We start from the raw sequence: 111,404 nt of genomic DNA on the forward strand, positions 1-111,404 counted from the left end.
TGCGATTCTTGGTTTGCTCGCCATTTTTCTGGCGCTGGTGCTGGGAGACCGAGGCCAGCAGGTTTTCGACCAAAATCGAATCCGAATCCTCGCCAAACTCAATAGACGGGCTTTCAAGAATGCCGCCAGCCGCGCTGATATCGGAACGGAGCTTGAGATGGGCTTCGAGCCCACGCGCAAGGCGGGTGATATCGTCGATAATCAGAACATGCGGCGTCTTGCGGTGCTGGCGCAGAAAGGAAAGCGTTTCCTTCATGCCTGGGCGCATCGAGAACTTGCCCGACATGTCGTCCTTGAAAACGGCAACGACATTATAACCTTTGTATTTCGCAAACTCACGGCAACGGGTCTCTTGCGAGTTCAGCCCGTCACCGCGCGTGGTCTGCTTGGTATCGGACACGCGGCAGTAGATGACTGCCTTCGTGCCGATGCCAACATCCTTTTCTACATGTACTTTCATATCGACTCCTAATTTCTGGCGGGCCGCGATCACGTATCATCGCTGGCGCGCTCAAATGCTTTGTTCAGATCACTAATGGGTTTGATTTCATTAGAATCTTTTACGCGTTTGTCATCAAGTGTTGCCCCGAGTTTTCCACAGGCTTCTTGGTCTAACACCTCTTGCAGAGGATGAACGCCGAAGCCGAGGTCAACGAAGGCCACGATGATGCTCCAAAGTGCTTGGACGATCTCTTCCTTTTGAGCCTCACTCAGTGATGGATCATCCAGATACGCCTGATACTTCGCCGTATCGATCCCCAGACTTGGCTTTGCCGCCTTATCCAGCGCGAAGCAGAAATCCTGACTTAAGTCATCCATGTCCGCACCCTCCTTTCCCACCATAGGCGTGCGTTTTCCCGCACCCGCAAAATGCGGATGTGCAAAAATTCCGTCACGTCCTTGAGGTGCCCCATGCTGAACAGCGGAGGCGGAAAGCAGAGCGCCATTCGTAACGCTTTGTCCTACTTTCATTTTACCACCTTTGGTTGTTTTATGGCAAATTTCATTGATCTTTTGAATTGCGGGTTTGGTCATATGGCTTCTCCGTGGTTTGTTTCAGGTGAAGCTTATGTGGGGCGCGTGGTTGGCCGTGCAGGCATAGGATTGGCCGCTCGCCGCCAAGAAAATTCCTTGGCGAGGCAATCGCTTGGATGGCATCTGGAAACAACTTGGCAAGCGGTACTTGCAAAAACTCTCTCGCCCCATAATCTATGAATCTCATCGCCAGGAGGATACGCATCACATTGGATTAGTTGGTTTCCAAGCCGCATAGCCTCCTATTTTTGTTCGAACCAACAGAAAGGAGCACATGCTCAAGAATGGACATGGAACAACTGACAATGGGATCATCTACGTCTCCCCTGACTGGCAAATCACCAGCAAAACCTACTACCGCGAAAACATCTGGCTTCCGGCGCGGAAGCTGAATGACGACATCGGGAGCGGCGCGAAGTGGCGCACGGCTCTCTACATGGTCGATGAATATCTGGACCGGCTGAAATACCCCGATGGGTCAGCCTACATGTATCCCGATATCTACGACGAACTTTTCCCCGACGTGACAAACAAATGGATGCGCAATTTCCTGCGCTGCGATGGGACGGGCGAAAACCCCAAGAGCTATTCGTCCCACTATGAGCGTTTGCGCGTTGTGGAGCTTTACTGCCGATTGCGAACGGATATCGTTCACTAGCCTGCGAAAGGCATATGCTATGATTGCCATAGACATGCAGCGGGCTGGACGAATACGCATCCTGCCCGCTGCTATCTCTCTCGACCTTCGCCGCGATAGCGTTGCGCCGTCCTGAAATCTTCCCGTCCTTTGCGGCTACGGTTTTCAAACCGTGTGCGGCGGATTTGAGCCCGCGCAGTTTCTTCGTTTCTGGCTTGGTCGGCGGCTTCTTCTCTTAAAGCTGGATCATCCACCACCAGCTCTGGGTTCGGTGTTCTTGGCGAACGTGCTTCCAGCCAGTCCAATGTCTCCTTTGTCGTGATACCTGACCCTGCCACGCGGGCCGGATCGGGCAAAGCTTCGCGCCGGATGGTGGCCTCTTTGGAGGCCATCCGATTGAAGGGCGTCTTGGGATCACCGCTCATGGTCACGGGTCCGCGCGCGGCGCTGGCGGGATTGCGGGCGATCTTCCTTGCGCTGCTCGCTTTGGCGCTCGCGCACCGTGTCATGGGCGCGGCTCACCAGATGCTTGAGCGAGAGCAAGTCACGGTCTCCGAAATTGCTCGTGCGCTGCCAATTGCCCTCCTTGTCCTGATAGGACTTTGAAAAGCTGACGTTGTGGCTCAGCCCATTCTCGTGCTTGTTTTCCCAGATATCCGCGCTCAAGGCATTCTCGCGCAGGCGGGCAACGGGTCGATTGGTTTTTTGGTCTGACATATGTGTTCCTTTCGTGTTTGAGACTTAGGATTTGGGGGCGAAGCCCTCGATGAAACGCAAAGAGCGCATGCCGCCTGCGTATTGCGGAAGATGCGACAGTCGGGCGGGCACGGATTGCTCAACCACCTTACGGCGACGTGTGCCGAAGCGGGTTTTGATGCGCACCGCGCCGAGATCGCGATCCTCATTCGGATTGGGCAGGTAATGCCCTGCAAATCGCCGCTGCAAGAAGTACGGGCGCTTGTCGGCGATGAAGGGGCGAAGGTGATATCCGCGTGCCTGCACCAGCATCTTTGAAGCGTCCAGCCCAAGCAGTTGTTCCGGCTCCATCAGCGCCTTGCGCATCTTCGTGCGGTGTCCGGCTTCATAATCAAGCTGTCGCAGACGCAGCCCTGCCTCGACGGGATCAGTGCCTTCCAGATGCACTTGGCGCATGATCTCGCGGCTTTGCGCATCGGCGCGGGCCTGGATAAGCGGGTCGTCTACTTCGATGGTTTGATGACCCAGCGCCAGCGAACGGTTGCGTGCGGTTTCATAGTCGCGGATGCCGCCGCCAAGATCGATCATCAGCGCGGCGTTGGCCTCAATCGTTGCCTTTCCTGTCGCGCCAAGATTGCGCGTGATCTGTCCATCATCCTGATAGAAGGCATAGGGCGTGATGCCTTGACCGCGCCCGACCGCGAAGAGCTCTTCCAGCTCCTTGAAACGGCCAAGCCGCGCGGCTTCATCAATCATGAAATTGATAGGAGGTGCATCGGGCTTTCGCTGTTTGATCGTGCGAATGGCCGAGAAATATTGGCGCACAACCGGCGCAAGAGGCTCCAGCATGTCTTCGGGGATGATGAGGGAGATGATCGCCTTGCGGTGGCCTGCAATCACATCATCCAGCGCAAAATCCGCCGCCTCGTTGCCGACGAATGTCTTTCGAATAGACGGCGTGGCCATGAAGGAGAGTGCGTTGCTGACCCCGCCCAGAACCGAGTCAAAGGTCTTGGGCGATCCACTATACATGTCCTTCATCTCGCCGAAGGTGGCGACGATATCATGCGGGCTGTGATCCTGCGCCATATCGGCCCAGGCCGACCACGCGTCATAATCTGCCCGCAGCAGCGCGATGAGATCAGAAATGGATTGAAGCGAGGTCGATCCGTTCACATGCACATCGTGGCGGGTGATGGCATCTCCGAAGCGGCGACCCGCCTGCTCGAAGAATGCGTGCTCGCCCTTGCTATCGGGCAAAAGCGCCATCCAGAAGCGCTGGCTATCCGGCACAAGACTGGTAGAGCCCGCCTTGAGATAGGGCAGCAGCGAGACGCGCAGCCGTGGATAGTCGCTGATCCCGAAGGGATCGACTGTATAGAGCGGTATGGCGTGAAGCGCGCAATGCGGTTCAATCACGCGGGTGATCTCGGCGTTCTTCGTATCCAGAAGCACGAAGCTGGCACTGGAGCCAAGAATCATCGGCAAGGCAATCTGCGAGGTCTTGCCGCTGCCTGCGCCGCCGGTGATTTTTACGCCCGCGCGGTTGGAGTGATAGATCGGGCGCCCTTTGATAAGGCCGATTTCGACACCGTGCGGTTTGAACAGTCCGGCGGCGCGCACTTCGCCAAGTGCCGCAAAGCGCGCATCGCCATAGGGGTGATTGGTGTGTGTCGTCATGGATTTACTTTCTTGTGTTGTTCGTCCTGCCTGGCGCAGCGCAGCTTGCGGCATGGCCACGCCAAACAGGGGCCGTGAGTTGAATGGGTAAGAACGAACGGCCTTTCGGCGGGCACGCCCTTATCGCTGTGTGAATTGGTTCTTCGACGGGATCAGCGCTCCGACCCCGAGGAGAACCGCGCCAACGCCGCCGATCTTGAGGGCGGGAAGAATGGCTGCGCTTCCTTCTGCCCAGAGGCTTGCGCCCGCAATGAACAGAATGAAGCCGCCAAGTCCCATCAATGCGGACTTAAAGGGCCCAGCGACTTTGGTATGTTTGTAGGTGTTCTTAGACATTTGATTTCCTTCCATGTTTGGGTGACCCCGAGATTGGGGATTGATGACTGGCTTCGTGCGTCAGAAGCCAAGCAGCGCGGCAGGTGATCCGCCGCGAACCGTGCTGATAGCCGAAGCCGTCAGGATCGCGAGCAGGACGATTTTGAAGAACTTGTAGGCAATCCCCGCCCCGAGCCCGTAAGAGGTGAATGTGGCGAGATAGGCTGCTTCGAAGGGCAAGCGCTCTTGAAAGTAGCGCAAGACCGCGTCGAAATAGCCGTCGATGGCGGCGACCATGATCCAGAGCGTCAGCGCCGCCGAGATCATGCCTGCAAGATGCTCATAGTCCTTTGAGCGGGTGTTCTCTTTCGACATTGGTTTCCTTTCTCGTGTCTGTTTCAGTTCATGCCGCCCGCGCTCGCCGATGGACTTGCATCACGCAGCGACAAAACGGCAGATATTCAGAGGGGAGAAAGGCCGCAGGACAAGGGCGAGCCGTGCTCTGGACACGTATTGGACGTGGAGTGGCAACTTGGTTCCGGCTCGCGGTGTTAGCGCTTACGGCAAGGCATATATTTTCCGGCAATTGGTCGGCGTTCTGGCGAAGTAGCCGACTTAGTTTGCCTCTTCACACGCGCCACGCAGGGCGCGAAAGTGCAAAAGTTGACAAACTTTGCCAATTTATGCCATCCTAATAGAAAGGAGGTATGCCATGGCAACGATGAACGTATCACTGCCCGAGCAGATGAAAACCTGGGTCGAAGCGCAGACCAAGGACGGGCGCTACAGCAATACCAGCGACTATGTGCGCGATCTGATCCGCCGTGACCAGGATCGCAGAACAGCGATTGCCGAAATTCAGGCAATGGTTGATGAAGGGCTCGCCAGTGGCACGGCCTCACCGTTTGATATGGACGCGTTTCTTACGCGTAAGCGGGAGGAGCATGACTCCGGCACCCGCTAAGGAAATCCGGCTTACACCTGCCGCTGAAAAAGACCTTGATGAGATTTGGGACTTTACGGTGCGCACATGGTCGGTGCAACAGGCCGAGACATATCTGCGCGGGATGCAGCAAGCCTTTTTGCGGATTGCAGAACAGCCTGAGCGCGCCCGTGAGATGCGCGATATTTCACCGCCCGTCAGGCTCTACCGTTATCAGTCCCACATCATAATCTACCGCGCCGAGGATAAGATGCTGAACATTGTTCGCATCGCGCATATGCGGCAGAATTGGCAGGCTCTATTTGAATAGTGGCCTGTGAAGCAGCGTCGCTGCCAAGCCAGATCGGCGGCTACTTTTTCTCAATCAGAAAATCATCGAGGGATTTGCCTGCTTCAAGCGCGTCCTTGATCCAGGCGGGTTGGCGGCCACGGCCAGACCAGGTCAGTGACGAGTTTTCTGGATGCGCGTATTTGGGAGGGAGCGGCATTTTGCGCCCCTTGGCGGCGGCACCGCCCACCAATTCGTTCAGTGAAAACCCCATCTCTTTCGCTTTGGCTTCGACCGCCGCAAGCGCTTCGCTCCGTTGCCGCTTTTCAAAGGAATTGATCGCCTTTTCCACATCCTTTTGGAGCGATTTCAACTCGGCAAGGGACATCTTATCAAGGTTGATCTTGGCCATGTCATAAGCTCCTTTTTCATGGGCTGAACTGGTGAGGCAAAAGCACAAAAGGGTTGAATGTTCAAGCCCGTAAAAAGACCTTAACCAAGAGTTAATAGGTTTAAGCGTATAATATCATTGTGAATTTTGGAAATGACGAAGAGATTTTGAGCCTAACCCAGCGCTTTGCCAAGCATGCGCGGGACTTTGACGATCTCCAGCACGAAATCGCGGGGCGCGATGTTGGCCGAATGGGACGCTTCTTGCCAGGCGGCGCACAGAGCGCCGCATCATCTGGCAAGTCCAATGATAAACGCGCCGAGGCGCTGACGCGCCTGCAAGCCGTGCTTATGAATAATCCGGCCTATGCGCAGGCTTTTCAGGAAACCGAACGCGCACTCAACGACGCGCAAAGCCAATTGGACACTCTCTTAGAGCGTGTGCAGCGCGAGATAGAAGCCAATGATCTGGTTTTGGCAGACATTCGGGAACGCGCGGCACGTCTGGAAGACGGCAGCCGCGTCTATAAGGATCAAGACGGGCGTATCCGCTCTGAAAACGGCGATCAAATCAATGATGCCCTCGCCGCAGGCATTCTGTGGAGAGGCGATGAGCCAAGCTTCGAAGACATGAAAGATGCCCGCGAGCGCGGCGAGCGTTTGAAAGATATCGAGCGCGACATTCAGATCGGCCAAGGCCGCATCGGTGAAATGCAAGCAGACATGAAAGATGAAGACGATCCCCCAACCCGCGATGAGTTAGAACTCTTTCAAGACGAAGCCGACAAGATTCTTGGTGATCTGGAATCTGATTTAAATGCTCTGCTCGAACCGAGGATCAGTGATGAGAGCAAGCCGTCGCTCGAAACGTCGCCTGCAAGCATATCCGAGTTCTTGCCTCGATAGCGTCAGAAACGTCGCGCTGTCATGGCCATACCGCTTGAGATCGGTTGTCCGTCTAAATCGAAGAAGTTTCCGTCCTGATCGCGAAAAATTGGGCGTCCATCCGGCAGTTTGGGAGCACGTTCAATCATGTACTGAATCGTCTCGTTTTCCGTATCAATCTGACCTTGCAACGCGACCAAGCGTTCTGCCAAAATCCACTCTGCACGGTTGAGTTTGTCACTCGTTTCGAACCACAGGTCTCTATAGTCTGGCTCAGTCACCAGCTTCTGGCACAGCGCCGAGTCTTCATGGCCTTCACAAACTATTGTCGCTCGTTCTTCTGCGGGCATGCCCATTGATGCGATGACCCGCTCCGAAACCTCGTCGGCAAAAGAAAGCTGTGGATGAAAAACAAAAAGTGCCAGAATTGTGTTTTTTGCCAGTGACTTAATGGTGTTCATAATCGAAGGATTTTGAACACTGACTCTTTTCGGAGGATTATGAAAGAGCTATATTTCACACACGCCGGAATCCGGCGTTTTCAAAAGGCTTACGCGGGCGATTTGTCGTCGCACGGCTCCTGTTCAGAAAGGTTCGTTTTTGAGCAGGGGGCGGTATGAGCATCTGGCCAAGCATAAGCGCGCCTGGGCGGCGGATCGGCTACGCCCGCGTTTCCACCAAAGACCAAAAGCTGCGCATGCAGCGCGATGCGCTTGAGGCCGTAGATTGCGATCTGATCTTCGAAGATCATGGCGTGTCGGGCACCAAAGCCAGCCGCTCTGGACTGGATGATATGCTGACGGAGTTACAAGAAGGCGATACCGTGGTTGTCTTCAAACTCGACCGCCTCGGGCGATCCGTCCTGCATCTGGCCGACCTGCTGGTGCGGTTCCAGCGCGAGGGCATTCATTTCTGCTCAATCAGCGAAGGCATCAACACCGCCACCCCTGGCGGCAAGCTGGTCTATCACCTCTTCAGCGCCTTCGCCGAGTTCCAGCGCGATATCATCGCAGAGAACACGATTGCGGGGCTAGAAGCCGCCCGAAAACGCGGCACTCGACTTGGCAGACCGCCCACGCTCCATATCGAGACAGTCCTCGCTGCCCACCGCGCCATACAACAGGACGGGCTCTCCGTTGCCGAAGCCGCCCGCAGGTTCGAGGCTAACCGAACCACATTGTGGCGAGGACTGAAAGTCATGGAAGACATTACCTGCGAGCCTTGATTTCCTCACTTGCTATCTTCTTGAGTAAGGTGACTTGGGCACCTGTATTCCTCTTGGCGTTCTTCAAGGTGGGTCACGTTGAGATAACCGCGCTCGGATTGTTCCGAGTTTTGAACAACAATCAATGAGGGAGAGTGTGGCGAAAGCAGCCAAGAGCCACGTTCTTCGATGACGATCAGCTTCCTCTCTGATATACAGAGAGGAAGCGAGTTCCGAGATGTTTATGTCATGCATTTGATCAAGAACGTGATTTTTCGACTGCACCTGTTCCTTCTTGTGGCAGCCATCGGCTGGGTCATTCCAAGCACCGCGCCTGCACAGAACAACAGTTGGATGCTTCAGCAGCAGCGCCAACAGATGCAGCTCCAGCAGCAGCGACTACAGATGCAACGGCAGATGGAGCAGCAAAGACTCCGCCAGCAGCAAATGGCGGAACAACAGAGACGCCAGCGAGAGATGATGGCGCAGCAACGTGCGCTACGGGAACAGCAACGCCAACAACGCGAACAGATGCGCCTGCTCAGGGCGCAGCGCGAACAGCAAAAACTCCAAAGGGATCAGCAGCGAACCCAGCGTGAACAGCAGCAAGCCCTTCGCGAGCAGCGGCAAACTCAAGATGCTGCCAGAGTAACGAGGCAACAGCAAGCTGCTCAACGCCAGCAACAGACACAACGGCAGGCAACACAGGCTGCGCAGCGCCAGTCAGCGCTGTCGGCGCAGCAGCAACAGGCCATTCGCACACGCCTTCAACAGACTCAAAAGACGAAGCAGCTTGATGAAGCTCGGCGACGAGCACAGCAGACCTTAGAACGAAAGAGAGCTGAGGACGCACGCAAGAAAGCTGAAACGGCAGCAGTAGTTTCTGGCCGAAATGCAGCGCCAGCTGCCGCCGGAGGTGGATCGGGTGGCCAACCGCCTAAACAACCGCGAGCTGCCGCAGCAAGCGGTGGTGGCGGCTCGGGAAAGCCGCCGAACGGTCAGCCAAAGGCGGCCAACGATAACCGTCGTGTCGCAGTTTCTGCAAAGTTGCCGAACACGCCAAAGTCAACTGCCATCAAGTTTCCTGGCCCAAAACTGCCCGACACCATTGCGGCCACCTTTCAGGATGGCAAGTATTCTAACGTCAAACTCTCGGCAGATAAAATTATGTATAAATATCATGGTGTTGACAACAGAACTGGTCAAAAAGTAACATGGCTAACTGATCGAAAATACTCAAATGAAACTGAATTGAGGAGAGACTTGGCTATTAAGAAGGAATGGGGTGTCAAACTTACAAGTGTTTCGGCATTCAAGGTTCCCAAGGGAACATGGATAAGTGAAGGCAAGGCTGCTGGTCAGGGTCATGCATACCCTGGAGGTGGGTATCAAGCAGTCGTTCAGAATGTCCCAAAGTCTTGGCTCATTCGTACTGATAGAGCATTCCAATGAATGAATTGAACTTAGCCGAATTGTGTCAGTCACTTGGTTCAGAACTTGCGGGATCGAATAAGAGTGACACCGCAGATTACTTTTTCGGACTTGCCAAAAAATTCTCTTCAATGGAAAAACAGGAAAGTATTGATGCTGCACTTGAATTACGCACTAGCGGGGCTATCGTGCAATATGCTGGATTCTCGGATCGTCAAATTCAAATATTTGATCAAATACAAGAAAAAGCCAAGATGATCTTAGAGAGCTAAAATCAAGTGTCATTTCAATAGCAATTCCATCACATTCTGCGAAAATTGCCTTATCTGCACTGAATCACACTCATAGCTGTTTGTAAGCGCGAATGCGCCGTTTCCCGCATTTTCCGCAAGATTAAGCATAGTCATCTCGTCTATGTTTTCTTTTGCGCGTGGTAGAAGGTTTGGAAGATAGCTCTCGTATAAGAAAAGCGTGTGTTCCAAGCGCTCGACATCAGCGCCATCTTCATTCAGCGCTTCGGCGTATCGGTTCAGCTCGGCAGGGTCACCACAACTTGCCGCAATCGTCTCCACCATCACATAGAGATAGGCTAGGTACTTAGGCTCGTAGTAGGTAGCGACTTGGTCGGCAAATTGCGGCATGAGCTGTATCGACATTTCGTATGCAGCTGTGGCGACTTCAGGCCACGTTACGCCTGTCGGATCAAATGAAACCGTTTCAGGAGCGTCGAACGGAAGAAATCCGGCTTCTTCCGCTTGCGTCCAATAGCTGTCGGCCAGATCGAAATCTGCGGTAACGCCTTCTCCATTGGCATACATCTGCCCGAGGTAGTCCAACGCTCCGCCATGACCTTCCGCAGCAGCAATTTCGAAGAACAGCAACGCATCTTCAAAAAGTGCGGCGGCGTGGAGCACCCGTCCAAGGTGGAAGTTGGTCAATGGATCGTCAGGAGAGCGATCAAGCTCGCTAATGCATGCTTCAATCGCTGCTTCTAGATCGTCCGGGGCAATGAACTCAGAGCCGAGAAGTCCGTATCGGCGGTTTGGGTCGGACGGATGTGCGGCGAGGCGGTCGCAGAGCGGTGCATTGTCTTCCGCGATCCTACGGGCATCTCTAACACTGTGTCCCACTGGCAACCCTTGGAGCCCTTCCAAGGTGATGTCCCAACCAGAGTCTTTATAAGTGATACGCGCTGTATGGATTATTGTGTTCACTTTAGTGGAGCGCGCGTCAATCAAAGCGGTCTGGACTTCCGGGCACTGTTCTTTGATCCCTCGCAGCCCTTCACCAAGGACTCCAGACACGTAATCAGTGTAGTTGGATGTTTGGCTAATCTCCAGAGGCTGTGCGTATTCACCTTGAACAGTCTCCGCGCACCACGGCTCGCCGCTGACACTAACGGATTGACCGTACTCGTCCTTAGCGATTAACGTCCAGCCTGGCCTTTGGTCCTGCGCCGCATCGCGTGAATGCTGGCGAAAGTCACCAAGTTCCTCTTGAGCAAAAGCGATGAGTCGCGCCTCATCAATGAATTGTCCATCATCCGAATATGATCGGAGTAGTGTCACCGCGCCATTGTCCCGATGTCGATCCAGCTCCCGGACAAAAGATGCGACATCGCTAACAAGAGACCATCCCATGACTGTGATATAGTCACCGCTCCGATACCCGGCTCGGTAGGCAGGACTATCCTGATCGAGAAGGTCAATCACAGTCCATTTGCGGTCTGAGGGATTCCCGCGCGGGTCAACAGTTACCTCGGCAACAGTCATGCCGAGTAATTCTCGCGAGAGTCCTTGGCGCTTATCATCCAAAGATGACGTTGGCGGCTCGTCGGCGACTGTTACTTCGCTAGACGGAGTGACTTGAGGCGCGGGAGCAGCGGCTGGAAACAGCTCAGGACTCTGCCCCGCAATGTACTCAACCGCTTCGCCCAGTGTCACTGGGCACTCTGGCAGATACGGGCCAATCGCTATCAGCGGGTGCACATTCGTACTTGAGCCTTGGAAAGCCGACAACTTGTCAGGCGCAATTTCCACAGAGATAGGGTTAGCCCAAAATGCTAGTTGGGGTTTCACCCATTGATGAAATGAACTTGCTTGTGGTCCGGGTTTGAAATCCTCTCCTTGCAGTCTGTCGTACTGGCATGTGCGAATTCGGGGAGCCGATTGCACGGCATCTCGAAATTCATCCGGGAAAAGATTCGCGTCAGGGACAGTACAATATTCCGAAGATTTTACGCATCCCAATTCCTCAATCCAAACGTTCCACATGTTCGTTTCGCTGAGTGCAACGCCGGGCTCTGAGTAGAACAGGGGTGTCACATACGCGATAAGACTGGAGAGCGTATCAGCATAGCCTCCCGCAACTTTTCCATTCTTGGCCCATGCGGTATCGTTAAGATCAAGTTCTTTGGTGTCTACCAAGGGCACATAGTAGTCGGACGAGTAGTAGCCTGAGCGCCCGTAGTAGTTTTCATCAATTGGGTCAGGCAAGGTGAGAGTGGCTCGAACCGCTAGCGTCTCATATAAAGTAGTTGCCGCCTGGTTGTCCGTCACAGCGATGTCTTGTGCCGAAGTCGGTGCCGTGGCCGATGGTTTAGAAGCTACCGCAACCTCTTCTTGGGTTTGCAAGTTTTTCTCAGCTGCAACGTCAGTGGCCTTTTCTTGCACAATCCCGAAGCACTGCTCGCGCAGGATATCCCATGCCTCGGAAAGGCCGTCTTGCGACAGATAGACGTAGTCGTTTGTTCGAAGCACGAATTCGCGTGCGCTCTTGCCGAAATCAAACAAACCGTCATTGGCAGAAATGTCTGCAAGGTACGCGCCGTCTTCACCTCGGGTCATCGCAAGGTTGCCGTATCCGAATATTCCTACATCGAACGCGTTTGGGTAGCTGCCATCTCCACTGTAGAGTACGGCTGGGGCAATTGAGACAGTGGCATCACCATTGGACCCAGAATCCCTAGAACAGGAAAGTGCCATTTTCCAGGGGCGTTCCTCGCCCAGATGTACTGCAACGGTGTTGTCGCCAGCGTCCTCTTGAAACACCCATCGCTCTTCATCAGGCTTTGTAAACCAAGTTGGCCTGTCGGGGCGCCGCAGCAATGGACCGAGACCAATTGTTGGGTTGGTACGCACCGAAGGTGCGAGCGGCGGAGGACTGGCGTTCGAATTATTTGTGCTGGAGTTCACGGCCTCTTGGCTAGGTGCTGCACTCGGTAATCCTGCAATCTGTCGTATGCGCTGAGATTGCATATCCATGGATTGTGCGAGGCACTGGACATTTGCACCGCAGCTGTCTCGTTCAGCGAGCCAAGCCCGCTGGAGCGCAAGAAGTGCCTCTTGCATGCTTTGATCGAGCTTCGCACGCGCCTCACCATAGACGGCGCTGACTTCGACATCGCGTTTCGCCAGTTCACTGTTTGAACAGATCGCCTTTTCTGTCGGGGTACCCGCCCGAGAGCAGTCAAAACTTGGCTTGATTGCTACAGCCTGACCGAGTGGGGTTTGGCAGAACGTCTCCAGCTCTCTTATCGCTGCCGATGATCCGCGAAGAGCAATAGGAACCCGAGCGCCCGAGAGAGTTTCGACAATCTCGGCGACATTGCCAGACTTCAGCCTTTCAATGATCGGGTGGGCGATGGGAATGTTCGTGGCGACCTTCAACTCAGGTTGGATGAAGACAGCCTGGGCACGCCCCAAGTCAGCGCCGTCAACCAAGACTTGAAGTTGAAAGTTCCTTTCGGCTGCCTGCGAAGGGTTCAGCCCAAACGCCTCGGGCGAAATCAAGAGATTGAAGAACCCTGGCTCATGAGGTCTGACATATCCGCCTGGGTAGTTCGCTGGCACCGCTCCTGCGCGTGTACAGCCGAGTTGAATAGTCGTGCCGCCCAATGGTTCGAGAATGGCTGAGCCGCGCCATTCATGGACATCGCGCTCAAACCTCCAAGTTTGTGCCTCAGCATTTTGCGCCAACGTAGCGAGCGCTATACCCAACCCAACAAACAAAAACTTCTTGCCCAATCTGCCCGGCATCTCGGCGAACCCCACCAGTGAATACATGCCTACTCAGGTTAGTCACCACAGCTTCCGCCGCGCAAGCCTTCAAAGCTTGTGGATGAGTTTTCGATCCCAAAAGACGGGTTTGCGGCCAGTAGGTCATCACGCTACGCTTGGCTCCAATCGAACTTGGGGTCAAAAACGATGCGCAGACTTGCTTTCCTTGCCGTTTTCCTTACCTCAACTATTTCGGCGCCTTATGCGCACGCCCAAGTAACAAATGAGGAACAGGGCGCTTCAGAGGATCAGGTGCGCGAGCTTTTCGACGCAATTAGAAGCGCTCGGCGTCAAGAGCTATTTTTGATCGATGAAGTGTCCAAAACCTGTAAACGCGTTACGTCAGGATTGAAGCAGCGTAATTCGATGTTCTTCCTTACATCCGAAAACAGCCAGTCAAGCGAACTTCGAACAAACGGTGGCGGAACGATAAGATTTGATCCGAGCAGCAGCGCGACAAAAGAATGCGGGATTTCAAATGAGGTCGATTTCCGAATTACAGACGCATCCGAAGGAGTTTGGAGCGCTTCATTTGCCTCACAATACTGCATTAGCGCGATTGTATACCAAGATTGCACTTACGTCTGCCGTGAAAGCGCTGAAGTCGATGGAAAGAGCTTGAAGTTTGTCCTTGGCCTGTCGAAAGCTGAACTAGCGTTGTCGGAGGTCAGTGCTAAGAAATCCTGCGCGCAATAACCTATGGTGCTGGAAATCCAAACGATGAGCGGTCATGGTCGACTGGACGATTTTGCTCAAACTCACTTAGCTGCTCTTTAATGGTCTGCTCTTGTTCTTTGCTCAGTAGGCGTTCGAACGCCGCTTCAGGCAATAGAAGTGCCTCCGAAATATGTGTGTCTGGTTCGACTCCGGCATCGAGAGCAAGTCTTAGACGGATTGCCAATTCGTGTGCGTTTCCGTCAATGGAAGCTATTTCGCCAGCTTCCATTATCTGAATAGCGCGGATGACGTCAATCTCGGCAACTTGACCTTCGGGGTCTTCATTGGTTGCCACCAACGCTTCATAGGCTTCGTACAGTGAGACATCGTTGCTATCGCCGTCATCGCGGCTTTGGTTGACGAAATTCATTGCGGTTTGAAGCATGCCGATCACAGAAGGATCAGCACCATCTTGCCACGGAGCAACCGTAAGGTGCTCATGCTCAGCGATTTGCGCCCGCGATGCAGCACGTTGACCTGCATGGTATCCAAGCCGATCTGCGTGTTCGGCAAGGGGATGGTCGCCGGAATATAGTTCATTCGCAGTTGAACGAGCTTCAGATTCTGCATGACGCATCGCGTTACGCTCTAGCGACTTTGCAAGGAGTTCAGCGCGATGGATGAGTAGCTCGTCGATCTTCTCTGCTTTCCAACCGCCCTCAAGCGCGTTCACAATATCCTCGCCAATGCCCGGACTTCGATCAAGATATGTGGAAACCAAATTCAACGTCTCCATGTCGCCACTTCGATCTGTGCGCTTGCCGACACCTTCGAGGAATTCTCTGAGGGTAGCTTTATCTTTCTGAAGTGACGCTGCATTGGTCGACAGAGCATTGACCGTGGTTTCGGTCATCGCCGAGAAGTGCTCAAGGCTAGAAGTTGAACGCGTAAATCTGTCTTCATTTTCCATTAATGTATGTTAACAAAATTTGCTTTCGAAAAGGTTAAGAAAGCATAGGAAGACGGTCCTCTCGATAGGTCGTGAGTGCAAGCCCCCCAAGTTTGAAATGCTGCAAAATCCGTGATGTGCAAGATGTGTGCGTGGTAGTACCACTCACATCTTGGCAAGGGGGCCCGCTCTGGAACTTCGTTTCTGCGCGCCCCCGTTGCATCCCCCCGGCCTGTGGCTCAGATCAGGGTATAAAACCCATTCTCAGAGCCAGTAGAACGTTTGGCCGTTCAATCACCACCATGTCATGGAGACCAACCCTGCGCGGTTTGGATGCGCGCCACTTCATGGAGACGATTTCATCGAGACCAGGAAGAGCGCATTTCATAGCTACCCTTTCCTTGGAACCATCCCATCGAGCCATGGGACTATCGCGCCCCCTGACAACCCACTCGTTGGACTTGGAGACGTGCCTCTCCACCAACACCGAACCATGCACAAACGGCTGCCCGTTTGACCTCCAATCAGGGGAGCGTTCCTGCCACCCCCGATACCCCTATGAGGACTTCATCCAGACCACTTCATGGAGACTAGCCCTGGCATAGAAAAGTCGGTTCCGATCTTGTGCAACTGTTTGCATTCATGTGGATGTCAGAGAGGCATTTCAAACAAATGACGAAGAGCCGCGCGTTTTGCTAGTAACGCAACCCCAAGATGTGCTTTAATGATTGAAAACATTTAACAACTAAGAGGCATACTTGGCGGAGCAGCCCAAGAAATTTCTGGAGGTCTTGTATCGAACTGATGATGGCGACGTCGTGGGTCTTGCTGCGTGTGCAGGCTTCGAACTTGGCGAATGGCGTTACAAAAAATTTGCCGATCATCTCATTAACTGGCTCCCGCATTTCGCGCTTAAGAAGGAAGAAATCGAGCGTATTGGTTCAGAGAACCCACTCGATCTCTTGAAAGAGGCTGCCTATCGCATTTTCACTGAGGAGGCAGGGAAGAAGCGCGGCGAAATTGGCGAGTTGTTACTGCATATTCTGTGCGTCACGGAATATCGAGCAGCAGCCTTTGCAACGCGGGTCTTCTACAAGATGCGTTCCAATGACCAAGTCACAGGCTTCGACTCAACGCTTGTAACTGTCGAGGAAGAAACCGGGGATATCGAACTCTGGCTAGGCGAAGCGAAGTTCTACACCGATACCAAAGCAGCAATTTCGGCAGCTTTGACTAGCCTCAAAGGCCATCTTGACGCCGGGTTTCTCGAAGAGAGCAAAATACTGATTGGACCAAAGATTGAACCGTCAGCTCCTGGGTATGAAAAATTGCAATGGCTTTTCGACGGAGGCAGCAAGCTCGATGAGATCGTCAAGCGCATAGTCATCCCTGTTCTAGTTGCCTCTGAAAGCGAAGCGGCAAAGTGCTACGCCGACAACCCGGAGGGTTACTCAGACATCGTCGTAGAGGAATTTGAGTATGTCACTGGAAGATTTGAAGCTGCGCAATCGGAACTCAATGTGCGGATCGTTGTAATCTACGTACCACTGCTATCCAAGACCCTTCTGGAAGATCGATTTATCGAAAAATTGGGAATCCTAAAATGATTGATGAAAGCCTCAAGGGCGATATTATTTCTCCTGATCTTTCTGCGGAGCGTGTAGTAAGCATACTCGACAAAGCCTCACGCTACTGGATGAATGGTGAAAGAAGCGAGAGTGAAGACATCGAGATCGTTGTTAGGCTTCTGGATCGCGCGGACGTATTTGAGCAACATCTTGCTGGAGCAAAAGACGTAATAAATGCGCTTGCGCGGCAGGCGGGCCTATTTCCTTACTATAGGGAATCAAACAGTACGGCAGACAATCTCGCAAGGGCTGCGCACAAGGCTCCGGGATTGATCAATATCTATTTTCATGCCGCTCAAAGGGAGGTTTTTTCTCTACTTCAAAGCGGAACGAACCTTGTATTGTCGGCTCCGACAAGCTTTGGCAAAACTCTTCTGGTTGATGCGCTCATTGCGACTAATCAACCAAAGTCAGCGGTCATCGCTGTTCCCACAATAGCTTTACTTGAAGAGCGTCGGCGAAGGCTTCAGAAGATTTTTCCCGAGTACCAAATCGTGACGCAGGCCTATCAAGAGATCGGTGACGGTCCGTTTATTCTTCTTGGAACGCAAGAGCGGATTCTTGAGCGGGAGGAGTTACCTGAAACAGAACTCTTCGTAATCGATGAATTCTACAAGCTTGATCTTACTCGCGGCGATATGCGCGCAAAGACACTTAATCTTCTCTTGGCTCGCTACATCCATACCGATGCGCAAGTCTACCTGCTTGGTCCATCTCTAGATCGCAACCCAATTGAACAGGAAAGCTCGACGTTCTCTTTCTTTAAGACCGACTATAGTCCTGTCGCGGCCAACATTATCTATGTAGAACCCTCCGGTACTGATCCTGAGACACTAGCGAAGATTTTAAACGACATTTCTGCGGATTCCTCGTTGGTTTATTGCCGCTCGCCTAAATCGGCACGTACCGCTTCCCAAGAAGTAATCTCACGAGGCTACGGCAAAGAGAACGATGAATTGAGCGAGATTGCAAGTTGGCTGCGGGAGAACTATCATCCCGATTGGTATCTAGCTGCCGCACTGGAGCATGGAACAGGCATTCACCATGGCCGTGTTCCTCGCGCAATTGCTTCTCTAATGGTTCAGCTATTCAACGCTCACAAGCTCGAAGTTCTGTTTTGCACATCAACGTTGATCGAGGGCGTGAACACCGCCGCAAAGAATGTGCTTATCTATGACAAGTTCATCGACCGAAGAAAGCTGGACAGATTTACATTCAACAACATAAAGGGTCGTGCGGGCCGTATGTTTCAACACTTTGTCGGAAACATTTTTCTGTTCAACCCTGATGCACCAACTGACCCCGAACAGCTTGATATTCCGCTGCTTAGCGATCCGCATAGTCTGTCAGAGGAAACTCTGCTTCAGCTTTCAGATGAAAATCTTTCCGAAAAGAACCGAGAGCGACGGGACGCAATCATCGAACGGACTCCCGTTCCTGAAGATATACTTGAGCGCTTTGGCCGATACGGCGTTGGTGAAATCGAGGCTGTCCTTGAGGATATTTTTGACTTGGAAGCTGAAGATGATGACCGCTTGCTCTGGAGTGGTTTGGGGAGTTACGAGGGGATACTTGCCACTGCAGAGGTACTGTGGGGCAAGCTGAGTTTTGATAAGCATGATGTACGTTCAGCAAGCCAATTTGCGTTCCTGGCCAATAGGCTCATAAAAAGCAGTTCAATCTTTGAATTCATTACCAACAGTGCATCAGAAGCAGACCAGTATGGTGACGTTGATACCAAGATCGATAAGGCATTTAACTTCTTACGTGGTGCTGAATACTCGTTTGTAGAGCCGTTCCAGCTTCTTCAAGAGCTAACGAATTTGGTGTTCGGCGAAGGATCATGTGATTACTCAAAGTTTCTTGCTGATCTTGCATCCTGGGGGCTCCCAGGTCGCTTGAAGGCGCTTGAAGAGTTCGGTGTCCCAGCTCCAATTCTGCAACGAATTGAAGGCTACTTAAATCCAGAAGACATTGATGAGTCGCTTGCCATAATTCGCAACATGTTGGAATCCGAAAGAATTTTGGAACCAATTGAACGTCTCATTCTTAAGCACACCCTAGAGATTTAGATAGGCGCACCCCTTCGGGTCGGGCTGTCGTGAACCGAGTCCGCCTTTGGCGGTCTCGGCCATTCGGCTTCCATCCCTTACGCTTCTATCGCCAGCCGTGAACGGCTGACACTTCTTTTCTTTGTTTTGGGCCTTGCAGGCCCGTCCTCCGTCAAGACCAAGCCCTTCGCTTTAGCTACGGGCGAAAGCCATGGCCGTGGCTCGCCTACGGCTGCGCCCGCACCTCTCCATGGCTTTCGGTCTGGACGGCCGTCCCCCCGCTCATTGGCGCGGGCCTAGTCCGGTTGCATGCGCAACCGAGCTTTGAAGGAAGGAACAAGCCAATGAGACAGGACATTTATCAGAAAGTGACCAACAAGATTATTACCGATCTGGAACAGGGCGAGCTGTCCTGGCTCAAACCGTGGAGCAGCAGAAACCTTGAGGGAAAGATCACGAAGCCATTGCGGCACAACGGCGTGCCTTACAAAGGCATCAATATCCTGATGCTTTGGGGTGCTGCCGTTGAAGCAGGTTATCTCTCGCCGTTCTGGATGACGTTCAAACAGGCTAAGGAGCTGGGCGCAAACGTCAAGAAAGGCGAGCGCGGCAATCTGGTTGTCTATGCCAACACCATCACCAAGACTGAAGAGCAGGACGATGGATCAGAGGAAGAGCGGAAAGTTCCCTTTATGAAGGGATACAGCGTGTTTAACGTCGAGCAGATCGAAGGCTTACCTGACCACTACTACGCGAAGCCCGAGCCGATCATTGATCCCGCAACCCGCATCGATCACGCCGAGGGCTTTTTCGGAAACACGGACGCAGACATTCGGCACGGCGGAAACCGCGCATACTACAGGGGCGGCAGTGACCATGTGCAGATGCCACATTTCGAGACCTTCCGAAGCCCCGAGAGCTACTACGCGACTTTGGCACACGAGTTGACCCACTGGACGAAGCATAAGAGCCGCCTTGACCGCGAATTCGGGCGCAAGAAGTGGGGCGATGAAGGGTACGCCCGCGAAGAGTTGGTCGCCGAGCTAGGCGCAGCTTTCCTTTGCGCTGATCTGGAACTAACGCCCGAGCCAGGCACAGACCATGCCGCCTATATTCAAAGCTGGCTCAAAGTCCTAAAGGAAGACAAGCGAGCGATCTTCAGCGCCGCCGCCCACGCGCAACGTGCGGCGGACTTCCTTCACGGATGCCAGCCGATGATCGGGGAGGACGGCAACGAGGAAGTCGCCGCATAGGTTCAGTGCCAAATTTTCGGCTGGCCTTCAGGCCAGCCGAATACACTTTTCTATTCGCTTGCCGAAATTGATGCCGCTGCGGTACTCTTCATCAAAAACGAGGACGAGCTGTGACTATAGATTATGAAGAGAATGAAGAATTAATTGAACGAAAAATTTGTGATGATTGTATTGGGGAGAAGTTTCTTTCGGATTTAATCCATAAAGAGGGAGAGGAAGACGAATGCTTCTACTGTCAAGAAGAAGGTATATGTATAACTCTTGAAGAGCTATCAGATAAAATTGAAAGCGCTTTTGATGAACACTATGAAATAACCGCGTCAGAGCCAAATGGCTTCGAGTACGCAATGATGAAGGATAAAGAAATAAGTTACGATTGGGAAAGGGAAGGGCAGGAGACCATTTACGCCATCGCTGATGCAGCTAGCGTGCGCGAAGAAATAGCTCAAGATATCCAATCTATTCTAGAGTATCGACATGAGGATTGGGATAGTGCGCTCGCTGGATTGGAGTGTAAGTTTTCGTCAGATGCTCATTACGAAGAGATCATGCCGGAAGATCATCATTGGCATAGCCAATGGCGAGAATTTGAGAATCTCATCAAAACGGAGGCGCGTTTCTTTAGTAGGACAGCCGCTGCATATCTCGGTGATCTATTTGACGAGATCGACGAGATGCGGACGCATGACGGGAGAACTTTGATCGCAGATGCCGGACCTGAAACCGATATCACTCATCTCTTTCGTGGTCGCGTGTTCCAGTCGGAAAAACCGCTTCTTGAGTCAATGAAGCGCCCTGATCAGGGTCTGTCTGCACCGCCTGCATGGGCTGCTGGAGCTGGGCGCATGAACGCCAGAGGCATTTCGGTGTTCTATGGGGCTACCAGTCCCGAAATAGCGTTGGCCGAAGTTCGTCCTCCAGTCGGGAGTCGAGTTGCCATCGCGAGATTTGAAATCATTCGACCGCTTAGGCTTCTCGATCTTGCAGCCGTAGCAGAGGTACAAGAACGGGGCAGCATTTTTGATTCATCGTATGCGCACCGTCTGGGACGCATGGTGTTTCTTCGAACACTAAGCGCCAGAATGGCTCGACCCGTCATGCCGGATGATCAGGAACTGGAATACCTTCCTACTCAGGCAATCGCAGACTACCTCTCGACCGAAGGTCGAGTGCCACTGGATGGAATTCTGTTTCCGTCGGTTCAGGTTGGAGGCGATGGTGTCAACGCCGTATTGTTTCACAAAGCATCGCGCTGTGAAGACCTGAAGATTCCCGATGGAACAGACCTAAGCGCCAATACATACTCGATGTATGAAGATGGGCCAGAGCCCGACTATTATGTCTGGGAGGAAGTGCCTCCCGACGACGAAGGGCCGGAGAAAACTTCTTCAAGGCGCTCGCCTCTGGATATAGATGAAGAATGGGATGGCTACTTTAACTCCGACACACGCGAAGTCACGCTTCGGGTAGAGACGGACTCAGTTCATGTTCACGAAGTGGCGGCGATCCAGATTAGTACGCACAGCCACACTGTTAGGCGCCATCGTATCGAGAAGCGGGAACCTCCATTTTAGAGCAAGTGCGGCCAGCCTTGACGGCTGACCGCGCGCGTTAGAGCTTGGGCGTTTGAGCCGCCAGTTCATCTTCGATATTGCGCATGCTTTGAAGTGCATTGCGGCGCTCATGGCTTCCACGCGGAGCGACGGCGAAGGCATTGAAGGCTTCTGCCAGAAGTCCATGCAATTCTGCCGTGCTGCGGGATGCCGCTTCAAATCGTGAAACGAGTTTCATCGTATCCTCCTTTGTTTCAAGGAGGCCCCGAACCGCTCAGGGCCTTTCGGCCCGCGCACACACAATCATCGGCCAGTGAAGGCGCTGATGGGTCGGGAGACGGTCTTGCAAGTAATGGAGAGATGCGCATGAAGCGCGGCGTCATCGGTTTGGAGAGGATCACCGCGAAGGTAGTATTGATACGGCTTGAAGGCAGCAGTCTTCGGATGCATTTGCCCGCCCGCGTATGATGCCAGCGTCGCATTGCTCCAGATGCGAATTTCCGAACGTGAGCGTAGATCGGCGCGCTTTGACGAGCGCGGTTAGGTCAGGTCTGGCCGCTAATATCTCGGCTGGTCTAGCCCTTCGCATCGAAGTGGCTTGCACTGATTGCCCTTAAATCCCTGACCGAATGCGGCTCAGCATTCAATGTCCTGCCCGCACCACCTGGCTTCGCCAGCCGTGTTGAACATGAACCCTGATCCTTTGCCTTCGCCTGCACGGGAGGGTGTTAGCAAGCCAACTTAGAAAGCGCAGAATAGAACCATGGCACGCGAAAAAACGAACCAAAACCTGAACCTTAACGCACCCGACTATCTGGCGTGGCACGTCACCCAGAAGGGCGAAAAATCCTACTGGAACAAAGTCGGAGCCGCTTGGCAGCACAAAGACGGACGAGGCTTTACGCTCCAACTCGAAACCTGCCCGATCAATGGCCGCATTGTCCTGCGGCTCCCGCTGGAAGATGCTCCCGAAAACACAAACGACGCGGGGCGCTCATGAGCGCCCCCATCGAACCCCAAGAGCACCGCGTCGATCCTTCGCGCCTTGCTTCTGGAACATGGTGCCACACGCGCAATCGACAAATCGGAGAAGGCGATATCGCGGCGTCCTACAGCGCCGACAAGAACGCCCAAGGAAAGATCAGAAAACCCTTCTCTTGGAAGAACGGCCTATGGGTCTGCACTGGCTCGCACAGCAAATCCGCCGAAGCATATCGCCTCGTGCCTGAGCGCTTCTTTGACGGCGAGCCCACGACCTACAACGAAGTCGCGATGCTGCCCTTCGAACAGCGCATAAAGCCCGAAGGTTTCTACCATGGCATGCGTGTTCGTCATGGCAAACAGGTCTGCATTCTTGTCGGACCGAAAGCCCTCTTTCTGCCGAAGAAAGATAACGAAACGCTCAAACAGGCCGATCTATTCGATGCACTCTAGATAAGAAGCGCCGCTGAAACATGCGGCGCTTTAGATTTTTGATTGAGTCGGCCTTCGTGGTTGATATGGTGAAAGAATTATCTGTCTTGAGGGGGCAACCCAATGATTTATGGCACAAATTGCTCGGAAGACCTTTCAAGAAGAGCGTTCTTGCTGTCTGGAACGGCGGCTATTTTAGCCAACAGCAATGCAGCTTATGCGCAGGATGTAGACTTTTCGGGCGTAGTTGCTGAAACGCTTGATGAAGCCGCCTCGGTCTTAGGGTTTGCCATCAACATAGAGGTCGCCGCCATCGACGCGGAACTGCCAAATTTCGTTGCTGCGGACTATTTCAGTCGGAGAAGTACGTTCCTTCGACTGCGAAATGCTGGCATCAATCTAGAAAACTACGATGCCTATGCCTCCGAGCTTTCAGAGCTTGGCCCTTCGATTGCACAAACAGAATTTGATCAAGAGGCGCTAGGTACTCTCCGGCTAGTCGCAGAGCAATTGGTCGATGAAGGCCTGGAGCTTTTGCCAGAACCTGAATCGGTTGAGCCGATATCCGTTCCATCACTTCCCCCTGAGCCGGAAGACGACGACAATAATCTAAAGGTTATTATCGATATCCTCGCTGAAGGCTTTGGTATTGGTAACTCTAGCCTTCTGGTGTCTTTTGTTGAAGATCGACCGGAATTACGAGATGCATTTACCTCCCTCGCACAGTTGATATCTAACCAAGACTGGCAAGCAGTGGCGGAATTGCTTGAAATTATTTTGAGCGGATCAGTTATCCGAGATTTCGTCAACAGTGTGCTTATTGGTGCCTCGCGAAGAACCAAACGTCGTTTCCTACACGCATTGGCGCTTCGCGCAATTCCATTTGTAGGCTGGCTCTATACAATTGCATCCCTGATCATAGCATTCAAAAGCAATTATCATCGTTTTTCGATTGCGTAAGCATACCTAACTTTGCTAGCTTATCCTTTTGTTTAGAAAGGGTAAAATTATGGATAAAGGATTGGTCAAAATTTGGGGCGCTGCTACAGCAGTTGGATTGGGTCACTATGGACTTACGGGGCTTGAAGATGCCCTTGTTTCAATGCAGATCGGCGCAACAGCAATGTTTGGTGCAATTGCTCTCGAAGGCATTAATGGCGTAGGCGAAGCTTTTCAGATACGCAAGCAAGAGCGCTCAAACAAAGCCGACCATGACGACCTTCCGCCGCCTAGTCCGGGTCAATAGAATTCGGTTGTCTAGCCGGGCTCACTGTCATCATCATACCAATCATCGCGGTGCGCCGATGGCTTGAACTTCGGCACAAGTACATCGGGCTTCTTCAAGCGTGCATGGGCCAGCCTTATCGTGAGGCGGAGGGTATCTTCCGCCTTCAACCTGAAATGCTCGCGCAGATCATTGAGAAGATGAGCGTGTTTCTCATCTAAGTTCAGCATGAAGGTTTGTCGTAGTTCTTGTCGCATGGGCGACCTCCTTATCGTTTGGGTTAAAACTCTCGGCCCCGATCATCGCCGCGCCCTCGGGTGCGTTCGCGTTGCCGTTGGCGCTGGCGATCAGCGCCCTGACGACTACGCTCGCGCATCTTCGTCTTGGCTTGCTCTTCGCTTTGGGTTCGTTTGGCGAGGCTAGGGATGTAGCCACGCTTCATGGCGACGTAAGCCGCAATATCCTTTCGGATTTGCATGATTTCCTGGGCGCGGGTCTCGCGCATTTTTCGAACGGCGTCTTGCAGGCGCTGACGCTCATCGAGCTGGCGCGCCACCAGCTTGTCTTTTTCGGTGCGGTCACGTTGCCATGAGCGCAGGGCTTCCATCTCGTTCTGATCTTTGATCTTTGAAAGCTTGCCCGTAAGGCGGCTCCAGATACCGCTGAATCCCTTCGGCAGACGCGCTGCACGCGCCAGTTGTTCGCGCTTCTCGCGCTCGGCAATGCGGGCATATTCGGCTTTGCGTTCTTCGCCGTGATGCGCCTTCATTTGCTGGCGCTTGTGCTCGATAGCAGGCGAGGCGCGCTTATAGCCGTCATCGACCTCTTGAATGTAGGTCTTGAGCGTCTCGGTCATGCGGCTGGCGATATGGGCTTTGGTGTCTTGAACACTCGGCAGGAAGTCGGCATCTGGGATGCGCTCGCGCACATCCTTGGCCTTCACGCCAGACCAGCGCGAGAGCGAGAACGTCTCGCCGCGTATATCGACCGCAACCACACCGCGACGATCTCCTTGCGCGAGGAAGAAGCCTTTTTCTTCCAGCGCGGCTTTCAGGGCATCGGTGCCGTCAGAGTTCTTCCAGCATTCTTGAATAGCCGCCTTGATGAGCTTTGGGTCTTGCTTGGAGCGCTGCGCTTGTTGCCATTCGCTCCGCGAATAGTTCAGCGGATTGCGCATGGAGCGGTCGATCATGCCCTTCGGCATCTCCCAACCATGCTCAAGGTAGAGGTCGCGCGACACGTCCATGAGCTTTTGCTTGTAAAAGCTCATGTTCTTCGCCCGCATCTCATCGGTATCGATGCGGCTCCAGACGGCATGGGCATGTCGCCGTCCGTCCTTTTCATGAAAAACCAGGGCACGGGCATGTTCTTCCAGTTCGAGCTTGCGCTCGATCTGAGAGACAGCTCGCTCGAAATCTTCGCGGCTGACTTGCGCCCCTTCGGGCGGGTTCAGGCTCATGGAGAACAGGTGCTTCTTGCACTTGGTCTGACCCGCAATGGCATCCAGCTCTTCGAAGGCCTCGTTCAGATCATCGCTGACGAAGCCGCGCATATCGTGAAGCTCGACATGCTCGTTATCTCGCATTGAGAGCAGGTAGTTTGCGAGTTGGCGGGCGTTCCCTCGTTCTTTGGCCTTCAGGATCATGGCTGCCCTCCTTCTTTGAGGGCACGTATCAGCGCATCGCGCATGTCCTTCACAGCGCGGCAGGCATCTTGAATCTCGGATTCAGTTTCAGGTGTCACGGGCAGAGCGCCCATGTTCACCGCTTTGGCAAGCTGGTTCAGGTTCTGCGACAGGCGGCTTTTACCGAGATCGCCCAAAGCGCGGCCCACGGCCTGCCCGTTGGCGGAACCATTCGACTTGCGTGGGACTCCAGTGCGCGCCTCATCGAACAATACGGCCTTGATGTACGCGCCAAGAGGTTCGCCCGCCGCCATCTTTGTAAGCGTGGACTTTTCCTCGAAGCTCAGACGCAGCGAGAAGGGGGCATCCCGTTTCTTGGGGGAGGCAGCTGCTACCGCATTGAAATCACGTTCCGAAATGCTCATCACCGCACCCCGGATCGTTGTCTTGGGTTATGGTGTTGGAGTTTTCAATTGCGCGGAGATGGCGCTCCCACTCTTCAAGAACGTCGAACAGAGAGTTCGAACATTCTCCTACAGAGCGCGCCAAATTCCCTCGATCTCTCTTTGGTTGGCCTTGGATCGCGGCGCGTTTACCCGGTGCTTTGCCGCTGTGCGTCCTTGATCATGCCGTCCAGCGTCTTGATCATCTTGTTGTAGAGTTCCAGCCGTTTGATCGCGGGTTTGTTCAGCTTTTCAAACCCCTTGAGCGTACTTTCCAACGAGGTCTGTATCTGCCGGCCCAGCGGCATCACGCTCAGCTTCAGGTCAAGCCAGACCGGCTCGACCTTGGTCTTGATCAGCGGAAGCCGCATCAATGCGTTCAGACCCTTGTCCAGCGTGACAAGCTGCGCATTCATCTTCTTCGCGGCGGCCATTTGAGGGATGACCCTGTACCAGGTCTCCATCATCTTGGCGTGCCGCTGCAGAAGAATGTCGCGCGCGCCGACCATGTTGCCGCGCAATCGCTCCAGATCCTCCAGCGTCGGTTGCGTCCGTATAAGGTTCTTCAGGTCGTTCCAGCTGAAGCCGGGCAGATCGACGATCAGGCTGCCGTTTCGGGTGGCCGAGGCGAATTGGGCCACATTCGTCGAAATCGTCTTCATCTTGGCGATTTCTTTCTTCAGCGGGCTGCCCAGTATTGCCGCGCGCAACTCGTCCGCATCGGGTTCCCCCTTGGCCTGGCCCGAAAGGGCCCGGGATGCTTTCGAGATCTTTGAGATCGATTTATCAATTTTCTTGTAATAGCTACGATACTTCTTGATCTGAACAAGTATTTTCAATCCGGACATATCAACGCGGCCCCACGCCGGGCCGCCCTTATCTAAAGAAAAGAATATTGTCCCAGCCTACGCGATAACCGGCGTGATCGCCATGTCTGTCTGAACGCGAATGGGCGCGGCGTTCAGGGTTCTGTCAGGTGGTCTTGTGGGCCGGTTTCAGTCGATCTGAAACGCCGCGGCCAGATGGTCGGGCATGTCGAATTCGGCCAGCGCGCGGGTGCGGGCCTGGGTTGACATCTTGCGGGCGGTTTTCTGGACGATGTCCAGCACCTTGTCGTCGGGGTGCTTGGCGGCGAAGGGGGCGAAATACCAGGTCAGGAAGGTGAAGCAGATCACATCCTCCAGCGCCTGTACGTCGGCGTCGCGCTTGATGCCTTCCTTGCGGATCATCCGGCCGACTGTTTCTGCATCGTCAACAGTGTACCCGGCTGTTTCCATGATCTGGCCCACGCGGGTGGCGTGATGCCGGGCCAGGTCGCGCCGCCAGGTCAGATAGCCGGTGCGCCCCTCGGGGTAGTCGGCGCGTTTCAGCGTCCAGCGCTCGATATGCTGGCCGCGCGCGGCGATTTTCAACACGTCCGAGGCATCGGGGAAGAGGTGGTCGACCTGCTGGCTCATCCGCTGGCCGTAAAGCTGCGCCTCGGGCTGGCCATCGTCCAGGTTCGGATCGGCGGCATTGGCGGCGTCGATGGCGGCAATGGCGGCGGCAAGATCACCCATGGTCGTATCCCCTTGATTTTCCCCGATCATGGGGCAGGAACGGCGCCGGGTCCAGTCATCAGCGCGGGCAAACTGGACCGCAGGCGCGCCATGCCGCCGGGGCGCCAGCCCAGCGCGTGCATCCGGGTGCAGTCCATGGCGCTGACGGGGGCGTCGGACCGTGCGGGCAGGGGGTGTGTACACCCGGTCTCCCGCGCCACCAGCGCCAGCAGGTCGTGCCGGTCCAGCGTGATATCCGACAGGTTATAGGCGCCTGTGGGCGCGTCCCGGGCGATGCGCACCGCCCGGGCCAGGTCATCCCCGTGCAGCTCGGTCCCCCGGCGGGGGGCGATGGGCTGGCCGGACAGGTAATCCGCGAACAGCCCCGTCCATTTATGCGCCTGACCCGGGCCCGCGGGGCCATAGACCCCGGTGGCGCGCAGGCTGATGGGGGTGAAATCGTGGGCGGCGGCATCGGCAAGCCATTGTTCCGCCTGCCATTTCACTTGGCCATAAAGCGTATCGGGTTTCGGCGGCAGATCCTCGGTCAGGGTCGTGCCGGGCGCATACGCGCCATAGACCGCGCGCGAGGACAGGAAGATCACGCGCGGCACAGCGGCGTCGCGGGCGGCCTGAAACAGCGCGATGCTGCCGTCCAGATTGGCGCGGGTGAACCCTGCCGGGTCGTCGCCCTCGCCTCCGCGATAGCGGCCCGGGACATGGGCAAAGGCGCAATGGATCAGAACGTCATGGCCTTTCAGGTCGGGTGTCTCGCCCAAGCCATAGGGCAGATGCGCCGCGGGACCGGCAAAGGCATCGGGTGTGGTGCGCGACAGAAGCGTGACCCGGTCACCCGCCGCCAGCGCGTCCTGCACAAGAAACCGGCCGACCAGCCCGGTGCCGCCGGTGATGGCGACCCTCATGCCGGGTCGGGCAGGGTGGCCAGCGCCGGCACCGGCCCATCCCCGGCATAGGCGCGCCACAGCTCGATCAGCGGGCGCAGTTGGTCGGCCTTGGCGTGGTCCTGCCACGGTTTTTCATACTGGAAATGCAGCACGTGGATATCGTTCCAGGACCACAGCTCGGGCAGGTTGATCCAGACATATTGCAGCATGTTCATGAACACAGGCAGCCCGTGCCAGTCGGGGAAGAAATCCTGCAGGAAGGTCTGATCGGTGCGCCGCCAGAACGCGCCGGGCGTGTCGAGCCGCGCCAGCATCGCCTCGAACGTGTCGAGCGACGGCCGGGCGGTGAAGACGCCGGAATTCATCCGGTGGAAGTCACCCAGCCCCTCGTACACATTCGGTGCGGCGCAGAACTCGGGGTAATCGAACAGCCGGTCGATATTGCGCAGGACCAGCGTGTCGGCGTCCAGAAACACCACCCGGTCATGCGGCAAAAGCCACAACCGCAGCTTGGCGAAATTGTCGAGCGGCGTGTGAAAGGCGGGTTTTTCGCCCTTGGTGAAGGGGGCCTCGGCATGCAGCTTGTCGCGCGCGTGGGCGGCGTTGAAAGCGTCCGACGTGGGCAGCAGGTCCACGGGGTGCAGCGTGGCGCCAAGCGCCTTCAGCGGGGCAAGGGCGGCGGTGCTGACCCCGCCGGTATGCATCACCACGATCTCGGCTGCGGTGCCGCTCATCAACAGCGACCGCACCAGCGCCCGCGCGCCCAGCGCGAAATCGTCATTGGTGACGAGCGTTACATAGGCATTTGACGACGTCATCATGCGCAGCCCCATCGGAAAGAAGTGAACAGGATCGCGCCCGGCACCGAGGGTGGGCGTATCGCGCCCGCCCTGGGGGGCGGGGCCGGGCGCGATCCGGGGCTGAAGCCCCGGATGGATTGGGTGCCTGCGGAAAGCAACGCCATGATGCAGGCTATGACACGGATTTCAGGCGCTTGCCCTCGGGGTCGGTTTCCACGCGGCCCGCGATATCCTTGGTCCAGGCGCTGACCGCCGGGACGCGCTTGCGGTCGATCCGGTGGGCGAATTTGCGGGCGACCTCGACCACCTCGTCCAGCAGACCCTCTTCCAATGTGATCGGGTTCAGGCCCAGCGCCAGGAAATTGTCATTCTTCACGATCAAATCGTTTTCAGCGGCCTCTTTCCGCGGGTTGGGCAGGAACGCGATTTCCGCCCCGGTCATCTTGGCCACCATCTCGGCCAGGTCGCGCACGCGGTGGGTTTCGGTCATCTGGTTGAAGATCTTCACGCGCGCGCCCGCCGCAGGGGCGTCCGACAGCGCCAGTTCGACACAGCGCACCGTGTCCTGCAGGTGGATGAAGGCGCGGGTCTGGCCGCCGGTGCCATGCACGGTCAGCGGATATCCGATGGCCGCCTGGATCAGGAACCGGTTCAGCACCGTGCCGTAATCGCCGTCATAATCGAAGCGGTTGATCAGCTGCGGATGGCGGCGGGTCTGGTCGGTATGGGTGCCCCAGACGATGCCCTGATGCAGGTCGGTGATCCGCAGCCCGTCATTCTGGGCATAGAACTGGAACAGGATCTGATCCAGCGACTTGGTCATGTGATAGACCGAGCCGGGCCGCGTGGGATACAGGATCTCTTGCCCCTTCTTGCCGGTGGGCGTGTCGATCTCGACATCCAGATACCCCTCGGGGATCGGCGCGCCCACGCTGGAATAGCCGTAAACCCCCATCGTGCCCAGATGCACCAGATGCGCGTCGATGCCGGTTTCGACCATCGCCGTCAGCAGGTTATGCGTCGCGTTGACGTTGTTGTTGACGGTATAGACCTTGTGCCGGTCCGATTTCATCGAATATGGCGCGGCGCGCTGTTCGGCGAAATGCACGATGGCGTCGGGCGCTTCCTCGGCCAGCCACTGGCGCAGGCGTTCGTATTCCTTGGCCAGATCCAGCAGGTGGAAGCCGATCACCTTGCCGGTTTCCTGTTTCCAGATCCGGCAGCGTTCCTGGATGCTGTCCATCGGCGTCAGCGACTGCACGCCCAGTTCGGTGTCGATCCAGCGGCGGCTGAGATTGTCGATGATGTGAACCTCGTGCCCCTGATCGGACAGGTGCAACGCGGTGGGCCATCCACAGAACCCGTCGCCACCCAGGATTGCAATTTTCATTTCTGCTCCTCCAGTCGTGCTGTTGTCCGGTCCGGCGTTTGCCCCTCCGGCCTAAGGGTGGGGCATATGAAAGTCATTTGAAAGTTTTATGTCACCATTCAACCACCGGGGGCGCCAGGTGCGACGCGATGCCCGCCGCAGCGCGCCGATCCGGGCTTGGCAGGGGCGCTCACATTCAATATAGCTTATATTTGGAAGCGCGCTCTTTCCCGGGGGGAGGAGGGCCGGAATGCACTGGAAAACAACGGTCGGCGCCTGTGTGGCGGCGGGCTTTGTCCTGTTGATATCGGGGGCGGCGATGGCCGACACGACCCCCGAAAGCCATCCCACGGCCGATCACAGCAAGTTCGAAGCGCTTAAGCGGGAATTCGCCTCGGGGCCCGAGGTGACGGCGGCCTGCCTGGCCTGTCACACCGAAGCGTCGGACCAGGTCAAGCACTCGATCCACTGGAAATGGGATTACGAACATCCCGATACCGGCCAGAAGCTTGGCAAAAGCTCTGTCATCAACGCGTTTTGCGGCAATGTCGCGTCGAACGAGGCGCGATGCACCTCGTGCCACACCGGCTACGGGTGGGAGGATATGAGCCAGCCCCCGCCGCAAGAGGCCAACGCGGTCGATTGCCTGGTCTGCCATGACACGTCGGGCGAATACACCAAGCTCTCCACCGGCGCGGGCCATCCCCCGATGGAGGCCAAGGGCCAGACGATCACCGGTGCCGATGCCTGGCCCGTCAACCTGTCCAAGGCCGCGCAAAGTGTCGGCGCTCCGGGGCGGGAAAACTGCGGCGGCTGCCATTTCTATGGTGGCGGCGGCGACAATGTGAAACACGGCGATCTGTCCTCGGCGCTGTATGAACCGGCGCGCGACGTGGATGTCCACATGTCCGCCGATGGGCAGAATTTCACCTGCTCCACCTGTCACGTCAGCGAGGATCACGTCTTTGCCGGCAGCCGCTATAACGTGGAAACCCACGACACGCTGGGCACCGGCCTGCCGGGGCACCGGCGGCATGTCGCGACCTGTGAAAGCTGTCACGGCGACACGCCGCACCCGGTGAACCTGAAGGGTGTGAAGCTGAACGATCACACCGACAAGGTGGCGTGCCAGACCTGTCATATCCCGGAATTCGCCCGGGGCGGGGTGGCGACCAAGACGGTCTGGGACTGGTCCACCGCCGGGCGGCTGGATGCCGATGGCAAGCCGATCCACGAAGACGATTTCGTGCAATCCGATGGCAAGCATCTGCACACATACCTGTCGACCAAGGGCGATTTCGAATGGGGCGAGAATGTCGAACCCTATTACGCGTGGTTCGACGGCCAGGTCCGCTATACCCTGCAAAGCGACGAGATCGACCCGACCCAGGTGGTCGAGGTCAACAAGATCACCGGCAGCGCCGAGGATGGTGTCTCGAAGATCTGGCCCTTCAAGCGGATGGTCGGGCGACAGGCTTATGACAGTCAGCTGAACCGGCTGGTCTTCAACCATGTCTGGGGGCCGACGACCGACACCGCCTTCTGGACGAATTTCGACTATGCCAAGTCGATCGAGGCCGGGATGAAAGCCGCGGGCGCCGAATATTCGGGCGAGTTCGGCTTTGTCGACACGTACATGTACTGGCCGATCACCCACATGGTGGCGCCGGCCGAAAACGCCATGGATTGCGCCGAATGCCATGCCGAGGACGGCCGGATGGTGAACCTGGCGGGGATCTATATGCCCGGCACCGACAGCCTGTCCCCGGCGGGGATGCTGGGCCGGGCGCTGGTCGTTCTGACCGCGTTGGGCGTGCTGGGGCATCTGGTGCTGCGGCTCTTTGCCGGGAAATCGAAAGGGGACGATCATGTCTAGGCGCATCGTCAAGGTCTATCCGTTCTTCGAACGTTTCTGGCACTGGGCGCAGGTGGTGCTGATCACCACGCTTCTGGTGACCGGCATGGGGCTGAACGGCTTGCACGGGCTGATCCCCTTTGGCCCGGCGGTGATGCTGCACACGGTGGCCGCACTTGCGCTGCTGGCGCTGTGGATCTTTGCCACGTTCTGGCTGTTCACCACCGGCACCTGGCGGCAGTTCATCCCAAAGATCGACGGCATGCTCAGCGTCGCGCGGTTCTATGCCTGGGGTGTCTTCAAGGGCGAGGAGCACCCCTATCACAAGATCCTGTGGCGCAAGCACAACCCGCTACAGGCCGCGACCTATTTCTTCCTGAAATGGGCGATCTTTCCGGCGATCTGGATCACCGGGCTGATCTATCTGTTCTATGGCGTCTGGGACTGCGGCGCGGGCAGCAGTGGCGTCCTGACGGTGGTGGCCAACCTGCACCTGCTGGCGGCTTACGTGATTGCGGCCTTCATCATCGTGCATGTCTATCTGCTGACCGTCGGCCACGGCTTCCGCGCCCATGTGCGGCCCATGGTGACCGGCTATGACGAGATCGACCTGACGCCGGAACAGGAGGCCTATCTGGAAACCAACGAGCCGGGGCGGATCAAGGCGGGGTAGGGTGCCTGTCGGACACCGCTCATGCGCCCTTATGCGCGGGATCACGGGGCGTCAGCCCCGCCGCGCGGCGCCCGACCGCCCCCCGGGCGGGCGCCTTTCACCGGCGCGCTGATCTTTGCGGAACGATGTGTCTGGCACCATAAAGCGCGCCACTCCGCCGGATCGACGCCCACCCGCGGTCGGGCACCGAGCGGCTATACGCCGATGTCGGCTTTCCCATAAAGCTGTCAGTCACACCAACCTTCGGCACGAACACCGGCCGCCAAGTCCCGGAACGCCTCACGCCCTTCGACCAAAGTCGTAGATGATCGGCCCGCCGCGCTTGATCTGTCTCAAGTGGGGGCCGTCGGCGCAGGCATATCATCGGACCACCATTTCGGAGGTTGCAATGAAACAGATTTCCCACGCCCTTGGCCTTGCCTGCCTGCTGGGCGCCCTGTCACCCGCCCAGGCGGACAGCACGTTCGACAAGATCAAGGTCGAGGCCGGCGAAAAGCTCTATAATTCCGAGTGTCGCAAATGCCATGCGCCCGATGCCGCCGATCCCAGCTATGGCCCGCCGCTGGAAAATGTCGTGGGGCGCGGGGCCGGGACGGTCGAGGGGTATGATTATTCCATCGCGCTCGAGGCGTCGGGCATCGTCTGGACCCCCGCCGCGCTGCGCGCCTGGATGGAGGATAATGATGGCTTCATGCCCGGCACCAAGATGCGCCATATCGGGATCGAAGACCGCACGGTTCAGGATTTCATCCTGGCCTATCTCGAAGCCATCACGTCGCAGGACAACGCCCAAGCGTCGGAGTGACGGGTCTAGTACCCGCGCCAGATCCAGCCGCCGCCCAGGATGCGGCTGCCGCCGGTCTCATAGAACACACAGGCCTGGCCGGGGCTGATCCCCTCTTCGGGGGTCAGCAGCTCGACTTCGGCCTCGGTGTCCGAGAGGGGCCGGATGACCGCCCCGCGCGGGGGGCGGGTCGAGCGTACCTTGACCGACACATGCCATTCGGGCTGGCTGGTCAGGGGCGCATCGCCCAGCCAGTTGATCTCGCGCACCGGGACGGTGCGGGTCGACAGCATCTCTTTCGGGCCGACGACGACCTGTTTGGCATCGACATCCAGCTTGACCACGTAAAGCGGCTCGGCCAGCCCGCCGATGCCCAGCCCCCGGCGCTGGCCGATGGTATAGTGGATCACGCCCTCATGCTCGCCCAGCACGCGGCCATCGGCATGGACGATCTGGCCCGGTTCGGCGGCGCCGGGGCGCAGCTTTTCGATAACGCTGGCATAGTTGCCGTTCGGGACGAAACAGATGTCCTGGCTGTCGGGCTTGTCGGCCACTGCCAGCCCGTATTTCGCCGCCAGCTCCCGCGTCGCGTCCTTTGACGGCAGGTGCCCCAGCGGAAAGCGCAGGAAATCCAGCTGTTCCGGCGTGGTCGAGAACAGGAAATAGCTCTGGTCGCGGTTCGCGTCGGTGGCGCAATGCAGCTCGGGCCCGTTGGTGCCCAGCTTGCGCTGGATGTAATGGCCCGTGGCCATGCAATCGGCATCCAGGTCCTGCGCGGTTTGCAGCAGATCCTTGAACTTCACCCGCTCGTTGCAGCGGATGCAGGGCACCGGCGTGGCGCCCGCCAGATAGCTGTCGGCAAATTCGTCGATCACCGCATCCTTGAAGATGTTCTCGTAATCCAGAACGTAATGGGGAAAGCCCATCTCCTCGGCCACGCGGCGGGCGTCGTGGATGTCGATCCCGGCACAGCACGCGCCCTTTTTCGCCAGCGCCGCGCCGTGATCGTAAAGCTGCAGCGTCACGCCCACCACGTCATAGCCTTCCTCGGCCAGTTGCGCGGCCACCACGGAACTGTCGACGCCACCCGACATGGCGACGACCACACGGGTGTCGGCGGGGGCTTTGGCAAAGCCCAGCGAATTCAGCGCAGGCGCGGTCGGGGTGGTCATCATCGGCTCCTGATGGGAATTGGGTGGGAATATAGGAAAAGTTGAAACACTCTCAAGCCCCGGTTTCATTCCCCGTTAAACATGGGGGCGCAGGCTGATCCTTGCGAGATGTGAGGGGAAAACCGATGTATCTGAAACGAATCGACGGCCCGCGGGCCGTCACGCTGCCCGATGGCAGCACCATGACCCGTGCCGATCTGCCACCCGTAGACACCCGCCGCTGGGTCGCCAGCCGCAAGGCCGCGGTGGTCAAGGGTGTGGTGGCCGGCCTGATCACCGAAGCCGATGCGCTGGCCCGCTACGAGCTGAGCCAGGAGGAGTTCGACAGCTGGAAGCAGGCGATTTTGCAACATGGCCCACAGGCGCTGAAGACCACCACCATTCAAAAATATAGACAACCTTAAATTGTGCCAATACTCTTTCTCACGCAGGTAACGTGTAATTAACCATTATTGCCGAGTGTCGGAATTGACCACGTGTTTAGGAGCGGAGATTGAGTATGCGCATTCTGTTGATCGAGGACGATCCAACCACCTCGAAAAGCATCGAGCTGATGCTGACACACGCCAATCTGAACGTCTATGCGACGGATCTGGGCGAGGATGGCGTCGATCTGGCCAAGATCTATGATTACGACCTGATCCTTCTGGATCTGAACCTGCCCGACATGAGCGGGCACGAGGTTCTGCGCCAATTGCGCCTGGCGCGGGTCGAAACCCCGATCCTGATCCTGTCGGGCGCCGATGATACTGAAAACAAGATCAAGGGGTTCGGCTTCGGCGCCGACGACTATCTGACCAAGCCCTTCCACCGCGAGGAGCTGGTGGCGCGCATCCACGCGATCATCCGCCGGTCCAAGGGCCACGCGCAATCGGTGATCCGCACCGGCGATATCTGTGTCAATCTGGACGCCAAGACCGTGGATGTGGATGGCAAGACCGTGCATCTGACCGGCAAGGAATACCAGATGCTGGAGCTTTTGAGCCTGCGCAAGGGCACGACGCTGACCAAGGAAATGTTCCTGAACCACCTTTATGGCGGCATGGACGAGCCCGAGCTGAAGATCATCGATGTCTTCATCTGCAAGCTGCGCAAGAAGCTCAGCCAGGCCACGGGCGGTGAAAATCACATCGAAACCGTGTGGGGGCGGGGCTATGTGCTGCGCGATCCCGAGCCGGTCGAGATGCCGAACCAGATCGCGCTTGGCGCCTGAGCGCGACATCCTCTGGACCTGATCCGTTCGCCCCAATAGACAGGGGGCGAATGGCCGGGTCTTTGGGGGACAACATGACGCGAGAGATTGCCGTCGCGGATCTGACCGCGGAACAGGCGCAGGCCGAGCTGGCCGAACTGGCCAAGGCGCTGGCGGCGGCGAACACCGCCTATCACACCGACGACGCGCCCGAGATCTCGGATGCCGATTACGACGCGCTGAAACAGCGCAACGCGGCGATCGAGGCACGCTTTCCCGACCTGAAACGCCCCGACAGCCCCAGCGACCAGGTGGGCGCCGCCCCGGCCGAGGGGTTCGGCAAGGTGACCCACGCGGTGCGGATGCTGTCACTGTCGAACGCGTTCGACGCCGAGGATGTGGCCGAATTCGACCGCTCGATCCGCAAATACCTTGGTCTTGGTGCGGATGACCCGCTGACCTATACCGCCGAGCCCAAGATCGATGGGCTGAGCCTGAGCCTGCGCTACGAAGGTGGCCAACTGGTCCAGGCCGCGACACGGGGCGACGGCGAAACCGGCGAGAACGTCACCGCCAACGCCCGCACCATCGACGACATCCCGACCGTGATCGACGGCGCGCCCGAGGTGCTGGAGGTGCGCGGCGAGGTTTATATGAGCCACGCGGATTTCGCCGCGCTGAACGAACGTCAGGCCGAACGCGGCGGCAAACCCTTCGCCAACCCGCGCAATGCCGCCGCCGGATCGCTGCGGCAGCTGGACGCCGAGATTACCCGCGCCCGCCCGCTGAAATTCTTCGCCTATGGCTGGGGACAACTCAGCGCGCCCATCGCCGACACGCAAAAGGGCGCGCTGGATCAGCTGGGCCGCTGGGGGTTTTCGATCAATCCGCTGACCCGGCTGTGCACCGATATCGACGCGATCCTGACCCATTACGCGGGGATCGAGGAACAGCGCGCGACGCTGGGCTATGACATCGACGGCGTGGTCTACAAGGTCGACGATTTGGCGCTGCAACGGCGGCTTGGCTTCCGGTCGACCACGCCGCGTTGGGCCATTGCGCATAAATTCCCCGCCGAACTGGCCTGGACCCGGCTGGAAGCCATCGACATTCAGGTGGGCCGCACCGGCGCGCTGTCGCCCGTCGCACGGCTGACGCCGGTGACCGTGGGCGGCGTGGTGGTCAGCAACGCCACCCTGCATAACGAGGATTACATCGCCGGGCGCGATTCAGCGGGCAACGCGATCCGCGAGGGCAAGGATATCCGCGTGGGCGACTGGGTGCAGGTCTATCGCGCGGGCGACGTGATCCCCAAGGTGGCCGATATCGACCTGTCGAAACGGCCCGCGGACGCGCAGCCATACCCGTTCCCGACCACATGCCCCGAATGCGGATCCGATGCGATCCGGGAAGAAGGCGACGCGGTGCGCCGCTGCACCGGCGGGCTGATCTGCCCCGCGCAGGCCGTTGAAAAGCTGAAACATTTCGTTAGCCGCGCGGCCTTTGACATCGAAGGGCTGGGCGCGAAACAGGTCGAGATGTTCTATGCCGACGACCAGCTGCCGATCCGGGAGCCCGCCGACATCTTCACCCTGGCCACGCGCGACGCGGCCAACATGACCAAGCTGCGCAACCGCGACGGCTGGGGCGCGAAATCGGCCGAGAACCTGTTCGCCGCCATCGACGAACGCCGCCGCATCCCGCTGAACCGGCTTATCTTCGCGCTTGGCATCCGGCATGTGGGCGAAAGCAGCGCCCAGCTGCTGGCCAACCATTATGGCAGCTGGGCCGCGTTCGAGGGCGCGATGACAAGGGCCGAGGTCGGGCAGGGCGCCGATTGGGAAGAACTGCTGGCCATCGACGGGGTGGGGGCCGTCATGGCGGCCTCGGTTGTGACCGCGCTGCATCAGGGGCCGGAACGGGCGTCGATCGACCGGCTGGTAGCGCAGCTGGATGTTCAGGACGTGGCCGCACCCGACACCGGCGACAGCCCCGTGGCGGGCAAGATCGTCGTCTTCACCGGCGCGCTGGAAAAGATGACACGGGCCGAGGCCAAGGCCCGGGCCGAGGCGCTTGGCGCCAAGGTCTCGGGCAGCGTGTCGTCCAAGACCGACCTGCTGGTGGCGGGTCCGGGCGCGGGGTCCAAGGCGAAGAAAGCCGCCGATCTGGGCGTCGAAACCATTGACGAGGACGCCTGGCTGGCGCTGATCGCGGACGCATGAGCGGACGGCCCGACATCCTGTTTCCGCTTTTCGCGGAGTTGACCGGGCTGGACGGGGTAGGGCCGAAATCCGCCAAGAATTTCGCGCAGATGGGGGTCGAGACCCCGCGCGATCTGTTGTTCACCCTGCCGCATTCGGGCATCGACCGGCGGCGGCAGGCGACGATCCGCGATGTGACACCCGGCGATGTGGCCACGGTCGAGGTCGTGGTGGGCCAGCACCGCCCGGCATCCGGGCGCGGGCGCCCCTATCGCGTGACGGTGCAAGATGCGGAAACCGGGTTTCAGCTGGTCTTTTTCCACGCGCGCGGCGACTATCTGCAAAAGCAGTTGCCGACGGGGCAGCGCCGCGTGGTCTCGGGTAAGATCGAGCTGTTCGACGGCATCGCCCAGATGGTTCATCCCGACCACATCCTGCCCCCCGATCAGGCCGCGGCGATCCCGGAATTCGAGCCAGTCTATCCCCTGACCGCGGGCATCACCCTGCGCACGATCACCCGCGCGGCCACCGACGCCGTGTCCCGCGCGCCCGATCTGGCGGAATGGGCCGATCCCGCGCTGGTCCTGCGCGAGGGGTGGCCCGACTGGCGCGCCGCGCTGCATCAGGCCCATGCGCCCACCAGCCTTGCCGATCTGACGCCCACTGCGCCCGCGCGGCAGCGTCTGGCCTATGACGAGCTGTTTGCGCATCAGCTGACACTGGCGCTGGCTCGGGCGGCGGCCCGGCGCGGGGCGGCCATCGTGACCGAAGGCGATGGAAGGTTGCGGCGCAAGGTGTTGGAATCGCTGCCCTATAAACCCACCGGCGCACAGGTCCGCGCGGTGGAAGAGATCGCCGCCGACATGGCCCAGCCGCGCCGGATGAACCGGCTGTTGCAGGGCGATGTGGGCGCGGGCAAGACGCTGGTCGCGTTTCAGGCGCTGCTGATCGCGGTGGAATCCGGCGGGCAGGGCGTGATGATGGCGCCGACCGAGATCCTGGCGCGGCAGCATCTGGAAAGCCTGCAACCGCTGGCCGAGGAGGCCGGCGTGGTGCTGGAGCTTTTGACCGGCCGCGACAAGGGCAAGGAACGGCAGGCGAAGCTGGCCGCGCTGGCTGCGGGCGACATCCAGATCCTGGTCGGCACCCATGCGGTCTTTCAAAAGGACGTGGTGTTCCGCGACCTGCGACTGGCGATCATCGACGAACAGCACCGCTTCGGTGTGGCCCAACGGCTGGAGCTGTCGGCCAAGGGCCACGGCGCGCATGTGCTGGTGATGACGGCCACGCCGATCCCGCGCTCGCTGAGCCTGGCGCAATATGGCGACATGGATGTGTCGGTGCTGGACGAAAAGCCGCCCGGGCGCAAACCGATCCAGACCGCGCTGGTGTCGACCGGCCGCATGGACGAGGTGGTCGATCACCTTCGCAAGGCCATTGCCGAGGGGCGCCAGGCCTATTGGGTCTGTCCGCTGGTCGAGGAATCCGAGGTTCTGGACATGACCGCCGCCGAGGAACGCTTCAAACGCCTGCGCGCGGCTTTGGGTGACGACGCGGTGGGGCTGGTCCATGGCCAGATGCCGCCCGCCGACAAGGACGCCGCGATGGCGCGGTTCGTGGCCGGTGGGACCAAGGTGCTGGTCGCCACCACGGTGATCGAGGTTGGCGTGAACGTGCCCAATGCCACGATCATGGTGATCGAACGGGCCGAGACATTCGGACTGGCGCAGCTGCACCAGCTGCGCGGGCGCGTGGGGCGGGGCGAGGCGGCCTCGACCTGTTTGCTGATGTACCAATCCCCCCTGACCGAGGGCGGGCGGCGGCGGCTTGAGGTGCTGCGCGAGACCGAGGATGGCTTCCGCATCGCCGAGGTCGATCTGGAAATGCGCGGCGCGGGCGATGTGATCGGCACCGCGCAATCGGGTCTGCCGCGCTTTCGCATCGCCGATCTGGAACGACAGGCGGCGCTGATGGCGGTGGCGCAGAAAGACGCGCGGCGGCTGTTGCTGGATGACCCCGACCTGAGCGGCCCGCGGGGCAAGGCGGCGCGGGTCCTGCTGTGGCTGATGGAACAGGACAAGGCGATCCGTTTGATTTCAGTGGGTTAACGCGCCTGTTCCGATTTGTTCGCGAATGTTCTTAAAAAGTTCTTTACAGAACGTTTCCGATATGAGAACAAAGTAGCAACAGAAATCAAGCAAGGACCGCCCCCCATGCTGACCGACCTGAAAACCGCCCTGTGCCGCAACCCCATGACCGTCGTGAAAGACGCCGCTGGTGCCGTGTCGCTGGTTGTCATCCTGGTGATGGGGCTGCATCTGCCCGGACTTTACTGAACTGCCTGCGGTCTGTTCCGGGCCCGGCGCATCCCTGTCCCCAAACCGATGCGCCCCAACCGGCTTTGCCTGTCCCGCAGCCAAGGGTGACCTCTTTCCCTATTGGCCCGGTTCCCAAACAGACACGCCACTTGCCGCCGCCGTCGCCCCACGACGCGCGGCGGTTTTTTCGCAGGGGCAGTCGCTTATCGGATCAATTCGTAAAAACGCCTGCCGCCTGTAACAGGAACGTCAGTGGCCGCTTTTGCACAGGGGGTGCAAGATGACGCGATGACAATAGGCAGGAGACCATTTGCGTGATCATCAGGACGTTCGTCAAAGATGACATTCCGGAAATGATCGACCTTAGCCGACAACTGGCGAAACATGTCGATGATCCGGAACCAAACCTGACGGCAGAGGCGATTGTCGAACTGGCGTTCGGCAATACCCGTTGGTTCGACGCGCTTGTCGCGGAAGAGAGGCACGGCATCATCGGATTTGCCGCCTTCACCCAGAATTTTGAGTTTCATACGAATTCCAGAACGCTTTTCGTCACGGATCTAGTGGTCAGTGATCAGGTTCGGCGCGCTGGCGTTGGTCAATCCCTTCTGGAAGCGCTGCATCGTATCGCGATCAAGCGAAACTGCAGCGCCATCAAATTCGAAATATGGAAATGTAACGCGCAAGCACATGTGTTCTATGGAAAGCATGGTGCAGAGTGCATTCAAGATGTGGCGCTGATGCGGATAGCCCTCTGATCCACGTTTTATTGCGCCCTTGGAGCCCGCCGCAACCTGCGCAAGAGGGCTCCGTATGCATAAAAGGGATATATTCAGTAGCGTCAGGCGCAAGCCGTCTTATGGGCCGCGTCAAAAGCCGCCAGCGTCGCCTCGAGCGTCAGCATGATCGACGCGTGCCGGTTGGCGTAGTCGCGCGCGGGCAGCAGTACCTCGAACCCGTCAAAGGGCGCATCGGGCACCGGGCCGTTCTCTTTCAGCATGGCTTTCAGCTGGTCGCGGGCGGTTTCGACCTGTGCGCGGGTGCAGCCGATCACATGCGCGCCGACGATGCCCGCCGCCGCCTGGCCCAGCGCGCAGGCTTTCACATCCTGCGCGTAATCGGCGATACGCCCGTCCTGCACCGTGATCGCGACGCTGACGGTCGAGCCGCAAAGCGGCGCGCGTTTCTTGGCCTGGCCATCGGGCGCGGGCAGGGTGCCCAGATGCGGGATATCTGCCGCCAGCGCCAGGATGCGCTGTGAATAGAGCTTAATCAGATCGGCATCGGCGGACATGGCTTTTCCTTGGCGCGTGTTTTCCCTAGATAGCGTTGCAGCGGTCAATTGCAAAGGAATGCGATCATGGGCTTCGATCCAGACATACTTAAGTATGATGCCAACGGGCTGATCCCCGCGATTGCGCAGGATCGGGATGGCGCGGTGCTGATGATGGCGTGGATGAATGCCGAGGCCGTGCGCAAGACGCTGGAGACACGGCGCGTCACCTATTGGTCGCGCTCGCGGCAGGCGTTCTGGATCAAGGGCGAGACCAGCGGGCATGTGCAGGAGCTGGTGGATTTTCGCGTCGATTGCGACCGCGATTGTCTGTTGCTGATCGTGGATCAGACCGGGCCGGCCTGTCACACCAACCGGCGCAGTTGTTTTTATACCGCCGTGCGCGACGGGGACGAGGTCGAGCTGATGGCGCCGATGGCGGATTGATTTTCATGCCTCCGGCGGGAGTATTTTCGCCAAGAAGAAGGGGTCAGAGCCCCACCATGCGGCGGATATCGTCCGGCGTCGCGCCCTCGGCCCGGTACTTGGCGATGGCGCGAGCGTCGTCGCGCTTGGCCAGCCGCTTGCCGTTTTCGTCGCGGATCAGCCGGTGGTGGTGAAAGCGCGGGATCGGATAACCCAGCAGGTGGAACAGCAGGGTGTGGATGCGCGTGGCGTCGAACAGGTCGAGCCCGCGCACCACATCGGTGATGTTCTGTCCGTGATCGTCGACCACGACCGACAGGTGATAGGCGATGCCGCCGCCTTTGCGCGCCACGACCACATCGCCCACCGTTTGGATCATGTCGTCCGCGTCCAGCCGGTGGGTGCCGGCATGGGCGGGGCCGGTTTCGGTGAAGGCGGGCAGGGGCTGCGCGGCCTCTAGCGCGCGGGCCATGTTCAGCCGGATCGCGTCATCGGGGCGGCGGTCTTGCATCGGGCGGTGGCGGCAGGTGCCGGGATAGATCCGCCCATCGGGGCCGTGAGTGGGGGCGCCCTCCTGCGGGGCGCCGGCGGCGGTTTCGATATCGCGGCGGCTGCAGGAACAGGGATAGGTCAGGCCCATGTCCGACAGCCGGTCCAGCGCGGCGCGAAACCGCGGCTCGGAACGGGATTGCCGCAGGATCGGTTCGGGCCAGTCGAGCCCCAGCCAGCGCAGGTCGTCGATGGCCTGTTGTTCGAATTCGGGTTTCGAGCGGACCCGGTCGATATCGTCCATCCGCAGCAGGAACGTGCCGCCCGCCGCGCGGGCCATGTCATGGGCCAGCAGCGCCGAATAGGCGTGGCCCAGATGCAGCGGGCCGGTCGGGGATGGGGCGAAGCGTGTGATCAAAGCCGTTTCAGAACAATGACATCTGATCCCATGTTCATCCCATCCAGATGCGGGCCATGGGCGCGGGACAGGACCGTGACCATGCCCGCATCGACCTGCGCCTGAAGCGCTGTGTCATAGCGGCCATCGGCCAGCGTGGGGTCGTTGAAGGACAGCGCGATCAGCCCGCCGCGCGCCAATGCGTCGATCAGCAGGTTCAGCGTTTCGGGGGGCGCGGCGCCCAGGCTGATGACGCCGGTGGCCACGATGGCGGCATAGGTGCCGGGTTGGGCGGGGACCGTGCCGGGCTGGCTGAGCCGCAGATCGTCATAGATCGCCTTGGGCCGGGCCCGATCCAGCATTTCGGGCGTGATATCGACCCCGTGCAGCCGGGTGAAGCCCACCGCGCGCAGGGCGGCGCCCGAGATGCCCGTGCCGCAGCCGAAATCGAGGATCAGCGCATCCGATGGCAGGTGCGGTTGCAGGGCCTGCGCCAGGCGCAGCGGGGTGTGATAGCCGCCACCGCCCAAATCCGCGTCATAGCTCGCCGCCCAGTCGCGATAGACCGCAATCGTGTCATCGACGCTGCGGTCGGTCCAAAGCTGGGGCGTCATCGGCTTGTCGGTCATGCGCCGCAGCCTAGCGCGGGCTCAGGCGGCAAGCCAGCCCTTCCAATCGGCCTTGGCGCGGTCGGTATAGGCCTTGTAGCGGTCCTTGCGCCCGCGGCGGCCGCCCTTGAGCCCCTCGACCGGGGGGAAGAGGCCGAAATTCACGTTCATCGGCTGAAATGTCTTGGCATCCGCCCCGCCAGTGATGTGGGTCACGAGCGCGCCGGTGGCGGTTGTGGGGGGCACGGGCGGCAGGCTGCGCCCCTGCAATTCGGCCACGGCCAGACGCGCGGCCAGCAGACCCATCGCGGCGCTTTCGACGTAACCTTCGACCCCGGTGATCTGACCGGCAAAGCGGATATGGGGTTTCGATTTCAGCCGCATCTGGTCGTCGAGCAGTGTGGGCGAATTCAGGAAGGTGTTGCGGTGGATGCCGCCCAGCCGGGCGAATTTTGCATCCTGAAGGCCAGGAATGGTCCGGAAAACATCCGTTTGCGCGCCGTACTTCATCTTGGTCTGGAAGCCCACGATATTATAGAGCGTGCCGAGCTTGTTGTCGCGGCGCAGCTGGACGATGGCGTGGGCTTTCACATCGGGTTGATGCGGGTTGGTCAGGCCCACCGGTTTCATCGGCCCGTGGCGCAGGGTCTCGCGGCCGCGTTCGGCCATGACCTCGATCGGGAGGCAGCCGTCGAAATATTTCGCGGTTTCGCCCTCATGGAACTCGGTCCTGTCGGCGGCGAGCAGCGCGTCGATAAAGGCCTCGTACTGGTCGCGGTCCATCGGGCAGTTGAGATAGGCGGTGCGCTCTTCCTCGGTCTCGCCCTTGTCATAGCGTGACTGCATCCAGGCCTGGGACATGTCGATGCTGTCGGCATAGACGATGGGGGCGATGGCGTCGAAAAAGGCCAGCGCGTCGGCGCCGGTCTCGGCCGCGATGGCCGCGCCCAGGGCGCCGGAGGTGAGCGGGCCGGTGGCGATGATCCAGTGGCCGGTCTCGGGCAGGGCTGTGATCTCGCCCGGTTCGACCGTCACCAGCGGATGGGCGCGCAGCCGGTCGGTCACGGCCTGGGAAAACCCGTCGCGGTCCACGGCCAGGGCGCCGCCTGCGGGCAGGCGGGCGTGGTCGGCCATTTCCATGATCAGGCCACCGGCGGCGCGCATTTCCCAATGCAGCAGGCCCACGGCGTTCTGTTCGTCATCGTCGGACCGGAAGGAATTCGAGCAGACCATTTCCGCCAGGTTGCCGGTTTGGTGCGCAAAGGTGCCGACCTTGGGCCGCATCTCGTGGATGATGACGGGGATGCCCGCCTGCGCGGCCTGCCAGGCGGCTTCGGACCCGGCCATGCCGCCGCCGATGATGTGAAGGGGTTCGCTCATACCCGTCCTTTAGGGATATTGGCCCGGAAAGGGAAGTGGGGGGCTGTCTGCCCCCCACGCCCCCCGAGAATAGTTACACCAAGAAGAAGATCAGGCGTCGTCGCCGTTTTCGACATCGTCGCCCTGATCGGCGATCCAGGCGACGCTCACGACCTCTTCGCCCTTGGAGGTGTCGAAGACCTTGACCCCGCCGGCGCTGCGCGAGCGGAACGAGATGCCGTCGACAGGGCAGCGGATCGATTGGCCGGTCGAGGTGGCCAGCATGATCTGGTCGTCGATCTCGACCGGGAAGCTGGCGACGACGCGGCCGCCGCGCATGGCTTTGTCGATGGCCTGTACGCCTTGGCCGCCACGTCCGCGGATGGGATAATCGTGGCTGGAGCTGAGCTTGCCCGAGCCGCCGGCGGTGATGGTCAGGATCAGATCCTCGGCCGCCGACATTTCGGCGTAGCGTTCGGGGCTGAGCTGGCCGCCTTCGACCGCGTCTTCGTCATCCTGCGGCTCGTCATCGGTCAGACCCGCCATCAGGCGGCGCTGTTTCAGATAGGCGGTGCGTTCCTCGGGCGTGGCTTCGAAGTGGCGGATCACCGCCATCGACACCATGCTGTCATCGCCCGACAGGCGGATGCCGCGCACGCCCGTGGAATCGCGGCCCTTGAAGACGCGCACATCCGTGGTGGGGAAGCGGATCGCCCGCCCGCCCGATGTGACCAGCATCACATCGTCATTTTCCGTACAGATCCGGGCGTTTACCAGCAGAACCTCATCTGGCAGCTTCATTGCGATCTTGCCGTTGGATTTCACATTGGTGAAATCGCTCAGCGCATTGCGGCGCACATCGCCGGCGCTGGTGGCAAAGACGATCTGCAGGTCGGACCATTCGTCCTCGGGCCGGTCGACAGGCATGATCGCGGCGATGCTGACGCCCGACGGGATCGGCAGGATATTGACGATCGCCTTGCCCTTGGACGTGCGGCCACCCTGCGGCAGACGCCAGGTCTTCAGCTTGTAGACCATGCCATCGGTTGTGAAGAACAGCAGCTGCGTATGGGTGTTGGCGACGAAGAGGGTGGTGACCACGTCCTCTTCCTTGGTCTGCATGCCGCTGAGGCCCTTGCCGCCGCGACGTTGGGCGCGGAAATCGACCAGCGGGGTGCGCTTGATATAGCCGCCCGAGGTGACGGTGACGACCATATCCTCGCGCTCGATCAGGTCCTCGTCTTCCATGTCGCCCGACCAGTCGATGATCTCGGTCCGGCGGGGGACGGCGAACTGGTCGCGCACCTCGCGCAGCTCATCCGCGATGATGCCCATGATCCGTTCGCGCGAGCGCAGAATATCCAGGTATTCCTTGATCTTACCGGCCAGTTCTTCAAGTTCGTCGGTGACTTCCTTCACGCCGATCTGGGTCAGGCGTTGCAGGCGCAGATCCAGGATCGCGCGGGCCTGGATTTCCGACAGGTTATAGGTGCCGTCATCGTTCATCGTGTGGGTCGGGTCGTCGATCAGACGGATGTAATCGGCAATGTCATGCGCGGGCCAGCGGCGTTCCATCAGCTTGACGCGCGCCTCGGCCGCGTCGGCGCTCGACCGGATCGTGGCAACGACCTCGTCCACGTTCGATACCGCAACCGCCAGACCGCACAGAATATGGCTGCGCTCGCGCGCCTTGCGCAGGTCGAACGCGGTGCGGCGCGCCACAACTTCCTCGCGGAAGCTGATGAAATAGCTGAGGAATTTCTTCAGCGTCAGCTGCTCGGGCCGACCGCCGTTCAGGGCCAGCATATTGGCCCCGAAGGATGTCTGCATCGGCGTAAACCGGAACAGCTGGTTCAGCACGACCTCGGCCGTGGCATCGCGTTTCAGCTCGATCACCACGCGGACGCCGACGCGGTCGGATTCGTCCTGAACATGGCTGATGCCTTCGATCTTCTTGTCGCGGACCATCTCGGCGATCTTTTCGATCATCGAGGCCTTGTTCACCTGATACGGGATCTCGTCGATGATGATCGCATAGCGGTCCTTGCGGATTTCCTCGATCCGGGTCTTGGCGCGGATGATAACGCTGCCGCGCCCCTCCAGATACGCTTTGCGCGCGCCGGAGCGGCCCAGGATGATGCCGCCCGTGGGAAAATCGGGGGCGGGGACGTATTGGATCAGATCTTCGTTTTCCAGGTCGGGGTCGTCGATCAGCGCCAGGGTGGCGTCCACGACCTCGCCCAGGTTGTGGGGCGGGATGCGGGTGGCCATGCCGACAGCGATGCCCTCGGCGCCATTGACCAGCATGTTGGGATAGCGCGCGGGCAGGACGGTGGGCTCGCGGTCCTTGCCGTCATAGTTGTCCTGAAAATCGACGGTCTCTTTTTCGATATCCGCCAGCAGGGATGCGGCGGGCTTGTCCATCCGCACCTCGGTATAGCGCATGGCCGCCGGGTTATCGCCATCCATCGAGCCGAAATTGCCCTGACCGTCCAGCAGCGGCAACGACATCGAGAAATCCTGCGCCATCCGCACCAGCGCGTCATAGATCGCTGAATCCCCGTGCGGGTGGTATTTCCCCATCACGTCGCCCACGGGCCGCGCGGATTTGCGATAGGGCTTGTCATGGGTGTTGCCGGTTTCGTGCATGGCGAACAGGATGCGCCGATGCACCGGTTTCAGCCCGTCGCGCAGGTCGGGAATGGCCCGGCTGACGATCACGCTCATCGCGTAATCGAGGTACGAGGATTTCATCTCCTCCTCGATGGCGATCGAGGGGCCGTCGTAAATCGGGCGCTCGGGGCCGTTTTCGTCTTCGTTTTCAGGGGTTTCCGGCGTGTCGTTCACGTGTTTTTCCGCTCGTTGCCAAGAACTCTATATCTTGTTGCCGCCACTATATCCGATCCCGGATATTGGGTGCAATGGTCTGGCGGCCGATTGTGTCCCGAAATACACGATCCGGCGATAAGCCTCTGTTTTTCTTGCCCCGTGGCGGGGATGTGGCAAGATCGGATGTGGGGAGAAACGGTTGAAGGAGACCCCATGGACAGATCCGAGACAGAGTTGATGCTGAACGGATACGGGCTGACGACAGCGGAATTTTTCTATCACATGCCCGATTACACCCATGTCCTGAACACGTTCATCTGGCAGGACTATGACCTGGCGCCCGACCATCCGCGCCTGTTCAAGTTCATCGAATTCTGGCAGGCCGAGATCGAAGGCCCCCTGCATTCGGTGCGTTTCACCCACCGCAAGATGATCGGCCCCGGCGAATGGCGCAGCGTGGTCGGCGAATTCACGCTGCATTAGGCGGGCGCGCCAAGGGGTGCGGCGACGGGTGACTGGTCAGACGCGCCGCGCTGTGTTTTGCTGAAGGGGCAAGGTGGCGATCCATCGGGGGGCGTGATGGGCATCGGACGGGTATCGGCTGTGACGGCGGCGGGGCTGCTGGTGGCGCAGATGGCGGGCGCGGCGCAGGTCACGCTGACCTATGACATCGATCAGCAACCCTATTACGCCTTCGACCCCTGCGCCGGTGTGGCCCAGGCGGGGCCGGTCACCGGCAACATGCCCAATCAATGCCTTTACGGGATCGAACCCGAATATGTCCTGCTGGGCGATGACGGGTTCAACGAGACCGCGCGGATCACGGCCGATCCCGGCTATGTGTTCGATCTGTTGTCGGCGGATCTGTTTGCCATTGCCACGGGCGAGCGGATTTCGGTCGCCGCGGTCGATGCCTATTCCATGATCTACGAAAACCTGACCGAGGATGAGCGCGAGGGGCCGGTCCACGGCGTCTATTACCCCGGCGAATGGCCGTTGGCGTTTCTGGCCGAACAGACCGGTTATGCGGTCGAGGGCGACCCCGAAAGCGGGTTGCGGGTGGATGGCTATCGCAATGGGACCCTGGTGGCGCAGCAGATCTTTCAGGCGGGCGGCAGCGCCGTTGCCTTTGACCCTGCGTTTGCCGGGCTGGACCGGGTGACCTTCACGGCGACGAATGGCGGTGGGCTTTACGGCTTTCCGGGCTTCATCTCGTCCGCCATCGTGGACGACTATTACTATGCCTGTCAGGACAGCTGCCTGTCGGCGGCGTTTGACAATGTGGTGCTGCGGGTGTCACCGGTGCCGCTGCCAGCCGCCGGGCTTCTTCTGCTCGGCGGGCTGGCTGGATTGGCGGCCGGGGTCAGGCGCCGGCGCGCATCACCATGCCGAACAGGTCGCGCGGATCGTCGGGATCGGCCAGCAGGTCAAGCTGGTCGTAAAGCCCGGTGTCGCGCAGGTGGTCGCGCACGAAGCGCAGGGCGCTGAAATCCTCGATCGCGAAGCCCACACTGTCGAACAGGGTGATCTGGCGCGCGTCGCGGCGGCCCGGCGCGGTGCCGGTCAGCACCTGCCAGAACTCGGTCACGGCGTGATCCTCGGGCAGTTGCTGCAACTCGCCTTCGATCCGTGTCTGGGGCGGGTATTCCACGAAGATGTCCGAGCGCAGCAGGATATCCTGATGCAGTTCCGTCTTGCCCGGGCAGTCGCCGCCGATGGCGTTGATATGCACGCCGCTGCCGACCATGTTGTCGGTCAGGATCGTGGCATATTGCTTGTCGGCAGTGCAGGTGGTGATGATCTGCGCGCCCTCGATCGCGGCCTCGGCGCTGGTGCAGGGCACCAGGGTCAGACCGCTGCCCGCCAGGTTGCGCGCGGCCTTTTCGGTGGCCGCCGGGTCGATGTCGTAAAGCCGCACCGTGTCGATGCCGCAGATCGCCCGAAAGGCCAGCGACTGGAATTCCGACTGCGCGCCATTGCCGATCATCGCCATGGTCGTCGCCCCCTTGGGCGCCAGGTGCCGCGCCACCAGGGCCGAGGTCGCGGCGGTGCGCAGGGCGGTCAGGATCGTCATTTCCGACAACAGCACCGGATAGCCCGTCGCCACATCGGCCAAAAGCCCAAAGGCGGTAACGGTTTGGCGGCCTTTCTTCATGTTCTTGGGGTGGCCGTTCACGTATTTGAAACCATAGACCTCGCCGTCCGAGGTCGGCATCAGCTCGATCACCCCTTCGGCGGAATGGCTGGCGACGCGCGGGGTCTTGTCGAACAGCTCCCACCGGCGGAAATCGGCCTCGATATAATTGGCCAGCCCGGTCAGAAAGGCATCGATGCCGATCCGATGGACCAGCCGCATCATGTTGTCGACGCTGACGAACGGGACGAGCGCCAGGTCAGAGGCTTCGGTTTGGGTCATATCACAATCCTCAGGCGGGTCGGGTGGGTCGGTCAAAGACGGACCGACCAAAGAGCGAAGCGCACAGATCCACCATCAGGCGGGCGGTGCCGCCGCGCACATCCAGAAACGGGTTGAGTTCGACCAGGTCGAGCGACGTGACAAGCCCGCTGTCGTGCAACAGCTCCATCACCAGATGGGCTTCGCGGAAGGTGGTGCCGCCGGGCACGGTCGTGCCAACGGCTGGCGCAATGTCCGGTTCCAGAAAATCCACGTCGAAAGAGACATGTAGCAGCCCGCCTTCATCCGCGACACGTTGCAGGAACGCCTTTAGCGGGGCGGCGATCCCCTGTTCGTCGATCCCGCGCATGTCGTGGGCGGCGACGGGCAGGCTTTGCAATATCTGGCGTTCCGCCGGATCGACAGAGCGCAGCCCCAGCAGACAGATCCGCTCTGCCGGAACAGTGGCGGGCAGTTTCAGAAACGCATCGAACCCCGGTTGCCCGGTGACATAGGCCAGTGGCGTGCCGTGCAAGTTGCCCGATGTGGTCGTCAGTGGCGTGTGAAAATCGCTGTGGGCGTCCAGCCACAGCACAAAAAGCGGTCGGCCTGCATCCTTGGCATGGGCCGCCACGCCCGCCACGGTGCCAAGCGACAGCGCGTGATCGCCGCCCATGAAGATCGGAAAGCCCTGCGCCATGGCGCGTTCGGCCACCGGCATCAGCGCGCGGGTCCAGGCGACGGTCTCACGCAGCCGGTAAAGCGGCGGCGTATCGGGGATGTCGGGCGTGTCGGGGTCGGGGGCGACATCGCCCTGATCGGTGACGGTCAGCCCAAGGTCGCACAGCGCCTGTGCCAGCCCCGACACGCGCAGCGCATCGGGCCCCATTCGGCAGCCCGGCTGGCGCGCACCGCTTTCGACCGGCGCCCCGATCAACACACATTCCTGTCCCATGTCCCGCTCGTCTGTTCGCCTCGTTCCGCACAACATGACAGAGGCGATTGCGCATCATGAAGGGGGCAATCTGCGCAAAATGTCGGGAATATTTATCAAAATGGCGGGGCGCTGCGCCGTTTTGGTCAGGCGCGCCGCGCCGCCAGCAGCCACAGCCCCACCAGCATCGCCGACCACAGCGCGTTCCAGCTGGCCATCGACAGGCCCAGCATCTCCCACGCGACCTGATCGCACAGGACCAGCTGCGGCGCGGTGTCGACGCTCAGCAGATCGCTGCCCGACAAACCGCTCAGCCCCGGCCCGGACGAGGTGCAGGACGACGGCCCCTCCCACCAGTCGCGCTCGACCCCGGTGTGATAGATGCCCAGCCCGCTGGTCACCGCCGCCGCCAGCGCGCCCAGCAGCGGCAGCGCGGGGCCGCGCAGCATCAGCGCGACGATCCCGATCAGCACGGCGGCCGCATGGGGCCAGCGTTGCCACAGGCACATCGCACAGGGCGCCAGACCGCCCAGATGCTGGAATGCAAAGGCCCCGGCCAGCAGCAGCGCCGATCCGCCAAAAGCCAACACGATCAGGGTGTTGCGCGTCATAGATACTTCACCAGATAGAACCCGCCCAGCAGAATCACGACAAACAGCGTGAACATAAGACCCAGCCGTCTTTCGATGAAATCACGAATGGGTGTGCCGAATTTCCACAACAGCGCCGCCACCACGAAGAACCGCAAGCCACGGGCGATGATGCTGGCGATCAGGAAGATGCCCAGGTTCAGCCCGGTCGAGCCCGACAGGATCGTGATGACCTTGAACGGGAAGGGCGTGACGCCCGCGATCAGCACCGCCCAGGCGCCCCATTCATTGTAGCGGGCCGAGAAATCGTCGAAATAGGCGTCCTTGCCATAGAACTCCAACACCGGGCGTCCCACGCTTTCGAACAGGCCCCAGCCGATGTAATAGCCCAGCAGCCCGCCCAGCACCGACGCGACCGTGGCCACACCCGCGATGACGAACGCGCGCGAGGGGCGGGCGATGATCATCGGGATCATCAGGATGTCGGGGGGGATCGGAAAGACCGAGCTTTCGACGAAGGCCACGAAGGCCAGCGCCCACAGGGCATGACGGCTGTCGGCCAGCGACAGGGTCCAATCGTAAAGTTTGCGAAGCATCAATGTTGGCGCCTTGAACTATATACTGTCCCTGCTTGAGCATGGCGCAGGGGGTAAGGTCAAGCCGCTCTTCCCCTTGAAAAGGGCGCGGGCCCCGTATCAGATGGGAAACCGACAGACATGGGGGACAATCGGCATGAGATGGCAGGGACGGCGCGGCAGCCGCAATATCGAGGATCGGCGCCGCAGCGGCGGTGTGGCGCGCACGGGCGGGATCGGTGGTATCGGGCTTATCGCGGTGCTGGCGATCGGCTATTTCCTGGGGGTCGATGTGCGCCCGCTGTTGCAGGGCACCGGGACCGGCCAGGTGCAGACGACCGGTGGCGGCCAGATCACCGCCGCCGACGAAAAGGCCGGGCAGTTCGTATCGGTCGTGCTGGCCGATACCGAAGCGGTCTGGGACGAGATCTTTCGCCAGCAGCTGGGGCGCCAGTATGATCAGCCCACGCTGGTGCTGTTCAAGGGCGCGACCGCGTCGCCCTGCGGCGGGGCCAATGGCGCCTCGGGGCCGTTTTACTGTCCGGGCGACCGCAAGGCCTATCTGGACACCGATTTCTTCGCGACAATGGAACGGCGCATGGGCGCGGGGGGCGATTTCGCCGCGGCCTATGTGGTGGCGCATGAGGTTGCCCATCACGTTCAGAACGAGCTGGGCATCCTGTCCAAGGCCAACCAGATCCGCGCGCAGGTGGGACAGGCCGATTCCAACCGGATCTCGGTCATGATCGAGCTTCAGGCCGATTGCTATTCCGGGATCTGGGCCCGCCATGTCGAGGAACGCTTCGGCGCGCTGGAACGCGGCGACCTGAAAGAAGCGCTGAACGCTGCACGCCAGATCGGCGACGACACGCTGCAACGCAATGCCGGGCGCCGTCCGATGCCGCATACCTTTACCCATGGCACGTCGGAACAGCGGCAGCGCTGGTTCGCCACGGGCTATGAAACCGGCCGGCTGGAGGCCTGCGATACGTTCGGCGCCGAGCGGCTGTGACGGGCCGCACGTTCTGCAATTGACCACACGGGCCGGGCGGGCTAAACCGCAGATCGCTGGCCCGAGTGGCGGAATGGTAGACGCAGGGGATTCAAAATCCCCCGATGGCAACATCGTGAGAGTTCGAGTCTCTCCTCGGGCACCAGCATAACCCGATCTCCCGATCTTAAGGTTTCGTTTAGCGCGATTCGCGGATTTCCGCCGTCTGTCCGTTTTTTGACGCCATCAATGGCGGGAATCGGTCAAGACTGATGCGAAAGTAAAAACACTGAAATACTGCGCTTCATCTTGTGGTTGTGCGGACGTAAAAAATCCAACTTGACTGCGGATTGTTCACGCTGAATCGACAAAAAGCCCGAAAACGCCGGTAAATGGCAGGTCAACACATCCCTGGCGTGCAGAACTGTTTCGAAAATGCGGTTTATCAAACTGAACAGTTTGAAAAGAGCGGGGCTGTGTGCGCGATCCGGAAACAATGCCGATTTTCAAACCTGTCCTTTCGGGCAGGTATGTGGCCAAATTTGGGCAACACCCCGGTCTGGATTGCCTTACCCCCCTGATTTTGGCCTTTGTGCGCTGCGGGCGGCGGGCTAGAAATGACCTGCCCGACACGAGACGAAGATCGATGTTCTCGCGGCGGCCACACGTGGAAGACGCATCAGAAGATGCGCAAAGGTACGGGTGCGCGGACGGGGTGACAAACCCATCGAACGTGCGTTTCCGACGCGAAATCTGCCAACCGCCATTCTGCGGTTTTCGCTTCGGAAAATCGGAATAGGACACCTTTGCAGCGCTTCTGAACCATGTGTGCCCCCAGGAACGTCCGCGTTTCGTCGGCGGGTCAGGAGGTGTGAGACAGCCAGATGCAAGAAATGCGTCTTGGGTAGCGTAGGCGATGCTTTGAGTTTTTTTGACCAGTGGGAATAGGGGAAGATCCGTTTCTCTGGCGTCTCACACACTCCTGTGTTTTCGGCCCCTGGCGGGGCAGTGTTCAAGTCGGCCCCGGGGGCGGGGTTTTGGTAACGGTGTCCGGGGGTGAGTGCCGGACAGGGGGTGGGGAAAGATGACGCAGAACCTGCAATCCGTTGCGGGGGCGGCGGAAGGATCCGGCAGGATCCGCGACGCATTTCACGACAATTCGACCATGGCCGGGGCGGTGACGCCCTGTTTCACGCCGGGAACCGCCATCGCGACGCCGGTGGGCGAGCGCCCGGTCGAGGATCTGCGCCCCGGCGATCAGGTGATCACCCGCGACAATGGCATCCAGACGATCCGCTGGACCGGGCGCCGCGATCTGGCCGCCGAACAGCTGGCGCGGGCAGCCGATCTGCAACCGGTGCTGTTGCGGCGCGGGGCCCTGGGCGACGGTCTGCCCGAGCGCGACATGATGCTGAGCCCCAATCACCGGGTGCTGGTCGCCAACGACCGCACCGCGCTTTATTTCGCCGAGCAGGAGGTCTTTGCCGCGGCGAAATATCTGATCAATCACAAGGGGATCGAGGGGGCGGGGCCGCGCCCCGTGCGCTATGTCCATTTCATGTGCGACCGGCACGAGGCGGTGCTGAGCAACGGCTGCTGGACCGAAAGCTTTCAGCCCTCGGGCGCGGCGTTGCAGGGGATGGGCAACGCGCAGCGGACCGAGATCCTGGATCTGTTTCCCGAGTTGCGCAAGGCGTCGGATGACGCGGCCTTTCCGACCGCCCGGCGCGCCCTGTCCGAGGCCGAGGCGCGCGCGCTTCAGCGCTGACGCGCCTCCCACGCCTGCCAATCCTCTGGCGTGTCCAGATCGCGCAGCGCGCGGTCGTCCGGCAGCGCGATCAGGTCTGCGTCCTCGGCCGTCAGGATCGCCTTGGCGCCGGTGTCCCCGGTCAGCGCCGCAATCGCGGGGCAAAGCCGCCGGGGCAGGATCACCGGATGGCCCGCGCGCCCATCGGGCGTGGCCGCGCGGCAGACCCGGTCGGGCGCCCCCACGAAGCACGCAATCAGCCGGTTCATATCCGCCGTGGTGATATCGGGCATGTCGGGCAGGGCGATCAGCAGCCCCGCAAGGGCCGGCTCGCCCAGACAGGCCGCGGCACCGGCGCGGAGCGATGCGCTCATCCCCTGGGTCCCGTCGATATCCGTCAGGGTCACGCGCGGCGCGGCGGCCAGCGTCCTGCGCCGCGCGGGCCGGTCGTGGGGCAGGGTGACCAGCACCTTTTGCCCCGTACCGCGCGCCCGCGCCACTTGGCGGGTCAGCAGCGGTTGCCCGTCCACCATGCGCAGCAATTTATCGTCGCCGCGCATGCGCGACGATTGCCCCGCGGCGGGGATCAGGATCAGCAGCCGTGTCATGGGCGCAGTCTAGCCCGCCCGACCGGTGGCGCAAGGCAAGGGGCGCTGCCCCTCTGTCCCGGAGCAGGCTCCGGGCCATTCACCCCGGAGTATTTCGCGGAGCAATGAAGGGGGCCGGGATCAGCCACGCATCCGGGTGCCATCGGGGTCGAAAAGCGGGGTCGTGACCAGCGTGGCGTCGCGCATCTGGCCGAGGAGTTCGATCTGCACCTTCAGCCCGTCGCGCGCCATCGCGGTCGGGATCAACCCCAGCGCCACGGATGTGCCGGTGTGGTGGGCATAGCCGCCCGAGGTGCAGAAGCCCTGAACCGTGCCGTCGATCCAGATCGGCTCATGGGCGATCACGTCGGCATCGTCGGCATCGACCACAAAGGCGCAGAGTTTCCGCGCCGCGCCGCTGTCGCGTTCAGCCAGCGCCGGGCTGCGGCCGATGAAATCCACGGGTTTGTCGAAGGCGATGAACCGGTCCAGCCCGGTTTCGGCGGCGGTGTAATCGGGGCTGTATTCGCGCAGCCAGGCGCCGAAGAACTTGTCCAGACGCAGGCTCATCATCGCGCGCATGCCGAAGGGCCGCAGGCCCAGGTCCTGGCCCCGGTCCCACAGGATCTGCCACAGCGCGCGTTGCTGCATCGGGTCGCAATAGATCTCGTACCCCAGATCGCCGGTATAGCTGACGCGCTGCACGATGCAGTCGGCCATGCCCACGGTCATGCGCCGCACATCCAGGAATGCCATCGACGCCACGTCGGCGCGGGTGCAGCGCGCCAGCAGTTCGCGCGCGTTCGGCCCCGCGATCTGGAACCCCGTGCGCCGGTCCGAGATGTTTTCGACCCGCGCGCCATCGGCGGCGTTCTGCTGAAACCAGCGGTGATGCCAGGCCTGGCTGCCATAGCTGGCGGTCAGCTGGAATTCGGTATCGCTGAGGCAGGACACGGTGAAATCCCCGATCAGCCGGCCCTTGGGCGAGAGCATGGGTGTCAGGCTCAGCCGCCCCGGCGCGGGGATGCGGCCCGCCATGATCCGGTCGAGCCAGGCGCGGGCATGGGGGCCGGTCACGCGGAACTTGCCGAAATTCTGCAGCTCATTGATGCCGACGGCAGCGCGGACGGCGCGGACCTCGCGCGCGGTGGCCTCCCACGCGTTCGACCGGCGGAAGGTCGGGGTTTCATAGCGGGGTTCGTCCCCTTGGGCGAAGTAATTCACCACCTCCAGCCCGAATTGCTGGCCCCAGACCGCGCCCAGGCGATCGAAGATGTCATACATCGGCGTGGTCTTGTTGGGGCGCGCGGCGGGCAGTTCCTCGTTCGGGTAGCTGACCGAAAAGCGGTTCTGGTAATTCTCGATGATCTTGGGGTGCGAGTAGCCCGGCGTGATCCAGTCGCCGAAGCGCGCGCAATCCAGCGCGAAACTGTTCTGCGCCGGTTCGCCCTCGATCATCCATTGCGCCAGGGTCAGGCCGACGCCGCCGCCCTGGCTGAACCCCGCCATCACCGCACAGGCGGACCAATAATTCCGCACCCCCGGCACCGGGCCCACCAGCGGGTTGCCATCGGGGGCAAAGGTGAAGGGCCCGTGGATCACCCGTTTGACGCCTGCGCGTTCCAGCACCGGGAAGCGGCGATAGGCGAATTCGATGCTGGCCTCGACCTTGTCGAGATTGTCGGGCAGCAGTTCATGCCCGAAATCCCAGGGCGTGCCGTCCAGCGCCCAGGCCTCGCACGGTTTTTCATAGAACCCGATGCAGAGGCCCCGGCCTTCCTGCCGCAGGTAGCTTTCGCCGCCGGGGTCGATCACATGCGGGAATTCCGCGCCACGCTCGTAAATCTCGGGGATGTCGTCGGTCACGATATACTGGTGCGCCATCGGCAGCAGGGGGAAATAGATGCCCGCCATCGCGCCCACCTCGCGCGCCCAGAGGCCACCGGCATTGACCACATGTTCGGCATGGATCCTGCCCTTGTCGGTCACCACATCCCAGGTGCCATCGGCGCGCTGGTTGGTTTCCGTGACGCGGCAATGGGTTTCGATGCTGGCCCCGGCCAGCTTGGCGGCGCGGGCATAGGCATGGGTGGTGCCCGACGGGTCCAGATGCCCGTCCAGCGGGTCGTAAAGCCCGCCCACGACACCGTCGATATTCACCAGCTCGGCGCGCTGTTTGATCTCGGCCGGGCCCAGGATTTCGGTGTGCAGACCCATATAGCGATGCTTGGCACGCTCGGCCTTCAGCATGTCGAACCGCTCCTGGGTATCGGCCAGCGTAATGCCGCCCACATGGTGCAGGCCGCAGGACATACCGGTGATCTCTTCCAGCTCTTTATAAAGCCCGATCGTATAGCCCTGAAGCGCGGCCATATTAGTATCGCCATTCAGCGTATGAAACCCGCCCGCCGCATGCCAGGTCGAGCCGCTGGTCAGCTCCGACCGTTCCAGCAGCATCACATCCGACCAGCCCAGTTTGGTCAGGTGATAAAGCACCGAACACCCGACGACCCCGCCGCCGATGACACAGACCTGGGTGGTGGTTTTCATGGGATCGCTCCGCTGTTCTAGGGCCGCTTCCCTGCCAGCGTGGCCTTGCGGGGCGGGGCGGTCATGTCGAGTTGCGACAAATCATGTCGCTCACAAACCACCTCGCAGACACCAATAGGTGGCGCCAAAATTAATTGCATGTTAAGGTTTGTTAATTTCAGGCTTCGGGAAATTCATAATCCTCATGGCGCGCTTAGCTGTGTTAACACTTCTAATGATTGTGAATTGCGATCCGCTGTTTGCCCAACAGAGTGGTAAGGCGAGTCTCAGAACGCTTTCTGATATGATCGGTTCAACCCAACCGAGACAGATTTATCCTGCCGCGTGTTGCAAAGTCTGCCGGAAAGGCAAGGCGTGCGGCAATAGCTGCATAAGTCGAGACAAGTCGTGCCGTGTAGGTGCGGGTTGCGCTTGCGACGGCTGAATCCCTCACCGCTCCGGGATCAACCCCCTTGGGCTGAACCGCAGCACCAGCAGCAGGATCACCCCCATCGTCAGCAGCCGCATATGCGCCACGCTGTCCAGCAGGTGCGCCTTGAGCGCCGAGCCATCGGCCATGCCTGCGGTGATCAGCTGCATCAGGCCCGCGCCCAGCGGTTCGACCTGCACCCACAGGAACCAGATCAGGAACCCGCCCAGCACCGCGCCCCAGTTGTTGCCCGACCCGCCCACGATCACCATCACCCAAATGAGGAAGGTGAAGCGCAGCGGCTGATAGGTGCCGGGCGTCAGCTGACCGTCCAGCGTGGTCATCATCGCGCCCGCGATGCCGCAGACCGCGCTGCCCAGGATGAAGATCTGCAGATGCCGCTTGGTCACGTCCTTGCCCATCGCGCGGGCGGCGGTCTCGTTGTCGCGGATCGCGCGCATCATCCGGCCCCAGGGGCTGTTGAGCGCCTTTTGGCTCAGCCAGATCAGCCCCAGCAGGACGGCCGCGAACAGCCCCGCATAGCAAAGCTTCACGAACAGGGTCGAGGCCGTGACCGGGTCCAGCCCGATCTCCGTGGCCCTGTCGACAAAATCCGCGCTGTTTTGCAGATCGACCTCGTACGGGACAGGCCGGGGCAGGCCGATCACGTTCTTCACGCCGCGCGCCAGCCAATCTTCGTTCTTCAGGATGGTGATGATGATCTCGGCAATGCCCAGCGTCGCAATGGCCAGATAGTCCGACCGCAGCCCCAGCGCGGTCTTGCCGATGACCCAGGCCGCGCCCGCCGCCAGCAGCCCCCCCACGGGCCAGGCCAGCAGGATGGGCAGGTTCAGACCGCCCAGATAGCCGGTGACGGCGGGGTTCACGGCCTCGACCGCCTGCACGCCGGGGGTGAAGACGCTGCGATAGATCACGAACCCCAGCGCCAGAAACACCGGCAGGCCCAGGTTGCGCAGCCGCCCCTTGGGCAGGCGTTTCCACAACACCACCGCCGCCGCGATCCAGGCTGCGCCGATCGCCAGCCCGGCCATCACGCGCGCGCCGCCCGCCGACCAGGCCTCGGGCACCGGGGGCGTGGCGACCAGCACCGTGGCCAGCCCGCCAAGCGCCACGAAGCCCATCACGCCCACGTTGAACAGGCCCGCATAGCCCCATTGCATGTTCACCCCCAGCGCCATGATCGCTGAGATCAGCCCCATGTTCAGGATCGTCAGGGCCGCGTTCCAGCTTTGCAGAAACCCGGTGCCGATGATCAGCAGGGCGACGAGGGCAAACAGCAGCGCGTCACGGCGGGTCATACGGATTTCCCCTTGAAAAGCCCCGTGGGCCGGAACAGCAACACGATCACCAGAATGACGAAGGACACCGCGAATTTGTAATCGGTCGCCATCAGCTGGACCAATCCTTGCGGCTCCAGCCCCTCGGGCATCAGATACCCCAGCACCTTCTTGAAGGCATAGGTCACCGTCACCTCGGAATAGGCGATCAGGAACCCGCCCGCGATGGCGCCCAGCGGATTGCCAAGCCCGCCCACGATGGCGCTGGCAAAGACCGGCAGCAGAAGCTGGAAATAGGTGAAGGGCTTGAAGGTCTTGTCGAGGCCGTAAAGCGTGCCCGCAACCGTCGCCAGCGCCGCCACCAGCAGCCAAGTATACATCACCACCCGGTCGGGGTTGATGCCCGACAGCAGCGCCAGATCCTCGTTATCCGAAAACGCGCGCATGGACTTGCCCGTGCGGGTGCGGTTCAAAAACCAGAAGAGCGCCGCCACCACCAGCACCGCCGTCACCACGGTGATCAGCTGCGTGCTGCGCAGGGCCAGCCCCTCATCCAGGCCGGTCATCTCCTTGAACTCGCGCGCCCGGATCACGAAGCGCGCGCCATCGGCAAAGCGCTGGTCATCGGGGCCGATGATGAACCGCACCAGCCCGTTCATGATGAACATCACGCCCATGGACACGATCACCAGAATGACCGGCGCCGCCTTTTGCCGGCGATAGAACTGGTACACCACCTTGTCGGTCGCCAGCAGCAGCGCGCCCGTCACCGCAATCCCCACCGGCAGCGCCAGCAGGGCGGTGGGCAGCGGGTCGATGCTGACCCCCAGCGCCTGCAACCCCCAGGTCGCCAGCACCACCACCATCGTGCCAAAGGCCATCGTGTCGCCATGGGCGAAGTTCGAAAACCGCAGGATGCCATAGATCAGCGTGACCCCCAGCGCCCCCAGCGCCAACTGGCTGCCATAGGCAGTCGCGGGGATCAGGACGAAATTCGCCAGCACCACAAGGGCGTTCAACAGGTCGGTCATTCGGCGGCCTCGCATTGGCCCAGATAGGTCACGACCATGGGCGATCCGGTCATCTGTGTGCTCAGCCGCGCGCCCTCGGGCAGGTCGGTCAGCAGATAGGTCGCATTGGCATCCTGCGCGACCAGCACCGGGCCATCGGCAAAGACCACCGCCAGATCGCCGAAATCCGTGACCAGCGTGGTTCCGTCGTCCGAAATCGTCACGCTGAACTGCGTGTCGGCACAGGCCTCGGCCTCGAAGCACTCGGTGGCAAAGGTACAGTCGCGCGCCGCGGCGGGCAGGGCGGCCAGCGCCGCCAGAACGGTCAGAACAGGTTTCATCTCATCCCCCCTCCGTCGGGGCCGGGGCGTCCGATCCCCCGATGCAATGCCCGGCAAACCGCTTGCCGCGATTGCCGTAATAGGTAAAGCCGCCATCCGCGGCCAGATCCAGCCAGTGCCCGTCAAAGGCCAGCAGGCGCCAGCGGCGGCCACCTTCGACGGCCTCGCGCCGGGCGGCATAAGGCCCCTGACGGTCGATCCACAACTGCGCCCGTGCGCCTTCGGCCCGAACCTCAATCTGCAAAGTCGAGGGCGCGCACATCCGCTCGGCATCGCCCCGGCACTGGGTCTCGGCCACGCAGGTCAGCGGCGCGGCCCAGGCACCACAGGGCAGGACGGCCAGCAGCAGGATATGGCGCAACAGACGCATCCTCAGCCCCCCAGGAATGTCCGGCGAACCTCGGGGTCGGCCAACAGCGCCTGCCCGGTATCGGTATAGGCATTGCGCCCCTGCACCAGCACGTAACCGCGATCGGCGATCTCCAGCGCCTGGCGCGCGTTCTGTTCCACCATCAGGATGGAAATGCCGGTCCGCGCGACCTCGATGATGCGGTCGAACAGCTCGTCCATCACGATGGGGCTGACCCCGGCGGTGGGCTCGTCCAGCATCAGAAGCTTCGGCTGCGTCATCAGCGCCCGGCCCACGGCCACCTGCTGGCGCTGCCCGCCCGACAGCTCTCCGGCCGCCTGATTGCGCTTGTCGCGCAGGATCGGAAACAGGGTATAGACCTGCTCGATCGTGCCGCTGATATCGTCGCGGCGCAGGAAGGCGCCCATCTCCAGGTTCTCCTCGACCGTCATCGAGGTGAAGATGTTGTTCACCTGGGGCACGAACCCCATGCCCTTGGCCACGCGCGCCTGCGGGGACAGCGCGGTGATATCCTCGCCCTCCAGCCGCACCGCGCCGGTATGGATGTTCAGCATCCCGAACACCGCCTTCATCGCCGTCGACTTGCCCGCCCCATTGGGCCCCACGATCACCGCGATCTGCCCGCGTTCAACAGTCAGCGTGCAGCCATGCAGGATATCGGCGCCGCCATAACCGCCGGTCATGTTCTCGGCCGTCAGAAAGGGTTCCGTCATGGGCGCGCCCCCTTCTTCTTGGTGCAAATACTCCCGCCGGAGGCGTCCCGCCCCATCGGCCCGTGCAACATTTCGGTCATGTCGCACCCCCGGCAACCTTGTTCTTCAGCCCCGTGCCAAGATAGGCCTCGATCACCGCTTCGTTGCTCATGATCTCGTCGGCCTTGCCCTGCGCCAGCACCTTGCCCTCGGCCATCACGATCACCGGGTCGCAAAGGCGGGCGATGAAATCCATGTCGTGCTCGATCAGGCAGAAGGTATAGCCGCGCTCCTGGTTCAACCGGACAATGGCATCGCCGATGGTGTTCAGAAGCGTGCGGTTCACGCCTGCACCAACCTCGTCCAGGAACACGATCTTGGCGTCGACCATCATCGTGCGGCCCAGCTCCAGCAGCTTCTTCTGCCCGCCCGACAGGTTGCCCGCGCGTTCGTCGGCCAGATGGTCGATGGTCAGAAATTCCAGCACCTCGTCGGCCTTCGCCGCCAGCGCGCGTTCCTCGGCCGCGATCCGTCCGCGCCCGAACCAGGCGTTCCACAGCGTTTCGCCCGATTGCCCGCCCGGGACCATCATCAGGTTCTCGCGCACGGTCATGGATGAGAACTCATGCGCGATCTGGAACGTGCGCAGCAGCCCCTTGTGAAACAGCGCGTGCGGCGGCAGGCCGGTGATATCTTCGCCATCCATCGTCACCCGCCCCGAGGTCGGCGGCAACACGCCCGCGATCACGTTGAACAGAGTGGATTTGCCCGCGCCATTGGGGCCGATCAGCCCGGTGATCGAGCCCGTGGCAATCTCGATCGAGGCCCCATCAACAGCACGGAAACCGCCGAAATGGCGGTGCAGATCCTCGACTTTGATCATGTCTATCCCCTGGGTGGGCGGGCGCGGTTGGTCCGCGCCTCGCCGGTCTTCATCCCGCAAAGGCGATCAGCGATAGCCGACCGTCTTCATTTCGCCGCCCTCGATGGCGATCTCGCGATAGCTGCCGGCGGCCTCGCCCGGGCCGACCAGTTCCACCGCCGTCGCGCCGACATAGTCGATATCACCGCCATCGGCCAGGATCTGCAGCGCCTTGGCCAGCTCGCCGGGATAGATCGGCTCGCCCGGGGCGTTGGCGACATCCATGATCTTGTCCTTGTAATCGCCCGGCTCGGCGGACCCGGCCGCCTGCATCGCCAGCATGATCAGCGCCGCCGCGTCATAGCTTTCGCCGGTATAGGGCGAGCCGATGGTGATTTCCGACCCTTCGGCCAGCTTGGCGAAAGTATCGCCACCGGGGCTGTCGCTGCCCGGCAATTGCCCGAACGAGCCGTCGATATCGGCGCCGAATTTCTCGGTCAGCGCGTCGCCGATCATCCCGTCGGGCAGGACGAACGTGTCGAAGGCGCCGGTATCCAGCGCGCCCTGGATGACGCCCGGGCCGCCCTGGTCGACATAGCCCGCAACCACCAGCGCATCGCCCCCGGCCGAGGCCAGCGCGCCCACTTCGGCGGCGTAATCAGCCTTGCCATCCTCGTGCGAGGCGGTGATCGTCACCGCGCCGCCAAGCGCCTCGAACGCGGCGACGAAGCTGTCGGCCAGACCCTTGCCATAGTCGTTGTTGGTATAGGTCACGGCGACCGACTCGATGCCCTTTTCCTTGATGATCCCGGCCATCACCTCGCCCTGACGGGCATCCGACGGCGCGGTGCGGAAGAACAGGCCGTTATCCTCGGCCGCGGTCAGGCCGGGCGACGTGGACGAGGGCGAGATCATGACCATGCCGTTGGGCACCGCTACATTGGCCAGGATCGCACCGGTCACGCCGGAACAATCGGCGCCCATGATGCCCTTGACCCCATCGGCGGTGATCAGGCGTTCGGCGGCGGCCGTCGCGGCGGCGGCGTCGACACAGGTGGAATCGGCGCGCACCGGCGACACCATCGCGCCGCCCAACAGGGCGCCGGATTCCGTGACCTCGGCCATGGCCAGCTCGGCGCTGCCCGCCATCGACGGGGTCAGCGATTCAATCGGCCCGGTAAAGCCCAGGATGACGCCGATCTTGATTTCATTGGAATGGGATTCCGCCCAGGCACCTTGCGTTGCAAGCGCACCGATCGCGGTGGCCATCAGCAGCTTTTTCATCTTCGACTCCCATGGTTGTGATCTGTTTTGATCGAAGCCTAGATTGACCGATTGGAAAAGAAAAGCGGATTGCGGACGCCGTGGCGTCAGACCGACAGGCGGTTGGCCATGCTGCCCCGTTCGCGATAGGGCGTCGTGTCGTAATGCGCGCGATAGCATTTCGAAAAATGGCTGGGCGAGGCAAAGCCACAGGCCAGCGCCACGTTGATCACGCTCATATCCGTCTGCATCAGCAGGTTGCGCGCCTTTTGCAGCCGCAATTCCATGTAATAGCGTTTGGGCGAGCGGTTCAGGTACCGCCGGAACAGGCGCTCCAGCTGCCGCGTCGACAGGCCCACATCGGTGGCCAGGACCGAGGGGCTGATCGGTTCTTCCAGGTGCTGCTCCATCATCTGCACCACCTGCGCCAGTTTCGGATGGCGCACCCCGATGCGGGTGGGGATCGACAGGCGTTGCTGGTCCTGATCGGTGCGGATCGTGGAATAGATCAGCTGATCGGCCACCGCATTGGCCAGAAGCTCGCCATGTTGCGAGGCGATGAGCGACAGCATCAGGTCGATGGACGAGGTGCCGCCCGCGGTGCTGTAGCGGTTGCCGTCGACCACGAAGACCGATTTGGTCAGCTGCACCTCTTCGAAGTTTTCACGGAAACTGTCCTGATTTTCCCAGTGGATCGTGGCGCGGCGCATGTCCAGCAGCCCGGCCTCGGCCAGGGAATGGGTCGCGGTGCACAGCCCGCCCATGGTCAGCCCGCGCCGGGCCTCGCGCCGCAGCCAGTTCAGCAGCTTTTTGTCGGTGTTTTGCTGGATGTTCATGCCGCCGCACAGCAGGATCACGTCATCGCGCCCGCATTCGTCCAGCCCGCCATCCACGGCGATGGTGGTCCCGGCCGAGCTTTCGACCGGCGCGCCATCCTCGCTGACCACCCGCCAGCGGTACAGCGGGCGCCCCGACATCCGGTTGGCCAGCCGCAGCGGTTCGATCGCACAGGTGAAGCTGAGCAGGGTAAACTCGCGCAACAGGACGAAAACAAAGGTCTGGGTCTTTGCATTCGGGTCGTCGATATCGACCAGAAGTTCAGTGTCCAGTTTGCTTTTCACGACTTTCTCCGCGCCGATACCCCCACCAGCGAAATCAGGTTTAGCGGACCGGTTCAAGGGAACAGTCCCATTATCGACGGTTTTCATCCGTTCGCGACGGTTTTTTCCGGTGGCCTATTGGCCGCCGCGCCCCTATAAAGCCTAACTCTAAACACATGCAGACCGGAGTGAGAGAGATGAGCACCTGGCAAAAATCCGACTGGCGCCAGAAGCCCCGGGTTCAGATGCCCGACTATACCGACACCGCAGCGCTGAACGCGGTCGAGGCGCAGCTTTCGAAATATCCGCCTCTGGTCTTTGCCGGCGAGGCGCGCAGCCTGAAGCAGAAACTGGCCGCCGTTTCGCGCGGCGAGGCGTTCCTGTTGCAGGGGGGCGATTGCGCCGAAAGCTTTTCCGAGTTTTCCGCCGACACGATCCGCGACACGTTCAAGGTGCTGTTGCAGATGGCGGTGGTGCTGACCTATGGCGCCAAGCTGCCGGTGGTCAAGGTGGGGCGCATGGCCGGGCAATTCGCCAAGCCGCGTTCGGCGCCGACGGAAACCGTGAATGGTGTGGAACTGCCCAGCTATCGCGGCGATATCATCAACGGGTTCGATTTCACCGAAGAGGCCCGCGTGCCCGATCCGCAGCGCATGTTGCAGGCCTATACCCAGGCGGCGGCGTCGCTGAACCTGTTGCGCGCGTTTTCCAAGGGCGGGTTCGCCGACATCCACCGCGTGCATTCCTGGACGCTGGGCTTCACCGACCGGGATGAAGCACGGAAGTACCGGGAAATGGCCGAACGGATCAGCGACACGCTGGCCTTCATGTCGGCGGCGGGTGTCGATGGCGGCAATTCCAACAAGCTGTCGACGGTCGATTTCTATACCAGCCACGAGGCGCTGCTGCTGGAATACGAAGAGGCGCTGTGCCGCGTCGATTCCACCACCGGCCAGAATGTCGCCGGTTCCGGCCACATGATCTGGATCGGCGACCGCACCCGCCAGCCCGACGGCGCGCATGTGGAATTCGCCCGCGGGGTGATCAACCCGATCGGGCTGAAATGCGGGCCCAGCACGACCGAAGAGGATCTGAAGGTTCTGATCGAGAAGCTGAACCCCGAGAACGAGGCCGGTCGCCTGACCCTGATCGCGCGGTTCGGTGCGGGCAAGGTGGGCGATCACCTGCCGCGTCTGATCAAGACGGTGCGCGAGCTGGGCGCCAATGTGGTCTGGTCCTGTGACCCGATGCACGGCAACACGATCAAATCGGCCACCGGCTACAAGACGCGGCCCTTCGACAATGTGCTGGGCGAGGTGCAGGAATTCTTTGCCATCCACCGGGCCGAGGGCACCGTGGCCGGCGGCGTGCATTTCGAGATGACCGGCAAGGACGTGACCGAATGCACCGGCGGCGTGCGGGCCGTGACGGACGAGGATCTGTCGGACCGGTATCACACCGCCTGCGATCCGCGGCTGAACGCCAGCCAGGCGCTGGAACTGGCGTTTCTGGTGGCCGAAGAGCTGGCCGGTCAGGGCGACAGCGGTCAGGCCGCCGCGGTCTGAAAGTCACCACATGATTTGTGAAAGGCCGGGCGCTGTCCCGGCCTTTGGCATTTCAGGGGCAGGCGGGAGGGGCGCTGCCCCTCTGGGCCGATGGCCCATTCACCCCGGAGTATTTCGGCCAAGAAGAAGGCAATGCGTCAGCTGGGATGGGGCGCGTCGGTCCGGTCCGAGACCAGGCGCAGTTTCGGGCGCCGGGCGGGCGGGGCCGGGCGGGGCGCGAAGGGCGCGGGGTCCTCGACGAAGGCCGGGATCTGCTGCACCGGCTGGATCAAGCCACGGGTCCGAATGTCGGTGATCGTGAACCGACGCGGCGCGGTGCCCAGCTGCCCGTCGCTGACCAGGCAGCCCAGGGCGCGGTCGATCCCGGTGGCCGGGTCGTTCAGCGGCAGCAGGATCATTTCCGCCCCCAGCGCGGGCCGGCCAAGGCCGCCCTTGGCGTGCAGGGCGATGCGCAGCGTGGTCTTGCCATCGAACAGATCCTTGAGGTGCAGGGCGAATTCCGGCCGGCTTTCTGCGCCCAGCAGCGCGCTGACCGGCATGCCGCGCACATCCATCCCCATCAGGCGGTTCAGATGTTGCCCGGCCAAGCGGAAGCGGGCCATGCCCGGCGCGACCTTTTCCAGGATGAACGTATGGCCCAGGGCGCGGTCGATGCCGCGGGGGTCGATCTCGGACCTGGCGGGCATCGGGCGGCCGTCGCGCAGACCTTCCCAATAGGCTTCGACCTCGTTGTTCAGTGCAAATCGCATGCCGCCCCCATGAAACCGTGAAAACGCGATACTCGTTACATTATCCTTGCCGGACATACCCTTATCCGTATTGCCAGAAACCACATACGGGGCGGGTCGTTGTCGCACAGCCTCGGCTCTGCTAACGCTATGACAACGATCCTTGCCGTGCGGTTAATATGGCATGGTTGCGGAAAAATGGGGGGAAATGCTTCATCAATGGTTAACTCTATGACCGGATATGCCACGCAGCAGGGCGGGGCGGCGGAATTCAGCTGGACGTGGGAGCTGCGCAGCGTCAATGCCAAGGGGCTGGATCTGCGGCTGCGGCTGCCCGATTGGCTGCCGGGGCTGGAACAGGCGGTGCGGGCAGAGCTGTCGCGCACGATCGCCCGGGGCAATGTCAGCCTGTCGCTGAAGCTGACGCGCGAGGCATCGGGCGGTGCGGCGCGGATCGACCCCGCGCTGTTGCAGGCCACGCTGCGCGCACTGAAGGAGATCGAGGCCGCCGCGCGGGCGCAGGACCTGACCCTGGCCCCGGCCAGCGCGATGGACATCCACGCCGTGCGCGGGATGATGGAGGGCGGCGCCAGCGACGATGACGCGGCGGCGCTGGCCCAGACGTTGCTGGGCGAATTGCCAGGGCTGATCGACGGATTCAATCAGATGCGCGCGGGCGAGGGCGCGGCGCTGAACGCGGTGCTGGCCGACCAGCTGGGCCAGGTCGACCGCTGCGTGACCGCCGCCCGGACCGAGGCCGAGGCGCGCAAGGCCGATTGGGCGCGCACCCTGCGCGACAACCTGCAGCGGGTGTTGCAGAACAGCGATGGCGCCGATTCCGCGCGGGTCGAGCAGGAATTGGCGCTGATCGCCGTCAAGGCCGACGTGACCGAGGAGCTGGACCGTCTGGGCGCCCATGTCGGCGCGGCGCGCGATTTGCTGGCGGCAAAGGGCCCCGTGGGCCGAAAACTGGACTTCCTGATGCAGGAATTCAACCGCGAGGCCAATACCTTGTGCGCCAAAGCTCAATCAAACGCGCTGACCCGGATCGGGCTTGACCTGAAGGCGGTGATCGATCAGATGCGCGAACAGGTTCAGAATGTGGAGTAAGACATGGCCGACCGTCGCGGGCTGCTGATCATCCTGTCATCGCCATCGGGGGCGGGTAAATCGACCCTGTCGAAGCGCCTGCGGGACTGGGACCCCAGCATCCGGTTTTCGGTCTCGGCCACGACCCGCGCGCCGCGCGCGGGCGAGGTCGATGGGCAGGATTACCATTTCATGGACGAAACCGCGTTTAAGGCGCTGGTCGAAGATGCCGGAATGCTGGAGCACGCCCATGTCTTTGGCCATTACTACGGCTCGCCCCGCGCACCGGTGCAGGCGGCCATCGACGAGGGCTGCGATGTGCTGTTCGATGTCGATTGGCAGGGCGCGCAGCAGATCAGCCGCTCGCCGCTTCAGGATCATGTCTTGTCCATCTTCATCCTGCCGCCGTCGATTGCCGAGCTGCGCCGGCGTCTGGTCACGCGCGGACAGGACGCGCCCGAGGTGATCGCCAAGCGGATGAAGAAAAGCTGGGACGAGATCAGCCATTGGGACGGCTATGATTATGTGCTGATCAATGACGATCTGGATGTGACCTTTGAGCGGCTGCAAGCCATTGTCAGCGCCGAGCGGCTGAAACTGGCGCAGCAGCCGGGGATGATGGAGTTCATTCGCGGCCTGCAATCGGAATTCGAGGAGGAGGAGCAATGACCCTTTATACCCTGGACAACCACGCGCCGGTGCTGCCCGAAAGCGGAGATTTCTGGATCGCGCCGGATGCGAATGTAATCGGGCAGGTGATCGTTGGGGACGCGGCCTCGATCTGGTTCGGCTGCACGTTGCGCGGCGATAACGAGCCCATTGTGATCGGCAACGGCAGCAATGTGCAGGAAAACGTGGTCATGCACACCGATATGGGCTTTCCGCTGACCATCGGGGCCAATTGCACCATCGGGCACAAGGCGATGCTGCATGGCTGTACCATCGGCGAACAATCCCTGATCGGGATGGGGGCCACGGTGCTGAACGGCGCGAAGATCGGCAAGCATTGCCTGATCGGGGCGGGGGCGCTGATAACCGAAGGCAAAGAGATCCCCGATGGCAGCCTGGTGATGGGGGCGCCGGGCAAGGTGGTGCGGCAGCTGGACGACAAGGCGATCGCGGGGCTTCTGGCCTCGGCCCGGCATTACCAGGAAAACATGCGCCGGTATCGCGGTGGCCTGACCGCCATCGGTTGAGCGACGGAAAGCGCGGGCGGGGACGTGACAGGCCCGGATAAGAACGGAGCCGTGCCATGATCCGCCAACTGATCCTGATCTGGATGCTTGTCCTGCCCGGGGCGCTTTGTGCCGGGCCGGATCGGGTGTTGCGCGATGTGGCCTATGGCCCCAACCCGGCGCAGCGGATGGATGTCTATCTGCCGCCCGCGCCGACGAAAGCGCCCATTCTGGTGATGCTGCATGGCGGCGGCTGGCGGTTCGGCGACAAGGGCGCGCCGGCGGTCTGGCAGGGCAAACAGGCGCACTGGGGCGCGCGCGGCTATATCGTGGTGTCGGTCAACACCCGGCTGCTGCCAGAGGCCGATCCGCTGGCACAGGCCCGGGATCTGGCGCGTGCCGTGGCCCATGTTCAGGCGCGGGCGGCGCGCTGGGGCGGGGATGCGGGGCGGCTGGTGCTGATGGGCCATTCGGCGGGGGCGCATCTGGCGATGCTGATCAGCGCCGATCCCAAGGATTTCGCGGAAACCGGGCTGCGGCCCTGGCGGGCGACGGTTGCGCTGGACAGTGCGGCGGTGGATGTGGCGGCGCTGATGGCGGACCGGCCCCGGCGGCTGCACCGCGCGGCCTTTGGTGACGATCCGGCCTTTTGGCGGGCGACCTCACCCGTGGCGCAGCTGTCGCGGCGGGCGGTGCCGGCGCTGGTGGTCTGTTCGACGAAACGGCGCCTGTCCTGTCCCGCCGCACAAAGCTATGCGCGCGCCGCCGGGGCGGTGGGCGCGCGGGCGACGGTGTTGCCCGTGGCGCTGCGCCATGGCCCGATCAACAGCGAGATGGGCCGCGCGGCGGACTATACCGGCGCGGTCGACCGGTTCCTGCGCGCACAGGGGCTGCCCTGAGCCCTTGCGTCCGGGGGCGGGATGCGCTCAGGTGCGGATCTGCCCGACAGAAAGGACCGCGCATGACCCGAACCAATCGCCCCGACTGGCCCGCCAGCATCTCCAGCCCGCTGGTCAATCCGATCCAGCCCTCGGTCGTTTATCGCGCGGGCTCGCCCGACGATCTGGACGCGCAATATGCCGGTGAGACCCAGGGCTACACCTATGCGCGCGAGGGGCACCCCAATGCCAGCGCCCTGGCGGGGATGATCGACCGGATGGAAGGGGCCGAGGGCGGGATCGTCACCGGCTCGGGCATGGCGGCGGTCAGTGCGGTGTTGCTGGGCTGTCTGCAGGCGGGCGATCACGTCATCGGGGGCGACCAGCTTTACGGCCGCACGCTGCGGCTGATGCAGCAGGACCTGCCGCGGCTGGGCATCGCGACCACGCTGGCCGACAGCACCGATGTGGGGGCGGTGCGCGCGGCGCTCCGGCCCGAAACCCGGATGATCGTGATCGAGATCGTGTCGAACCCCACGCTGCGCCTGGCGGATCTGGCCGGGCTGGCCGCGCTGGCGCAAGATGCGGGCGTGCTGCTGGTGGTCGACAATACCTTTACCACCCCGCGTGCGATCCAGCCGCTGGCGCATGGGGCCGATATCGTGCTGCATTCGGTCACCAAGCTGCTGGCGGGCCATTCCGATGCGACGCTGGGCTATGTCGCCGCGCGCGATCCCGAGCTGCGGCAGAAGATCACCGATCTGGCGGTGACCATGGGCCTGACCGCCAGCCCGTTCGATTGCTGGCTGGCCGAGCGCGGCTTGCTGAGCTTCGAGCTGCGCCATGACCGGGCCCAGGCGAATGCCGCGGCGCTGGCGGCGTTTCTGGCCGATCAGCCGGGGGTGAAGCGGGTGCTGTACCCCGCGCGGCCCGACCATCCCGACCACAACCGCGCGGCGCAATTGCTGGGCGAGCACCCCGGCAACATGGTCAGTTTCGAGGTCGCGGGCGGGCGCGATGCGGCCAATGCGCTGGTGCGTGCCTGTCCCGAAATCGCCTTTGCCCCCACGCTGGGCGACGTTTCAACCACACTGTCGCACCCCGCGTCCAGCTCGCACCGGGCGCTCAGCCCCGAGGCACGGGAAGCCATCGGCATCAGCGAGGGGTTCTTTCGGATTTCGGTGGGGATCGAACCGGCCGAGCAGTTGGTCGACCGGTTCGGACGCGCCGTCGCCGCCGCCGCGCAGGGTTAATGCGGGGCGCGGCGAATCAATTCGACCTGCAGATCGGGGCTGATCGTCCTGATCTCGCGCTCGACGATCTCGGGCCGGGGCAGGGCAGGCGCCACCACCAGCAGCTTGCCCATGTATCCGGCCCGGTCCAGCTCGTATGCCAGATCCAGCGCGTCGAACTGTTCGCTGACCAGCGGCGCGATCACGCATTCCGCCCAAGGCGCCAGCGCCAGCGCGGCGTGGATCAGCGCAAAAGGCAGCGATTCCAGTCGGATATCGGCATCGATGCGGCCCTGTCGGGACAGTTCGGCCTCGCTCATGCCGACCAATAGCCCGATGGATTGCAGGGCGGTCTGGCCAGGCAGTTCATTCAGGCATGTGGGCGATTTCATCATGGTCGGACGGCTCTTCACTGATCTCTGGGACGTAACGATGGGTACGGTTCAAAACTGACACAAAAGACAACTCCAACCTAACCAAAAGGACAGGTTTTTTTCAACATATCCAGAAAGTCGTTAACATTCGTTCAAAATGCGGCCGAAATTATGTCGCCAGCCCGGGACTGTCCCGCGTTTACAATCAATCGTCGCTGTCCCTAAGTTGCGCGCGATTCCAACAAAGGTGCCGCGACAGCCATGACCCCGGACGATCTGAAAGCCCTGTTGACCGCCCTGCCGATGCCGATCGTGGTGATCGACAGTACCGAACGCGTGGTGGCGATGAACACCGCCGCGGGCGAGATGTTCGGCACCGCGGGCGAGGGGCGCCATTATGTGACCGTGCTGCGCCAGCCCGAAATCCTGGATTGCGTCGAGGAATGTCTGCGCCTGCGCCAAAGCCGCAACCTGCGTTATCTGACCAGCGCGATGACCCGCGAGCTAACCTTTGACGTGACCGCGCGGCCCTGCACGCTGTCGGATTGGGACGGTGTGGTGCTGAGCTTTGACGATATCTCGGACCGGCAGCAGGCGGGGCAGATCCGGCGCGATTTCGTGGCCAATGTCAGTCACGAACTGAAAACCCCGCTGACCGCGCTTCTGGGGTTCATCGAAACGCTGAAGGGCCCGGCGCGCAACGATGCGGGCGCGCGCGACCGGTTCCTGTCGATCATGGAGCGCGAGGCCTTTCGCATGGACCGGCTGGTGCGCGATCTGTTGTCGCTCAGCCGGGTGGAAAGCGAAGAGCGCATCCGCCCCGACCAGCGGATCGACGTGGTGGGGCTGGTGCAATCATCGATCCAGCCGCTGCTGCCGCTGGCACGGGAATCCGGCATTTCGGTCGATGTGACCGGCGATCTGGCCCCGTGCGAGGTGCGTGGCGATGCCGATCAGCTGACCCAGATCTTCACCAACCTGGTTGAAAACGCGATCAAATACGGCCCCCGTGGCACCAGCGTCACGATCCGCATCACCCGGTCCGAGCGCGAGCTGGCCTTTCGCGGGCCGGGCATCACCATCGACGTGATCGACGATGGCGACGGGATCGACCCGGTGCATATCCCGCGCCTGACGGAACGGTTCTATCGCGTTGACAGCCACCGCTCGCGCGAGATGGGCGGCACCGGTCTGGGGCTGGCGATCGTCAAGCATATCGTCAACCGCCACCGGGGCCGGTTCCGAATCGAAAGCGCCAAAGGGCAGGGGAGCCGCTTTTCCGTGATGCTCCCCGTCGCCTAGACAAATATTTCTTTTGTTTATTTCCCCAACGTTAATTCAGGTAAACGGCGTGTGTCATATTTCTGTTACGTAAGTGTCACAAAAGCATAGTGCGACAAAGCTAGGACCCGCCCCGTGGCCCCCGTTCCGAGGGGCCGACGAAAAGACATCAGGAGCTTTATATGTCCTTTGTGAAACTGACCGCCTCGGCACTGGCGATCGCTGCCGTTTCCGCAACCGCTGCCGCCGCGCGTGACAACGTGCAGGTCGCCGGTTCGTCGACCGTTCTGCCCTATGCGTCGATCGTCGCCGAAGCCTTTGGCGAAAACACCGATTTCCCGACGCCGGTCGTTGAATCGGGTGGCTCGTCGGCCGGTCTGAAACGGTTCTGCGAAGGCGTCGGCGAAAACACCATCGACGTGGCCAATGCCTCGCGCAAGATCCGCGACAAGGAAATCAAGGCCTGTGCCGATGCCGGCGTGACCGACATCATCGAAGTGCGCATCGGCTATGACGGGATCGTCTTCGCCTCGCAGAAGACCGGCCCGGCCTTCACCGCGTTCGAACCCGCCGACATCTTCAACGCCCTGGGCGCGAAGGTTCTGAAAGACGGCGCCATCGTCGAGAACCCCTATAGCACCTGGGCCGAGTTCAACGCCGAACTGCCCGACGTGGAAATCGCGGGCTTCATCCCCGGCACCAAGCACGGCACCCGTGAAGTGTTCGAGGAAAAGGTCCTGCTGATCGGCTGTGAAGCCACCGGCGCGATGAAGGCCATGATCGACGGCGGCATGTCCGAAGACGACGCCGAAGACGCCTGCCTGGACGTGCGCCAGGACGGCAAATCGGTCGATATCGACGGCGACTATACCGAGACCCTGGCGCGGATCGACGCCAACCCGAACGGCATCGGTGTCTTTGGCCTGGCGTTCTATGAGAACAACCAGGACAAGCTGAAGGTTGCCACCATGTCGGGCGTCCAGCCGGAAACCGCGACCATCGCATCGGGCGAATACCCGGTCTCGCGCCCGCTGTACTTCTATATCAAGAAGGCGCATATCGGCGTGATCCCCGGCCTGAAGGAATACGCACAGTTCTTCATCTCGGACGAGCTGGCCGGCCCCAGCGGCCCGCTGGCCAACTATGGCCTGGTGTCGGACCCCGAGCTGGCCGCGACCCAGCAGATGGTCAATGACGAAGTGCCCATGGGCCAAGGCATGTAATCCGGACCACGGATTTTACCGGGGGCGGCCTATTTCGCCGCCCCCGTCACGCTTTTAGGCCATTTTCAACTTTCGGACGGGGGGCAAATGCCTGTTTTCTGGCTAATCGTCATCGTGCTTGCCATCGCGGCGGCGGGATATTTTCTGGGGCGCGCCCGCGCGCTGTCCAGTGCGGGCGGGGATATCCGCAAGCTGCATTCGCTGCCGTCCTATTACGCGTGGAACGTCGCGATGAAGGTGGTGGTTCCGGCGGTCGGGCTGCTGATCGTGTGGCTGCTGGTGCAGCCGCTTTACGTCAACAACGCCGCGTCGCGGATGATCCCCGACACCCAGATCACCCAGGGGTCGTCGCGCAACCTGATGATGGCCGAGGTCCGCCGCGCGGCCGAGGGGCTGGACAATGCCGTCGCCGCCGGGGCGATCGACGAACGCTTTGCCCGCAACGCCCGGGCCGATTTCAACGACGTGACCCAGCGGCTGAAGGATGCGGGCCAGATCGTGACCGCGACCATCACCCAGCCGGTGCTGCGCGCGGCGCAACGTTATCGTGTGCTCAGCGCCACGGGCCGGATGATCATGGCCGGGGCGGTAATCGCGCTGGCGCTGGCCGGGCTGCTGCTGGGGCTGAAGGAAAGCCATGCCGATTTCCGCGCCCGCAACGTGGTGGAAAAGGGCATCCGCTGGCTGCTGATCGCGGCGGCCTCGATCGCGGTGCTGACGACCATCGGCATCCTACTGTCGCTGATCTTCAACACGGTGGAATTCTTCCGGCTGTACCCGGCGCGCGACTTCTTCTTTGGCACGTCCTGGGCGCCCAGCTTCTCGGGCCGGGGGGGCAGTTCGGACCTGGGGGTGATCCCGCTTCTGTGGGGCACGTTCTATATCTCGATCGTGGCGCTGGCCGTGGCGGTGCCGATCGGGCTCTTTGCCGCTGTCTATCTGTCGGAATATGCCAGCCCGCGCATCCGCGCCGTCGCCAAGCCGATGATCGAGGTTCTGGCCGGCATTCCCACCATCGTCTATGGCCTGTTTGCGCTGCTGACGGTCGGGCCGCTGTTGCTGAGTGTTTTCGGCGATGACGGGCTGGGCTGGATGAAGGCGGGCACCGCCGTGATGACCGCCGGTCTGGTGATGGGCATCATGCTGATCCCGTTTGTCAGCTCGCTGTCGGACGACATCATCAACGCGGTGCCGCAGGCGATGCGCGACGGGTCCTATGGGCTGGGCGCGACGAAATCGGAAACCATCAAGCAGGTGGTGCTGCCCGCCGCGCTGCCGGGGATCGTGGGCGCGATCCTGCTGGCGGCCAGCCGCGCCATCGGCGAGACCATGATCGTGGTGCTGGGGGCAGGGGCCGCGGCCCGGCTGAGCCTGAACCCGTTCGAGGCGATGACCACCGTGACCGCCAAGATCGTCAGCCAGCTGACCGGCGACGCCGATTTCGCCTCGCCCGAGGCGCTGGTGGCCTTTGCCCTTGGCATGACGCTGTTCGTCCTGACGCTGGGGCTGAACATCTTCGCGCTTTACATCGTGCGCAAATACCGGGAGCAGTACGAATGACCGACGCAAGCCTCAATTCGCCGGCGGCGTCCGGCCCGTCGCAATCCCTGCACAAGCTGGACGCGCGCACCAAGAAGCGCAACGCGGCCGAGGCGCGGTTCGAGGCCTATGGCCTGGTCGCGATCCTGATCGGGTTGTTCTTCCTGGCGGTGCTGGCCTTTGCCATCGTCCGTTCGGGGCTGCCGGCCTTTACCAAGACGGTGCTGGATGTCGAGATGAATGTCTCGCAACAGGATTTCGACGCCGCCGAAAGCCAGTTGTTCAAGACCAAGGCCTATGCCGGGCTGTTCAGCAAATCGCTGCAGGCGCAGTTGACCGAACAGGGCGTCACCGCGCCCTTCGACGATGCCGCCATCGAACGGATCGCGGGCAAGGTCGGCGGCACGATCCGCGAGTTCTATCGCGAGAACCCGGGCCAGCTGGGCCAGCCGGTATCGTTCGAACTGGCCGCCGCCAGCCGCGTGGATGGCTATTTCAATGGCCGCGTGACCCGCGACACCCTGACCGAAAGCCGGTTCCTGATGCTCAGCGATCTGGATCTGGCCGACGCGCTGAAAGAGGCGGGGATCGTGCGCAACGCGTTCGACTGGAACTTCATCACCGGCGCGGATTCGGGCGTGGACAATCCCGGCGGGGCAGGGATCGGCGCATCGGTCGTCGGCTCGTTCTTCATGATGCTGGTGGTGCTGGTGCTGTCGCTGCCCATCGGGGTCGCGGCGTCGATCTATCTTGAGGAATTCGCGCCGCAGAACCGCATCACCGACCTGATCGAGGTGAATATCTCGAACCTGGCCGCCGTGCCGTCCATCGTGTTCGGCATCCTGGGTCTGGCCGTGTTCATCCAGTTCATGCACCTGCCGCAATCGGCGCCGCTGGTGGGTGGTCTGGTGCTGACGCTGATGACGCTGCCCACGATCATCATCTCGACCCGTGCGGCACTCAAGGCCGTGCCGCCCAGCATCCGCGACGCGGCGCTGGGGGTCGGGGCCAGCAAGATGCAGGCGGTCTTTCACCATGTGCTGCCGCTGGCCATGCCCGGCATCCTGACCGGCACCATCATCGGGCTGGCACAGGCGCTTGGCGAAACCGCGCCGCTTTTGCTGATCGGGATGGTGGGCTTTGTCGCCCGCGGCTATCCCGACGGGTTCCTGCAAGGCTTTGTCGAGCCGAACTCTGCCATGCCCGCGCAGATCTATACCTGGGCCGCCCGTGCCGATGTGTCCTTTTACGACAAGGCCTGGGGGGGCATTATCATCCTGTTGCTGTTCCTGCTGACCATGAACATCATCGCAATCATCCTGCGCCGCCGGTTCGAGCGCCGCTGGTAAGGAGCCGACCATGAACGACATGCGAAAATTGGAGAGGGAAGTGGACACCAAGGCCCTGAAAATCTCGGCGCGCCAGTGCCAGGTCTATTACGGTAACAACCACGCGATCAAAGACGTCGACATCGATATCGAGGACAAGACCGTCACCGCCTTCATCGGGCCGTCGGGCTGTGGCAAGTCGACCTTCCTGCGCTGTCTGAACCGGATGAACGACACGATCGACATCTGCCGGGTCGAAGGCGATATCCGCCTGGACGGCGAGGATATCTATGACCCCAAGGTCGACCCGGTGCAGCTGCGCGCCAAGGTGGGCATGGTGTTCCAGAAGCCCAACCCGTTCCCTAAGTCGATCTATGACAACATCGCTTATGGTCCGCGCATTCACGGGCTGGCCAAGAACAAGGCCGAGCTGGACGAGATCGTCGAGAAATCCCTGCGCCGCGGCGCCATCTGGGACGAGGTCAAGGACCGCCTGCATGCGCCGGGCACCGGCCTGTCGGGCGGCCAGCAGCAGCGCCTGTGCATCGCCCGCGCCATCGCGACAGAGCCCGAGGTCCTGTTGATGGACGAGCCGTGCTCGGCCCTGGACCCGATCGCCACCAGCCAGGTCGAGGAGCTGATCGACGAGCTGCGCACCAATTTCTCGGTCGTGATCGTCACACACTCGATGCAGCAGGCCGCGCGCGTCAGCCAGAAAACCGCGTTCTTCCACCTGGGCAACCTGGTCGAATACGGTGAAACCGGCCAGATTTTCACCAATCCCAGCGATCCGCGCACGGAAAGCTATATCACGGGCCGTATCGGCTGATGGAGGTCAACATGCCCGATCAAAAGCACATCGTGTCGTCCTATGACAACGATCTGGAAGCCATCCAGGCGATGATCATGAAAATGGGCGGCCTGGTCGAAGCGGCGATCCTGTCGGCGGCCAATTCGCTGGAAGCACGCGACGAGGAGCTGGCCGAACAGGTCCGCGAGAACGACCGCGCCATCGACGCGCTGGAAGAACAGGTGAACGAGGAATGCGCGCTGCTGCTGGCCCGCCGCCAGCCCATCGCATCCGACCTGCGCACCGTTCTGACGGTGATGAAGATCAGTGCCAATCTGGAACGCATCGGCGATTATGCCAAGAACATGGGCAAACGCACCAGCGTGCTGGTCCAGATGCAGCCCATCGAAGGCGCCGCCGGGGCGATCCGGCGGATGGCCAAGACGGTCGAGGGGATGCTGAAGGACGCGCTGGACAGCTATATCCAGCGCGACCCCGAGCTGGCGATGGATGTGCGCCTGCGCGACCACGAGGTCGACCAGATGTACAACGCGCTGTTCCGCGAATTCCTGACCTTCATGATGGAAGACCCGCGCAACATCACCGCCTGCATGCACCTGCATTTCATCGCCAAGAACATCGAACGCATGGGCGACCATGTTACCTCGATTTCCGAACAGGTGATCTATCTGGTGACCGGCGAAGTGCCGGGCGAGGGGCGTCCGAAGGTCGAAGGCGCCATGTTTACCGAGGCTGACGACTGACCATGAGCGCCGCAGAACAACCCACCGTGCTGGTGGTCGAAGACGAACCCGCACAGCGCGAGGTTCTGGCCTATAACCTCGAAGCCGAAGGGTTTCGCGTCAATCGCAGCGAAAACGGCGATGACGCGCTGCTGCTGGTGGACGAGGACAAGCCCGACATCATCGTGCTGGACTGGATGCTGCCCGGCGTGTCGGGGATCGAGATCTGCCGCCGTCTGAAAAGCCGGTCGGAAACCCGCAACATCCCGATCATCATCCTGTCGGCCCGGTCCGAGGAGGTCGACCGCGTGCGCGGCCTGGAAACCGGCGCCGACGATTACGTGGTGAAACCGTATTCCGTGGTCGAGCTGATGGCGCGTGTCCGGGCCCAGCTGCGGCGCACGCGGCCAGCATCGGTCGGTGAACGGCTGGAGTTCGAGGACATCCTGCTAGATGCCGAAACCCACAAGGTGTTCCGCAACGGCAAGCTGCTGAAGCTGGGACCGACGGAATTCCGGCTGCTGAGCACCTTCATGGAAAAACCCGGCCGCGTCTGGAGCCGCGAGCAATTGCTGGACCGGGTTTGGGGGCGTGACATCTATGTCGACACGCGCACGGTCGATGTCCATATCGGACGGCTGCGCAAGGCGCTGTGCACCCATAACGGCAGCGATCCGGTCCGCACGGTCAGGGGGGCTGGCTACGCTCTGGGCTGATTCCGATAATCAGTATTATGTTGTTTATCCACATAGGCGGATATATCCGGCCAGCCCCTTGATTTCCCTGCAGTCTCGTCGACATTGGGGCCGACAGAACTATTGGCCCCAAACGACAGGCAGCACAGATGCAGGCAGATCCCCACAGCACTACCCATGACGCAGCGCCCGATAGCCGCAACGACCACATCAAGATCTATCTGAACGGCCAGATCGTCGACAAGGCCGATGCGGTCGTATCGGTCTATGACAGCGGCTTCATGCTGGGCGACGGCATGTGGGAAGGTCTGCGGCTTTATGACGGTGAATGGGCGTTTTTCGACGACCATATGGACCGGCTGTTCACGTCGCTGCGCGCGGTGTCGATCGACAGCGGGCTGAACGCGAGCGATATCCGCGACATCCTGAACCGGACCGCGGCGGCCAACGGGATGACCACCGACGCGCATTGCCGGCTGATGATCACGCGCGGGCGCAAGGAAAAGCCGTTTCAGCACCCTGCCCTGTCAAAATCCGGCCCCACGGTCGTGGCGATTGTCGAACATTCCAAACCGGCCGAGGCGCTGATGGATCGCGGCATCCGGCTGGCCACGGTGCCACAGGTGCGCGGGCTGCCGATGAGCCAGGACGCGAAATACAACAGCCATTCCAAGCTGAACTGCGTGATTGCCTGCCTTCAGGCCGAACAGGCCGGTGCCGACGAAGGCCTGATGCTGGATCCGCATGGCTTCGTAAACACCACGAATGCCTGCAATTTCTTCATCGTGCGCCGGGGCGCGGTTTGGACCTCGACCGGGGATTACTGCATGAATGGCGTCACGCGCGCCAAGGTGATCGAGCTGTGCCGCGCCAACGACATTCCGGTGTTCGAACGCAACTATTCGCTGGTCGATGCCTATGGCGCCGACGAGGCGTTTCTGACCGGCACATTCGGCGCCCAGACGCCGGTGTCACAGATCGATGGCAAGCCCATCGGAACCACGCCCGGCGCGGGTCCGGTAACGCGGCGCATTCGCGGGCTTTATGCCGATCTGGTGGCCCGCGACGTGGCCGCGCAAAAGGCCGCGCGCGGGGCGTGATCGGCATGGAAAAACCGGGCGCATGGGGTTCTCGACAAAAAAACCGCGACCGTTTACAACAGCCCGAATTTCAGAGGCGACCATGACATCCATTCTCATTCTCAACGGTCCGAACCTGAACCTTCTGGGCACCCGCCAGCCCGAGGTTTACGGTCACACCACCCTGGCCGATATCGAGGCCGCCTGCCACGCCCATGCCAAGGGCGCCGGGATCACCGTGTCCTGTGCCCAGTCCAATCACGAGGGTGTTCTGGTGGATGAGATTCACGCCGCAAAAGGTTGTCATGACGGCATAATCCTGAATGCGGGTGCCTATACCCATACCTCGGTCGCGCTGCGCGATGCCATCGCCTCGGTCGAGGTGCCGACGATCGAACTGCACCTGTCGAACATCCACGCGCGCGAGGCGTTCCGCCATGTGTCGCATATCGCGCCGGTCGCAATCGGCCAGATCTGCGGGTTCGGCGCACAGGGCTATCTGCTGGCGCTGGACGCGATGGTCGCGCATCTGCAAGGCGCAAGATGAACGCGGCGCTGCTGGAAACCCTGCTTTCAGCGCGCCAGGTCGAGGATATCTGGCCCCCGTTCCTGTCCCAGATGCAAAGCTTCGGCTTTGACCGCGTGCTTTACGGCTTCACCCGGCAGCGCAGTGGCACGCATTTGGGCAATCGCGACGATTTTGTCGTGCTCAGCAATCTGGGGTCGGACTATCTGACGCCCTATCTCGAGGGCGGGTTGTATTTCGACGGCCCGATGCTGCGCTGGAGCAAGGAAAACGTCGGCCCCTGTTCGTGGTCCTGGTTGCAAGACAATATCGACCAGCTGACCAAGGCCGAACGCCGCGTCCTGGACTTCAACCGCTCGCACGGGGTCACCAACGGGTACACGATCAGCTTCGACGATATCTCGGCCCGTCAGAAAGGCGGTGTCGCGCTGATCGCGCCCGCCGACATTCCCCAGGCCGAGATCGACCGCGACTGGGACCGTCAGGGCCGCGAGATCTGCATCATCTGCAACGTCTTCCACCTGAAGATCACCACCCTGCCCTTCGCCCCGCCGGGCCGGGAATTGACCGAAAGGCAGCGCCAGGTGCTGGAATGGGTGGGCGATGGCAAGACGATGCAGGACATCGCCGCCATTCTGGGCCTGACCCAGGCCACCATCGAAAAGCACCTGCGCCGCGCGCGCGAGGCGCTGGATGTGGAAACCACCGCCCAGGCGGTGCTGCGGGCGGCGTCACAGAACCAGATCTATGTTCTGCAACCCTGAGCCGGCAGGAAATCGCCGGTTTTCCCGGGTAAGGTTTACCATACCTTCATACGCACCTTGAATCCGGTAATACTCCGCCCGTTCCGTGAGTGGTGGCCTTTGGCCTTGGGACAACAGAGACGTGGGTTCGTGCATTTGACGGATCCGCGGATCACACCGGGCGACCGGTATTGTATGTCGGCGTTGAAGCGAATTTCCTTTCGGCAACCCGGCGACAGATTGCGGGCCGTTTGCATCCCCTATCGCGCGGCCTGCAAACAGAAACGGTGCAGCCTAGGCTGCACCGTTTTTTTTCGTTCCGACGATGTCGGGCCGCGGGATCAGCCCTGTGCGGCCTTGGCGACCTCGGCGGCGAAGTCTTCTTCTTTCTTCTCGATGCCTTCGCCCACTTCCATGCGGATATAGCCGGTGATTTCGGCGCCCGCTTCCTTGGCGGCGGCTTCGACGGTCAGATCGGGGTTGATGACAAAGGACTGACCCAGAAGGGTCACTTCGGACATGAATTTCTTCATGCGACCGACGATCATCTTTTCGATCACCGCTTCGGGCTTGCCCGACTCGCGCGCGATGTCGATCTGGATCTGACGCTCTTTTTCCACCACGGCAGGGTCCAGCTCGGCCTCGTTCAGGGCGGCGGGGTTGGTCGCCGCGATGTGCATCGCAACCTGCTTGCCGAACGCCTCGTCGCCGCCTTTCAGCCCGACCAGAACGCCGATCTTGCCCATGTCGGCCGCAGCCGCGTTGTGGACATAGGACACGACGGTGTCGGCCTCGACCGTCGCGATGCGGCGCAGGCTCATGTTTTCACCGATGGTGGCGATCTTGTCGGTCAGAACGTCCTGAACGGTCTTGCCGCCCATGTCAGCCGCCAGCAGCGCGTCGACATCCGCCGCGTTCAGCGCCAGCTTGGCGATGCCGCCAACCATTTCCTGGAACTCGGCGTTCTTGCCGACGAAATCGGTTTCCGAGTTCACCTCGACCGCGACACCCTTGCCACCGTCGACGACAACGGCCACCAGGCCCTCGGCGGCGGTACGGCCGGATTTCTTGGCCGCTTTCGCCAGACCCTTGGTGCGCAGCCAGTCGATGGCCGCTTCCATGTCGCCATCGGTTTCGGTCAGCGCTTTTTTCGCATCCATCATGCCTGCGCCGGTGGTGTCGCGCAGTTCTTTCACCAATGCTGCGGTGATTGCCATCTTGGCTCTCCTCGATTCTAGTCTCAGCCCAGGCGCGGCCATACCCGCGCCCGGTATCAGGGATGTGACAAAGGCCGTGCCTTATCAGGCTTCGGCCGGGGCCTCGGCGGCTTCTTCCACGGCCTCTTCGACCGGGTTTTCGTCCAGCGCGCCGATATCCACGCCTGCGCCTTCCAGCTGGGCGCTCACGCCGTCCAGGGCCGCGCGGCTGACCAGGTCGCAGTAAAGCGAGATGGCGCGTGCCGCGTCATCGTTGCCGGGGATGATGAAATCCACGCCATCGGGCGAGCAGTTGGTGTCGACGATGGCGACAACCGGGATGCCCAGCTTGCGCGCTTCGGCGATGGCCAGGTCTTCCTTGTTGACGTCGATGACGAACAGCAGATCCGGCACACCGCCCATTTCGCGGATACCGCCCAGCGAGGCTTGCAGTTTGGCCTGCTCGCGTTCCATGCCCAGACGTTCTTTCTTGGTCAGGCCCTCGGCGCCCGATTCCAGCTTTTCGTCCAGCGCTTTCAGCCGGTTGATCGACTGCGAAACGGTTTTCCAGTTGGTCAGCGTGCCGCCCAGCCAACGGTGGTTCATGTAATACTGCGCGCATTTCTCGGCGGCTTCCGCGACCGGGCGCTGTGCCTGACGCTTGGTGCCAACGAACAGGATGCGGCCGCCACGGGCGACGGTTTCACGCACCACTTGCAGCGCCTGGTCCAGCATCGGGACGGTCTGCGTCAGGTCGAGGATGTGAATGCCGTTACGCGACCCATAGATGAACTCCTGCATACGCGGGTTCCAACGTTGGGTCTGGTGACCAAAGTGAACGCCAGCTTCCAGCAGCTGACGCATGGTGAATTCAGGGAGCGCCATGTCCAAATTCCTTTCCGGTTTGCGCCTTGGCGCGGGTATCAAGGGCATCTGCCCAACCGGCGGACCTTTCGGGATGTCTCCCCCAACGGCCCAACCCACGCCTGTGAAGTGAGCGCGCGTTTAGGCCATGGGCGCGCATTTGGCAACCCCTTCGCCGCGATTCCTGCTAGACAAGGGAAAAAGACGGAGGGTTTTCGATGCAATTTCCGGATTTCATCATGGGTTTGCCCGCGCTCGACATCCCGTTCCCCGAGGATGTCGTGTCCGCGCGCGCGATCCGATCCGACGCCGGGCTGATGGTTTTCTTTACCTTTCATCAGGACATCACCCTGCCGCCGCACAGCCACGGGGCGCAATGGGGTTCGGTGATCGAGGGGCGGGTCGACCTGACCATGGGCGGCAAGACGCGCAGCTATCGCCCGGGCGAAAGCTATGACATCCCGGCGGGCACGGAACATGCCGCACGGGTGGCGGCGGGCAGCAAGGTGATCGACGTGTTCGAGGAACCCGACCGATACCCGCTGCGCGCCTGACCGCCCTGCCCGCTCAGCGCATCAGCAACAGCCAATCGCCGGTCAGCAGCTTGCCATCCCGGTCCACGATCGGACGGCGGGCGGCCTCGATGAAGCCCACTGTCTTATACAGGGCACAGGCCGGGGCATTGCCGCTGTCGACCAGGATCGATTGCGGGCGCCCGGCGGCCTGGCGCGCGGCATGGGCCAGCAGCCGGGTGCCCACGCCTGCACGGCGGTGCCGCAGGCTCGTCGCCAGCACATGCACGTGCCAGGTCCCGCGCGCCAGATATTCCAGCGCGGCCAGCGGGCGAAACCGCAGCGGCACGTCGTCTCCCGGGCGTTCCATGTCGGACGGGATCTGGTATGTACAAAGCCCACCCGCCGCCGCGCCATTGCGCTCGGCAATGGTCCAGTTGCGCCAGGAATTGTCGCCGCTGTTGACCGCCATGCGCTGGCGCCCGATCTCCCACGGGTCCTGCCCCGGGGCGGCCAGTTCGGTCCAGTATTCCAGCGGCATGCCGTGCCCCGCGGCGTTGATGAACCACGCCAGACTGTCGGCATCCTGCCGCTCCGCCGGGCGCAGTAATGTCTGCTTTGTCATCATATTCATTGCCATAATCCTTGTTCGAAATCCGGGCCGGTCTTTGCGGACCAGCCCGGGCTTGTGCATGACGCCTCAGGCGGCGTTGGTATTCGGCGTATTGGGCAGAAGATGCCGCGCGGCACAGCCGACATGGCGGTGATCGGTGCCGCAACAGCCGCCAATCACCCGCAGGTTCGGCAACAGCGCCGCCAGAGCCCCATAGAGGTAGCCGAACTCCTCGGGGTTGCCTTCGTCCAGCACTTCAGAGGCATCCAGCTCGGCATGGCTCAGCCGTGAGGCATTGGCGCGGATGCCGCCGATCCGGCTCACCCAATCCCCTGCAATCCGGTCCGCGAAGTGATCGGGATGGGCGCAGTTGATCATGTAATAGGCCGGTGCGCCGCCGGTTGCGGCATCGGTTTCGCGGATCGCTTCGCCAAGGGTTTGGCCCGTGGGCAGGTGACCGTCGGTTTCCACCGTATAGGACACCACGACAGGCAGGCCGGTGGCGGCGGCGGCGCGGGTAATCCCGATCCCTTCGCCGGTATGCGTGATCGTGACGGCCGAGATCATATCCGCCCCCGCATCGGCCAGGACCTGCGCCTGGCGTTCATGCAGGCGCTGCGCCTCGTCCGGCGTCAGCAGCGCTTCGGGGGCATAGCCATCCCCGGCGGGCCCGATGACGCCATTGACCAGGATCGGCGTCTGCCCGGTTTCGTGACGGTCCCGCACGCCTCGGGCATAAGCGACCGCATCCCGGCTGACCTGATCCATCGCAGCGGGCGACCGGCCCAGCTGCGCGCCCCAATGTGCGCCCGATCGCCAGGTTGCGGTGTCCAGAACCAACCCGGTCCGGCCCGCGCGCGCCATGTCGATGAACCGCTGGAAATAAGCGGACAGGGCATCGCGCCCCGCCGCGCTCTCCAACAGATGAAAAGACGCAAACAGCGGCAGGTCGAACCCACCGTGGAAGATCAAATCGGTTTCCAGCCCGGCATCGGTCAGCCAAAGACGGTCTGCGTGCATAAGTTTGTCAAAGCGTGTCGTGTTAAAGGTCATATCAAAGTCTCCGTTGAATGGGCGTTTTTTGCCCCAACGCATCGACTTTGCGCTAGTTGACTCGTGGGTCAGTAAAAAGTACTGAAAATAATCATTTTATATCATAGGTATAGCCAGTTTCCCGGAAACGACGATTTGTCGCAGACCGGTCTGACTATACCATTGGTACAGCGCATTTTCGGGGGCCGGCCCATGAACAGACCGATCGACACACGCACGCGGATCATGGACGTGGCCGAGGCTGCCGTTCTGGCCAAGGGATTCGAAGCCACCTCGATCGAGGAGATCGTGGCCGCGACCGGGATCACCAAAGGCGGGTTCTTCTATCACTTCCCCGACAAGAACGCCCTCGGCCAGGCGCTGCTGGAGCGCTATATCGTGGCCGAGGATGCGCTTTTGGCCGATATCGGCGACAAGGCCCGCGCGCTGACCGATGATCCGCTGCAGATGATGCTGGTCTATATGAAGCTGTTGGCCGATCTGATTGCCGACATGCCCAATGGCCATCCCGGCTGCCTGATCGCGGCGGCGGTCTATCAGGAACGGCTGTTCTCGCCCGAGGTACGCGCGCTGAACCGCGATGCGCTGCTGCGCTGGCGGGGGCTGTTTCTGGACATGCTGCAGGCAATCGAGGCCGAATACCCCAAACGCGATGACGTGCCGCTGGAACATGTGGCCGATATGGTCAGCGCGGTTGTCGATGGCGGCATCATCCTGTCCAAGGCGCTGAGCGAGCCCAAGGCCACGTCGCAGCAGGTGTTGCTGTATCGGTCCTATGTCAAGCTGCTGTTCACACCGCCACGGGCCTGACGCTTTCCGCTTGCCAGTGCGCGGCTGGATTGCCACAAGGCCCGCATGACGCAATCGCCAGACATCCTGTGCATCGGATCTGTCCTGTGGGACGTGATCGGCCGGGCGCCTGTTCACATGAAGTTCGGCGCCGATGTGCCGGGGCGGATCACGCGCGAGCCCGGCGGCGTGGCGATGAACATCGCGATGACGCTGATGCGGTTCGGGATGCGGCCTGCCCTGCTGTCCGCCGTGGGGACGGATGAACAGGGGCACGAGCTGATCGGGGTCTGCCGGCGGCTGGGGCTGATCACCGATCATATCTATCGCTCGCCCGATCTGCCCACCGACCGCTACATGGCGGTCGAGGGGGCCAATGGCCTGATCGCGGCGATTGCCGATGCCCATTCGCTGGAAGCCGCGGGCGACAAGATCCTGACGCCGCTGTCGGATGGCACGCTGGGCGCGGATGACGCACCCTATGGCGGGGTGATCGCGCTGGATGGCAACCTGACGCAGCTTTTGCTGGCCGACATCGCCCAAAGCCCGCTGTTTGCCGCCGCCGATCTGCGCATCGCGCCCGCCAGCCCGGGCAAGGCCGAACGTCTGGCGCCGCTGCTGGCCCACCCGCGCGCGACGCTTTATGTGAACCTGGAAGAGGCCGGATTGCTGTGCCACACGCCCTTTGCCAGCTCGGCCGAGGCTGCGGCGGGCCTGCTGGCGCGTGGCGCGACCCGCGTGCTGGTGACCAATGGCGGCAATTCGGCGACCGATGGCGCGCCGGACGGGCTGCTGACCCGCCAGCCACCGCAGGTGATGGTGACCCGCGTGACCGGCGCGGGCGACACGTTCATGGCCGCCCATATCGCGGCCGAAACCGTCGGCAAGGATCGCGGGGCCGCGCTGGCCGCCGCGCTGGATGCCGCTGCCGCCCATGTCTGTGGAGAAAGCGCATGACCCCTCCCCTGATCCTGTCCGACGACGTGGCCGCCGCGCAAGCGAACGGCGCCCCGGTTGTCGCCCTGGAAAGCACAATCATCACACATGGCATGCCATACCCCCAGAATCTGGAAACAGCGCAGCGGGTCGAGGCACAGGTTCGCGCCCATGGCGCCACGCCCGCGACCATCGCGCTGATGGGCGGGCAGATCCGGGTGGGGCTGGATGCCGACAGCCTGACCGCGCTGGCCAAGACGCCCGATGCGCAAAAGGTCAGCCGCGCCGATCTGGCGGCCTGCCTGACCTCGGGGCGCACCGGCGCCACCACGGTCGCGGCGACGATGATCTGCGCGCGGCTGGCGGGGATCGACGTGTTCGCCACCGGCGGGATCGGCGGCGTGCATCGCGGCGCCGAAACCAGCTTCGACATCTCGGCCGACCTGACGGAGCTGTCGCAAACCGCCGTCACGGTCGTGGCCGCCGGGGCCAAGGCGATCCTGGACCTGCCCAAGACGCTAGAGGTGCTGGAAACCCTGGGCGTGCCGGTCATCGGCTACCAAACCGACGATTTCCCGGCCTTCTGGTCACGCAGCTCAGGCCTGCCGGCGCCGCTGCGAATGGACGCGCCCGATCAGATCGCGGCTGCGCATCTGATGCGTGAAACGCTGGGCCTGCCCGGCGGGCAGCTGGTCGCCAACCCGATCCCGGCCGAGGCCGAAATCCCACGCGACCGGATCGACCCGATCATCGCCGCCGCGCTGAAGGACGCCGCCGATGCCAGCGCCAAGGATGTGACCCCTGCCCTGTTGTCGCGCATCCTGAAGCTGACGGTTGGGCAATCGCTGGACTCAAACATCGCGCTGGTGCTGAACAACGCCCGGCTGGGCGCCGAAATCGCCCGCGAAATCGCCACAGCCCGCGCCAGGCCCCACAAATAGCACGGCTTTCATTGTCCTTGCCCCCGGCAATCCCTAGATTGGCCCGAGGGATACAGGGAACGCCATGTTTGAACAGGACGATCACCAGAACAACGAACCCCCACGCCGTCGCCGGACCGGGTTGCTGGCGGGGCTGCGCAACAGCTTTCTGACGGGGCTGGTGGTGATTGCGCCCATCGGGCTGACCGTCTGGCTGATCTGGACGGTGGTCGGCTGGGTGGATGGCTTTGTCCTGCCTTTCGTGCCCGATGCCTATCAGCCCGAAACCTATCTGAAACGGATCTTCGGCGAGGATACGACGATCAACATCCGCGGCGTGGGTGTGGTGTTTTTCCTGGTCTTCACCGTGTTCGTGGGCTGGCTGGCCAAGGGGATCATCGGGCGGTCGTTCCTGGACTGGGCCGAGGGGCTGGTGGACCGGATGCCGGTCGTGCGCTCGGTCTATGCGGGGTTGAAACAGATCGCCGAAACGGTGTTTTCGTCGGCCGATACGTCCTTTGACCAAGCCTGTCTGGTGGAATACCCGCGCAAGGGGATCTGGGCGGTGGCGTTCGTGTCGACCTCGGCCAAGGGCGAGATCAACCGCCGCATCCCCCGGGACGAGGCGCTGATCAGCGTCTTTCTGCCCACCACGCCCAACCCGACCTCGGGCTTCTTGCTGTTCGTTCCCAAGAGCGAGGTGATCATGCTGGACATGAGCGTCGAGGATGCCGCGAAGCTGGTGATCTCGGCCGGGCTGGTCTATCCCAATGGCAAGGACCCGACCCTGCCGCCCGATGTGGTGCCCCTGCGCGAAAAGATCGACGCCTAAGCGGGTGATGGCGGAAGCCACCGGCACATGCGGTGGCTTCACATCCCGATTTGCTAGTGGAACTTGCGGATCTCGCCCGATTTCAGGCGCGACTGATAGCTGTGCAGCTCGCGCTTGACGATGGGCATCAGCAGGTACAGCGCGATGATGTTGACCACCGCCATCGCAAAGATCGCCGCGTCCGAGAAATCGATCACCGGACCCAGGCTGGCCGAGGCGCCGATCACCACGAAGATGCAGAAGATCACCTTGAACACCAGCTCTTTCGACTTGCCCTCGCCGAACAGGAAGGTCCACGCCTTGAGCCCGTAATAGGACCAGCTGATCATGGTCGAAAAGGCGAACAGGATCACAGCGATGGCCAGCACGTACTGGAACCAGCCAAAGGCCGACGAGAACGCGGCCGAGGTCAGCGCGACCCCCTTGTTGCCGTCGATGGTCTGGATGGTGCTTGCGCCCTCGTCCAGCAGATAGATGCCAGTGTTGGGGTCCGACACGAGCTGTCCGGTGATGATGATCACCAGCGCGGTCATGGTGCAGATCACGACCGTGTCGATAAAGGGCTCCAGCAGCGATACGAAGCCTTCGGTGATCGGCTCCTTGGTGCGCACGGCCGAGTGTGCGATCGCCGCCGACCCGACGCCCGCCTCGTTCGAGAACGCCGCCCGCTTGAACCCCTGGATCAGCGCGCCGACCATGCCGCCGGCCACGCCCAGCCCGGTAAAGGCCCCCTCGAAGATCTGGCCAAAGGCCCAGCCGACCTGATCGGCATTCATCAAGATGATGACCAGCGCGGTCAGCACATACATCACCCCCATGAAGGGCACGACCTTCTCGGTCACCTTGGCGATGGATTGCAGGCCACCGACGATCACCGCAAAGACGATCACGGCAAAGATGATGCCGGTGATCCAGCCGGGATAGTCGCCCACCACATTGGCGATCTGCGCATGGGCCTGATTGGCCTGGAACATGTTCCCGCCCCCCAGCGCACCCAGGATACAAAAGACCGAAAACAGGATCGCAAGGAACTTGCCCGCGGGCAGGTTGCGTTCGGCGAAACCCTTGGTCATGTAATACATCGGCCCGCCTGAAACGGTGCCATCAGGGTATTCGTTGCGGTATTTCACACCCAGCGTGCATTCGGTGAATTTCGACGCCATGCCCATCAGACCCGCCAGGATCATCCAGAACGTGGCCCCCGGCCCGCCGATGCCCACGGCCACCGCGACGCCCGCGATATTGCCCAGACCCACGGTGCCCGACAGCGCTGTTGCCAGCGCCTGGAAATGGCTGACCTCGCCCGCGTCATTGGGGTCGGAATAGTCGCCCTTGACCAGCGCGATGGAATGCGGAAACGCGCGGAACTGTATGAAAACGAAGTAAAAGGTGAAGACCGTCGCGGCAATCACCAGCCAGGCCACAATCCACGGGAAGGACGTGCCGGGAAAGGCGCTGAAGATGAAATTGACAAACCAGCCGGTCGCGGCGGCAAAACCGTCGTTGATCTGCTGGTCCAGCGATTGAGCCCCCGCCGGGGCGGCGCTGGCAAGAAGGGCGGCCGCCAGGATCGGCGCCGAATTGGAAAACTGTTTCATGATCTATCCCTGTTCTTCTTATGGCACGATGGTCACGGGCACGGGCGCGGCCTGAGCCAGGCTACCGGCAACCGACCCGAACAAGCGCGATGACAGCGACGAATGACCGGTGCGCCCGATCACGATCTGATCGGCACCGGCATCCTTGGCGATGGCGCAGAGCGTGTCGGCGATATGGCCGTATTTCAGCGCCGACGTGACCGGCACGCCGCTGTCGGCGACCGCGTCCAGCACCGGTTTCAGAACCGCGTTCTCGGCGCGCTCCAGCTCTTCCTTGCGGCGTTTGTGCCGTTCTTCCAGCTCGGTCGGGGTCAGAAAGGAATAGGGCGACCATTCCAGCACATGGGCCACAACGATGCTGCCCCCGTTGGTCTTGGCCAGGCCAAGCGCGAATGCCAGGGCCGAATTGGCGCTGGTGCTGCCGTCAAAGCCGACGACGATCTTGTGTGTCATGTTTACCTCCGTCTGATGGTTGTTGATTGTTTCGAGACAATCACTGTTGAAGTGCCCCCACGTTACCCATCTTGGCCCAAAAAAGATTCTCAAAGATCTTGTTCTTTCGGAAATTTTCCGGAAATATTCCGGTTCGTGCCCACAGATTAATAAGTTATTCCGATGGACAGGCTGGATATAAAGATTCTTTCCACGCTTCAGCGTGACGGCCAGATTTCCATGGCGCGGCTGTCGGAACAGGTGGGGCTTTCGCTGTCGGCCTGTCACCGGCGGGTCAAGATGCTGGAGGCGGACGGCAAGATCTCGCATTACGCGGCGCGGCTGAACCGCAAGCGCGTGGGGCTGGAAATCCAGGTATTCATCGAGGCCAAGCTGCTGAGCCAGCGGCGCGAGGATATCGAGGCGTTCGAAGACGCCATCCGCGAGATGCCCGAGGTGCTGGAATGCCACCTGATCTCGGGCGAGTTCGACTATCTGATGCGGGTGGCGGCGCGGAATACCGAAGATTACGAAAAGCTGTACCGTGACCGGCTGACGCTGATCCCGTCAGTGGCGCAGATGAAGACGCTTCTGTGCCTGTCCACGGTCAAGGAATTCCGTGGCTTTCACCTGCAGGACTAGCCGCCCGGTGCTTCAGGAAAACATCTCGACCAGATCGACGCTGTCGGTCTTGCCCAGCTTGTCGAAATCCTGTTCCAGGAACTGCGCCGCGGCGCGCTGACCGGCGGCCTTCAGCTCGGCCAGCACCGACGGGGTCGGCACCAGCTTGGTCGCCACGCTGAGCGTGTTCATCAGCACATCGTCGGAAATCATGTGCACCAGCACGCGTTTCATCGAATTGCTTTGCAGCGTGCCCTGATCCAGCAGCCGCCGCACGAAGGCAATCGCGCGCAGCTCGCGCAGCAATGACGAGTTGAAGCTGATCTCGTTGATGCGGTTCTGGATCTGTTGCGGGGTGATCGGGATGTCGGCGCGGTAAAGCGGGTTGATGTTCACCACCAGAATGTCGTCGGGCAGGGTTTCGGAAAACAGCGGAAACAGCGCCGGGTTGCCGGTATAGCCGCCATCCCAATAGGCCTCGGTCTCGCCGCTGCGGGGGTCCGTGACCTCGACCGCCTGAAACAGCGTCGGCAAACAGGCCGAGGCCAGGATCGAGTCGACCGAGATCTCCTCGTGGTCGAACACCTTGATCTTGCCGGTGCGCACATTGGTCGCGCATATCCAGAAGGCCGGCCCCTGATCGGTGCAAAGCGTCGGGCAGAACAGCTCGGCCACGATGGGCGCCAGCGGGTTGTGATAGAACGCCCCCTGCGCATAGGGGCTGTTCAGCCGCGACAGGAAATCGGCGGTGATGAACGCGGCCGAGGTTTCGATCAGATGCGAGATCGCGGCCGAGGGCAGCGACCACATGCTGATCAGCCGCGACAGGTCGGGATCGCCCACCGCGCCCACGCGATGCCACAGCCAGTCCAGCTTTTCGCGCGCGCCCGCGCGCCCGCCGGTGGCCAGCCCCGATTTCACCGCCGCCCCGTTCAGCGCCCCGGCCGAGGTCCCGGAAATCCCCGCGATTTCGATCCGGTCGTCCTGCAACAGCGTGTCCAGCACCCCCCAGGTAAAGGCGCCATGTGCGCCGCCACCCTGCAGCGCCAGGTTGATCCGCTTCGGTTTGGCCTTAGCCATTGCGGCGCTTCTCGTCATAGGCGGCGATCATGTCGCTCAGCTTGATGCCGTCGATGGTCAGACCGGTGATGTTGGCATTGGTGATCGCCAGCCCCGACAGGTTGGCGTTGTCGATGGTCACCTCGGACAGGTTCACATTGCGAAAGGCCGAGCGTGTCAGGTTGACGTTTTCCACCTGCAACCCGCTGGCATCGACATCGTCCAGACGCGCCCCGATCAGGTGCGAGTCCCGAAACTCTGCCTCTTTCAGGCTGACACGGGTGAAGCGCGACCCGCACAGGAACATGTTGTCGATTTCCAGCGTGTCGCGCCCGGCCTCGTCCGCGCCGGTCATAGCGCGGTCCAGCCGCCATCGACGCTGATCGTGGTGCCGGTGATCTGCGCCGCCGCGTCCGAACACAGGAACACCGCCGTGCCGCCCAGCTGTTCGACGGTGGCGAATTCCTTGGACGGCTGCCGCGTCAGCATGACGTTCTTGATCACGTCCTCGCGGCTCATGTCGTATTCCTTCATCGTGTCGGGGATCTGCGCCTCGACCAGCGGGGTCAGCACGTAACCGGGGCAGATCGCATTGGCGGTGATCGGCTCCTCGGCGGTTTCCAGCGCCGTCACCTTGGTCAGCCCCACGACCCCGTGCTTGGCTGCGACATAGGCCGATTTATAGGGCGAGGCCGTCAGCCCGTGGGCCGAGGCGATATTGACCACCCTGCCCCAGCCCGCCTTGCGCATCATCGGCAGCGCCGCCGCCGTGGTGTGAAAGGCCGAGCTAAGGTTGATGGCGATGATCGCATCGTATTTCTCGACCGGGAATTCGTCGATCGGGGCCACGTGCTGGATACCGGCATTGTTCACCAGGATGTCACAGGCGCCCGCCTTTTCGATCAGCGCGCGGCACTGGTCGCCCTTGGACATGTCGGCCTGAATATACCGCACGTTGACGCCATGCTCTTTGGCCAGATCCGCGGCCAGTTTGTGGTCTTCATCATTGTCGGTGAACGAATTCAGAACCACATCGGCCCCGGCCTTGGCCAGTTCGGTGGCCACACCCAGCCCGATCCCCGAATTCGACCCGGTCACGATGGCGGTTTTTCCGTTGAGCTGCATCTTCACAATTCCTTTTCACCCATGTTCCCATCAACATATGCGCCTTCCGCGACAGGTCGAGGTCAAAGGCAGGCTTTCGTTTCATTTAATGCCGAATTCAGCGCCATGAAACCTGTGGTTGTTTCGGTCCCGCGCCGCTCTGCCAACTTGTCGCCGCATTTTGCCGGTTGAACCTGTGACAATGTGTTTGGATTCGTGATGAACGGGACAGTGTGATGGACAGTTTTCTTTATGCCGATGCCACCGGGTTCTTCTGGGGCGGGCCCGATACGGTATATGGCATCGACAGCGGCGTGCGGGTCACCGGCCAGGATCTGGTCTATGGGCCCGATGGCGTGCCCGTGTCGGGCACCGTGACCGAGATTTTCTATACCGTGGTCGTCGGCACCGTTTACGATGATTTCGCGAGTTATCCGCAGGTGCGCGAGAAAGCGTACCGGGACCTGGATCTGAGCGTGGCAGAGCTGTCGGCCTTCGACCCCGACTGGTACATGCCCGGCCGTTTCGACGGGCTGCTGGGGATCTCCGAGACCATCGTGCTCGATCTGCTCACCCTGCCTGCGGCGCTGAACGAGTTTGGCCATAACGGGGCGATCGGCAGCGAGATCGCGGATATCGTCCACGGATCCGACAATTCCGACCATGTCCTGGGCAATGGCGGCGATGATCTGCTGACCGGGCATGGCGGCCATGACGAGATCGACGGCGGCGCGGGCGACGATTCCATTTCCGGCGGCGCCGGTGACGACTGGGTGGCTGGCGGGGACGGGAACGACACGCTTTCTGGCGGCGCGGGCTTTGATGTGGTCATGGGCGGGGATGGCGACGACCGTATTTCGGGCGGCGGCGAGAACGACACGCTTGTGGGCGAAGGCGGGAACGACACGCTTCGCGGCGGCGCGGGCGATGATCAGATCTTCGACGAAGACGGCCAAAATTTCGTCCACGCTGACAGCGGCAACGACAATATCCAGACCGGGAATGGCGACGATCTGATCGATGGCGGCGACGGCAACGACATCATCCTGTCCCGCGCCGGGGCCGATACGATCCGGGGTGGCGACGGGGATGATTACATCGTCGTCACATCGGGGCAGAACGTGGTTTCCGGCCAGGATGGTCAGGACAGGCTCTATGGCGGGTCGGATGACGATTTCCTGAAGGGCGGCGCGGACGACGATTTTCTGTCGGGCGGGGACGGTCAGGATTCCCTGTCCGGTGGCACCGGGGGCGACATGATATGGGGCGGCGCGGGCGATGACACGCTGAATGGCGGGGATGGCGACGACCACCTGATGGGCGACGCCCCCGGCCTGTCGACACTGATCGGCAATGACCGTCTGAATGGCGGCAACGGAAACGACTATTTGTTCGGCGGGCTTGGAAATGATACGCTCATTGGCGGCGCGGGGGCGGATTTCCTGATCGGCGAACATGGCGATGATCGCCTGTATGGCGGCGCGGGCGACGATTTCCTGCTGGCGGCCTCGGGCAATGACGTGCTGCGGGGCGATGCGGGGGCCGATACATTCGTGTTCTCGTTCACCGACGGGCCGGACGGCACCTATGCAGGTACTGCGAGAGTGCAGGATTTCGAACTGACCGAGGATCTGATCGCGATCCAATACACCCAATCCACCACCGCGCAGGAACAGTTCGACCTGTTTCTGGCCACTGCCGAACAGGTCGGCTCATCCGTGGTCTGGACGAATGAAAGCGGCGCTTACACCGCCACGTTCCGCAACCTGGAGATGGACGATCTGACCCTCAGCAACTTCATCGAGATCGAGGGCACGCTGATCTCGACCGCCTGAACGCCATTGCGGCACCGGATGCAAGGGCCCCGTTGGCGCGGCGTGGCTCTTGCCCCGCAGGCGTCCTGAAACTGCCCAAAAAAAACGCCGGCGCGAAGCCGGCGTTAAGTTATTGAGGCAGGTTTCATACAGGCAAGAAACCTATCGAGCAGTGACCTCTTTATACGCAATCCACCGCCTGCGTCCAAGCTAAAAGTTTGAAAAGCCTGACAAGCCGCCATAGTGTCTGCGTCAAAGAATAAAGGGGTTTGAGGAGTCGGGTCGTGATGTGCCTGAAAACCAACGCGCGGCGTGCCGCGCGAATCGTCGCCATTTGGGTGATTCTCTTTCAGGGATTCGCGGCCGCCGAACCGATGCACGGAATAGCAATGTACGGGAAACCCGCATTGCCCCCCGATTTCACCGCCCTGCCCTATGCCAATCCCGATGCGCCGACGGGTGGGCGGATCGTCACGGGCGAGGTCGGCAGTTTCGACAGCCTGAACCCGCATATCCTTAAGGGGCGGGTGCCGTGGCAGCTGCGGTTTCTGGCCTATGAAAGCCTGATGGGCCGCAGCTATGACGAGCCGTTCACGCTTTATGGCCTGCTGGCGGAAACGATCGAAACCGGCCCGAACCGGGAATGGGTGGAATTCACCCTGCGCCCCGAGGCGCGGTTTTCCGATGGCACGCCGGTCACGGTCGAAGATGTGCTGTGGTCCTATGAAACGCTCGGCACGGTCGGGCATCCGCGCTATCACGGCGCGTGGAAACGGGTGACCCGGGCCGAACAGACCGGCGAACGGTCGGTGCGTTTCACCTTTGCCGAGCCCGACCGCGAGCTGGCGCTGATCATCGGCATGCGGCCCATCCTGAAAAAGGCGCAATGGGAAGGGACCGATTTCGCGCAAAGCGGGCTGAACCAGATCCCCATCACCACCGCGCCCTATGTCATCGACGGGTTCGAGGCCGGGCGCCATGTCACCCTGCGCCGCAATCCCGATTACTGGGGCAAGGACCTGCCCTTCCGGCGCGGGACGAACAACCTGGACGAAATCCGGATGGAGTTCTTTGGCGACGCCAATGTGATGTTCGAGGCGTTCAAGGCCGGCGAGATCACTACAAACCGCGAAACCAGCAGCGCCGCGTGGAATGACAATTACAACTTTCCGGCGGTGCGGTCCGGGGCGGTGGTCAAATCCGAAATCCCGCATCAGCGCCCGTCGGGCATCTGGGGCTTCGTGATGAACACCCGACGGGCGCCGTTCGGTGACTGGCGGGTGCGGTCGGCGCTGATCCATCTGTTCAATTTCGAATTCATCAACGACACGCTGAACGACGGCGCGCTGCCGCGTGTCACGTCATATTACGCCAATTCGGTGCTTGCGATGCGCCCCGGCCCGGCCGAGGGGCGGGTGCGGGAGCTTCTGGCGCCCTTTGCCGACACCCTGCCCCCCGGCGCGCTGGATGGCTATGCCCTGCCGGTCAGCGATGGCAGCCTGCGCAACCGCCGCAACGTGCGCAAGGCGCTGGACCTGTTCCAGCAGGCCGGGTTCACCATCAACGACCGGGGCCAGTTGCAGACGCCCGCGGGCAAGCCGCTGCGGTTCGAGATCCTGTTGAAACAGTCGCAGACCGAATATGGCCGGATCGTCGACATCTATATCGACGCGCTGACACGCGCGGGCATCACGCCGGTCTTCACCACCGTCGACAGTGCGCAGTACAAGGAACGCACCGACGCCTATGATTTCGACATGACCTTCTATGAACGCGGCCTGTCGCTGAGCCCCGGCAACGAGCAGAAGCTTTACTGGGGCCGCGAAGGCGTCACCGAACCCGGCACGCTGAACTGGATGGGCATGGACAGCCCCGCCGCCGAGGCGATGATCGACGCCATCCTGCAGGCGCAGACCAACGCGGATTTCGTCGCCGCCGCCCGCGCGCTGGACCGGGTGCTGACCACGGGCCGCTATGTGATCCCGATCTGGTATCAGCCCGTGGCGCGCATTGCCCATGTCAAACAGCTGCGCTATCCCGAACGCATCCCGATTTACGGCGACTTTATCGGCTTTCAGCCCGATGTCTGGTGGTATGAAGAATGAAGAAACTGCTGATCACATGCGCATTGCTGGCCCTGGCGGGCTGTTCGACCGTTGAAGGTATCGGCAAGGATATCTCGGCCGGGGCGCGCACCGTGCGCGACACGTTCTAGCGCAACAGAGCCAGGGAGTCGGGCGCATGGGTGTTTTCGAGCGCTATCTGTCTGTCTGGGTGGGTCTGTGCATACTGGCCGGGATGGCCTTGGGCAATCTGGCGCCGGGGCTGTTCGCGGCCATCGCGGGGCTGGAGGTCGCGCATGTGAACCTGGTGGTCGCGGTGCTGATCTGGGTCATGATCTATCCGATGATGGTTCAGGTCGATTTCAACGCGATCAAGGATGTGGGCAAATCGCCCAAGGGGCTGGTGCTGACGCTGGTGGTGAACTGGCTGATCAAGCCCTTTACCATGGCCGCTTTGGGCTGGCTGTTCTTTCGGGTGCTGTTTGCCGGGATGGTCGATCCGCAGACTGCGGGTGAATATATCGCGGGCATGATCCTGCTGGGTGTGGCGCCCTGCACCGCGATGGTCTTCGTCTGGAGCCAGCTGACCAAGGGCGATCCGAACTATACGCTGGTGCAGGTGTCGGTGAACGATCTGATCATGATCTTCGCCTTTGCGCCCATCGCCGCGTTCCTGCTGGGGATATCCGATGTCACCGTGCCGTGGCAGACCCTGCTGCTGTCGGTGCTGCTTTATGTGGTGCTGCCGCTGGTGGCGGGCGCGCTGACCCGCGCACGGCTTCAGGCACGCAACAGCGGCGCGCTCGATGGGTTGCTGGCGCGGTTGAAGCCCTGGTCGGCCATCGGGCTGCTGGCAACGGTGGTGCTGCTCTTCGGGTTTCAGGCCGAAACGATCCTGCGCAATCCCGGCGCCATCGTGTTGATTGCGATCCCGTTGATCCTGCAAAGCTATGGCATCTTTGCCGTGGCCTATGTCGCCGCGCGGCGCATGGCGCTGCCGCACCGGATCGCGGCGCCGGCCTGTCTGATCGGCACGTCGAACTTCTTTGAACTGGCGGTCGCGGTGGCGATATCGCTGTTCGGGCTGCATTCGGGCGCGGCGCTGGCCACGGTCGTGGGCGTTCTGGTCGAGGTGCCGGTCATGCTGTCGCTGGTGTGGTTTGCCAACCGCACCCGACACTGGTTCCCCGCCGCGTGATCAGTGCAGCGGCCGCTGGCGGCGCGACACGATCCGGTCCAGCATGAACGGCCCGATCATCGCGCCCGCCGCGGTCACGTCCCAGCGGTCCTCGTCGACCTGGCGGACCGCGCCCACCTTGGCATAGCGTTGCAGGATCGCGGCAAACGCCTGATTGCCCGCCGCCTGCAACCCCTGCTCGTTGCGAAACAGCATGTCGCGCAGCAGGTTCAGATTTTCCATACGGATCCCCTGATGCAGCTTGTCCAGCCGCAGGAACGCGTCGGCAAAACGGGTGACGCGGCCCGGTTCGCCGCCCAGATCGTTCATCAGCGCCTGTGCGCCCGCCATGAACCAGCGCCCGCGATCGGCGCCAAAGGCGGTCAGCACATGCGCCGCCGGGGTGATCGGCAGGTTCTGCATGTTGTCGGGGATCGGCGCGGGATCGAAATAGCCCAGCAGCGTCAGCCGGGTCCAAAGCTCGTTCGTGACCGTGTCGGGCACCGTCAGCAGGGTGGCGCTGTCGCCCCGCTCGCTGGCCTTCAGCGCGGCGGCAAAGGTCGACCTGTCACCATCGCTGAGCCCGTGCACCAATGCGTAAAGATCGCCCCACCAAGCGGCATCGGTCACGGTATCGGTGGCGCAATGCACGAACACCTCGTCCTGCGCCCCGTTCTTCAGCACCCGCGCACGCGGTTTGCGGCGGAAAAAGCCCATCTCTGTCACCCCTCAGGCATGTCAGGACAGGTTAATGCCGGAATGTGGCCGGGCTGGCGCCGCATCGGGGCATTCCCGTGGCATCACCCCAGCGACGTCACCCACAGGATCGTCGCATCCTCGGGCGAGACCGACACCACGTTATGCCCCATCGCCGCGTCGTAATAGGCGCTGTCGCCCCGGCGCATCTCGATCGGTTCATAGAATTCGGTGTAAAGCCGGATGACCCCGGTCAGCACATACAGGAATTCCTCGCCGTCATGGCGGACCCAGCCGTCGAACTCCTCCATGCTGCGGGCCCGAATGCGCGCGCGATAGGGCAGCATCGCCTTCTTGGTCAGCGCCCCGGCCAGCATTTCATGCTCATAGGTGGCGGTTGGGTGTGCGCCCCCCTCGCCCGACCGCGTGACCGCCATCCGACCGTTCACCTGACCCTTTTTCGGCGGAGTGAACAGCTGCGGCACCGAAATCTCCAGCCCCGTCGCCAGCTTCTTCAGCGCCTCATAGGTGGGCGACATCTGGCCGTTTTCGATCTTCGACAGGGTCGAACGCGCCAACCCCGCCTGACCGGCAGCCTGTTCCAGCGTCCAGCCCCGCGACATGCGCAAATCGCGCACGCGTTTGCCCAGGTCCAGCGGCTCGACCCGGGTGTCGGTATCCGATTCCAGCGCCAACCGGATCAGGCTGGGTTGTTCGCGTTCGTTCATGCCCTTGCTGATACTGCCCGCGCGCGGCTCTTGCAACTGGCGGGGACGTTGCCTAGCACTGGGCCATGCTGTCTCAGACCGACCCAACCCCGCAACCGCCCTGCCCCGCAGCGTTCAATCTGGCCGCCTATGTGCTGGCCCAGGCCGATGTGACCCCCGACAAGATCGCGCTGGCCATTGTCGGCCCCGCCAAGTCAGAACGGTGGAGCTATGGCCGCCTGCGCGGGGCGGTGATGGGCGTGGCCGGCGCGATGCAGGCGATGGATCTGCAGCCCGGCGCGCGGGTGCTGCTGCGGCTGGCCAACACGGTGGATTTCCCCATCGCGTTTCTGGGCGCCATCGCCGCCGGTCTGGTGCCCGTGCCCACCGCCGCGCAGCTGACCACGCCGGAAATCACCAAACTGGCGAATGAGTTGCAGCCCGCGCTGGTCATCGCGGGCGACGGTGTGCCCCTGCCCGATGCGCCGGGGGCACAGGTGATCGACAGCCCCACGTTCGAGGGGTGGTTCGACCATCCCCCCGCCACGCCGGTCATGGGCGATCCCGACCGGCTGGCCTATATCGTCTATACCTCGGGCACGTCGGGCCAGCCGCGCGGCGTGATGCACGCCCATCGCGCCGTCTGGGCGCGGCGGATGATGTGGCAGGGCTGGTACGGGCTGACACCGGATGACCGGCTGCTGCATGCGGGCGCGTTCAACTGGACCTATACGCTGGGCACCGGCCTGCTGGACCCCTGGGCCATCGGCGCCACCGCGCTGATCCCGGCAAATGGGGTCGACGCGGCGACCCTGCCGCTGCTGCTGAAACGCTATGACGCGACGATTTTTGCTGCTGCACCCGGCGTTTACCGGCAGATGTTGAAGTCGAACCCGGCGTTGTCGCTGCCCAAACTGCGCCACGGGCTGTCGGCGGGTGAAAAGCTGCCCGATGCCGTGCGCCAGGGCTGGAACGACGCCAGCGGCACCATGGTTTTCGAGGCGCTGGGGATGTCGGAGTGTTCCACCTTCATCTCGGGCAGCCCCGACCGCCCCGCGCCGCCCCATGCCTCGGGCTATCCGCAGCCGGGCCGCCGGATCGCGGTGCTGGGACCCGATTTCGCGCCTGTCCCGCGCGGCGAACCCGGTCAACTGGCGATCCATGCCAGCGATCCGGGGCTGATGCTGGGCTATTGGCAGGCGGAAGCGGAAACAAAGGCGCGCTTTCACGGCGATTGGTTCCTGACCGGCGACATGGTCGAGATGAGCGCCGACGGCGCCATCGCCTATCTGGGCCGCAGCGACGACATGATGAACGCCGGCGGCTTCCGTGTCTCACCGGTCGAGGTCGAACAGGCGCTGTGCAAACACCCGCAGATCCACGAGGTCGCGGCGACCGAAATCACGGTCAAGGCCGACACGACCGTCATCGCGGCCTTCTATACTGGCGAAAAGTTGACCGATGCGGCCCTGTCGGAATTTGCCGCAAGCTGCCTGGCGCGCTACAAACAACCCCGATTGTTCGTGCATCTGGACAGCCTGCCCAAGGGCGCGAACAACAAACTGAACCGGCGGCGCATCCGCCAGGAGTATGAGGGCCAGCATGGTCAAGCTTGATATCCTGTCCGACCCGATCTGCCCCTGGTGCTATATCGGCAAGACGCGGCTGGATCGCGCGCTGGCGCAGCGGCCCGATCACCCGTTCACCATCGAATGGCACCCCTTTCAGCTGAACCCCGACATGCCGCCCGAAGGCATGGACCGCCGCGCGTATCTCGAGGGAAAGTTCGGCGGCAAGGAGGGCGCGGTGCGGGTCTATGGCCAGATCGCCGATGCGGCCGAGGAAGACGGGCTGATGCTGAACCTGGGCGCCATCGAACGCACGCCCAACACGCTGAACGCGCACCGGCTGATCCACTGGGCGGGGATCGAGGGGCGCCAAACCCCGGTGGTTTCGGCCCTCTTCGCCGCATATTTCGAAAAAGGGCTGGATATCAGCGATCTGGAGGTTCTTCTTCAGATTGCGACTGACGCGGAAATGGATGTCGACGCCACGCGCCGCCTGTTGCAGGGCGACGCCGACAGCGCCGATATCCGCGCCCGTGACGCCCATGCCCGCCAGCGCGGCGTGGGCGGCGTGCCGATGTTCATCGTCGCCAACCAGCACGCCCTGTCGGGTGCCCAGCCCACCGATCTGTGGCTGCAGGCCATCGACGAGATCACCGAGCAGATCCGCACCAAGACACCCACAGATTCCACCGTGCATTGACGCACAGAAAAACCGTCTGATACGGGGTGGTAGTCCGCCTGCGCGCATGTTAGGGCGGATGGATCGCCCCTAGCGGATCCTCACCATGCCCGACCGTCTTTCCAAGCCAGAGTTCATCGCTCTGATGGCGATGCTGTTCGCCACCATCGCCCTGTCCATCGACGCGATGCTGCCCGCCCTGCCCGAGATCACGCAGGCGCTGACGCCCGACGCGCCGAACAAGGCGCAGCTGATCCTGACGCTGTTCGTGCTGGGCATGGGCTTGGGCACCTTCGTCACCGGTCCGCTGTCGGACACGTTCGGGCGCAAGCGCGTGCTGCTGTCCGGGGCTGCGCTTTATACCGTTGCGGCGCTGGCGGCGACGCTCGCCAATTCGCTGGAGCTGCTTCTTTTTGCCCGCTTCGTGCAGGGCATCGGCGCTGCCGGGCCCCGGGTGGTGGCGATGGCGATCATCCGCGATCTGTATTCCGGGCGGCAGATGGCGCAGCTGATCTCTCTGGTCATGCTGATCTTTGCCATCGTGCCCGCCTTTGCCCCCAGTGTCGGCGCCGCGATCCTGCTGGTGACCGGCTGGCGCGGAATATTCGCGGTCTTCATCCTGTTTTCGGCGCTTACCTCGCTGTGGCTGGCGCTGCGCCAGGCCGAGACCTTGCCGCCCGAACGCCGCCGCCCGCTGCGGCTGGGCCAGCTGACCCGCGCCATCGCCGAGGTCTTCGGCCTGCCCATGGTGCGGCTGTCGATCCTGGTGCAGGGCCTGTGCATGGGCATCCTGTTTTCGACCATCAGCACCATCCAACAGGTCTATGACATCACCTTCGGGCGCGCCGACAGCTTCCCGCTGTGGTTCGGCTTCGTTGCGCTGATCGCGTCCAGCGCCAGCATCATCAACGCCCGGCTGGTGGTGCGTCTGGGGATGCGCTACCTGATCACGCTGGCGCTGGGGGCACAGATCGTGCTGTCGGGGCTGGCGCTGGCGGTCTATGGGCTGGACCTGTTGCCGGGGGATGCGGGGTTTGCCCTGTGGGTGGTGTGGAACATCTCGCTTTTCTTCATGGTCGGGCTGACGCTGGGCAATCTGAACGCCCTGGCGATGGAGCCCCTGGGCCATATCGCGGGCATGGCGGCGTCGGTCATCAGCTCGGTCGCCACGGTGATGGCGGTGGTCATCGCGATCCCGATCGGGCTGGCCTTTGACGGCACGCCGGTGCCGCTGGCTGCCGGGATCCTGGCCTGTGCGGTGCTGGGCTTCGTGCTGATCCGGCGCATGGCGCGGCTGGAGCGTGTGAGCGGCCCCGCCATCTGACATCTGACCCGGAACCTGCGCCTTTGCCCCCCGCGCGGCATATTCAGCGCAGGAAACGGGTCGCGCGGCGCGGGCCATCACGTCTTTGGTCGGGTCATGCAACGCAGAAAGGCATGACCATGACCCTGACCGACAAGACCATCCTGATCACCGGCGCCAGCAGCGGCATCGGCGCCGCCGCCGCGCGGCTTTTCGCCCGACAGGGCGCCAACCTGGTGCTGGGCGCCCGGCGCAAACCCCTGTTGGACGAGATCGCCCAGCAGATCCACCATGATGGCGGCCGCGCCGTCGTGCTGGCGGGCGATGTGTGCGACGCCGATTACGCCGCCGCACTGGTCGATCTGGCGCAGCAGACGTTTGGGCAGCTGGACGGTGCGTTCAACAATGCCGGAACGGTGGGCGACATGTCGCCCCTGCCCGCGATGACGGCCGAGACCTGGCACCGGGTGCTGGACACCAACCTGACCAGCGCGTTTTTCGCGGCCAAGGCGCAGATCCCGGCGCTAAGCCGCAATGGCGCCATCGTCTTCACCAGTTCCTTCGTCGGCAATGACAATGGCGGGATGCCCGGCATGGGCGCCTATGCCGCGGCCAAGGCCGGGCTGGTGGGGCTGATGCGGTCGCTGGCGGTGGATCACGCGGGCGACGGGCTGCGCATCAACGCGATCCTGCCCGGCGGCACGCTGACCGCGACGGCGGGCGACGACCCCGAAACCCATGCCTTCATCGCCGGTCTGCACCCGGTGAAACGGCTGGCCCAACCGGACGAGATCGCACAGGCGGCGGCCTTTTTGCTATCGGATGCCGCGTCCTTCGTCACCGGCGCGGCGCTGTCGGTCGATGGCGGCGTGTCCGTGCGGTTCCTGTAGGGATCAGGAGGCGCCGGCTTTTTGTTTCTTCTCGGCCACGACCTTTTCGGCCAGATCGCGCGCGATGGCAAAGGCGCCCTTGATCTTGTCGCTGTCCTTGGCCCAGTCGCGGCGGACGACGATCTTGTTGTCCTTGACCTTGGCCAGCCCGTTCTGCGCCTGGATGAATTCGACCAGCCCGGCGGGCGAGGCGAATTTGTCGTTGTGAAACTGGATCGTGGCCCCCTTGGGGCCGCCATCCAACTTGGCGATCCCGGCGCGTTTGCACATCGCCTTGATCCGCACGATCAGCAGCAGCGTGTTGACCTCTTTCGGCAGTTTTCCGAAGCGGTCGATCAGCTCGGCGGCGAAACCTTCCAGCTCAACTTTGCTCTGCAACCCGCTGAGGCGGCGGTACAATCCCAGACGCACGTCCAGATCGGGCACGTAGTCCTCGGGGATCAGGACGGGGACGCCCAGGTTGATCTGCGGCGCCCATTGGTCGTCGGTGTCCGACAGCCCCTCCAGCTCGCCCGCCTTGATCTTGGCAATCGCCTCTTCCAGCATCGACTGGTACAGCTCGAAGCCCACCTCGCGCACATGGCCCGACTGCTCCTCGCCCACCAGGTTGCCCGCGCCGCGAATGTCCAGATCCTGCGAAGCCAGCGTGAAACCCGCGCCCAAGGTGTCGAGCGAGCCGAGCACCCGCAACCGCTTTTCTGCCTGCGGTGTCAGTGGCTTGCGCGGCTTTGTTGTCAGATAGGCATAGGCGCGCGTCTTGGACCGCCCCACGCGACCCCGGATCTGGTAAAGCTGCGACAGGCCGAACATATCCGCGCGATGCACCACCATCGTGTTGGCGGTCGGGATGTCCAGCCCACTTTCGACGATGGTCGTGGCCAGCAGCACGTCGTACTTGCCGTCGTAAAACGCGTTCATCCGGTCATCCAGCTCGCCCGCCGCCAATTGGCCATGGGCGGTGATGAACGTGACCTCGGGGACGTGATCGCGAAGGAAGGCCTCGATCTCGGGCAGATCGCTGATGCGCGGGACGACGAAAAAGCTCTGCCCGCCGCGATAATGTTCGCGCAGCAGCGCCTCGCGGATGGTGACGGTGTCAAACTCGCTGACAAAGGTGCGGATCGACAGACGGTCAACCGGGGGCGTGCCGATGATCGACAGATCCCGGACCCCGGTCAGCGACATCTGCAGCGTGCGCGGGATCGGCGTGGCGGTCAGGGTCAGCACATGGATGTCCGAGCGCAGCTGTTTCAGCCGTTCCTTGTGGGACACACCGAAATGCTGTTCCTCATCCACGATCAACAGGCCCAGATTGGCGAACTTGATGTTCTTGGCCAACAGCGCATGGGTCCCGATACAGATATCGACCGTCCCATCGGCCAGGCCCGCGCGGGTCTCTGTCGCCTCTTTCGCGCTAACGAAGCGCGACAACTGCCTGACCTTCAACGGAAAACCCCGAAACCGGTCAGCAAAGCTTTTGGCATGTTGCCGTGCCAGCAGCGTGGTGGGCGCGATGACCGCGACCTGCACACCCGACATGGCGGCCACGAACGCCGCGCGCATCGCGACCTCGGTCTTGCCGAAGCCCACATCGCCGCAGACCAGCCGGTCCATCGGCGAGCCCTGCGCCAGATCGCCCAGCACATCGGCAATCGCCTGAAGCTGATCCTCGGTCTCTTCATAGGGGAAGCGGGCGGCGAATTCTTCCCACATGTGATGGTTCGGCTCCAGGATCGGCGCCTTGCGCAGCGCGCGTTCGGCGGCCACCCGGATCAGCTTGTCCGCGATCTGGCGGATGCGCTCCTTCAGCTTGGCCTTCTTGGCCTGCCACGCGCCACCGCCCAGCTTGTCCAGCAGCCCCTCGTCCTGGCCATAGCGGCTGAGCAGCTCGATATTTTCCACCGGCAGGAACAGCCGGTCGCCGCCCGCATATTCCAGCGCGATGCATTCATGCGGGGCGTTCATGGCGGTGACGGTTTCCAGCCCCGTGAACCGCCCGACCCCGTGTTCCACATGCACGACCAGATCGCCCGGCGACAGCGTTTGGGTTTCGGTCAGGAAATTCTCGGCCCGGCGCTTCTTGCGCGGCGCGCGGATCAGCCGGTCGCCCAGCACATCCTGTTCCGAGATCACAGTCAGTTGCGGGCCCTCGAACCCGTGTTCCAGCGACCAGACGGCCAGATGCACGCCGGATGGGCCCACATCGCGGATATCGCGGATCGGGGTGACGCCGGCCAGCCCCTCATCCTCCATCAGCCCCGTCAGACGTTCGCGCGCCCCGTCGGAGTATGAGGCGACAATCACCGGCCCCTCGGCCCGGCGTGCTTCAATATGATCTTTCAGAACGCTGAAAAGGCTCAGGCTTTCCAGCTTTCGCTCGGGCGCGAAATTGCGGCCGATCCGCCCGCCCGCGTCGATCACGCCGGGGCCGGTCGCCTGTTTCAGCGGGTTCAGGTGCAGCACGCGGTGGCCCGCCACGGCGGCCTCCCACGCGGCATCGTCCAGGTACAATTGCCCCGGCGCGCAGGGTTTATAGACCGTGTCGACGCGGTTCTTCTGTTCCAGCGCATGCAGGCGGGTCTGATACTGATCCTCGATCCCCTCCCACCGGGTCAGGCGGCTTGGGGTGATCTGATCGTCCAGAAAGACCGACGCGCCCGGCAGGTAATCGAACAGCGTTTCCAGCCGGTCGTGAAAGAACGGCAACCAGTGCTCCATCCCCTGATGCTTACGGCCCGCGCTGACGGCCTCGTACAGCGGATCGTCGGTGCCCGCCGCGCCAAACGCGATGCGATAGTTCTGGCGGAACCGCGTGATCGCGGCCTCGTCCAGGATCACCTCGGATACCGGGGCCAGATCGATGGTCTGCAACGTCTCGGTCGTGCGCTGGGTTACCGGATCGAACCGGCGCAGCCCGTCCAGCTCATCGCCGAACAGGTCCAGCCGGACGGGACCGTCACCGCCGGGGGGATAGATGTCGATGATGCCGCCGCGCACGGCATAATCACCGGGCTCCATCACCGTGGGCGATTGCGAAAAGCCCATGCGCACCAGGAAGTTGCGCAGCGTTTCTTCGTTGATCTGCCCGCCCACGCGCGCGCTGAAGGCCGCGTCGCGCAGCAGGTCCCGCGCCGGGATCTTCTGGGTCGCCGCCGACAGCGTGGTCAACAGGATGAACGGCCCCGGCACCCCATGGACCAGCGCCGCCAGCGTGGCCATCCGCGCGGCCGACACGGCCGGGTTGGGCGACACGCGGTCATAGGGCAGACAATCCCAGCCGGGAAATTCCAGCACCACCGCGTCGGGGGCGAAAAACGCCAGCGCCGCGCGCATCGCGGCCCGCCGCTTGTCATCGCGCGCGATATGACAGACCGGCCCGCCGGATTTGGCCAGTTCCTGCGCCAGCAGGCGGGCATCGAACCCCTCGGGCGCGCCGCCGATGGTGATATGCTGTGTTCCGGTCATGCGCGGTCAACTGGCCCGGCAACCGGCAGAAGTCAACCGCCCAACGCCCCGACCGACATGTTCTGCCACATCCCCCAGACGGCGGTGGAAAAGATCGCCAGCATGCCGATCACCTGGGTGATGAACCGGTGCCGGTTCATGATCCGTGTCATCCCGCTCAGGTCGGGCGCGCGATGGCGCAGGATATGCGCGGTGCGCACGCTGAGCAGGCCCACCATGCTCATCGGAAAGGCCAGCAGAAACACCGCCTGGCAGAATTCGACGCCATAGAAGAACCCGACCCCGAACAGCACCGTCAGCAGGCAGCACACCACGCCCAGGATCCACAGCCCCGAGATGCTGTTGATGTAAAGGATGCGGTTCACGTTCACGCGGGTCAGGTCCATCAAGTCGATCTCGGCCTGGCCGCCCTGGCGCTTGGCGCGCTGGACCATGTCGAACGGCACCCCCAGAACCCAGTGCGAGGCCGAAGACCAGACCACCGCAAGCGCGATCCAATACCACAGATTGGAAAAAGACCGCATGTCAATCAGCTCAAATACGGTGTCGTACCAGTCCACGCGCTGTCCCTGTCTTCGTCGTTTTGCGGCAGCCTATACCGCGGTGCGGCGAAATCCCACCCTTGTTCCGCACACCCCTCCCCGTGTACCCAAATGCAAACGGATCACAAGGACAAACCGATGCGACCCACTGTTGCCGCCTTTCCCGCCGCGCGTTTCCGGCGTGTGCGCAAATCCGATGCCATGCGGCGCCTGACCTGCGAGATCACGTTGACCACCAACGACCTGATCTGGCCGATCTTCCTGCGCGAGGGGACGGGTGTGGTCGAACCGGTGCCGTCGATGCCCGATGTGAACCGGCTGAGCGTCGACAAGGCGGTCGAGGCCGCGCGCGCGGCCGCCGATCTGGGCATCCCGGCGATCTGCCTCTTTCCCTATACCGAGCCGAGCCTGAAGACCGAGGCCTGCGAAGAGGCCTGGAACCCCGACAACCTGTCGAACCGGGCCACCCGCGCGATCAAGGCCGCGGTGCCGGACATCGCGGTGATGACCGATATCGCGCTCGACCCCTATAACGCCAATGGCCATGACGGCATCGTCCGCAATGGCGAGGTGATCAACGACGAAAGCGTCGAGGCGCTGGTCAAGATGGCGCTGGCCCAGGCCGAGGCCGGAGCCGATATCCTGGGCCCCAGCGACATGATGGATGGCCGTATCGGCGCCATGCGCACCGCGCTGGAGGCCGCAGGCCACCCCAATGTCGCGATCCTGAGCTATGCGGCGAA

114 protein-coding genes, 1 tRNA gene and 1 pseudogene (2 of these 116 running past the window's edge) are annotated in these 111,404 nt (G+C 61.8%); 61 read left to right on the forward strand and 55 right to left on the reverse strand.

Annotated elements, in window-relative coordinates; translation table 11 throughout:
* Positions 1–460: pseudogene (locus CLM60_RS13160) on the reverse strand (recombinase family protein) (its annotated part extends 539 nt beyond the left edge of the window); the annotation flags it as partial.
* Positions 461–489: 29 nt separating this feature from the next.
* Complete coding sequence (locus CLM60_RS20695) at positions 490–1,035, reverse strand: hypothetical protein (RefSeq protein ID WP_141246512.1); 546 nt, start codon at positions 1,033–1,035, stop codon at positions 490–492.
* Between the two features lie 274 nt (positions 1,036–1,309).
* Between CLM60_RS20695 and CLM60_RS13170 the strand changes: the two genes are divergently transcribed.
* A complete protein-coding gene (locus tag CLM60_RS13170) occupies positions 1,310–1,693 on the forward strand; it encodes a hypothetical protein (RefSeq protein ID WP_095589604.1) in 384 nt (127 codons plus the stop codon).
* Between the two features lie 71 nt (positions 1,694–1,764).
* On the opposite strand, the gene CLM60_RS20700 is transcribed toward CLM60_RS13170, so the two are convergent.
* From CLM60_RS20700 to CLM60_RS13190, 5 genes are all read right to left on the reverse strand, one after another.
* A complete protein-coding gene (locus tag CLM60_RS20700) occupies positions 1,765–2,097 on the reverse strand; it encodes a hypothetical protein (protein WP_141246513.1) in 333 nt (110 codons plus the stop codon).
* The gene (locus CLM60_RS20705) at positions 2,087–2,389 is read right to left on the reverse strand and encodes a hypothetical protein (RefSeq protein ID WP_141246514.1); all 303 of its coding nucleotides are present in this window, start codon (positions 2,387–2,389) and stop codon (positions 2,087–2,089) included. The genes CLM60_RS20700 and CLM60_RS20705 overlap by 11 nt, the downstream gene beginning before the upstream one ends.
* A gap of 24 nt (positions 2,390–2,413) precedes the next feature.
* Positions 2,414–4,048, reverse strand: a complete 1,635-nt coding sequence (locus CLM60_RS13180; protein WP_176473874.1) for a type IV secretory system conjugative DNA transfer family protein — start codon at positions 4,046–4,048, stop codon at positions 2,414–2,416.
* A gap of 120 nt (positions 4,049–4,168) precedes the next feature.
* Complete coding sequence (locus CLM60_RS13185; protein WP_095589607.1) at positions 4,169–4,384, reverse strand: hypothetical protein; 216 nt, start codon at positions 4,382–4,384, stop codon at positions 4,169–4,171.
* A gap of 60 nt (positions 4,385–4,444) precedes the next feature.
* The gene (locus CLM60_RS13190) at positions 4,445–4,738 is read right to left on the reverse strand and encodes a hypothetical protein (protein WP_095589608.1); all 294 of its coding nucleotides are present in this window, start codon (positions 4,736–4,738) and stop codon (positions 4,445–4,447) included.
* Positions 4,739–5,075: 337 nt separating this feature from the next.
* Here CLM60_RS13190 and CLM60_RS13195 point away from each other — a divergent pair, with 337 nt between their 5' ends.
* Together CLM60_RS13195 and CLM60_RS13200 are read left to right on the forward strand one after the other, a co-directional pair.
* On the forward strand, positions 5,076–5,327 hold the full coding sequence (locus CLM60_RS13195; protein ID WP_095589609.1) for a type II toxin-antitoxin system ParD family antitoxin: 252 nt from the start codon (positions 5,076–5,078) through the stop codon (positions 5,325–5,327).
* Positions 5,308–5,616 carry a type II toxin-antitoxin system RelE/ParE family toxin gene (locus CLM60_RS13200; protein ID WP_176473875.1) on the forward strand — a complete coding sequence of 103 codons (309 nt, stop codon included), beginning with the start codon at positions 5,308–5,310 and terminating at the stop codon, positions 5,614–5,616. The genes CLM60_RS13195 and CLM60_RS13200 overlap by 20 nt, the downstream gene beginning before the upstream one ends.
* 40 nt (positions 5,617–5,656) lie before the next feature.
* On the opposite strand, the gene CLM60_RS13205 is transcribed toward CLM60_RS13200, so the two are convergent.
* Positions 5,657–5,986: an H-NS histone family protein gene (locus tag CLM60_RS13205; RefSeq protein WP_095589611.1), complete on the reverse strand. Its 330-nt coding sequence runs from the start codon at positions 5,984–5,986 to the stop codon at positions 5,657–5,659.
* Between the two features lie 146 nt (positions 5,987–6,132).
* On the opposite strand from CLM60_RS13205, the gene CLM60_RS13210 reads away from it, so the two are divergent.
* Positions 6,133–6,870 (forward strand): hypothetical protein, encoded by a 738-nt coding sequence (locus CLM60_RS13210; protein ID WP_095589612.1) that lies wholly within the window; start codon positions 6,133–6,135, stop codon positions 6,868–6,870.
* A 2-nt stretch (positions 6,871–6,872) separates the two neighbouring features.
* On the opposite strand, the gene CLM60_RS13215 is transcribed toward CLM60_RS13210, so the two are convergent.
* Positions 6,873–7,310, reverse strand: a complete 438-nt coding sequence (locus tag CLM60_RS13215) for a hypothetical protein (RefSeq protein WP_095589613.1) — start codon at positions 7,308–7,310, stop codon at positions 6,873–6,875.
* A gap of 155 nt (positions 7,311–7,465) precedes the next feature.
* On the opposite strand from CLM60_RS13215, the gene CLM60_RS13220 reads away from it, so the two are divergent.
* From CLM60_RS13220 to CLM60_RS20715, 3 genes are all read left to right on the forward strand, one after another.
* Positions 7,466–8,074: a recombinase family protein gene (locus CLM60_RS13220; protein ID WP_095589614.1), complete on the forward strand. Its 609-nt coding sequence runs from the start codon at positions 7,466–7,468 to the stop codon at positions 8,072–8,074.
* A gap of 168 nt (positions 8,075–8,242) precedes the next feature.
* Complete coding sequence (locus CLM60_RS20710) at positions 8,243–9,505, forward strand: hypothetical protein (RefSeq protein ID WP_141246515.1); 1,263 nt, start codon at positions 8,243–8,245, stop codon at positions 9,503–9,505.
* Positions 9,502–9,756, forward strand: coding sequence for a hypothetical protein (locus tag CLM60_RS20715; protein WP_141246516.1), 255 nt, complete (start codon positions 9,502–9,504; stop codon positions 9,754–9,756). Before CLM60_RS20710 ends, CLM60_RS20715 begins: the two co-directional genes overlap by 4 nt.
* Before the next feature lie 9 nt (positions 9,757–9,765).
* On the opposite strand, the gene CLM60_RS13225 is transcribed toward CLM60_RS20715, so the two are convergent.
* The gene (locus CLM60_RS13225; protein WP_141246517.1) at positions 9,766–13,548 is read right to left on the reverse strand and encodes a lysozyme inhibitor LprI family protein; all 3,783 of its coding nucleotides are present in this window, start codon (positions 13,546–13,548) and stop codon (positions 9,766–9,768) included.
* Positions 13,549–13,689: 141 nt separating this feature from the next.
* Between CLM60_RS13225 and CLM60_RS20720 the strand changes: the two genes are divergently transcribed.
* Positions 13,690–14,238 (forward strand): hypothetical protein, encoded by a 549-nt coding sequence (locus CLM60_RS20720; protein WP_141246518.1) that lies wholly within the window; start codon positions 13,690–13,692, stop codon positions 14,236–14,238.
* A 1-nt stretch (position 14,239) separates the two neighbouring features.
* Here the strand turns inward: CLM60_RS20720 and CLM60_RS20725 are convergent, their stop codons facing one another.
* Positions 14,240–15,169, reverse strand: a complete 930-nt coding sequence (locus tag CLM60_RS20725; RefSeq protein WP_141246519.1) for a hypothetical protein — start codon at positions 15,167–15,169, stop codon at positions 14,240–14,242.
* Between the two features lie 737 nt (positions 15,170–15,906).
* Between CLM60_RS20725 and CLM60_RS13240 the strand changes: the two genes are divergently transcribed.
* The 4 genes from CLM60_RS13240 (at position 15,907) to CLM60_RS13255 (ending at position 21,654) form a co-directional block, all read left to right on the forward strand.
* On the forward strand, positions 15,907–16,755 hold the full coding sequence (locus CLM60_RS13240) for a HamA C-terminal domain-containing protein (protein ID WP_095589618.1): 849 nt from the start codon (positions 15,907–15,909) through the stop codon (positions 16,753–16,755).
* The gene (locus CLM60_RS13245) at positions 16,752–18,848 is read left to right on the forward strand and encodes a DEAD/DEAH box helicase (RefSeq protein WP_095589619.1); all 2,097 of its coding nucleotides are present in this window, start codon (positions 16,752–16,754) and stop codon (positions 18,846–18,848) included. Before CLM60_RS13240 ends, CLM60_RS13245 begins: the two co-directional genes overlap by 4 nt.
* Positions 18,849–19,171: 323 nt before the next feature.
* Entirely contained in the window at positions 19,172–20,080 is a 909-nt protein-coding gene (locus CLM60_RS13250; protein ID WP_095589620.1) for an ArdC family protein, read from the forward strand.
* A gap of 110 nt (positions 20,081–20,190) precedes the next feature.
* Positions 20,191–21,654 carry an RES family NAD+ phosphorylase gene (locus CLM60_RS13255; RefSeq protein WP_217983294.1) on the forward strand — a complete coding sequence of 488 codons (1,464 nt, stop codon included), beginning with the start codon at positions 20,191–20,193 and terminating at the stop codon, positions 21,652–21,654.
* 37 nt (positions 21,655–21,691) lie between these two features.
* Here CLM60_RS13255 and CLM60_RS13260 read toward each other — a convergent pair whose 3' ends face one another.
* Positions 21,692–21,871 (reverse strand): hypothetical protein, encoded by a 180-nt coding sequence (locus CLM60_RS13260; protein WP_095589622.1) that lies wholly within the window; start codon positions 21,869–21,871, stop codon positions 21,692–21,694.
* 525 nt (positions 21,872–22,396) lie between these two features.
* Between CLM60_RS13260 and CLM60_RS13265 the strand changes: the two genes are divergently transcribed.
* The 4 genes from CLM60_RS13265 (at position 22,397) to CLM60_RS20735 (ending at position 24,292) form a co-directional block, all read left to right on the forward strand.
* Positions 22,397–22,633, forward strand: coding sequence for a hypothetical protein (locus CLM60_RS13265; RefSeq protein WP_095589623.1), 237 nt, complete (start codon positions 22,397–22,399; stop codon positions 22,631–22,633).
* Positions 22,630–23,067 carry a hypothetical protein gene (locus tag CLM60_RS13270; RefSeq protein ID WP_095589624.1) on the forward strand — a complete coding sequence of 146 codons (438 nt, stop codon included), beginning with the start codon at positions 22,630–22,632 and terminating at the stop codon, positions 23,065–23,067. Before CLM60_RS13265 ends, CLM60_RS13270 begins: the two co-directional genes overlap by 4 nt.
* Before the next feature lie 102 nt (positions 23,068–23,169).
* Positions 23,170–24,006: a hypothetical protein gene (locus CLM60_RS20730; protein WP_141246520.1), complete on the forward strand. Its 837-nt coding sequence runs from the start codon at positions 23,170–23,172 to the stop codon at positions 24,004–24,006.
* 49 nt (positions 24,007–24,055) lie between these two features.
* Positions 24,056–24,292, forward strand: coding sequence for a hypothetical protein (locus CLM60_RS20735; RefSeq protein WP_141246521.1), 237 nt, complete (start codon positions 24,056–24,058; stop codon positions 24,290–24,292).
* An 11-nt stretch (positions 24,293–24,303) separates the two neighbouring features.
* Here CLM60_RS20735 and CLM60_RS13275 read toward each other — a convergent pair whose 3' ends face one another.
* The 8 genes from CLM60_RS13275 to CLM60_RS13310 form a co-directional block, all read right to left on the reverse strand.
* Positions 24,304–24,528 carry a hypothetical protein gene (locus CLM60_RS13275; RefSeq protein ID WP_141246522.1) on the reverse strand — a complete coding sequence of 75 codons (225 nt, stop codon included), beginning with the start codon at positions 24,526–24,528 and terminating at the stop codon, positions 24,304–24,306.
* A gap of 23 nt (positions 24,529–24,551) precedes the next feature.
* A complete protein-coding gene (locus CLM60_RS13280; protein ID WP_095589626.1) occupies positions 24,552–25,916 on the reverse strand; it encodes a relaxase/mobilization nuclease domain-containing protein in 1,365 nt (454 codons plus the stop codon).
* On the reverse strand, positions 25,913–26,320 hold the full coding sequence (locus tag CLM60_RS13285) for a hypothetical protein (RefSeq protein ID WP_176473876.1): 408 nt from the start codon (positions 26,318–26,320) through the stop codon (positions 25,913–25,915). The genes CLM60_RS13280 and CLM60_RS13285 overlap by 4 nt, the downstream gene beginning before the upstream one ends.
* Positions 26,321–26,487: 167 nt before the next feature.
* Positions 26,488–27,177 carry a hypothetical protein gene (locus CLM60_RS13290; RefSeq protein WP_176473877.1) on the reverse strand — a complete coding sequence of 230 codons (690 nt, stop codon included), beginning with the start codon at positions 27,175–27,177 and terminating at the stop codon, positions 26,488–26,490.
* 156 nt (positions 27,178–27,333) lie between these two features.
* Positions 27,334–27,897 (reverse strand): DUF4202 domain-containing protein, encoded by a 564-nt coding sequence (locus tag CLM60_RS13295; protein WP_095589628.1) that lies wholly within the window; start codon positions 27,895–27,897, stop codon positions 27,334–27,336.
* A 26-nt stretch (positions 27,898–27,923) separates the two neighbouring features.
* Complete coding sequence (locus CLM60_RS13300) at positions 27,924–28,799, reverse strand: NAD-dependent epimerase/dehydratase family protein (protein ID WP_095589629.1); 876 nt, start codon at positions 28,797–28,799, stop codon at positions 27,924–27,926.
* Positions 28,796–29,602 carry a glycosyltransferase gene (locus CLM60_RS13305; protein WP_245848410.1) on the reverse strand — a complete coding sequence of 269 codons (807 nt, stop codon included), beginning with the start codon at positions 29,600–29,602 and terminating at the stop codon, positions 28,796–28,798. The genes CLM60_RS13300 and CLM60_RS13305 overlap by 4 nt, the downstream gene beginning before the upstream one ends.
* A gap of 151 nt (positions 29,603–29,753) precedes the next feature.
* Positions 29,754–30,971: an NAD-dependent epimerase/dehydratase family protein gene (locus tag CLM60_RS13310; RefSeq protein ID WP_095589631.1), complete on the reverse strand. Its 1,218-nt coding sequence runs from the start codon at positions 30,969–30,971 to the stop codon at positions 29,754–29,756.
* 229 nt (positions 30,972–31,200) lie between these two features.
* Between CLM60_RS13310 and CLM60_RS13315 the strand changes: the two genes are divergently transcribed.
* From CLM60_RS13315 to CLM60_RS13325, 3 genes are all read left to right on the forward strand, one after another.
* Positions 31,201–32,826 carry a tetrathionate reductase family octaheme c-type cytochrome gene (locus CLM60_RS13315; protein ID WP_095589632.1) on the forward strand — a complete coding sequence of 542 codons (1,626 nt, stop codon included), beginning with the start codon at positions 31,201–31,203 and terminating at the stop codon, positions 32,824–32,826.
* Positions 32,819–33,478: a cytochrome b/b6 domain-containing protein gene (locus CLM60_RS13320; protein WP_095589633.1), complete on the forward strand. Its 660-nt coding sequence runs from the start codon at positions 32,819–32,821 to the stop codon at positions 33,476–33,478. The genes CLM60_RS13315 and CLM60_RS13320 overlap by 8 nt, the downstream gene beginning before the upstream one ends.
* Before the next feature lie 388 nt (positions 33,479–33,866).
* Complete coding sequence (locus CLM60_RS13325) at positions 33,867–34,283, forward strand: c-type cytochrome (protein WP_095590696.1); 417 nt, start codon at positions 33,867–33,869, stop codon at positions 34,281–34,283.
* A gap of 5 nt (positions 34,284–34,288) precedes the next feature.
* Here CLM60_RS13325 and mnmA read toward each other — a convergent pair whose 3' ends face one another.
* Complete coding sequence (gene mnmA / locus CLM60_RS13330; protein WP_095590697.1) at positions 34,289–35,434, reverse strand: tRNA 2-thiouridine(34) synthase MnmA; 1,146 nt, start codon at positions 35,432–35,434, stop codon at positions 34,289–34,291.
* Positions 35,435–35,559: 125 nt separating this feature from the next.
* Between mnmA and sciP the strand changes: the two genes are divergently transcribed.
* The 6 genes from sciP to CLM60_RS13355 all read left to right on the forward strand — a co-directional run bounded on the left by sciP (position 35,560) and on the right by CLM60_RS13355 (position 41,903).
* Positions 35,560–35,838, forward strand: a complete 279-nt coding sequence (gene sciP, locus CLM60_RS13335) for a CtrA inhibitor SciP (RefSeq protein WP_095589634.1) — start codon at positions 35,560–35,562, stop codon at positions 35,836–35,838.
* Between the two features lie 95 nt (positions 35,839–35,933).
* The gene (gene ctrA / locus CLM60_RS13340) at positions 35,934–36,647 is read left to right on the forward strand and encodes a response regulator transcription factor CtrA (RefSeq protein WP_095589635.1); all 714 of its coding nucleotides are present in this window, start codon (positions 35,934–35,936) and stop codon (positions 36,645–36,647) included.
* Between the two features lie 74 nt (positions 36,648–36,721).
* Positions 36,722–38,848: an NAD-dependent DNA ligase LigA gene (gene ligA / locus CLM60_RS13345; protein WP_095590698.1), complete on the forward strand. Its 2,127-nt coding sequence runs from the start codon at positions 36,722–36,724 to the stop codon at positions 38,846–38,848.
* Positions 38,845–40,935, forward strand: a complete 2,091-nt coding sequence (gene recG / locus CLM60_RS13350; protein WP_095589636.1) for an ATP-dependent DNA helicase RecG — start codon at positions 38,845–38,847, stop codon at positions 40,933–40,935. The genes ligA and recG overlap by 4 nt, the downstream gene beginning before the upstream one ends.
* Before the next feature lie 105 nt (positions 40,936–41,040).
* On the forward strand, positions 41,041–41,163 hold the full coding sequence (locus tag CLM60_RS21340; protein WP_281256700.1) for a hypothetical protein: 123 nt from the start codon (positions 41,041–41,043) through the stop codon (positions 41,161–41,163).
* 296 nt (positions 41,164–41,459) lie between these two features.
* A complete protein-coding gene (locus tag CLM60_RS13355) occupies positions 41,460–41,903 on the forward strand; it encodes a GNAT family N-acetyltransferase (RefSeq protein ID WP_095589637.1) in 444 nt (147 codons plus the stop codon).
* An 83-nt stretch (positions 41,904–41,986) separates the two neighbouring features.
* Here CLM60_RS13355 and CLM60_RS13360 read toward each other — a convergent pair whose 3' ends face one another.
* Complete coding sequence (locus tag CLM60_RS13360; protein ID WP_095589638.1) at positions 41,987–42,439, reverse strand: iron-sulfur cluster assembly scaffold protein; 453 nt, start codon at positions 42,437–42,439, stop codon at positions 41,987–41,989.
* A gap of 66 nt (positions 42,440–42,505) precedes the next feature.
* Here CLM60_RS13360 and hisI point away from each other — a divergent pair, with 66 nt between their 5' ends.
* Entirely contained in the window at positions 42,506–42,865 is a 360-nt protein-coding gene (gene hisI, locus CLM60_RS13365) for a phosphoribosyl-AMP cyclohydrolase (RefSeq protein ID WP_095589639.1), read from the forward strand.
* Positions 42,866–42,908: 43 nt separating this feature from the next.
* Here hisI and gluQRS read toward each other — a convergent pair whose 3' ends face one another.
* From gluQRS to gyrA, 4 genes are all read right to left on the reverse strand, one after another.
* The gene (gluQRS, locus tag CLM60_RS13370; RefSeq protein ID WP_095589640.1) at positions 42,909–43,751 is read right to left on the reverse strand and encodes a tRNA glutamyl-Q(34) synthetase GluQRS; all 843 of its coding nucleotides are present in this window, start codon (positions 43,749–43,751) and stop codon (positions 42,909–42,911) included.
* Positions 43,748–44,359: a class I SAM-dependent DNA methyltransferase gene (locus CLM60_RS13375; protein ID WP_095589641.1), complete on the reverse strand. Its 612-nt coding sequence runs from the start codon at positions 44,357–44,359 to the stop codon at positions 43,748–43,750. The genes gluQRS and CLM60_RS13375 overlap by 4 nt, the downstream gene beginning before the upstream one ends.
* A 21-nt stretch (positions 44,360–44,380) precedes the next feature.
* Complete coding sequence (gene trmFO / locus CLM60_RS13380; RefSeq protein WP_095589642.1) at positions 44,381–45,718, reverse strand: methylenetetrahydrofolate--tRNA-(uracil(54)-C(5))-methyltransferase (FADH(2)-oxidizing) TrmFO; 1,338 nt, start codon at positions 45,716–45,718, stop codon at positions 44,381–44,383.
* Between the two features lie 90 nt (positions 45,719–45,808).
* Positions 45,809–48,544, reverse strand: coding sequence for a DNA gyrase subunit A (gene gyrA, locus CLM60_RS13385; protein ID WP_095589643.1), 2,736 nt, complete (start codon positions 48,542–48,544; stop codon positions 45,809–45,811).
* Positions 48,545–48,739: 195 nt separating this feature from the next.
* Here gyrA and CLM60_RS13390 point away from each other — a divergent pair, with 195 nt between their 5' ends.
* Positions 48,740–49,009: an usg protein gene (locus CLM60_RS13390; protein ID WP_095589644.1), complete on the forward strand. Its 270-nt coding sequence runs from the start codon at positions 48,740–48,742 to the stop codon at positions 49,007–49,009.
* An 880-nt stretch (positions 49,010–49,889) separates the two neighbouring features.
* Here CLM60_RS13390 and CLM60_RS13395 read toward each other — a convergent pair.
* The 4 genes from CLM60_RS13395 to CLM60_RS13410 all read right to left on the reverse strand — a co-directional run bounded on the left by CLM60_RS13395 (position 49,890) and on the right by CLM60_RS13410 (position 53,041).
* Positions 49,890–50,942 (reverse strand): ornithine cyclodeaminase, encoded by a 1,053-nt coding sequence (locus CLM60_RS13395; RefSeq protein ID WP_095589645.1) that lies wholly within the window; start codon positions 50,940–50,942, stop codon positions 49,890–49,892.
* A gap of 10 nt (positions 50,943–50,952) precedes the next feature.
* Positions 50,953–51,876 (reverse strand): arginase, encoded by a 924-nt coding sequence (gene rocF / locus CLM60_RS13400; RefSeq protein WP_095589646.1) that lies wholly within the window; start codon positions 51,874–51,876, stop codon positions 50,953–50,955.
* Between the two features lie 125 nt (positions 51,877–52,001).
* Entirely contained in the window at positions 52,002–52,466 is a 465-nt protein-coding gene (locus CLM60_RS13405) for a disulfide bond formation protein B (protein WP_095589647.1), read from the reverse strand.
* Entirely contained in the window at positions 52,463–53,041 is a 579-nt protein-coding gene (locus CLM60_RS13410) for a YqaA family protein (RefSeq protein WP_095589648.1), read from the reverse strand. Before CLM60_RS13410 ends, CLM60_RS13405 begins: the two co-directional genes overlap by 4 nt.
* Before the next feature lie 136 nt (positions 53,042–53,177).
* Between CLM60_RS13410 and ypfJ the strand changes: the two genes are divergently transcribed.
* The 3 genes from ypfJ to CLM60_RS13425 all read left to right on the forward strand — a co-directional run bounded on the left by ypfJ (position 53,178) and on the right by CLM60_RS13425 (position 55,779).
* Positions 53,178–54,032 (forward strand): KPN_02809 family neutral zinc metallopeptidase, encoded by an 855-nt coding sequence (gene ypfJ / locus CLM60_RS13415; RefSeq protein WP_095589649.1) that lies wholly within the window; start codon positions 53,178–53,180, stop codon positions 54,030–54,032.
* 59 nt (positions 54,033–54,091) lie between these two features.
* A tRNA-Leu gene (locus CLM60_RS13420) sits at positions 54,092–54,177 on the forward strand.
* 918 nt (positions 54,178–55,095) lie between these two features.
* Positions 55,096–55,779, forward strand: a complete 684-nt coding sequence (locus CLM60_RS13425; protein ID WP_176473878.1) for a Hint domain-containing protein — start codon at positions 55,096–55,098, stop codon at positions 55,777–55,779.
* Here CLM60_RS13425 and CLM60_RS13430 read toward each other — a convergent pair.
* The 10 genes from CLM60_RS13430 to CLM60_RS13475 form a co-directional block, all read right to left on the reverse strand.
* Complete coding sequence (locus tag CLM60_RS13430) at positions 55,770–56,366, reverse strand: nucleotidyltransferase family protein (RefSeq protein ID WP_095589650.1); 597 nt, start codon at positions 56,364–56,366, stop codon at positions 55,770–55,772. The genes CLM60_RS13425 and CLM60_RS13430 overlap by 10 nt on opposite strands.
* 120 nt (positions 56,367–56,486) lie before the next feature.
* A complete protein-coding gene (locus tag CLM60_RS13435) occupies positions 56,487–58,895 on the reverse strand; it encodes an FAD-dependent oxidoreductase (protein WP_095589651.1) in 2,409 nt (802 codons plus the stop codon).
* 429 nt (positions 58,896–59,324) lie between these two features.
* Entirely contained in the window at positions 59,325–60,623 is a 1,299-nt protein-coding gene (locus tag CLM60_RS13440; RefSeq protein WP_095589652.1) for a branched-chain amino acid ABC transporter permease, read from the reverse strand.
* Positions 60,620–61,633 (reverse strand): branched-chain amino acid ABC transporter permease, encoded by a 1,014-nt coding sequence (locus CLM60_RS13445; protein WP_095589653.1) that lies wholly within the window; start codon positions 61,631–61,633, stop codon positions 60,620–60,622. Before CLM60_RS13445 ends, CLM60_RS13440 begins: the two co-directional genes overlap by 4 nt.
* Positions 61,630–61,953, reverse strand: coding sequence for a hypothetical protein (locus tag CLM60_RS13450; protein ID WP_095589654.1), 324 nt, complete (start codon positions 61,951–61,953; stop codon positions 61,630–61,632). The genes CLM60_RS13445 and CLM60_RS13450 overlap by 4 nt, the downstream gene beginning before the upstream one ends.
* A gap of 1 nt (position 61,954) precedes the next feature.
* Positions 61,955–62,323: a hypothetical protein gene (locus tag CLM60_RS13455; protein WP_095589655.1), complete on the reverse strand. Its 369-nt coding sequence runs from the start codon at positions 62,321–62,323 to the stop codon at positions 61,955–61,957.
* Between the two features lie 2 nt (positions 62,324–62,325).
* Positions 62,326–63,036, reverse strand: a complete 711-nt coding sequence (locus tag CLM60_RS13460) for an ABC transporter ATP-binding protein (protein WP_095589656.1) — start codon at positions 63,034–63,036, stop codon at positions 62,326–62,328.
* Positions 63,037–63,112: 76 nt separating this feature from the next.
* Complete coding sequence (locus CLM60_RS13465) at positions 63,113–63,898, reverse strand: ABC transporter ATP-binding protein (RefSeq protein WP_095589657.1); 786 nt, start codon at positions 63,896–63,898, stop codon at positions 63,113–63,115.
* Positions 63,899–63,964: 66 nt separating this feature from the next.
* Positions 63,965–65,161, reverse strand: a complete 1,197-nt coding sequence (locus CLM60_RS13470) for an ABC transporter substrate-binding protein (RefSeq protein ID WP_095589658.1) — start codon at positions 65,159–65,161, stop codon at positions 63,965–63,967.
* 86 nt (positions 65,162–65,247) lie between these two features.
* The gene (locus CLM60_RS13475; RefSeq protein WP_425427247.1) at positions 65,248–66,225 is read right to left on the reverse strand and encodes a GlxA family transcriptional regulator; all 978 of its coding nucleotides are present in this window, start codon (positions 66,223–66,225) and stop codon (positions 65,248–65,250) included.
* Positions 66,226–66,437: 212 nt separating this feature from the next.
* Here CLM60_RS13475 and CLM60_RS13480 point away from each other — a divergent pair, with 212 nt between their 5' ends.
* Entirely contained in the window at positions 66,438–67,805 is a 1,368-nt protein-coding gene (locus CLM60_RS13480) for a class II 3-deoxy-7-phosphoheptulonate synthase (RefSeq protein ID WP_095589660.1), read from the forward strand.
* 137 nt (positions 67,806–67,942) lie between these two features.
* Here the strand turns inward: CLM60_RS13480 and CLM60_RS13485 are convergent, their stop codons facing one another.
* Positions 67,943–68,554, reverse strand: a complete 612-nt coding sequence (locus tag CLM60_RS13485) for a PAS domain-containing protein (RefSeq protein ID WP_176473879.1) — start codon at positions 68,552–68,554, stop codon at positions 67,943–67,945.
* A 210-nt stretch (positions 68,555–68,764) separates the two neighbouring features.
* Here CLM60_RS13485 and CLM60_RS13490 point away from each other — a divergent pair, with 210 nt between their 5' ends.
* The 5 genes from CLM60_RS13490 to CLM60_RS13510 all read left to right on the forward strand — a co-directional run bounded on the left by CLM60_RS13490 (position 68,765) and on the right by CLM60_RS13510 (position 72,928).
* Positions 68,765–69,643 carry a YicC/YloC family endoribonuclease gene (locus tag CLM60_RS13490; protein WP_245848414.1) on the forward strand — a complete coding sequence of 293 codons (879 nt, stop codon included), beginning with the start codon at positions 68,765–68,767 and terminating at the stop codon, positions 69,641–69,643.
* Positions 69,644–69,646: 3 nt separating this feature from the next.
* Positions 69,647–70,291 (forward strand): guanylate kinase, encoded by a 645-nt coding sequence (gmk, locus tag CLM60_RS13495; protein ID WP_095589663.1) that lies wholly within the window; start codon positions 69,647–69,649, stop codon positions 70,289–70,291.
* Positions 70,288–70,818, forward strand: a complete 531-nt coding sequence (locus tag CLM60_RS13500; RefSeq protein ID WP_095589664.1) for a gamma carbonic anhydrase family protein — start codon at positions 70,288–70,290, stop codon at positions 70,816–70,818. Before gmk ends, CLM60_RS13500 begins: the two co-directional genes overlap by 4 nt.
* 56 nt (positions 70,819–70,874) lie before the next feature.
* Positions 70,875–71,696, forward strand: a complete 822-nt coding sequence (locus CLM60_RS13505) for an alpha/beta hydrolase (RefSeq protein WP_217983296.1) — start codon at positions 70,875–70,877, stop codon at positions 71,694–71,696.
* Positions 71,697–71,758: 62 nt separating this feature from the next.
* Positions 71,759–72,928 carry a trans-sulfuration enzyme family protein gene (locus CLM60_RS13510; protein ID WP_095589665.1) on the forward strand — a complete coding sequence of 390 codons (1,170 nt, stop codon included), beginning with the start codon at positions 71,759–71,761 and terminating at the stop codon, positions 72,926–72,928.
* Here CLM60_RS13510 and CLM60_RS13515 read toward each other — a convergent pair.
* Positions 72,925–73,302, reverse strand: coding sequence for a hypothetical protein (locus tag CLM60_RS13515; RefSeq protein WP_095589666.1), 378 nt, complete (start codon positions 73,300–73,302; stop codon positions 72,925–72,927). The two genes, CLM60_RS13510 and CLM60_RS13515, sit on opposite strands and share 4 nt — an antisense overlap.
* Positions 73,303–73,542: 240 nt before the next feature.
* On the opposite strand from CLM60_RS13515, the gene CLM60_RS13520 reads away from it, so the two are divergent.
* The 10 genes from CLM60_RS13520 to CLM60_RS13565 all read left to right on the forward strand — a co-directional run bounded on the left by CLM60_RS13520 (position 73,543) and on the right by CLM60_RS13565 (position 83,249).
* The gene (locus CLM60_RS13520; RefSeq protein WP_095589667.1) at positions 73,543–74,583 is read left to right on the forward strand and encodes an ATP-binding protein; all 1,041 of its coding nucleotides are present in this window, start codon (positions 73,543–73,545) and stop codon (positions 74,581–74,583) included.
* Positions 74,584–74,744: 161 nt separating this feature from the next.
* Positions 74,745–75,785 carry a substrate-binding domain-containing protein gene (locus CLM60_RS13525; RefSeq protein ID WP_095589668.1) on the forward strand — a complete coding sequence of 347 codons (1,041 nt, stop codon included), beginning with the start codon at positions 74,745–74,747 and terminating at the stop codon, positions 75,783–75,785.
* A gap of 87 nt (positions 75,786–75,872) precedes the next feature.
* Entirely contained in the window at positions 75,873–77,345 is a 1,473-nt protein-coding gene (gene pstC, locus CLM60_RS13530) for a phosphate ABC transporter permease subunit PstC (RefSeq protein WP_095589669.1), read from the forward strand.
* A complete protein-coding gene (gene pstA, locus CLM60_RS13535) occupies positions 77,342–78,673 on the forward strand; it encodes a phosphate ABC transporter permease PstA (RefSeq protein WP_095589670.1) in 1,332 nt (443 codons plus the stop codon). The genes pstC and pstA overlap by 4 nt, the downstream gene beginning before the upstream one ends.
* A 10-nt stretch (positions 78,674–78,683) precedes the next feature.
* Positions 78,684–79,481, forward strand: a complete 798-nt coding sequence (gene pstB / locus CLM60_RS13540) for a phosphate ABC transporter ATP-binding protein PstB (RefSeq protein WP_095589671.1) — start codon at positions 78,684–78,686, stop codon at positions 79,479–79,481.
* An 11-nt stretch (positions 79,482–79,492) separates the two neighbouring features.
* Complete coding sequence (gene phoU, locus CLM60_RS13545; RefSeq protein ID WP_095590701.1) at positions 79,493–80,206, forward strand: phosphate signaling complex protein PhoU; 714 nt, start codon at positions 79,493–79,495, stop codon at positions 80,204–80,206.
* Between the two features lie 2 nt (positions 80,207–80,208).
* Entirely contained in the window at positions 80,209–80,901 is a 693-nt protein-coding gene (phoB, locus tag CLM60_RS13550) for a phosphate regulon transcriptional regulator PhoB (RefSeq protein WP_095589672.1), read from the forward strand.
* A gap of 128 nt (positions 80,902–81,029) precedes the next feature.
* Positions 81,030–81,980 carry an aminotransferase class IV gene (locus CLM60_RS13555; RefSeq protein WP_095589673.1) on the forward strand — a complete coding sequence of 317 codons (951 nt, stop codon included), beginning with the start codon at positions 81,030–81,032 and terminating at the stop codon, positions 81,978–81,980.
* An 82-nt stretch (positions 81,981–82,062) separates the two neighbouring features.
* The gene (gene aroQ / locus CLM60_RS13560) at positions 82,063–82,506 is read left to right on the forward strand and encodes a type II 3-dehydroquinate dehydratase (RefSeq protein ID WP_095589674.1); all 444 of its coding nucleotides are present in this window, start codon (positions 82,063–82,065) and stop codon (positions 82,504–82,506) included.
* Entirely contained in the window at positions 82,503–83,249 is a 747-nt protein-coding gene (locus tag CLM60_RS13565; protein WP_095589675.1) for a LuxR family transcriptional regulator, read from the forward strand. Before aroQ ends, CLM60_RS13565 begins: the two co-directional genes overlap by 4 nt.
* A 320-nt stretch (positions 83,250–83,569) precedes the next feature.
* Here the strand turns inward: CLM60_RS13565 and tsf are convergent, their stop codons facing one another.
* Together tsf and rpsB are read right to left on the reverse strand one after the other, a co-directional pair.
* Positions 83,570–84,445 carry a translation elongation factor Ts gene (gene tsf / locus CLM60_RS13570; protein WP_095589676.1) on the reverse strand — a complete coding sequence of 292 codons (876 nt, stop codon included), beginning with the start codon at positions 84,443–84,445 and terminating at the stop codon, positions 83,570–83,572.
* An 84-nt stretch (positions 84,446–84,529) separates the two neighbouring features.
* Positions 84,530–85,309 (reverse strand): 30S ribosomal protein S2, encoded by a 780-nt coding sequence (rpsB, locus tag CLM60_RS13575; RefSeq protein ID WP_095589677.1) that lies wholly within the window; start codon positions 85,307–85,309, stop codon positions 84,530–84,532.
* A gap of 197 nt (positions 85,310–85,506) precedes the next feature.
* Between rpsB and CLM60_RS13580 the strand changes: the two genes are divergently transcribed.
* Positions 85,507–85,842: a cupin domain-containing protein gene (locus CLM60_RS13580; RefSeq protein ID WP_095589678.1), complete on the forward strand. Its 336-nt coding sequence runs from the start codon at positions 85,507–85,509 to the stop codon at positions 85,840–85,842.
* 13 nt (positions 85,843–85,855) lie between these two features.
* On the opposite strand, the gene CLM60_RS13585 is transcribed toward CLM60_RS13580, so the two are convergent.
* Entirely contained in the window at positions 85,856–86,434 is a 579-nt protein-coding gene (locus CLM60_RS13585) for a GNAT family N-acetyltransferase (protein WP_176473880.1), read from the reverse strand.
* A gap of 66 nt (positions 86,435–86,500) precedes the next feature.
* Positions 86,501–87,433, reverse strand: a complete 933-nt coding sequence (locus CLM60_RS13590; RefSeq protein ID WP_095589680.1) for a homocysteine S-methyltransferase family protein — start codon at positions 87,431–87,433, stop codon at positions 86,501–86,503.
* Positions 87,434–87,658: 225 nt separating this feature from the next.
* Here CLM60_RS13590 and CLM60_RS13595 point away from each other — a divergent pair, with 225 nt between their 5' ends.
* The 4 genes from CLM60_RS13595 to CLM60_RS13610 all read left to right on the forward strand — a co-directional run bounded on the left by CLM60_RS13595 (position 87,659) and on the right by CLM60_RS13610 (position 90,943).
* Entirely contained in the window at positions 87,659–88,276 is a 618-nt protein-coding gene (locus CLM60_RS13595) for a TetR/AcrR family transcriptional regulator (protein WP_095590702.1), read from the forward strand.
* A 45-nt stretch (positions 88,277–88,321) separates the two neighbouring features.
* Positions 88,322–89,212 carry a PfkB family carbohydrate kinase gene (locus CLM60_RS13600; RefSeq protein WP_095589681.1) on the forward strand — a complete coding sequence of 297 codons (891 nt, stop codon included), beginning with the start codon at positions 88,322–88,324 and terminating at the stop codon, positions 89,210–89,212.
* On the forward strand, positions 89,209–90,132 hold the full coding sequence (locus CLM60_RS13605; protein WP_095589682.1) for a pseudouridine-5'-phosphate glycosidase: 924 nt from the start codon (positions 89,209–89,211) through the stop codon (positions 90,130–90,132). The genes CLM60_RS13600 and CLM60_RS13605 overlap by 4 nt, the downstream gene beginning before the upstream one ends.
* 64 nt (positions 90,133–90,196) lie before the next feature.
* Positions 90,197–90,943 carry a DUF502 domain-containing protein gene (locus tag CLM60_RS13610; protein ID WP_095589683.1) on the forward strand — a complete coding sequence of 249 codons (747 nt, stop codon included), beginning with the start codon at positions 90,197–90,199 and terminating at the stop codon, positions 90,941–90,943.
* Positions 90,944–90,996: 53 nt separating this feature from the next.
* Here CLM60_RS13610 and CLM60_RS13615 read toward each other — a convergent pair whose 3' ends face one another.
* Together CLM60_RS13615 and CLM60_RS13620 are read right to left on the reverse strand one after the other, a co-directional pair.
* Positions 90,997–92,541 carry an alanine/glycine:cation symporter family protein gene (locus CLM60_RS13615; protein WP_095589684.1) on the reverse strand — a complete coding sequence of 515 codons (1,545 nt, stop codon included), beginning with the start codon at positions 92,539–92,541 and terminating at the stop codon, positions 90,997–90,999.
* Positions 92,542–92,559: 18 nt separating this feature from the next.
* Positions 92,560–92,994, reverse strand: coding sequence for a universal stress protein (locus CLM60_RS13620; protein WP_095589685.1), 435 nt, complete (start codon positions 92,992–92,994; stop codon positions 92,560–92,562).
* Positions 92,995–93,156: 162 nt separating this feature from the next.
* Here CLM60_RS13620 and CLM60_RS13625 point away from each other — a divergent pair, with 162 nt between their 5' ends.
* Positions 93,157–93,615, forward strand: a complete 459-nt coding sequence (locus tag CLM60_RS13625) for an Lrp/AsnC family transcriptional regulator (protein ID WP_095589686.1) — start codon at positions 93,157–93,159, stop codon at positions 93,613–93,615.
* Between the two features lie 12 nt (positions 93,616–93,627).
* On the opposite strand, the gene CLM60_RS13630 is transcribed toward CLM60_RS13625, so the two are convergent.
* From CLM60_RS13630 to CLM60_RS13640, 3 genes are read right to left on the reverse strand one after another with little or no spacing between them, the layout of a single operon-like run.
* Positions 93,628–94,674: a patatin-like phospholipase family protein gene (locus tag CLM60_RS13630; RefSeq protein WP_095589687.1), complete on the reverse strand. Its 1,047-nt coding sequence runs from the start codon at positions 94,672–94,674 to the stop codon at positions 93,628–93,630.
* Positions 94,667–95,008, reverse strand: coding sequence for a pentapeptide repeat-containing protein (locus tag CLM60_RS13635; RefSeq protein ID WP_095589688.1), 342 nt, complete (start codon positions 95,006–95,008; stop codon positions 94,667–94,669). Before CLM60_RS13635 ends, CLM60_RS13630 begins: the two co-directional genes overlap by 8 nt.
* Positions 95,005–95,778, reverse strand: a complete 774-nt coding sequence (locus CLM60_RS13640) for a 3-hydroxybutyrate dehydrogenase (RefSeq protein WP_095589689.1) — start codon at positions 95,776–95,778, stop codon at positions 95,005–95,007. The genes CLM60_RS13635 and CLM60_RS13640 overlap by 4 nt, the downstream gene beginning before the upstream one ends.
* Positions 95,779–95,993: 215 nt before the next feature.
* Here CLM60_RS13640 and CLM60_RS21345 point away from each other — a divergent pair, with 215 nt between their 5' ends.
* The 4 genes from CLM60_RS21345 to arsB all read left to right on the forward strand — a co-directional run bounded on the left by CLM60_RS21345 (position 95,994) and on the right by arsB (position 100,832).
* Positions 95,994–97,592 carry a calcium-binding protein gene (locus tag CLM60_RS21345; RefSeq protein ID WP_095589690.1) on the forward strand — a complete coding sequence of 533 codons (1,599 nt, stop codon included), beginning with the start codon at positions 95,994–95,996 and terminating at the stop codon, positions 97,590–97,592.
* Between the two features lie 266 nt (positions 97,593–97,858).
* The gene (locus tag CLM60_RS13650) at positions 97,859–99,676 is read left to right on the forward strand and encodes an extracellular solute-binding protein (RefSeq protein WP_095589691.1); all 1,818 of its coding nucleotides are present in this window, start codon (positions 97,859–97,861) and stop codon (positions 99,674–99,676) included.
* Positions 99,673–99,786: an entericidin EcnA/B family protein gene (locus CLM60_RS13655; RefSeq protein WP_095589692.1), complete on the forward strand. Its 114-nt coding sequence runs from the start codon at positions 99,673–99,675 to the stop codon at positions 99,784–99,786. Before CLM60_RS13650 ends, CLM60_RS13655 begins: the two co-directional genes overlap by 4 nt.
* Positions 99,787–99,812: 26 nt before the next feature.
* Complete coding sequence (arsB, locus tag CLM60_RS13660) at positions 99,813–100,832, forward strand: ACR3 family arsenite efflux transporter (RefSeq protein ID WP_095589693.1); 1,020 nt, start codon at positions 99,813–99,815, stop codon at positions 100,830–100,832.
* Here arsB and CLM60_RS13665 read toward each other — a convergent pair whose 3' ends face one another.
* Both CLM60_RS13665 and CLM60_RS13670 read right to left on the reverse strand, forming a co-directional pair.
* Positions 100,833–101,528 (reverse strand): hypothetical protein, encoded by a 696-nt coding sequence (locus CLM60_RS13665; RefSeq protein ID WP_095589694.1) that lies wholly within the window; start codon positions 101,526–101,528, stop codon positions 100,833–100,835.
* 83 nt (positions 101,529–101,611) lie between these two features.
* Positions 101,612–102,235 (reverse strand): helix-turn-helix domain-containing protein, encoded by a 624-nt coding sequence (locus tag CLM60_RS13670; protein ID WP_095589695.1) that lies wholly within the window; start codon positions 102,233–102,235, stop codon positions 101,612–101,614.
* Between the two features lie 65 nt (positions 102,236–102,300).
* Between CLM60_RS13670 and CLM60_RS13675 the strand changes: the two genes are divergently transcribed.
* From CLM60_RS13675 to CLM60_RS13690, 4 genes are all read left to right on the forward strand, one after another.
* Positions 102,301–103,830, forward strand: a complete 1,530-nt coding sequence (locus tag CLM60_RS13675; protein WP_095589696.1) for a class I adenylate-forming enzyme family protein — start codon at positions 102,301–102,303, stop codon at positions 103,828–103,830.
* Entirely contained in the window at positions 103,817–104,482 is a 666-nt protein-coding gene (locus tag CLM60_RS13680) for a DsbA family oxidoreductase (RefSeq protein WP_095589697.1), read from the forward strand. The genes CLM60_RS13675 and CLM60_RS13680 overlap by 14 nt, the downstream gene beginning before the upstream one ends.
* An 85-nt stretch (positions 104,483–104,567) precedes the next feature.
* Positions 104,568–105,785, forward strand: coding sequence for a multidrug effflux MFS transporter (locus tag CLM60_RS13685; protein WP_095589698.1), 1,218 nt, complete (start codon positions 104,568–104,570; stop codon positions 105,783–105,785).
* 119 nt (positions 105,786–105,904) lie between these two features.
* A complete protein-coding gene (locus CLM60_RS13690; protein ID WP_095590703.1) occupies positions 105,905–106,654 on the forward strand; it encodes an SDR family oxidoreductase in 750 nt (249 codons plus the stop codon).
* 3 nt (positions 106,655–106,657) lie between these two features.
* On the opposite strand, the gene mfd is transcribed toward CLM60_RS13690, so the two are convergent.
* Positions 106,658–110,119, reverse strand: coding sequence for a transcription-repair coupling factor (gene mfd / locus CLM60_RS13695; protein ID WP_095589699.1), 3,462 nt, complete (start codon positions 110,117–110,119; stop codon positions 106,658–106,660).
* A 32-nt stretch (positions 110,120–110,151) separates the two neighbouring features.
* Positions 110,152–110,679, reverse strand: coding sequence for a component of SufBCD complex (locus tag CLM60_RS13700; RefSeq protein WP_095589700.1), 528 nt, complete (start codon positions 110,677–110,679; stop codon positions 110,152–110,154).
* A 120-nt stretch (positions 110,680–110,799) separates the two neighbouring features.
* On the opposite strand from CLM60_RS13700, the gene hemB reads away from it, so the two are divergent.
* On the forward strand, positions 110,800–111,404 hold the 5' portion of the coding sequence (gene hemB / locus CLM60_RS13705) for a porphobilinogen synthase (protein WP_095589701.1). The gene runs 397 nt beyond the window's last position; the window shows 605 of its 1,002 coding nt (coding positions 1–605); its start codon is at positions 110,800–110,802; its stop codon lies off the right edge, out of view.

It is taken from the genome of Actibacterium ureilyticum (genome assembly GCF_002285435.1).
In the GTDB taxonomy this organism is placed as follows: Bacteria; Pseudomonadota; Alphaproteobacteria; order Rhodobacterales; family Rhodobacteraceae; genus Actibacterium_C; species Actibacterium_C ureilyticum.

Coding starts and splice junctions, on each gene's coding strand:
- CLM60_RS20695 (WP_141246512.1), bottom strand. CDS start 1,035: ATGACCAAACCCGCAATTCAAAAGATCAATGAAATTTGCCATAAAACA.
- CLM60_RS13170 (WP_095589604.1), top strand. CDS start 1,310: ATGCTCAAGAATGGACATGGAACAACTGACAATGGGATCATCTACGTC.
- CLM60_RS20700 (WP_141246513.1), bottom strand. CDS start 2,097: ATGAGCGGTGATCCCAAGACGCCCTTCAATCGGATGGCCTCCAAAGAG.
- CLM60_RS20705 (WP_141246514.1), bottom strand. CDS start 2,389: ATGTCAGACCAAAAAACCAATCGACCCGTTGCCCGCCTGCGCGAGAAT.
- CLM60_RS13180 (WP_176473874.1), bottom strand. CDS start 4,048: ATGACGACACACACCAATCACCCCTATGGCGATGCGCGCTTTGCGGCA.
- CLM60_RS13185 (WP_095589607.1), bottom strand. CDS start 4,384: ATGTCTAAGAACACCTACAAACATACCAAAGTCGCTGGGCCCTTTAAG.
- CLM60_RS13190 (WP_095589608.1), bottom strand. CDS start 4,738: ATGTCGAAAGAGAACACCCGCTCAAAGGACTATGAGCATCTTGCAGGC.
- CLM60_RS13195 (WP_095589609.1), top strand. CDS start 5,076: ATGGCAACGATGAACGTATCACTGCCCGAGCAGATGAAAACCTGGGTC.
- CLM60_RS13200 (WP_176473875.1), top strand. CDS start 5,308: ATGACTCCGGCACCCGCTAAGGAAATCCGGCTTACACCTGCCGCTGAA.
- CLM60_RS13205 (WP_095589611.1), bottom strand. CDS start 5,986: ATGGCCAAGATCAACCTTGATAAGATGTCCCTTGCCGAGTTGAAATCG.
- CLM60_RS13215 (WP_095589613.1), bottom strand. CDS start 7,310: ATGAACACCATTAAGTCACTGGCAAAAAACACAATTCTGGCACTTTTT.
- CLM60_RS13220 (WP_095589614.1), top strand. CDS start 7,466: ATGAGCATCTGGCCAAGCATAAGCGCGCCTGGGCGGCGGATCGGCTAC.
- CLM60_RS20710 (WP_141246515.1), top strand. CDS start 8,243: ATGACGATCAGCTTCCTCTCTGATATACAGAGAGGAAGCGAGTTCCGA.
- CLM60_RS20715 (WP_141246516.1), top strand. CDS start 9,502: ATGAATGAATTGAACTTAGCCGAATTGTGTCAGTCACTTGGTTCAGAA.
- CLM60_RS13225 (WP_141246517.1), bottom strand. CDS start 13,548: ATGTATTCACTGGTGGGGTTCGCCGAGATGCCGGGCAGATTGGGCAAG.
- CLM60_RS20720 (WP_141246518.1), top strand. CDS start 13,690: ATGCGCAGACTTGCTTTCCTTGCCGTTTTCCTTACCTCAACTATTTCG.
- CLM60_RS20725 (WP_141246519.1), bottom strand. CDS start 15,169: ATGGAAAATGAAGACAGATTTACGCGTTCAACTTCTAGCCTTGAGCAC.
- CLM60_RS13245 (WP_095589619.1), top strand. CDS start 16,752: ATGATTGATGAAAGCCTCAAGGGCGATATTATTTCTCCTGATCTTTCT.
- CLM60_RS13250 (WP_095589620.1), top strand. CDS start 19,172: ATGAGACAGGACATTTATCAGAAAGTGACCAACAAGATTATTACCGAT.
- CLM60_RS13260 (WP_095589622.1), bottom strand. CDS start 21,871: ATGAAACTCGTTTCACGATTTGAAGCGGCATCCCGCAGCACGGCAGAA.
- CLM60_RS13265 (WP_095589623.1), top strand. CDS start 22,397: ATGGCACGCGAAAAAACGAACCAAAACCTGAACCTTAACGCACCCGAC.
- CLM60_RS13270 (WP_095589624.1), top strand. CDS start 22,630: ATGAGCGCCCCCATCGAACCCCAAGAGCACCGCGTCGATCCTTCGCGC.
- CLM60_RS20730 (WP_141246520.1), top strand. CDS start 23,170: ATGATTTATGGCACAAATTGCTCGGAAGACCTTTCAAGAAGAGCGTTC.
- CLM60_RS20735 (WP_141246521.1), top strand. CDS start 24,056: ATGGATAAAGGATTGGTCAAAATTTGGGGCGCTGCTACAGCAGTTGGA.
- CLM60_RS13275 (WP_141246522.1), bottom strand. CDS start 24,528: ATGCGACAAGAACTACGACAAACCTTCATGCTGAACTTAGATGAGAAA.
- CLM60_RS13280 (WP_095589626.1), bottom strand. CDS start 25,916: ATGATCCTGAAGGCCAAAGAACGAGGGAACGCCCGCCAACTCGCAAAC.
- CLM60_RS13285 (WP_176473876.1), bottom strand. CDS start 26,320: ATGAGCATTTCGGAACGTGATTTCAATGCGGTAGCAGCTGCCTCCCCC.
- CLM60_RS13295 (WP_095589628.1), bottom strand. CDS start 27,897: ATGGGTGATCTTGCCGCCGCCATTGCCGCCATCGACGCCGCCAATGCC.
- CLM60_RS13300 (WP_095589629.1), bottom strand. CDS start 28,799: ATGAGGGTCGCCATCACCGGCGGCACCGGGCTGGTCGGCCGGTTTCTT.
- CLM60_RS13305 (WP_245848410.1), bottom strand. CDS start 29,602: ATGATGACGTCGTCAAATGCCTATGTAACGCTCGTCACCAATGACGAT.
- CLM60_RS13310 (WP_095589631.1), bottom strand. CDS start 30,971: ATGAAAATTGCAATCCTGGGTGGCGACGGGTTCTGTGGATGGCCCACC.
- CLM60_RS13315 (WP_095589632.1), top strand. CDS start 31,201: ATGCACTGGAAAACAACGGTCGGCGCCTGTGTGGCGGCGGGCTTTGTC.
- CLM60_RS13320 (WP_095589633.1), top strand. CDS start 32,819: ATGTCTAGGCGCATCGTCAAGGTCTATCCGTTCTTCGAACGTTTCTGG.
- CLM60_RS13325 (WP_095590696.1), top strand. CDS start 33,867: ATGAAACAGATTTCCCACGCCCTTGGCCTTGCCTGCCTGCTGGGCGCC.
- mnmA (WP_095590697.1), bottom strand. CDS start 35,434: ATGACCACCCCGACCGCGCCTGCGCTGAATTCGCTGGGCTTTGCCAAA.
- sciP (WP_095589634.1), top strand. CDS start 35,560: ATGTATCTGAAACGAATCGACGGCCCGCGGGCCGTCACGCTGCCCGAT.
- ctrA (WP_095589635.1), top strand. CDS start 35,934: ATGCGCATTCTGTTGATCGAGGACGATCCAACCACCTCGAAAAGCATC.
- ligA (WP_095590698.1), top strand. CDS start 36,722: ATGACGCGAGAGATTGCCGTCGCGGATCTGACCGCGGAACAGGCGCAG.
- recG (WP_095589636.1), top strand. CDS start 38,845: ATGAGCGGACGGCCCGACATCCTGTTTCCGCTTTTCGCGGAGTTGACC.
- CLM60_RS21340 (WP_281256700.1), top strand. CDS start 41,041: ATGCTGACCGACCTGAAAACCGCCCTGTGCCGCAACCCCATGACCGTC.
- CLM60_RS13360 (WP_095589638.1), bottom strand. CDS start 42,439: ATGTCCGCCGATGCCGATCTGATTAAGCTCTATTCACAGCGCATCCTG.
- hisI (WP_095589639.1), top strand. CDS start 42,506: ATGGGCTTCGATCCAGACATACTTAAGTATGATGCCAACGGGCTGATC.
- CLM60_RS13375 (WP_095589641.1), bottom strand. CDS start 44,359: ATGACCGACAAGCCGATGACGCCCCAGCTTTGGACCGACCGCAGCGTC.
- trmFO (WP_095589642.1), bottom strand. CDS start 45,718: ATGAGCGAACCCCTTCACATCATCGGCGGCGGCATGGCCGGGTCCGAA.
- CLM60_RS13390 (WP_095589644.1), top strand. CDS start 48,740: ATGGACAGATCCGAGACAGAGTTGATGCTGAACGGATACGGGCTGACG.
- CLM60_RS13395 (WP_095589645.1), bottom strand. CDS start 50,942: ATGACCCAAACCGAAGCCTCTGACCTGGCGCTCGTCCCGTTCGTCAGC.
- rocF (WP_095589646.1), bottom strand. CDS start 51,876: ATGGGACAGGAATGTGTGTTGATCGGGGCGCCGGTCGAAAGCGGTGCG.
- CLM60_RS13405 (WP_095589647.1), bottom strand. CDS start 52,466: ATGACGCGCAACACCCTGATCGTGTTGGCTTTTGGCGGATCGGCGCTG.
- CLM60_RS13410 (WP_095589648.1), bottom strand. CDS start 53,041: ATGCTTCGCAAACTTTACGATTGGACCCTGTCGCTGGCCGACAGCCGT.
- ypfJ (WP_095589649.1), top strand. CDS start 53,178: ATGAGATGGCAGGGACGGCGCGGCAGCCGCAATATCGAGGATCGGCGC.
- CLM60_RS13425 (WP_176473878.1), top strand. CDS start 55,096: ATGACGCAGAACCTGCAATCCGTTGCGGGGGCGGCGGAAGGATCCGGC.
- CLM60_RS13430 (WP_095589650.1), bottom strand. CDS start 56,366: ATGACACGGCTGCTGATCCTGATCCCCGCCGCGGGGCAATCGTCGCGC.
- CLM60_RS13435 (WP_095589651.1), bottom strand. CDS start 58,895: ATGAAAACCACCACCCAGGTCTGTGTCATCGGCGGCGGGGTCGTCGGG.
- CLM60_RS13440 (WP_095589652.1), bottom strand. CDS start 60,623: ATGACCCGCCGTGACGCGCTGCTGTTTGCCCTCGTCGCCCTGCTGATC.
- CLM60_RS13445 (WP_095589653.1), bottom strand. CDS start 61,633: ATGACCGACCTGTTGAACGCCCTTGTGGTGCTGGCGAATTTCGTCCTG.
- CLM60_RS13450 (WP_095589654.1), bottom strand. CDS start 61,953: ATGAAACCTGTTCTGACCGTTCTGGCGGCGCTGGCCGCCCTGCCCGCC.
- CLM60_RS13455 (WP_095589655.1), bottom strand. CDS start 62,323: ATGCGTCTGTTGCGCCATATCCTGCTGCTGGCCGTCCTGCCCTGTGGT.
- CLM60_RS13460 (WP_095589656.1), bottom strand. CDS start 63,036: ATGACGGAACCCTTTCTGACGGCCGAGAACATGACCGGCGGTTATGGC.
- CLM60_RS13465 (WP_095589657.1), bottom strand. CDS start 63,898: ATGATCAAAGTCGAGGATCTGCACCGCCATTTCGGCGGTTTCCGTGCT.
- CLM60_RS13470 (WP_095589658.1), bottom strand. CDS start 65,161: ATGAAAAAGCTGCTGATGGCCACCGCGATCGGTGCGCTTGCAACGCAA.
- CLM60_RS13480 (WP_095589660.1), top strand. CDS start 66,438: ATGAGCACCTGGCAAAAATCCGACTGGCGCCAGAAGCCCCGGGTTCAG.
- CLM60_RS13485 (WP_176473879.1), bottom strand. CDS start 68,554: ATGCGATTTGCACTGAACAACGAGGTCGAAGCCTATTGGGAAGGTCTG.
- CLM60_RS13490 (WP_245848414.1), top strand. CDS start 68,765: ATGACCGGATATGCCACGCAGCAGGGCGGGGCGGCGGAATTCAGCTGG.
- gmk (WP_095589663.1), top strand. CDS start 69,647: ATGGCCGACCGTCGCGGGCTGCTGATCATCCTGTCATCGCCATCGGGG.
- CLM60_RS13500 (WP_095589664.1), top strand. CDS start 70,288: ATGACCCTTTATACCCTGGACAACCACGCGCCGGTGCTGCCCGAAAGC.
- CLM60_RS13505 (WP_217983296.1), top strand. CDS start 70,875: ATGATCCGCCAACTGATCCTGATCTGGATGCTTGTCCTGCCCGGGGCG.
- CLM60_RS13510 (WP_095589665.1), top strand. CDS start 71,759: ATGACCCGAACCAATCGCCCCGACTGGCCCGCCAGCATCTCCAGCCCG.
- CLM60_RS13515 (WP_095589666.1), bottom strand. CDS start 73,302: ATGATGAAATCGCCCACATGCCTGAATGAACTGCCTGGCCAGACCGCC.
- CLM60_RS13520 (WP_095589667.1), top strand. CDS start 73,543: ATGACCCCGGACGATCTGAAAGCCCTGTTGACCGCCCTGCCGATGCCG.
- CLM60_RS13525 (WP_095589668.1), top strand. CDS start 74,745: ATGTCCTTTGTGAAACTGACCGCCTCGGCACTGGCGATCGCTGCCGTT.
- pstC (WP_095589669.1), top strand. CDS start 75,873: ATGCCTGTTTTCTGGCTAATCGTCATCGTGCTTGCCATCGCGGCGGCG.
- pstA (WP_095589670.1), top strand. CDS start 77,342: ATGACCGACGCAAGCCTCAATTCGCCGGCGGCGTCCGGCCCGTCGCAA.
- pstB (WP_095589671.1), top strand. CDS start 78,684: ATGAACGACATGCGAAAATTGGAGAGGGAAGTGGACACCAAGGCCCTG.
- phoU (WP_095590701.1), top strand. CDS start 79,493: ATGCCCGATCAAAAGCACATCGTGTCGTCCTATGACAACGATCTGGAA.
- phoB (WP_095589672.1), top strand. CDS start 80,209: ATGAGCGCCGCAGAACAACCCACCGTGCTGGTGGTCGAAGACGAACCC.
- CLM60_RS13555 (WP_095589673.1), top strand. CDS start 81,030: ATGCAGGCAGATCCCCACAGCACTACCCATGACGCAGCGCCCGATAGC.
- aroQ (WP_095589674.1), top strand. CDS start 82,063: ATGACATCCATTCTCATTCTCAACGGTCCGAACCTGAACCTTCTGGGC.
- CLM60_RS13565 (WP_095589675.1), top strand. CDS start 82,503: ATGAACGCGGCGCTGCTGGAAACCCTGCTTTCAGCGCGCCAGGTCGAG.
- tsf (WP_095589676.1), bottom strand. CDS start 84,445: ATGGCAATCACCGCAGCATTGGTGAAAGAACTGCGCGACACCACCGGC.
- rpsB (WP_095589677.1), bottom strand. CDS start 85,309: ATGGCGCTCCCTGAATTCACCATGCGTCAGCTGCTGGAAGCTGGCGTT.
- CLM60_RS13580 (WP_095589678.1), top strand. CDS start 85,507: ATGCAATTTCCGGATTTCATCATGGGTTTGCCCGCGCTCGACATCCCG.
- CLM60_RS13585 (WP_176473880.1), bottom strand. CDS start 86,434: ATGAATATGATGACAAAGCAGACATTACTGCGCCCGGCGGAGCGGCAG.
- CLM60_RS13590 (WP_095589680.1), bottom strand. CDS start 87,433: ATGCACGCAGACCGTCTTTGGCTGACCGATGCCGGGCTGGAAACCGAT.
- CLM60_RS13595 (WP_095590702.1), top strand. CDS start 87,659: ATGAACAGACCGATCGACACACGCACGCGGATCATGGACGTGGCCGAG.
- CLM60_RS13600 (WP_095589681.1), top strand. CDS start 88,322: ATGACGCAATCGCCAGACATCCTGTGCATCGGATCTGTCCTGTGGGAC.
- CLM60_RS13605 (WP_095589682.1), top strand. CDS start 89,209: ATGACCCCTCCCCTGATCCTGTCCGACGACGTGGCCGCCGCGCAAGCG.
- CLM60_RS13610 (WP_095589683.1), top strand. CDS start 90,197: ATGTTTGAACAGGACGATCACCAGAACAACGAACCCCCACGCCGTCGC.
- CLM60_RS13615 (WP_095589684.1), bottom strand. CDS start 92,541: ATGAAACAGTTTTCCAATTCGGCGCCGATCCTGGCGGCCGCCCTTCTT.
- CLM60_RS13620 (WP_095589685.1), bottom strand. CDS start 92,994: ATGACACACAAGATCGTCGTCGGCTTTGACGGCAGCACCAGCGCCAAT.
- CLM60_RS13625 (WP_095589686.1), top strand. CDS start 93,157: ATGGACAGGCTGGATATAAAGATTCTTTCCACGCTTCAGCGTGACGGC.
- CLM60_RS13630 (WP_095589687.1), bottom strand. CDS start 94,674: ATGGCTAAGGCCAAACCGAAGCGGATCAACCTGGCGCTGCAGGGTGGC.
- CLM60_RS13635 (WP_095589688.1), bottom strand. CDS start 95,008: ATGACCGGCGCGGACGAGGCCGGGCGCGACACGCTGGAAATCGACAAC.
- CLM60_RS13640 (WP_095589689.1), bottom strand. CDS start 95,778: ATGCAGCTCAACGGAAAAACCGCCATCGTGACCGGGTCGAATTCGGGG.
- CLM60_RS21345 (WP_095589690.1), top strand. CDS start 95,994: ATGGACAGTTTTCTTTATGCCGATGCCACCGGGTTCTTCTGGGGCGGG.
- CLM60_RS13650 (WP_095589691.1), top strand. CDS start 97,859: ATGTGCCTGAAAACCAACGCGCGGCGTGCCGCGCGAATCGTCGCCATT.
- CLM60_RS13655 (WP_095589692.1), top strand. CDS start 99,673: ATGAAGAAACTGCTGATCACATGCGCATTGCTGGCCCTGGCGGGCTGT.
- arsB (WP_095589693.1), top strand. CDS start 99,813: ATGGGTGTTTTCGAGCGCTATCTGTCTGTCTGGGTGGGTCTGTGCATA.
- CLM60_RS13665 (WP_095589694.1), bottom strand. CDS start 101,528: ATGGGCTTTTTCCGCCGCAAACCGCGTGCGCGGGTGCTGAAGAACGGG.
- CLM60_RS13670 (WP_095589695.1), bottom strand. CDS start 102,235: ATGAACGAACGCGAACAACCCAGCCTGATCCGGTTGGCGCTGGAATCG.
- CLM60_RS13675 (WP_095589696.1), top strand. CDS start 102,301: ATGCTGTCTCAGACCGACCCAACCCCGCAACCGCCCTGCCCCGCAGCG.
- CLM60_RS13680 (WP_095589697.1), top strand. CDS start 103,817: ATGGTCAAGCTTGATATCCTGTCCGACCCGATCTGCCCCTGGTGCTAT.
- CLM60_RS13685 (WP_095589698.1), top strand. CDS start 104,568: ATGCCCGACCGTCTTTCCAAGCCAGAGTTCATCGCTCTGATGGCGATG.
- CLM60_RS13690 (WP_095590703.1), top strand. CDS start 105,905: ATGACCCTGACCGACAAGACCATCCTGATCACCGGCGCCAGCAGCGGC.
- mfd (WP_095589699.1), bottom strand. CDS start 110,119: ATGACCGGAACACAGCATATCACCATCGGCGGCGCGCCCGAGGGGTTC.